The sequence below is a fragment of the Streptococcus sp. cx1 genome, assembly GCF_052384325.1.
Classification (GTDB): domain Bacteria; phylum Bacillota; class Bacilli; order Lactobacillales; family Streptococcaceae; genus Streptococcus; species Streptococcus salivarius_G.
Map to the genome: position 1 here is coordinate 115,343 of NZ_JBQSUN010000003.1, position 115,343 is coordinate 230,685.

The window sequence follows — 115,343 nt, forward strand, 5'->3', positions numbered from 1 at the left end:
CTATTTCCTCAAAAAACAAAGAGTACAATAATTATATATACTCTTTGACCCTTTTTTTATTATTTTAATTATCCTCGATCATCGTACCCTTTTGGATGGCTAGAATGCCATGCCCAAGCACTTGCGATGATTTTTTCGATGTTATCAAATTGTGGTTTCCATCCAAGAACTGTACGTGCTTTTTCAGATGAAGCAATCAATGTATCAGGATCACCAGGACGACGATCAGCTTTCTCAGCTGGGATTTCTTTACCAGTTACCTTACGAGCGGCTTCAAGAATTTGAAGGTTTGAGAATCCCGTTGATGAACCTAAGTTAAAGGCTGTAGATTCATTACCTTTACGAAGATATTCAACAGCAAGGAGGTGAGCATCAGCCAAGTCAAATGGGTGAACATAGTCACGAACATTTGTACCATCAGGAGTGTTGTAGTCATCACCAAAAATCATGATTTTTTCACGAACACCTTGAGCTACTTGAAGGATAATTGGGAGAAGGTGAGTTTCTGGACCATGGTCTTCACCGATAGATCCATCAGGTTTTGCACCAGCAACGTTGAAGTAACGAAGTGGCACATATTTAATACCATAAGCTTTATCAGACCACTTCATGATAGTTTCCATCATCAACTTACTTTCACCATATGGGTTGATAGGATTTTGTGGTGTTGTTTCAAGAATTGGAATTTCTTCTGGGATACCGTAAGTTGCTGCTGTTGATGAGAAGACAATGTATTTAACACCGCATTCGTTCATAACTTCAAGCAATTTAACCATTCCAGCTGTATTGTTATCAAAATATTTGAGTGGTTTTTCCATTGATTCACCAACCAATGAATAGGCCGCAAAGTGAATAACGGCATCAACATCAGGATTTTCTTTGAAGACCTTTCTCATAAAATCTTGATCAGAGAGATCGCCTTGGTAGAAAATAGCATCTGGATGTACGGCAGCACGGTGACCGGTTACCAAACTATCTACTACTACTACTTTTTCTTGACCTTTTTCAACTAAGCGATCAACCATGTGAGAACCGATATAACCAGCTCCACCTAATACTAAAATTGCCATTTCTTATCTCCTTTCTTCAGAAAAAACAATTAATCAGCTAAATTTACAAAATCTACAAATGCTTTAAACTGATCTAAGCCTTCACTATTAGTCTTATAAACACCAGCATCTTCTAGTACACGAGCAAAGATATCTGCAACAGATTGTCGAACAACTTCTGTCACTTCCCCAGCCGTAACATTCGGATTTTGAGCTTTGAGTTCATCTGCCCATTCTTGGTGAATTGGAGCAACTTGGTTACCTTGACCTAATAGATAATCTTCAACATCTTTAAGTTCTGTTTTCAAACGAGGAGGAAGAATGGCCAATCCCATAACTTCAATCAAACCAATGTTTTCTTTCTTAATGTGTTGAACATCTTTATGTGGGTGGTAGATACCGTCTGGATGTTCTTCAGAAGTTTGATTGTCACGAAGAACCAAATCCAATTCAAATTTGCCGTCTTTTCTACGAGCAATTGGGGTAATGGTGTGGTGAGGTTGTCCATCAGACTCAGCCAAGACACCAGCTTTTTCGTCTGAATAACCACGCCAACAATTTAAAATTTTGGTTGCAAGAGCAATAAGTCTTTCCTTATCTTCACTTCTTAAACGAAGAACAGACATAGGCCAATTAACGATACCAGTCTCAACATCAGAGTATCCATCAAAGCTAACTTTTTCTTTAATGCCTGCTACTTCCATTGGGAAGGTGTGGCGACCACCTTGATAGTGTTCGTGTGTAAGAATTGAACCACCTACAATTGGAAGATCGGCATTTGAACCTGCAAAGTAACCAGGAAATGCTTCAACAATTGATAGGAGACGACCAAATGTCAATGGACTGATGTGCATTGGTTCATGCTTACCATAAAAGAAGATAGAATGTTCATTAAAGTAAGCATATGGTGAATATTGGAAGCCCCAATCATTTCCTTCCATTTGGAAACGAATAACACGGTGATTACTACGAGCTGGGTGATTGATGCGACCAAGATAACCTTCATTTTCCATACAAAGTTGGCATTTTGGATAATCAGAAGCTACCGCATTTTTAGCTGCAGCGATGGCTTTTGGATCTTTTTCAGGTTTTGAAAGGTTAATCGTAATTTCCAAGTCACCGTATTTAGTAGGTGCTTTATAAGCAATATTTTGTGCAATGGCTTTGACTTTCACATAATCATTGCGTTTACTTTGTGCATAAAAGTCAGCAATTGCTTGCTCTGGGGCAGATTTATAAGTATCCCAGAAGTTACGATTGACAGCACTAGGGCTTGGTGTAATCAAGTCCATGAGTTGAGCTCCAATGATATCTTGCTCTTCATTAAGATCACCTACAGAACCAGCTTTAACACCTGCTTGAAGCAAATGGTCTTTAAGGTCAATCAATTCAGAGCTATCTGTTTCAACATCAGCAACTCCTTCTCCAACCAAAGCAAAAACTTTGTTTGTCAAATAGATACGGTCCAATTCCTCATAATCACTATTTTCAATAACCAGAGTTACAAAAGTGTTTACTAAATTTTCAGCCATAATCTCTACTTCTTTCTCATTAATCAAGTACTCGTGAACCGCCAGCTACTTCAGCAATATAGAAGCTTGGTGCATAACCAACGACTTCTTCATAACGTTGACCAACTGCTTTTTTGAAATCTTCAACTTTATCTTTGTTTACTAACGCGATGGCACATCCACCAAATCCCGCTCCTGTCATACGAGCTCCAAGAACACCTTCTTGTTCCCATGCTGTGTGTGCCAAAGTATCAAGCTCAAGACCTGTAACTTCGTAATCATGTTCCAATGACACGTGAGAAGCATTCATAAGACGACCAAATCCTTCCAAATCACCTGATTCAAGTGCTTTACGAGCTTGAAGTGTACGTTGATTTTCAAGAACCGCATGACGGGCACGTTTGATACGGTTTTCATCTTTAATCAAGTAGCTGTATGCATCAAATGTCCAAAGGTCCAATTCACCAAGTGTTTGGATATCAAGTTTTTCTTGAAGTTCAGATACAACTGCTTCACATTCAGCACGACGTTCATTGTATTTAGAATCAGCCAATTCACGACGTTTGTTAGTGTTCATGATAACAACAACATTGTCTTTAAGGTCAAGTGGTACCAAGTCATACTCTAAAGTATTTGTATCCAAGTAAATCGCACGTTGATCAGCTCCCATACCAATAGCGAATTGGTCCATGATACCAGAGTTAACGCCGATAAAGTCATTTTCAGTTTGCTTACCGATTTTAACCAAGTCAAGGCGTTCCAATTTAAGGTCATAAAGTTTTTCAGCAATAACACCAATCAACAATTCCAAAGATGATGATGATGACAAGCCTGATCCATTTGGAATGTTACCATAGATGTAAATATCCATACCTGAATCAATCGTATGACCAGCCTCTTGCAAGAAATGAAGAACACCTTTTGGATAGTTTGTCCAGTTGTGTTCTTTTTCAAAACGAAGATTTTCAAGTGGTACTTCGATGATGCCTTTATCCTCAAAGTTACCTGAGAAGAAACGCAAAACTTTGTCATCACGTTTGCGGGCCGCTCCGTAAGTACCTAGGGTAATGGCTGCTGGAAATACATGACCACCGTTGTAGTCCGTATGCTCACCAATCAAATTAATACGACCTGGAGAAAAGAAAGTATGTTCTGCTTCTACACCAAAAACTTCTTTAAACTTTTCTCTTAACTGTGATGTCTTCATAGGATGTACCTCGCTTATTCTTTTTTACACTAACAGTGTAACCCCTTTCACAAGGAAAATCAATATTTTTACTGTTTTTTTAGTAAAAAATAGGTAAAATTTTAGAATTTATGATATACTTTGGATGAAAGGAGAACAATATGGCTACATTAAAAGATATCGCAAAATTGGCTGATGTATCAATCGCAACTGTTTCACGTGTTCTCAACCAAGATGAAAACCTCTCCGTTACTGAAGAAACCAGGCACCGTATTTTAACTGCGGCAGATGAAATCGGATATACCAAACATAAGAAAATCGGAACCTTGAAAAAAGAAAAACATCAAGTGGCAATTATCCAATGGGTAAGTGAGGAAGATGAGTTAGACGATCTCTACTACTACAACATTCGGCTTGGAATTGAAACAAGAGCCCATGAGCTAGACTACGAGATGCTTCGTTATTTCAATGACATTCCTTTTAGTCTCGCTGAAGAAGTCATAGGTATACTTTGTATCGGAAAGTTTAGTCGTGAACAGATTACTGAATTGGAATCATTGGGTAGATCACTGGTCTTTGTAGATAGTGATACCCTACTTCAGGGACATCCTTGTGTGACAACTGACTTTGAAAATGCTGTTCAAACGGCACTAAGTTATCTCACTGAGCAAGGGTGTAAGAGCATCGGTCTTTTAACAGGGCAAGAAAAAACAACGGATTCAACTGAAATCGTTCCGGAGCCTCGTTTACGTTCTTATCGTAACTACTGTATTGAAAAGAGCATCTATGACCCTCTTTTGATTCTTTCAGGTAATTTTACAGTTCGATCTGGCTATGACCTTTTAGCCTCTAAAATAGCAAGTGGTACACCCCTACCAGATGCCTACTTTGCAGCTAGTGACAGTCTGGCTATCGGTGCTCTTAGAGCCCTTCAGGAAAATGGCATTAATGTCCCAGAAGATATCCAGATTATCTCCTTTAATGACACCAGTCTAGCCAAACAAGTTTATCCGCCACTTTCTAGTGTTACTGTTTATACCGAAGAAATGGGACGAACGGCCATGGATGTCCTTAATAAACAAGTCTTGGCTCCAAGAGAAATCCCGACACTTACTATGTTAGGCACTAAACTGACTCTGAGAGAAAGTACGAAATAACAACTATTTAATAGAAAAATGTGGTCGCCAACAGTTAGTTGACAACCACTTTTCTTTTTATTTCACTTTCACACAAATAGCATCCCAGGCTTGGAGTTTGCCTTGGTCTGTAATTGGCTCTAATTCGGTATTTGCGATGACGACTTCTGCGACTTCAAAATCATAATCAAAGTCTTGTTCTTGGTCTGATAGATTAACTGCAATTAGATAGCTGCTATCCTGAGTCTTACGGATATAGGCAAAGACCTTATCGGCAGTTTCCAAGAGTTCAAAGTCAGCATCAATCAACCAATCCTGTGTTTTGCGAAGCTCAACCAGTTTCTGATAGGTATAGAAAATCGAATCTGGATTAGCAAGGGCTGAGGCAACATTGATATCTTTATAGTTAGGATTAACAGCTAGCCATGTTTGTTCTGCTGAGCTAAAGCCAGCATTTTTAGACGTATCCCATTGCATTGGTGTTCGAGCATTGTCACGACCCACCTGACGGATTTGGTCCATGATAACTTCTATCGATGCCCCTTTTTCGAGAGCTTCTTTGGCATAGTTGAGAGATTCAATGTCATTCAATTCTTCCAAAGTTCTAAAAGGATAATTGGTCATGCCGATTTCTTCACCTTGATAAATGTAAGGTGTTCCTCTCATCAGATGAAGGAGGATAGCCAAGGCCTTAGCTGACTTCTCACGATAGACACCAGTATCTCCCCACATTGAGAGAATACGAGGCAGATCATGATTATTCCAAAAAAGTGAGTTCCACCCTTGTCCCAACTCTAACTCGGTTTGCCATTTATTAAAAATAGTCTTAAGTGCTGAAACATCCAACTCCTTCTCATACTCCCATTTAGGACTATCTGGCTTATGCTGAAGTCCAATATGTTCAAACTGGAAAACCATAGAAAGTTCTTGATTATCAGGATTTGAATACTGTTTAGCAATTTCAGGTGTTGCTCCCCAGGTTTCACCAACGGTTAGAAGGTCGTGCTTTCCAAAGCTTGCCTGGCTCATCTCCTTGATATAATCGTGAAGTTTTGGACCGTTTGTATCAATCAGTTGATCTGGGATCTTACCAATCATATCAATCACATCCATGCGGAAACCACCGATTCCCTTATCAATCCAGAAATTCATCATGTCATAAACTTTCTGGCGCAACTGTGGATTTTCCCAATTGAGGTCTGGCTGTTTCTTACTAAAGAAATGCAGATAATATTGACCTGAGGTCTCATCATATTCCCAAGCAGAGCCACTAAAGATAGATACTAACTCATTAGGTTTGTCTCGCCAGATGTAGAAATCTCGTTCAAGACTTTCTGGATTTTCACGCGCTTCGATGAACCATGCATGCTCATCAGACGTATGGTTAACCACCAAGTCCATAACAATTTGAATATCACGCTTCTTGGCTTCCGCCAAAAGCTCATCCATGTCACTCATATCCCCAAAAATATCCGCAATAGCCTCATAGTTAGCAATATCATAACCATTGTCGTCCATTGGGCTATCATAAACAGGAGAAAGCCAAAGAGCTGTAATTCCGAGTTTTTGAAGATAATCTAGTTTACTTGTAATCCCCTTGAGGTCACCGATGCCATCACCGTTGGAATCCATGAACGACTTGGGGTAAATTTGATAAATTGTAGCCTTGTGCCACCAGTATTTTTGCATGATTCTACTCCTCGTAGTTATTATTATCGTGAGTCTGATAGTTCTATTTTACGTTTTTCTAGAAGTTATGCAAGCGTTTTCTTTTGTTGTTTAAAACATTTCAATGACCTATACTCCGGACTCCATAAACTTTTGGTAATATTGAAAAATAATAGAGTTGAAATGTAAGGTTAGCCTTTGCTTATTTTAACAATACAAAAAATGACAGTTAATACCTTAACCGTCGCTTTTTACTTTTTGGGCAAGACCATAACAAAGCGCCTCCCCGTAGAACTTTCTTCAAATCTATAGCTAAGTTCCTCATGCTCTAAAAGGTATTTGACCACAAAAAGGCCTAATCCTCCTTCTTTCTTAGACTGAGCTTTAGTTGAAATATTTTCTTTAGATACACTCGTATTTTCAATGACAAAATCAGTTCCTTCATTTTCTAAATCTATTCGAATCACTCCACCCTTATCAGAATGCTTGACTGCATTACTGATGATATTTGAGAGAACCAATTTCAAAATAGGTAAATTCATGAAAATACTAGTTGCCGGAAGATAATTGTCAATTAATAGGGAGCGATTCTCAACCAACACTTGATTTTGAGTAAGTATGCGATTTACCACATCATCTAACTGAATCCACTCCTTATCACCACCTAATTCTTGAACAGAAGATAAAGACAGGATCTCTAGGACAATCTGGTTCATCTCATCGACGATATCGAGGGAGACCGCCAGATAGCGGTCCCGATCCTTGTAGCGACCAATTTTATCTCGCATATTTTCTAGGATAATCTTCAAGCTGGCCAGAGGCGTTTTGAGCTCATGCGAAGCCCCCCGTAGGAATTCCACCTTCATCTGCTCCAACTTCAGATTTTCCTGTTTCTGCTGCTCTAGATTGTCGATCACCTCTAAAAGATGATGATAGAGGTCGTTGATCTGTTGCTTAAGGACACCGATTTCATCCTGCGAGTGAATAGGAAGACTGGCTGTCCGATCCAGCCGCTTCATCCGCTTGGTCATCTGCTTGATCTCAAGGATCGGAGCAGAAATCATGCGGGCATAGAGATAGGAGGCAATTAGCGACAGAACAAAGGAAGCAAGGAGACTATAGGGAAGAAAGCCCAGACTGATGTCCCGCGCTTCCTTTTGCGAATCGACGGTCGCTAAGAATTGCAAGGTTAAGTCTTTCCCTTCCTTGGTCTGAATCTTTCGCTCTTCAATCACCAGGGAATTATTCTGGCTGTCAGGGTTCAGAAGCAGGTCATCCTTGACCTCTAGGGCATTTTGTTTTTCCTTGCCCTTGATAGAGACCTTGATATCATTAGTCTTAGAATAGAGGGCAATAACCGTCTCAATGGTGCCCACTTCTTGACCTTGAAAACTTTCAGCCAAGACTTGCGATTTCTTCAAAATCGTCTGACGTTGCGACTCAATATAAGTCGATGGAAAAATAAAGTAGACGGATGCGTGTAACAGGATAACTAAGCCACTAAAGAGGGCGAAAGTTATCAGAAAGAGCTTTACAAAGATACTCCGTTTGGTCATGGTCTCTCCAATTTATAGCCGACATTGCGTACCGTTACGATACAGTCCAGTTCTAGTTTTTTTCGTAGTTCCTTGATATAGACGTCAATTACTCGGTCAAAAGGAATCTCCTCGGTTTCCTTCCAGACGGCATCGAGGATCTGAGAGCGGGTCCGAGCCTTGCCTTCATGCTGGAGCAAGTATTCCAAGATTTCCAACTCCTTAGCATTCATGGAAATGGCTTGCCCAGCGAGGCTGGCTGTATAACTCTCAAAATCCACCCGTGCCTCTCCATAGGTGAAGACCCGTGAAGGTTGAAGCTTTTTAAAAATAGCTTCGATGCGGACTTTCAAGAGGGACAAGGAGAAAGGTTTTTCCAGATAGCCATCTGCTAACTCTCCAAAAGCTGTCAACTTATACTCTTCGTCATGGAAGGCCGTCAGCATGAGGACTGGGACTGAGCTGGTCTTACGGATTTCCTTCAGTACTTCCAAGCCATTGAGGATAGGAAGCTGGATATCCAGCAAGACTAGATCCGGAGCTTCTCTGTGAAAGAGATCCAGGGCCTCCTGCCCATCGCCTGCTTCAAAGACCTCATAGCCACATTCCATGAGATAGTCGCTCATCCCTTCTCGAATCAGGACTTCATCTTCTACGATTAGTATCTTCATACATTATCCTTTTCATCTATATATAGTCGCTTTCTTTCATTATACCGTTTTTTATAGGTGCAGCAAACTTATCATTCAACATCAACTAAGAGGTCTTTAGGTTTCTTGTGAAGAAGCCAGCGAGAAGAAATCAAGGATACTAAGCTTAAGATAAAGCCACCGACTAGAATGACTACCAAAAGTTGCTTAGGTTGGACTGTCATATGAATCTGAGTCAGAGTCTTACTGAAGCTCTCTGCCTCAGCCCCTCCACCGAGATTTGCAGCTAGAGATTCTTTTGTCATTTGCTTATTGATACCTTCCGTAACATTGGAAAGGACTGTTTTACCAACTTTTTCGGCAAAGAAACTCGCTAAACCATATGATAAAAGAAAGGCTGGTAAGGCAATCATCAGCAATTCCACTAAAAATTGACCCGCAACCTGTGTCTTTTTAAGTCCCAAGGCCAAAAAAATACCAACTTCTCTACGACGAGCATTTAACCATAAAATCAACAGAAGGGTTAGCAATAAACTTGTAAAAATGAGACTTCCAATAAACATACGATTTGCCACACGATACATCCCAAGAATAGATTCCTGTAATGCAGGGTAGTTTGATGAGCTCTTAACAAGATCGTAGAGGGTCCAGTTAATGTCCAACTTTTGAATCTTTGCTATCAAGGAATCAAGATTTTGATCGCCTTTAGCAAAGAAAGTGGCATCCTCATAAGTGGCAGTTTCTACAGTATTACCATAGAGTTTTGCTACTGTATCTAGATCAGTGATGAGGGAGTTTTCATATAACTCCTGAGCATAGGTAACGGCTGCTTTATTTTGACCAGAAAATAAACCTTTGATAGTCACTTCTACTGTTTCATCAGCCCTTTTTTCGTTATCAGCGTCATAGAGATTAGATTTAAGCTTTACTTTATCTCCTACATTAAGACCATTCTTTTTAGCTAAATCTTCGTGCATCAAGATTTGATTATGATCCTTATCGGTTAGATGTTCTCCTTCAACTAGTTTATAAGCACCTGAAACAAATTTGTCTTCTTTTGATGAGTCATTGACTCCTGTCAACATCAAGGTAGACTTAAAATTTTTAGCACGTTCTGGCGACTGATTTTGTAGCGTTTGCTCTGTTTCGATAATCTCATAATCTAGTAAATCACCAATACCATTTATTCGTTTTATAGTCGAAACAATCCCTTTAGTCTCACTAATCTTTTTAATATCTTCTCCCTTAAGATTTCCAGCCCCTCGAGGAGTTCCAGGATTCGTGTTACGATTAATCTGCATTGAAAAACTATTGGTAATTGACCCTAGACTCTTGGATGCAGCTTCTTGGGTTGCACTTCGCATAGCAAGTCCTAACAAACTAAGAGTACTCATCAAAAGAATAATAATTAACAGTAATAGTGACTTTGACCATTTTCGTGTAATATATGCAAAAGCGTTTCGAAACATAAGAGTCCTTTCTTTATTTTTTCTTTTCTATGAGTTGTTTCTTCTTCAACTCTAAAACCACATCAGATGCCTGAGCAACTTCCTTACTGTGCGTAACAACTATGACACATTTTTGGCGATCTAAGGCCATTCTTTTAAGGATAGCAATAATATCCTTCGCAGTTTCCTCGTCTAGATTTCCTGTCGGTTCATCTGCTAAGATAATTGGAGCCTCTGAAACCAAAGCCCGCGCAATAGCTACACGTTGTTGTTGCCCACCTGAAAGTTGCAGGACATTTCGATTAATTTGTTTTTCATCTAATCCCAATTCAGAAAGTATCTTCCTATCGGCATTTTTATTAACAAGTCGTAGATTTTCTAAAGGTGTAAGATAATCAATGAGATTGTAATTTTGAAAAACAAGCGCAACATGGTGTCTACGATGATAACTAGAGCCTTTTTTCTTGATATTTTCTCCATTAAACAAGACCTGCCCCTTCTTGGGATAATCAAGACCTGCCAAAAGGGAAAGTAAGGTCGATTTTCCCGCTCCAGATTGCCCAATAATACTATAAAATTTACCTTTCTCGAAACGATAATTCACCTTCGAGAGGATAGCTTCACTTTTATTTTGATAACTATACGTAACATCTTTGAGTTCTAACATAGTGTTCCTTTCTCCTTAACTCATATTAGATAAGATTTCTTTTGGAGTTTTGCGCCAAATGAGACCTGTTGTCACACCGAGCGATAATATTACCAAGACTAGAAGACTTAGATAAGATTGGCCTAAAGGTAGTCCCTGAGGAATTTGATCTAATAACTGAAGAGCCTGCTGCTGTCCTTGCTGTCCTATAAATTCTTGCAAAAACAGTCGACTTAGTAGCCGTCCAATAGCAAGGGCAGGTAGCAAAGACATAAGGGACACCAATAATATCTCCATAAGAAATTGAGCAAAAATGCGTCCCTTACTCTTCCCAATTGCTAAAAGAATACCTATCTCATGGTTTCGCTCACGCGTCCATAGTGCCATTAAAAATGAGAGGATCCCTGCTCCTGTAACAATTAAACTAATCATCATCGTTCTGACGATTCCTTGTAGCGCTTGAGACGATTCCTTCAAGGAGTCAAAAGCCTTACGGTCCTCGTCCAAACGTAGACGATACCAATCGATATCCAATTGTTCCACTTGTTTAATGACTTGGTCGATTCTATCTGGATTCTTAATACCAAAGGATAATTTTGTCACTAACTTATCAGTCAAATTAAGCAGTTGGCTAGCGTCCTCATAATGGAGGAATACTTGATTTTCACTTAAATCTGAGGACATTCCAGTAAATGTCTCCTCCTTCTTGCCAGAAAAAATACCAACGATATCAAAGGTCATTTCCCTAGCTCCACTTTCAGTCATCTGGAAATTGGACAAGGTCAGCTTATCTCCGACGCTTAGCTTATTTTTCCTAGCAAGCGATTCATGAATCATAATTTGCCTTTTAGCAGATAAGTGCTTCCCCTTACGGAGTTGAAAAGCACCACTCCTAAAATCAACACTTTGGCCTGTTTCCTTAGTAAAAGTGGCTCCCAAGGCTTGATTAGCCTCATTATCAAGATCATCACGTTCCACCGTTTGTTTTCCTGTAACTACCTTCTTATCGATAAGTCGCACCGGACTTACATATTGGGGTATCGTTGAAATCACATCAGATAGATGACTAATCTTTGCCCCCTCTTTCCAGGAAAAGGCACTCCCTCTTTCTTTACTTACCAGATCAAAACTTGCCCCACTTGACTTCCTGATTTGTGCCTCCATTCCTCCACCAACTTGCATAAGAGAAAAACAAAAATACAAGCAAGATAATATCAAAAATAAAATAAGAAAAAGGATAAAATTCCGCGTTTTTTTGCGGAAAATATAAGCAACTGCCTGTTGTAAGAGAACCATCTTCCACCTCCATTTAAGACATTGGCCCTCAGCTACACCAAAGATAAATGAGGACTCTTCATTTTTCTTATCCTAATTATAGACGACAAATGTGAAACCTTTATGAAATTCAATATTCTAAAGTGATTGTTATCTAAAAATCTAACTGCTGAGATGAGAACTCCAATTAAATAATAACTCTAAAGGACTATCATAAAAAATTCGTTTCATGATTGACTTCACCTCTTTTTCTCCCATAAATCGTCTCTCGCCAATAGCATTTACCCTCGGCATTTGATATAATTTTTCTCAGAGGTATTTTTATTTATGAAGAAACAAGCTTTTAGTTCTGAACAGTATTTGAATCTGCAACGCGACCATATTTTGGAGCGCATTAACCAGTTTGACGGCAAGCTCTACTTGGAGTTTGGTGGTAAGATGTTGGAAGATTTCCACGCTGCCCGCGTCCTTCCTGGTTATGAACCTGACAATAAAATCAAACTCCTTCAAGAGCTCAAAGATCAGGTCGAAGTGGTTATTGCTATTAATGCCAGCAATATCGAGCACTCTAAGGCTCGTGGTGACCTTGGCATTTCCTACGACCAAGAGGTTCTTCGTCTGATTGATAAATTTAACGAACTCAATATCTATGTGGGTTCTGTTGTCATCACTCAGTATTCAGGTCAACCTGCGGCCGATGCTTTCCGTAACCAATTGGAAAAAAATGGCATCACGTCTTACATCCACTACCCTATCAAGGGCTATCCAACGGATATGAACCATATCATTTCTCCTGAGGGTATGGGGAAAAACGATTATATCAAGACTAGCCGTAACCTTATCGTCGTTACTGCTCCTGGTCCTGGTTCTGGTAAATTGGCGACATGTATGTCTAACATGTACCACGACCAAATCAATGGTATCAAGTCAGGTTATGCTAAATTTGAAACCTTCCCAGTTTGGAATTTGCCGCTTCATCACCCAGTTAACTTGGCCTATGAAGCTGCCACTGCAGACCTTGATGATGTCAATATGATTGACCCATTCCACTTGGAAACTTACGGCAAGACTACAGTAAACTACAACCGTGACATCGAGATTTTCCCAGTCCTCAAACGTATGCTTGAGCGTATCCTTGGTGAGTCTCCTTACGCTTCACCTACGGATATGGGTGTTAACATGGTTGGTTTTGCCATTACGGATGATGAGGCCGCCAAAGAAGCTTCTAAACAAGAAATCATCCGTCGCTACTATCAAACTGTACTTGATTTCAAAAATGAACGTGTTCCTGAGACCGCTGTCAAGAAGATTGAGTTGCTCATGAACGATCTTGGCATTACTCCTGAAGATCGCCAAGTGGTCGTTGCAGCACGCGCTAAGGCTGAAGAAACAGGTGGTTCTGCCCTTGCGCTTGAATTGCCAAATGGCCAAATTGTCACTGGTAAAAATTCAGAACTCTTTGGTCCAACTGCGGCTGCTTTGATCAACGCTATCAAGACTTCTGCAGGTATTGATAAGGAAACTAAACTTATCGAGCCTGAAGTGGTTAAACCTATCCAAGGTCTGAAAATTGACCATTTAGGTAGCCGTAACCCTCGCCTCCACTCAAACGAAATCCTCATTGCCTTGGCCATCACAGCTGCTAACAATGCGGATGCAGCGCGTGCCATGGAGGAACTTGGTAACCTCAAGGGTTCTGAAGCCCACTCAACTATCATCCTTACTGATGAAGATAAAAATGTTCTCCGTAAGCTTGGTATCAATGTAACCTTCGACCCTTACTATCAATACGACAAATTGTATCGTAAATAATGCATGACTATAAACAACAAAGACCTCAGTTGCTAAAACTGAGGTCTTTTAGAATTGCATTTAGTTGGAGAAAGAAAAAAGGGAAACTCTATCGAGTTCCCTTTTTGATAACCCACTCTTTCGTCTCGACCCGTTCCCAATGAAAAGGGAGTGGCCTAGCATTATTATGAAAAAGTGAGTTAAAGGTATCAAACAGAGGGCTAAGCCACTCCCGATTCTAATCAGCCTACGATTTCTAACTTGAGAAAAGGTAAGCTAAAAAGCAAAATTATAGTAGATAGGACTGCCACAAGTGGGAGGTAACGACCTCCAACAAGATAGAGTAACAATGGCGCTATCGCTATGAAACGATTTAGAAAATTGCTAGTAACACGAACGGTTTGTCCGTCCTCGACAGTAATGGTGTTAGACTTGTAACCCAATTTTCCGACACTCAAACGAGCTTTTGACGATGGTAGGGAAACGCTCACGTCTTCCACTCCAGAAACGGTCCCCACAAGACTAGTGTCTACGCGAATAGGACTCTTTCTAGCTACCTTGCTCGCTTCAATTGTTATACTAGCCACTAGCCATCTCCTTTTCCTATCTTTCTACTTATAGTATACACTTTTTGAAACGCTTACACAAGGGAAATGACTGTTAAATCAAGATTTCTTGAAAATGTTTTATGTTTTCAAAAGTTCTTAAACCGCTTTGAGGGACTTTGGAAATATTGGTTTTTAAATAGTAAAAAGGGCTCAGTCCTATCTAATACAGAACTGAACCCTTTCCTATAAGAATTTGTCTATCCTGTTGGGATAAGTGCCTGAGGGGGATAATATTCCTATACGGGAATGGTGGCACTTTCCCTACAAAAGACCAAATTTACTTAGGCTAATCCATGAACATAAGCATCTACAGCAACGATGGCTTGCGCAATATCAGAAGCTTTCACCTCAAATGGCATTTGATGAATAGTTTCTCCTTCGATTGTTGCTTGTTGACCAACCTTGAGAAGATCTTCGTAACTTGCATTTTCAAGATGCATTTCTTTAAGAGTGGTTGGCATGCCAATTTGTTGATAGAAACGAATGTATTTATCCAAAACTTCTTTTGGACGATTTTCTAGGAACAATTGTACAAGAGTTCCGTAAGCTACTTTTTCACCATGAGTCAAATGGTGAATATCGCCAGTGAGGGCTGTGAAACCATTATGGATGGCGTGAGCCGCAGCCAAGCCACCACTTTCAAATCCGATACCACTGAGAAGGGTATTGGCTTCAATAATGTTTTCAAGGGCAGGCGTTACCACTTTTGCTTCACAGGCAGCCATGGCTTGTAAACCATCCGCAAATAGAATTTCTTCACAGCGTTCAGCAATGGCAACACCAGCAAGTGTTTGGTGTTTGCCTAGCATGGTTTTACCATTTGCTTGCATAACTGCTCGAGCTTCTACCCAAGTTGCTAAGCCATCTGCAATACCAGAAGCGAGCAAGCGTTTTGGCGCTTGAGAGATAACCTTACTATCAACCAAAACCAATTCTGGGTTCTTAGAATAGAAGATGTAGCGTTCAAAGGCACCCTCGTCCGTATAGATAACAGACAAGGCTGAAACTGGAGCATCTGTAGAGGCAATGGTAGGAGCAATCACTACTGGAGATTTTAGAAGATCTGCGATGGCTTTAGCACTATCAATAGTCTTACCGCCACCTAATCCAACGACTAAATTACAGCCCTTTTCTTTGGCCAAACTTACCACACGATTAATTTCATTATCCGAAGCTTCACCATTAAAGAAGACTGGAACAACTGTAAGTCCATTTTGAACGAGGTATTCTTCGAAACGTTTACCCACAATGTCATAAACTACTGAATCACACAATAGTACAGGATGACTTCCTAGTTCCAAAATGGTTTTTGCATTTTCAAATAAGGCGTTTTCACCTTGAATGTAACGCGACGGACTTGCAAAATTTCTCATAGTCTTTCTCCTTTGACATAAATGTATTTATATAGAATCAATTAAACGACCTTAGTTCTATGGAATATAGAGCTAAAAACTCACTTTAATTGACAGCATATCTATTTGGAGTCAGTACATAAGTCTAATTTTTTACTCTGTTTTCAAAACTCCTACTCTTCTTCTGGGTAGGTCAAACCCCAGTCTTTACGGAGTTGTGTCATGAGTTCCATGACATCTCGGCTGTAATTGAGGTAGGTATAATCATCCTCGCCTGCAACAGCTGCTTCCATATCGAGGACCTCATACTGGAGGGCTTTAGCGGTTTCTCCTGCTTCGATGACTTCTTGTGAGCCATCTTCCGTATAGGTGATGACCGCCTTTTGCCCACGTGGGTATTCATAAAGTTCGATATAGCCCTTGTCATAAGCGATGGTGCCACGTTTTGGTTGTTTAGCATGAAGACTAAGCGTTACAGTGGCCATTTCCCCTTCTACATTGGTAAGGAGAATACCCGCTTGTTCATCAACACCAGTTGGAGCTAATTTAACCTGTGAAACCATCTCTGTCGGTTGCGATGTCATGAACCAACGTACAAAGGAGAGGGCATAGACACCGATATCAAGTAAAGCTCCACCAGCCAAGTTACGATTGAAAAAGCGGTTGGTCATGTCATATTCTTTATAAGAACCAAAGTTCATCTGGATAACCTTAAGAGGTCCCAACTTACCACTTTCCACGATTTCAGAAAGTTTCCGATAAATAGGCATATGGAAAATGGTCATGGCTTCTGCCAGTTTGACATGATTTTCTTCGGCGAGTTGAATAGCTTCTGTCAATTCCTCACTGTTTAGAGTGATAGATTTTTCACAGAGGACGTGCTTGCCAGCTGCGAGGGCCTTGCGAAGGTAATTAATATGCGTATTATGAGGCGTTGAGATATAGATAATATCCACTTCAGGGTCTTCAAAGACTTGGTCAATCTCTTCATAAACCTTTTCAATGCCATATTTTTCAGCGAAGGCTACTCCCTTGTCGTAGGTACGATTGGCTACGGAATAGAGTTTCCCGCCAAGAGCTTCCAAGGCTTGTGCCAATTCGTTGGCAATAACGCCAGTTCCAAGACTAGCCCAGTTGTACTTAATTTGATTTGTCATAGTTTTCCTTTATTCTATTTTTGAATAGTCAATTCATTAATCTGAGATAAGATTTCAACCTCACTCGCTCCTGCCTGAAGCAAGGCTGCAGCCGCATAGGCCCCCTCAATGAGAGGTACCTGTTGAATAAGGATTTCCTTGTCTGAAAATTCCTCAAGCATTTCCAAGTTCATACGGGAACTGCCTAGGTCGTAAAAGGCCAAGAGTCGGTTGGCGGGCTGACTTTCCACAGCCACTTGGACATGGTCAAAACTAGATCCCAAGCCACCATCTTCCAGACCGCCTGTAGCCGTCAAAGGGATATCTGGGGCAACCTCACGAATCAGACTCACCAAACCTTTAGCAATGTCCGCAGAGTGGGACACAATCACAATTCCAAGTTCTGGCATATCCTAGCCCTCCGCTTCTAGCAAGGCTTTGAAGAGTAGACCAGACGAATAAGAGCCTGGATCAATGTGACCAATAGAACGCTCACCTACATAAGAGGCACGCCCCTTGGTAGCCACAACTTCCTTGGTTGAAAGAACAGCTTGATCAATAAGGTCATTGGTTAATTGACCTTGTTTGACAGCTTCAACAACTGGGTGCCAAACATCAACCATGGTCTTTTCACCGGCCTCTGCATGACCACGTTTTTTAATCATCTCGAGACCTGCCTCAAGCACTCCTGCCAAATCTTGACCAGCTTGTTCAGCCTTCATCATGCCCATAAAGGCAGACCCATAAAGCGGACCTGAGGCACCACCAACCTTACTAATCAAGGCCATAGAGACCGCCTTGAACACTTCTGCTGCACTTTGTGGTTCAGTGCTGTTAATAGCCTCAATGGCTGCTGCCATACCACGCGCCAAGTTAGCACCATGATCACCATCTCCAATAGGACCGTCTAATTCAGACAAGTGGTCTTTTTCTGCTTCAACCCTTTGATCAAAGCATTGCATCCATTTTACTGCAACTGTTTTATCCATAATATACCTAATTTCTAGTTTTCATGTCAGACTACCAAGCGATGGTCTTAACAGGACTCTCCAGAGCCTCAAGCCAAGCGTCATTTTCAATCTTCATGAGCGTCAATGAAAGACCTGCCATATCAATCGATGTCATGTAGTTACCTAATTTTTTATAGGCCACTTCTAGTCCAACTTCTCCAAGAATGCTTGCTACATCGTTAGCAAAGACATACTGCTCCATGAGAGGTGTCGCACCCATACCATTGATGAGAAGGGCATAGCGTTCACCTGCCTTAGCCTCAAAGGCTTCAAGGAGTTTCCCTGTCAATTCTTCAGCTAACTGGCGAGATGGCTGCATAGACTCCTTACGATAACCTGGTTCACCATGGATACCAATACCGTACTCAATTTCATCCTCAGCTAGGACAAAACCAGGCTTACCAACCTCAGGAACGGTCGCACCACTAAGGGCCAAACCAATGGTGTGGATGTTAGGAACAATCTTATCAGCCAAGTCCTTGATTTCAGCCAGAGACTTACCTTCACGAGCCGCATGACCTAGGATTTTGTGAACGAAAATAGTACCTGCAACCCCACGACGACCTTGTGTATAGAGGCTATTTTCCACAGCAATATCATCGTCTACAACAACACTAGCAACCTCGATGCCTTCCATTTCAGCCAATTCTTGAGCCATCTCAAAATTCATGATGTCGCCAGAATAATTTTTAACAACCATGAAGACACCAGCTCCTTGGTCCGCTGCCTTGATAGCTTCCAAAATCTGATCTGGCGTTGGTGACGTGAAGACAGCACCTGCAATGGCTGCAGAAAGCATACCATCACCTACAAAACCTGCGTGAGCTGGCTCGTGACCACTTCCACCACCAGAAATGAGACCAACCTGACCAGCAGCCTGCTCATTTCTTGCGATGATGTCAAACCCCTCAACACGATGTACCAAATCACTGTGAACATAAGCCAAGCCATCTAGCATCTCTGTCACTACATTTTCAGGTTTATTGATAATTTTTTTCATGGGATTGCCTCCTTTTCAAAGGTATCAACTATTTGCACTTACATTGGCTTCCTTCTGTGATTGTTAATTCCCTTTAAATAAAGGACTTCAAGGCTTTTTGAGAAAGACAGCGTAATAATATGTAAACGCATACATTTTATAATTTAATTGTAGCATTTGCCTCTATCAATAGCAAGGCAAAAGGCAAGACCTCCATTTTCCTGACTTCTATCATTAAGTAGAAGAAAAATCTCATAGAAAGTCCTATTTTAGTCGCCAAAGCTATTGAAAAACCACCATTCAAACCTTATAATGGAATGACGAATTAAGCGATAAGGAGGTTCAAATGACCATCGATTTCCAAAGAGAGACAGAAACAGAAACTAAAAACGAAATGGATGCCGTCCTTCAGGCTGGCCGTGTCCTTATGGAGAGCGGTGCTGAGATTTACCGTATTGAAGACACCATGGGTCATATGGCCAAGTCTCTTGGCATCAGAGACTTTTCCACTTACGTGGTCAATCGAGGGGTTATGATCTCCGGACTCAACCGCTCAGGTCTTAAGGAGTCCCGTGTCCTAGCTACCTCAGCTCCTTCTATCCATCTGGGCAAACTCGAGGAAGTGAACCGCCTGTCTCGTGAACTGGCAGAGCAGCCCAATCAACCTGTCTCTAGTATTTTCCAAAAGCTGAAAACTATTGAGCAGAAGACTTTCTATCGTCCTTTAGAGGATATTATAGCCTGTGTCATTGGTGCTGGGAGCTTCTCGCTAGCCCTTGGAAGTAGCTGGATTGACGGAACTGCTGCGGCTATATCGGGACTTTTTGTAGGGATTGGTATGCAGCTCTTTTCTCGTTTTATTCATACCAGCTTCTTGCAGATTATCCTCTCTAGTGCCATTGCTGCTTTATCAGCCAATGTTCTCTACTATCTAGGAATCGGCCAACATCGTAGTGTGATTATTCTGGGAACCTTGATGATTTTGATTCCTGGGGCCTACTTTGTTAATGCCATACGAGAATTCACCCAGAACAACTACTATAGTGGTCTGGCCCTGATGCTGTCTGGGGTCTCCACTTGTCTGTCTATCTCTGTCGGTGTTCTTGCCATGATTTCACTTCTTCCCTTTGCGGAACAATTATCAGGCATGTTCTCAACACCATCTACCTCATGGCAGGAGGTCTTGATTCAGACCTTCATGGCAGGCCTAGGGACAGCAGCCTTCTCCGTGCTTTACCGAGTACCAAAGAAATACTTCTTAGACCTCGGAACCCTAGGTGCAGGCTCATGGCTCCTCTACCTCTTGATTTGGAACAATACCCATCACGAAGTCCTTGCCATCCTCTTCCCAGCCCTTCTAGTCACATTCACCTCACGCTTCTTGGCCCACTACCGTAGATGTCCAGCTACAGTCTTCCTAGCCTCAAGCATGTTCCCACTCATCCCAGGGATGAGCTTCTACCGTGCGGTCTACTTCCTCTTGATTGGAAATTCAGACCTAGGACTCAGCTTCCTACGGGCTTGTTTTCTGGCCTCATTTACCATCGCCATCGCCGTCAGTTTGACACAACAAATCCCTAGCCGCTATTTTGTACTAGGGAAGAAGAAATAAATTATTAAAAGCCAGTGGTTTTGTATGCCAGTGGCTTTCTTAGTATTTCGATTAAGTAATTGACACCAAAAAAGGTAGCCCTAAAAAGCTACCTCGCAAAATCTACTACAAATCAAAATATTCCTTAACATCTTTAGCATAGCCATACTGCTGGTTTAAACGCTCGATTAAGTCTTTGTTATGCCCTGGATAATTGTCATTTCTTCGTAATTCTTGATAAAGCTCAATATAAGGCAACTGTTTGTCTTTGGCTAACTGCAACTCTGCTTCATAATCATAGGCAATCTTTCGAAATTGGAGATTAGTAACACCATCTTCTTCGACATCGACTATGGCATACTGAGCCCTATGATTTTGCAGGGGTGACCAATCAAAATAGGGCATCCCAATCGTACCAGGATTAAGAATCTGTTGCCCCTTACTACCATAGCGAAGCAATTGCTTATGCACATGACCGTAAATTGCCATATCTGTTTGATTATCTAACAACTGATCAAAATGACTGGTATCGTTAGCTGGACGTAACTCGCCTCCGTAATTCTTCTCCGGTAAGTGATGCGTCAAAGAAAAACGAATCCCATTGATTTCCTTTTTCACAACCAGAGGAAGAGAACGTATCCAATCAACATATTTAGAATCTATCTCTTCCATCAAGTACTGAGTAAGTCGCAAGAGCTGAATTTCTTGAGGGTCCTCCAGACCATACTCCCCATCCAAAGCCTCCAAAACGCAATCATCCCAATTTCCTCTAACAGTCGCTGTTATCGGAATAGAAGACAGGAGTTTAAAGAGTTCATTTCTACCTGGTCCAGGTAACAAAATATCCCCCATTAACCAATATTCTGTTGCACCCAACTCTTGTGCATCCTTAATAACTGCTTCAAGAGCTGTTGTATTCCCATGAATATCTGACAAAATTGCAATACGATGTTTCATCTATACTCCTTTACTGATGGTCTACTAGGTTGAAACCAATACAACATCAACTATCCTTCCTTACTTTCACCCTCATACAAACATGCCACCAAGCGTTCAAAGGGCTCTATATACTCCCAATACTCAAAAGGGAGATTGGAAATCTTACTTAGATCATTATCATCAAAATGATACACGAGATGGCGTAGTATTTGATTTTCAATATAATGGATATCTCTCAACTGCCCGAGACTGATTGTATCCAATTCTATGATGTAGTGACACAAATCATCAAGTGCCTTTACATCAAATTTTTTCTCCTCGTGTAGGAAGTAGAGAAAGCTCTGATTCTCACCCCTTTTATTATCTTCTATCAGATTCCTTTTATGCTTCATTCTTGAATCCTTTCCTTAATAGCACCATTATAACACTAGAAAATGATTCCCCAAAACGACAACATAAAAAGAGAACCTGGGATGTTTCCATTCCAAATTCTCTTCTCGATTTACAAAATAGCAACACATCTTACCACAAACTAATGCGTTTGCTTGGTGCTAAATACATGGCGTCTCCTTCTTTGATTTGAGGGTAGGCCTCATAAAACTCAGGAAGGTTTTTAAGTTGTTGGTTTACACGCAACTCATTTGGTGCGTGGACGTCTTGTACCATGGTATATTTATTGTACTGTAGGCTGGCCTTTTGTTTCCAGATATCTGCGTAGTTCTCAAAGTAATCCTTGAGATTAGGTTTTGTCATTTCTGTTTTGAGCACTTGGAGTGTGGATGAAAGACCGCCAGCATCTGCGACATTCTCAGTGACTGTGAGTTTTCCATTTACCTTAGTCCCGTAAATTTCCAAACCATTCCACTGGTCTTCAAAAGCTTTGATTCTCTTGTCAAAAGCTTTAGTATCTGCTTTTGTCCACCAGTTATGCATGTCGCCATTCTCATCATAGTCGGCACCATTGGAGTCAAAGGCATGGGTAATTTCATGTCCAATCACGACACCGATACCACCATAGTTCTTTTCAGTACTTTGGTTCTTGTCATAAAATGGAGCTTGCAAAATACCAGCCGGGAAGTTGATACTGTTACTTTCTGGATTGTAATAGGCATTGATATCAAAGGCAGAACCAGACCATTTATTCTTATCAATAGGATCATCAAAATGATCAATGGTATAACGTTTTCCAAACTGGGCAATATCTTCTGACAGTTCAAAGAAGGACTTGTTCGAATCAAGATGTAGTTCCTTAGTACCGGGATCCACATCTTCCTGATAACCTACAAAAACCTTCATTTTATCCAACTTTTCGATGGCCTTGTTGCGTGTGCCTTCCGTTAACCAATCATTCTGTTGAAGACGGCCACGATAGACATTTTTGATTTTATCAATCATGCCTGTCACATCAGTCTTGGCTTCCTCACCAAAGTATTTACGTCCATAATAGACACTCATGACATCACTAAACAGATGGACACTCATCTCGTAAACCGTATCTTCCTTAGAAACTGGCTTCTGTGTACCCATAATAGCCATGCTAATCGATTGAAAATTCAAGCGGTAATCTTCTGTCAGAGAATTTGAGGCTGCCATAGCTTCTTGCACCAAGATCCATGATTTGATTTTAGAAAAATTGTCCTGATTGACGATCTTACTATAATTCTCAAAATACTTGGTATTAGGGACGTTGATGGTTTCTAAATCACGTCCCATAATGCCTTTAATGACATCATATAATTTGAAGGAACCAGAGTAGGCATTAATCTCTTCTGCTGTTTTAGGGTGAACTAAATTCTTACTTTCAGACATCTCTTCGTTACTGAGACTGTACTTAGCAATGATTTCGTCGAACTCCAGTGCTTCTTTGACAATGCGTTTACTATTTTTTTCGCTATACCCAAGCATTTCCAAGGCTTTTTGCGTAGCTGTTTCAATTGGAGTTAAATATTGTTTCTTGCTGGCCTCGTCTTTATAAATAGACACATCTGGCAATAAGATACTTGGGGGACTCAATTGGATTTGTTTTTGACTGGTATTCTCTGCGTTAGTTCCAACGTTGTAACCAAATGGAAGAGGAATACCCTTATCAGTCAGATTAGCAGATTTACTGGCCAAATCATTTAAATCCTTGATATCCTCAATCTCTTTTAGATAAGGTTTGAGAGGTTCAAGGCCATCTTTCTCACGTTGCTTGTAATCACTAGCAGCCTTGTAGAAGGTGATAAACTCAGACATCCCTGTAATATCTGACGTTTCCTTGCCCTCCCCTAAATTTTTGATATCCTTCTTTAACTTTCCTTTGATATCTTCATCTAAAGTATAAAAATTATCAATACTTGGAGAATCAGCAGGGATTTTAGTTTTTAGGAGCCAGTCCTTGTTAACAGCTTGGTAAAAATTTGAGGCTACCGTAGCATTCTTGTCAATCGGTGTCTCTTGTGGGACAAAGGTTTTATAGGCCCAAAAACCACCTCCTGCAAGAGCCAAGGCCAAAGCTCCCGTTATGGAACCAAGAATAATTTTCTTACGCTTTTTCATAGATACTCCTTAGAAAATTAGATTAATATACTTGTATTATATCATTAGAACACTTGTTTTAGCAAGCTGTTTTTGGGAGACAAAAAGAAGTAATCAGACGATTACTTCTCTTTATTTTCTTAAATAGCGAAAATTAGGTATCATGACACTCAAGATAAATCATCTAAAAGAAACTACCGAGTGATGTTAATCCTCTTGCTAGATTAAAGTTACGCTCTGATTTTTCTTGGAATTCTGTGAGCATCTTACTCAAGTCACTCACTCCAGAACTCAGTGATTTCCCTTTAGAAAGATTGCTGACTGCTAGAACTTGAATAGCTCTCCTTAATTCTGCAAGAAGTTCGTCATTATCCTTCTTTCCAACTTCGATTTCATTTTTAAACGTTACGAGCAACTCTCTCTCATTTTCAGTTGTTTCTGGATTTACAATCAGATTATAGATATTGTTTAAGATATCCGTAATTTGCGTGTTATTGCTTTTTGTCATCTAGATTACCTCCTATAACCTGTAGCAAGATTAGGTTGAGCAAGTGAATTAAATTGGTTAATTGTTTGTGTTGTCATGAGCAACGACCTCTTTCAATAGTTCGCTGTGACATCATTATACACATCTAACATAGCAAATTCAAGAATAATAATATCCTTCTGCCACAAATGGTCCAAATTTAGCACAAACAGATAAAAAGAAGTAAGCACTTCGAGCGGTTATTTTTCTATTGCTTTATTGACACAAAATCGTATGTCTAACGCTATTCCTTATATTTTTCTATCATTCTTTATGATACAATAGCATCAATTTATTTCTAGGAGGATAATATATGGCTTCTACTATTGGTATTGTAAGTTTATCTAGTGGGGTTATCGGAGAGGACTTTGTCAAGCACGAAGTGGACTTGGGGGTCCAACGACTCAAAGACCTGGGACTCAATCCTATTTTTTTACCTCATTCACTAAAAGGCTTAGACTTTATCAAAGAACATCCCGAAGCTCGTGCGGAGGATTTGATTCAGTCATTTTCTGATGATAGTATCGATATGATCCTATGCGCCATCGGTGGAAACGATACCTATCGCTTGCTACCTTATCTTTTTGAAAATGACCAACTACAAAAGTTTATCAAACAAAAGATTTTTCTTGGTTTCTCAGATTCAACCATGAACCATCTCATGTTGCATAAACTAGGAATCAAGACTTTTTACGGCCAATCATTTCTAGCAGACATTTGTGAGTTAGACAAAGAAATGTTGCCATATAGCCGCTACTACTTTAAAGAATTGATTGAGACTGGAAAAATCTCAGAAATTCGCCCTAGTAACGTTTGGTATGAGGAACGGACTGATTTTAGTCCCAAAGCCTTGGGAACACCTCGTGTCAGCCATGCAAATACAGGTTTTGACTTGTTACAAGGCAATGCTCAGTTTGAGGGAGAAATCCTCGGTGGTTGTCTTGAGTCTCTCTATGATATTTTTGACAACTCTCTACACGCAGATAGCACAGACCACTGCCAAAAATACAAACTTTTCCCTGACTTATCCGACTGGGAAGGAAAGATTCTATTGCTAGAAACAAGTGAAGAAAAGCCTGAACCTGATGATTTCAAAAAGATGTTGTGGACTTTAAAGGAAACTGGTATATTCGAGATCATCAGTGGACTCTTGGTCGGGAAACCTATGGATGAAACCTTCTATGACGACTATAAGGAGGCTTTAATGGACATCATTGATAGCAATATCCCGATTGTCTATAATCTGAATGTCGGACATGCCACACCAAGAGCGATTGTTCCCTTTGGAGTTCACGCGTATGTAGATGCAACAGAGCAAGTCATTCGCTTTGACTATCACAAAGAAAGCTGAGATGAATTTCTCAGCTCAGATTGAAGTAATCAGATGATTACTTCTCTTTATTTTCTTAAATAGCGAAAAATAGGTATTATGACACTCAAGATAAGAACTATAAAAATGCCCAAAACCATAATTGTAGTATAGGGATTAAAGCAGAGACTTATTAGCAAGGCAAGACTTATTCCAATCATTAGGTATCCCAACTTTCTCACTACTGATTTACTGCTCTGGTTATGATTTTTTGTAGCCAGGCCAATACTTTTAGGAAGATAATTTCCAATCACTAGAAAAATAAGTGCCACTAACCAAATCACAGTCAAGCGAACTTGAACATGGCCTCCTAAGGCAACAGTCAATATAAGACCTTGGATAAGCACAGCAGAAATTGGGAGCAACCATAGCATAAACTCTTTTAAGAATGGGATCGTTATTTGTTTAAAGAATGAAAAACAGAGATTATATATGATTAACGCAAGAAAAGGTAGGGCAACAATTGCTAGATTGCGGTTCATAAAGCCATTGGCTTGCTCTTCGACATTAAAGTGGATAGCAATCTGATTTGGTAGTTGTTTGTAAAAGACTAGTCCGACGATAACCGGTGTAAGTATTACTATATTACCAATGACTCTTTGTATATTATTTTTCATCTTCTTTTCCTCTAAGTGATTGAATCCAAGTTAAAATTTCTTCAAAAACGGTCAAGTTCAAACTATAGTAGATAAAATTCTTCTGTTTTTCTTCTTCAATAAGTCCCGCTTTTCTCAAGGTAGACAAATGATGGGAAACTGTTGCGGGAGCCAAGTCAAACTGCTGGCTGATTTCACCAGCGGACTTTGGTCCAGACTTTAGATAGTCTAAAATTTCTCTCCTCACAGGGGCAGAGATGGCTTTTAAGGTTTCAGATAAGCCCATGAGTTTCCTCCTTTCTCCAAATCCGACGTGTCAGAAGTCCCATACCTAACACATAAATAGCTAAAATAAGTTCGATTAGTAAGAGATTGCTGACTAGCCCTAGTTGATAAGCACCTGCCAAAAAATCAATGGCAGCATGGAGTATAATTGCCCAGAAATAGAATGAAAGTCTATGCTTAGTGACTGCTAGAAAATCCCAAGCTGTAAGCAAGACTTGTAACACCAAGGCAACTAGTCTTTCAAAGAGAGACATAAGCACAGTAAATCCCGTTAATTGGTTGACCTGACTCACAAGAGTTGAAGGTAACTCACTGGCCTGACCGGAATGGATGGCCTGTAAAACAATGATGTTAGTGAGTAAGCCCATCACCCCAAGTAAAATAAATTCACTAAGACCATGTCCAAAACCGTAGGCTACAATATCAGACGTCATCAAACTTCTTTTCTTTGCAAGTACCTTAAAAACCAAATAGCGAGTTGTTTCTTCAACAAGGCCAGCCATAAGCCCTCCATAAATAATGGTGAACCATTTAGAAGAGTGACCAAAGCTTGAAAGAACTAGGGCATTGATAGGTCCTTCAATCATCATGACAGGTAAAGCAAAACCAATCAGACCGACTAAAAAGAGCTTGATTGAAAATTGCCATCTTTTCTTCAGAACGATAAAACTAATGACGGCGATAACCAACATGGTAAGAATTGCCATAAAAAGGAATGTTTCCATTTGATTTATCCTTTCATTGAAACGGAGCATCAATACGACTTGAGTTAGAACACCTATTTCTATACTTTTCGAAATAGATTCTACGCTTTTCTGAAAGCACTGTCAAGGCTATTTCGAAAAAAATCGAAATAGTGATACAAAAAAAGACCGTTTTCACGATCTTTCTTCTTGAGAATTTTCCCTCATTCTCGGCTGTGTATTCTCTGGTCAGTCACATGAGCTACTACTGCTTACCTTCCTGGGACATATTCGCCAGTGTTAGCATCGTAGTAACGGCGTTGGCCGTTGACTGTGACGTAGGCACCTTTAACTTGGCGACCTGATTGGTCAAAGTAAAGGTGTTGGCCATTGATGACTTGTTCGCCTGTTACGGCATAACCATCTGCTCCGAAGTAAGCCCAGACGTTAGGCTCGATTTGGGCAAAGCGATTAGTTACAGGTTGACCGTCGTTTTCGTCATAGTACTTGTAACGGCTGCCGACCTTAACGGCCTTGCCCTTGTATTGGATACCATTTTCGTCAAAGTAGTATTCCTTGCCATTGATCGTCCACTTGCCTTTAAGGGCTTGGCCATCAGTATTGAAGTAAGACCATTGGTTTGGTGCAATCTCAGCAAAGCTGCTTGTGACAAGAGCTCCACTGTGCGCATCATAGTAATAAGTCTTACCATCTTCGACAACAGTTTTCCCCTTAACTTGGATACCATTTTTATCAAAGTACTTAAGGTATCCATGATCAGCACGAACTTGGCCGATAGCCAGTGAACCGTCTTGTTTGAAGTACATCCACTGGTCATCACCAACTTGGAGGTAGCGTCCGCTAGCAAGAATACCTGATTCTGGCTCATAGTAATACTTAATGCCGTTTTCCTCGATAATTTCACCCTTAGCTTGGCTACCATCTTCCTTGAAGTAATAGAGGTGACCATCAATGTATTGACGTCCTGTGACACGGTTACCTTCTTTATCAAAGTAGTTCCATGCCTTAGTTGCTGGGTTGTAGACAAAGATGCTGCGTCCGATTTCACCTGCTGGTGTGATGTAGCGAGCCTTACCATTTTCAAAGATAATAGAATCTGCACGATTGCTGTAGGCCGTACCAACACTACCATCTTGGTTAAAGTAATAAGTCTTACCGTCAATGACACGTGAGCCAGTCACAGTGTTACCATCAGCGTCAAAGTAATAACGTTTACCTGTGCTGCTATCTGTCGCAAAGACGTTACGTCCCATGTCACCCGTTTCAGCAACATAGTAATGCAATTTGCCATCATCTGTACGAACAACGCGATCCTTAGCTTGGATACCAGTTTCACGGTCAAAGTAGAAATGGTGGCCACTCCAATGAAGGTTACCTACTACCATTGTTCCTTGAGTCGTAAAGGCACGAACCTGCTTATGTTTGTCATCAAAATCAACGAAGGCATTCTTAACCATGGCACCGTCTAGACCATAATAGTAGGTATAGCCGTTGCTAGCACGACGAAGGGCGTTACGCAATTGGATACCATTGTCAAAGAAATAGTAATCCTTGTTATTGATGTTTTGGGCACCCTTAGTCATCTTACCGTCACCACCGAAGTAATACCAGTTACCGTTTCCGTCTTGAACAAATTCATTCTTAACGGTTTGGTTATCACGAAGGAAGTAAACATCTTGTCCACGACGTTGGAAGACTTGAGTGCTTGTGATGGCACCTGTATCGCGAAGTGGTGTTGGCAAGAGTTGGCTGTTAGCTGAAGTATTAAAGTACTGGTTAGTCTTGTCATCACGAAGGACATAGTTGATACCTCGTCCAAGGATATTAGTTCCGTTGAAGTACTTAGCAGACCATTTAGTAATCTTTTCATTCGTAGGCAACTGTTTTCCATTTGAGATTTGCACACGGTTGAAAATAGATGGGTACTTAGCTTTAAGCTCATCAAGGAAGGCACCACCGTATTTACCTTGATAGTCTGTACCATCTGTACGAGTATTAGCCACATAGGCTTGGTCAATGATTTGGTAACCTACTTGGTGGTTACCATAACCATTAACACGTGTCGCATTTACCACTTCTTTTCCTGGGAGGTTATAGATTTGGTCTGGCACCCAGTCAGCAATGGCTTGAATACCGTCTTTATGGAGGGCACGAAGGACGTTAAGAAGGTCCTCAAGTGAGCCGTATTTATTATTTTGACTCAAGGCCATATCGTAACGGTCATCAAAGGCATAACCATTATCAATTGTTGAGTCAAGGAAGGTGCCATCCTTACTTGAAACGTACTGTGGTGGAAGTCCGACTGACGTGATCCCCCAAGCTTTGAGCAAGTCAGTGTTCTTAGCCAAGACACGGTTCATGTAAAGTTCAGGTTGATCGTCCGCAAAGGCTTGGAAGTTTGAGAAGGCTTCATACATGACTTGCGAATCAAGGGCTGCTGAAGACTTGTAAACTTGACCGTCGCTATTGGCACGATTACTTGGCTGTGTACGTGCATCTTGATTAGCCTTAGCTCCGTATGGTACCCAGACACCGAGGTAACCTGAGACTTGGACATTTTCTACACCGAAAACATCGTTGGCATTGAAGGTCAAGTTCCCATTCCAGTCAGTACGTTTAAGAAGGTGTTTAGGCACATCAGAATCGTTGAGGTAGGTTGCTATACCATCCTTAGTCGTCAAAAGCAATGGGCGATAAAGCTGATTACGGTGTGCTCTACCCATGTTCATCGTTACAGTTTCATTGCTACCCAAGCGGAAATCATAGTTGTTGGTCATAATGACACCCATACCTTGCGTACGAGTTTCTGAAGTTCCCAAATCTGTTCTGTTATTGGCACCTTTACCATAACGAACAGATGTCAAGAGTCCATCATTTCCGACTTTCTTCACTTCCATATCTTGACCACCAGCTACATACTTGATACGAGCACGCAAGAGGGTGTCAATGGCATCAAAGTAAGGTGTCTTTTTAGCCATGTAGTGACCATCTTCACGGTAGAGGTCTCCGTAATAAACACGTGTTACAGAGTCCTTATTGGTCAACATGAGGGCATAGACAGATGGCAAGTTGTATGATGCATAAGTCTTGTGAGCCTTATCAATATCCTCATTGTAAATCTCGAAGGCTTTCTTGATTTCATCACGGGTGAAATTGTAACCAAACAAATTTGGATTGATACGATCACGGATGATACGTTGAATAATGGTTTGAGCTTCTGTATCATGGGCACGGGTGAAAATATAGTTAGCCATACGCTCACCGTTTTTATCATTGGCACCACGTGGATTCAAACTACTATTGATGAAAGCAGTCATGTCCCCAAGTTGCATACGTGTATTTTTATCACGCATCAAGAGGTTGGTAAGGGCATTACGAAGGGCATTATCAATCGGAAGTTGTGCTCCCTTAGTGTCTTTGTTGTAGTATGGGTCATTGGCAGACCAAGCTTCCAAGTATGACAAGTGCTTAATGGCATTGGCTTCAGACTTGTCAACACCATAGGCTGCTTTGAAGTAATCTGAAGCGATTTGGAGCAGGTCGGCGTCCACATTGTCCAAGGCATCGACACGCAAACCGTCAAAGTTGGCAGTTGGATCATTGGCCATGATGCTTCCAATATTCATCATAAAGTGGAGCCAGTTAAGTTGCTCTGCCTGAACAGCTGGGTTTGAGTTATCAATATCGTTGGCAAGCAAGAACTCAAGACCACCGATAGAATTGTCCTTGAAGTACTTACGTGTACCCGTCTGGTTAGTCGGTGTGCGGTTAAGCAAACGATAGTCAGAGTTGGCGTGACTGGTACGGTTGCCAGTATCACCCTTACTGTTGTTAAAGAGCAACTGTCCACCTTGCAAGTGGTCGTATGAACTATTTTCAGTGCTACTATTCCAACCTGGCTGAGTCTTGATGAACTGGTCGATACTTGTACGCAACCAGTTTGTGTTGCCTTCACGAGCGATACGTTCTTCAATCTTAGTCTGAACCATTTTGGCAGCTTGGTCTAGACTTTCCTGACTAGAGTTTGTTGAAAATGAGCCTGCACCAAGACCTTGATTTTGCATGTAGTTAAGGTAGTTAACCTGAGTTGACTTGTCAGGCCACCAAACCATCAAGAGTGGACGTTTGTCAGCCTCGGTTGAAGCCGTCCAAGTCTTACCATCCTTGAGAATGCTCTTTGGACGGTACCAAGCATCCGCTGTGATGAAGGTGTCAAGTTGGTCCAAAGACTTGTCATCGTTTTTGTAGAGCTGGTTTCCAGATGAAAAATCTACAGTTGCCTTGATAGGTTCTGTTGAAAATTCATCCTGTGACTTAGTTGCAAGAGCCCCTGTTTCAGCATCAAAGTAATAAGACTTACCGTCTTGCTCAAAAACGAAGTTTTTACGCACACTACCGTCACTATTGACATAGTATTGTTTGCCGTTGATCCATTGGATTCCAGTCGTTGTGTTGGTGTTGGCTTCACGAGTTTCTGCCAAGGCACGACGACTACGTGTACGAGCTTCTGTATTTGCCGTATCCGTTGTTGCTGCACGGTCTGTAGTGGCTGTTGTAGTATTGTTGGTTGTATCTGTAGTTGTAGCACTCGTATCAGCTGCAGCTGGTTGCACATTTGTGCTTGGTGCTGCTTGATCTGAGTTGGTATCAACTGTCGCTGCGTTTGTGGTAGGTGTGGCTGCTCTATCTGTCACACTTGTTGTCGTGCTAGTAGCATCTGCGACAGGGATGTTGACGCTAGCAGTATTAGCATCTGCTGTGATAGTTGGTGCTACCGTAGTTGCTGCATCATTAGTTGTGGCAGGCGTTTCTTGAAGTAGTTCCTGACTGCTATCACCCGACTGATTCGCAGGATTTTGCTCATCGGCCTGAACCTGTTGATCCGCCAACAAGGTTCCACCAGCAACAGTAACCATTGAAAGTGCTGTTACCCCAATTGTCACCCAATTCTTCTTCACTTTATGCATTTTAAAGCGTACTTTTTGTTCCATATTATATACCTTTTTCCCTTATATTACTTCTATCATAAGCTATTTGACAAGGGAATACAATTACACAACTATAATGTCAGCTTAATGTATAGCCCCTGGTTTTCTAAGAAATCAGGCTCAAATGAATGGTAGACGAAACGAGGAATTGGTAACTAACGGTATCATTAGGTTATAGCCCCTCCAAGCACTCCTTGCACCCCAACAATCTTAATTTATTTTTAAATAAAAAATAGCATAAAAATCTAGTTATCCGCATAAAAACTGGACTTATCACACTTTATCAAGGTCAAAACCACTCAATTTACTACTAATTTACTACTTATGAATGAGCTTTGATACGACGATTTATCCTTGAAAAGTGAAGATATAAAGATACTTCCAATAAAATTTGAATATTTAATAGGTAGACACTTCAAAAAATGAGGTGTCTATTTTTTTACCCGATTTTGAAAGGAAGTGAACTTATGAAAACAAAAAATCAAGAATCAAAAGGTCGTTCCCCACTCTTTAAGACCATCAAACATTCATTCAGCCAATAAAAAAGAAAGGATAGGTAAAAATATGGAACTTAAATTTGTGATTCCCAACATGGAAAAAACATTCGGCAATTTAGAATTTGCTGGCGAGGATAAAGTCGTTCAGCGAAGAATCAACGGACGGCTAACTGTCTTATCAAGAAGCTATAATCTCTATTCTGATGTTCAAAGAGCAGATGATATTGTGGTGGTGCTTCCTGCTGAAGCTGGCGAAAAACATTTCGGCTTTGAGGAACGTGTGAAGTTAGTCAATCCACGTATTACCGCAGAGGGCTACAAAATCGGCACTCGTGGTTTTACAAATTACCTTTTACATGCTGACGACATGATAAAAGAATAAAGAAAGAGAGGAAAAATGATGAGATTAGCAAATGGCATTGTATTAGATAAAGACACGACTTTTGGAGAATTGAAATTCTCTGCTCTACGTCGTGAAGTGAGAATCCAAAATGAAGACGGGTCGGTTTCAGATGAAATCAAGGAACGTACCTATGACTTAAAATCCAAAGGACAAGGACGCATGATTCAAGTAAGTATTCCTGCCAGCGTGCCTTTGAAAGAGTTTGATTATAACGCACGGGTGGAACTTATCAATCCCATTGCGGACACCGTTGCTACTGCCACCTATCAAGGAGCAGATGTTGACTGGTATATCAAGGCAGACGATATTGTGCTGACAAAGGATTCTAGTTCATTCAAAGCTCAACCACAAGCAAAGAAAGAACCGACACAAGACAAATAGTCGCTAGGTAGAAAGGAGACTTTTTCGCATGAAACAGCGTGGTAAAAGGATTCGCCCATCTGGTAAAGATTTAGTCTTTCATTTTACGATAGCGTCACTCCTGCCTGTTTTCCTGCTGGTTGTCGGACTGTTTCATGTGAAGACAATCCAGCAGATCAACTGGCAGGATTTTAACCTATCACAAGCAGATAAGATTGACATTCCCTATTTAATTATCAGTTTCAGTGTCGCAATTCTTATCTGCTTGCTGGTAGCGTTTGTATTCAAACGGGTTCGCTATGATACGGTTAAACAACTTTACCACCGTCAAAAACTGGCAAAGATGATACTTGAAAACAAGTGGTATGAATCTGAACAGGTCAAAACAGAGGGTTTCTTTAAAGATAGTGCTGGTCGTACAAAGGAAAAGATAACCTACTTCCCTAAAATGTATTATCGACTTAAAAATGGCTTGATACAGATACGGGTGGAAATCACGCTGGGAAAATATCAAGACCAACTCTTACACTTGGAAAAGAAATTAGAGAGTGGCTTGTACTGTGAGCTGACGGATAAAGAGTTAAAGGATTCCTATGTGGAATATACTTTGCTCTATGACACCATAGCCAGTCGTATTTCTATTGATGAAGTAGAAGCTAAAGATGGTAAACTTCGCTTAATGAAAAACGTATGGTGGGAATATGATAAGCTCCCTCATATGTTGATTGCTGGTGGTACAGGTGGCGGTAAAACTTACTTTATACTGACACTGATTGAAGCCTTGCTTCATACAGATTCAAAACTGTATATTCTTGACCCGAAAAATGCTGATCTTGCGGACTTAGGTTCTGTGATGGCAAATGTCTACTATAGAAAAGAAGACTTGCTTTCTTGCATTGAAACATTCTATGAAGAAATGATGAAACGTAGTGAGGAAATGAAGCAGATGAAGAACTATAAGACTGGCAAAAATTATGCTTACTTAGGTCTCCCGGCACACTTCTTAATCTTTGATGAATACGTCGCTTTCATGGAAATGCTGGGAACAAAAGAAAACACCGCAGTTATGAATAAGCTGAAACAGATTGTCATGTTAGGTCGTCAAGCTGGCTTCTTTCTAATACTGGCTTGTCAACGTCCAGACGCAAAATATTTAGGCGACGGAATCCGTGATCAGTTTAATTTCAGAGTGGCTTTAGGTCGTATGTCTGAAATGGGCTATGGCATGATGTTTGGCAGTGACGTACAAAAGGATTTCTTCTTAAAGCGAATCAAAGGTCGTGGCTATGTTGATGTAGGAACAAGTGTCATATCAGAGTTTTATACTCCCCTTGTACCAAAAGGATATGATTTCTTGGAGGAAATTAAAAAGTTATCCAACAGCAGACAGTCCACGCAGGCGACGTGCGAAGCGGAAGTCGCAGGTGTGGACTGATCTTGCTGGCTGGTGTGGCAATAGCCACGCCAGCACTTAACCCCCCGTTTCTAATTCCGAGAATACATTTGAAATAAAAAAGAATGCTGACAAATCAACATTCTTTTTATGTTCACTTTGATAAACATTATAAAATTTGTCTGTTTAGCTACCAAAAAGCTACCAATAAATTTGTAATTAGTTTTAATAAGTTTAATTGTGATATATCTTATTACCAAGTTTCTGATAAATTAAATAAGGAATTGGCATTGAAAGAATAACTTCTATAACTATTAGTAACGTTATAGCGACTATAGAAGCCACTCTCCCCTTTCAAATATCTTTAAGCATAACCTTTTACCAATTAAAATTTCTAAGATTATCTTGAACTGTTTGGATGGAATCATCGCTAATTTGATTTCTTTTTTGTGTTTCACTATCTAATGATTTTAGATATGCAATATAAATATCAACTAAACGATTATATTCATATGTACTAAGTCTTTTCATTTGTCCATGGATAAAGTCAGTAGCTAGGTCAAATTTTTCATCAATAATAAGTTGGTTGAGATAATCATTTCCATTTATTGTTCGCCCCTCTTCATCCTCTACAACACCTAAATCAATTAAAATGGTCTCTAGTTTAAAAACCTTTCCAATCATATTAGCTGTACCTCTTATTTGACTCAATAACCAATCATTATTAAATACCATATGTTATTCCTCCTAAATCTTATTTCTCTTTAAATTATACTATTGATAACCTTTATATTAGCAATTGCCATAATGGTGCTTCCCTATAAAATTCTATTTTATTTATTATAACATATATACCCATGCTACATAAAGCTATAACAGAAACATATTACAATCTTGTAATTACTGTAAGTTCCTCGCACTATATTAATCTTTCTTGTTAGCAAGAAAATTTTCTAAAAAAGTAATAATTTCTTGTTTGTCTTCTTCAGTTAGTTCATACTTTTTCAATAAACTAACAATTTCTTCTAGCCCGTCATCGCGTCCTTTTAAAATCTCAAAAGACGTACCAAAGATTTCAGCTAATTTTTCTACTGTTTCATCTTTCGGATTTCTCCCTCCGTTTTCCCACCTAGCATATTGTGCTTGAGCTACACCCAATTTTTTAGCAACTTCTAATTGAGTAAGTCCTGCTTCTAGTCGGGCTTTTTTTATATTGTCTTTTAACAATTTATAATCCCTTTCGTTTTTCTATTGACTTATAACCAAAATGGTTGTACTATGCTTATATAACCAAAATGGTTATATAAAACAAAGCATCCAAAATAAGTGATACTAGTTAGCTTTATGAGTATGCAAAAACACCCCAGAAAGCTCTGCAAAGCGTTCTGAGGCTTTCGTTTAAAACCAACGCAATTATACCAAAATGGTAATAAAAAGTCCATAAGAAGCTAAATATGGTTGGATTGAGGATATTATGACATCTACACAATAAAAGACAACAACATTAGCAATACTCATTCTTTCTATTCGCCTAGTTTAGAAATGTCTATTTTAGTAAATGATGAGGTATTTAATGACATTAGAGATGAGGAAATTGAGCTTCGAGTACTTGAACTGCTCTCGGCTTTTCTAGACAAGTACTTTAGCTAATTTTTTAACCAATTAAATTGAAGGTTGGGAGGCAAGTGCAAGGGCGCAAGCCGAAGGCAAAGCGCCCGAAGCACGAAGTACTTTCAACCTTCAATTTAAAAGCTGGCGTTTCTAACAGCCAGCAAACCGATACACTTAAGACAACGTCCTAAGTAACGAGTCATTGGCAAAAATCAATAGTAGCAACGAATTACGCATATTTTAAGCATAGAAAGGAGGCGTTACAGTTGAAAAATACCATTCAATCTCTACGAGAATATCAAAGTCAAGTAGATTTATCAAAACTAGAAAAATCTATTTATATCAGCATTGACCGATTAACAGTAATCTTTGATAGTGAGAACCAATCACTTAGACGAATATTTCGTGAATTACGAAAATCACTCGATAATATAATTCAAGAATTTAGTATTCAAGAAAATCCAAAAGAAGACTATTTTACTCTTTATAAAACGATAAACGAAGATAGTATAAATCTAGTTTTCTTTCAACTATCGGATTATGGTGGTTATCAAGTCATACGCCTAGACTTCAACCCAAACTCACTAAAAGAATTTGAGGGGTTACAAGTGTGGAGGCAGATTATGAATTATGCTCGATTAAATCGATTAGAAATTAGACTGTCACGATTAGATCTTGCTTTTGATATCTTTAATAGGCCAGAAATAGTTTTTTTACAACATATCAAAGGAGGGGTTAGTCATAAAATATTCTACGGTAGAGGGGGAAATATAGAAAGTAAATACTGGGGTGCAAGTGGTAGCAACGTTCAAGTACGTTTGTATGATAAGAATATAGAGGTATTAAGTCATAAAAGAGCTGATAAATTAAATATAGAGAGTAAGCCTTTTTGGTGGCGATTAGAGTTCCAACTTCGGACAAAGGCTATAAATGAAGAAACCATTTCAGAGATTTCTAAACGATTGGAGAATTTTAGCTTTTTTAGTCTTTCAAGTGTTCCAGATGATAGCAAAGCATTTGCTTATATCTTTCTCCATGAACCTGCACTCTTACCCGAATTATTCCCCTATCTGAAACCTAACACTATAAGAGTTAAAAAGACTAGACTTAGAAAACATTTAAAAGCATTTGATAGTAGCTCATTTTCTTTAGAGCTACAAGATGCACTTAAAGAACAAACCCAACGATTAAATAATGAACTAAAGCAATTAATAGGAGAATTCCTAGAACTTACTAGTAAAGGAGAAATTGACTTATGAACGATAAACTAACTATGACAGTACAAGAAATTATGGACTTAGGTTTTTCAAAATGGACTGCTTATAATATTTTACGACAAGCAAAACATATTATGGTTGAGCGTGGTTTCGATTTCTATAACAATAAAGGACTTGGAACTGTTCCAGTATCAGTTGTAGCAGAAATACTTGGATTGGAGGAACTTCATGTCAAAAACTAGATACACTGGTGTTACTAAAGATGATAAAACTGGGAAATATACTTATTATTTTAAAGCTGGGGTTGACCTAGCCACTGGTAAACCTTATCAAGAACGTAGACGTGGTTTTCAAACCGCAAAAGAAGCCTTTGAAGCACGTACAAGAGCCTTAAATAAGATACAACAAAAAGGAGGAATTAAGCATACTCAATGGACTTTTAAGCAGTTTATGGAAGAAGTTTTTATGCCAAATTATTACGCTACAACAAGTCCGGATCTCGAACACAGACGTCAAGTTATATTCGATGAATTTATTCAATACTTTGGTAAGAAAAAACCTAGAGAAATTACTACTTATGATGTGATTAATTATAGAAACGGTTTATTAGAGAGATATTCAAATTCATATGCAAGAAACAAGATGACTTTGCTTAATCAAGTTTTGAAAACTGCAAAAAAATATGGGTTGATTTTTCATGAAATCCCCACAAGTAATATCAGTCCAATTCCAATCATAAAAAAACATATAGATTTTTGGACAAAAGACGAGTTCCAAAAAGTAATACAATCACTTGATAAAAATAGTTATTTTGAGCACTTTGTTTATACACTTTTTTGGCTTTATTATTTTACAGGAATGCGTGTAAATGAGGCGACTGCTCTTTATTGGGAAGATGTAGATTTTGAAAAGAAAACTCTAGCAATCAATCATAACTTACAGTACATCAACCGTAATAATTGGGTTCGGCGTAACAAACTAAAAACTGAAAGCTCCAGACGAACCATTGGCCTTGATGATAATACTCTAAACGTACTTAAAGAATGGAAAGAACGACAAGCAAAAGTTGACAAGATACCGTTCATTCTATCACTTGATGGAAACCCATATCGTAAACGTAGTATTAGAGACCAGATTCTAAAATATTCTAAACGTGCAGGAGTAAAATACATTCAACCAAAAGGTTTAAGACACTCCCATGCGTCATTACTTATTAATGAATATAATGTAAATGCTCTATATATTCAAAGACGATTAGGTCATTCTGATGTCAAAACTACACTTAGCATTTATAGTCATTTATACCCCAACGCTGATTCCGAATTAACAGATAAACTCAATCTCATATCAAGTGATTTTATCGACTAAATCTCTTTGGCTACCAAAAAAGAAAACACACCTCAAAAGCCTCATTTTAAAGGGCTTTTTTCATATTTTCCCACTATGACTAAATTCCGAGAATCAATCTGAAATGAAAAAGAATGCTGATAATTCAACATTCTTTTTAAGTATTATTTGCAAAAAACAAGATATTTTGTCTGTAAACCTAATACTAAAAATATAATAGCAGCTAAATAAAAAAATTGTTTTCCCATCTCTACCATCTAACTACAAATTAAATAATTTATAACTAGTATTCTTTTTTCTCCATAATCATAACGGACAATTTTACTGCAACCCCTATGATTAATATGCTTACAACTAAAATTCCTAAGCAAATCATTGATATAGAATTCTTACTAAAAATCTCCATTAGTTCTGCAAGAAAATTTGACTTTTCTTTTAACAGTGTTGATAAAGCAAATATTAAGAAATAAGTGATTACCATAATGAGTCTACCCTTTTCAGCACCATATTTAAGAATAAATGGTAATTGAATGGCAGGCATAAGTATACTAGCAGCTAATGTAATTAAAGCAATAAACACTATATTATCCAATGACATTTGATTTTTTATCATCAACAGTACAAAAATGCAGATTGAACCGACCAAACCAAAGGCAAATGCAAAGAAAAGCTTGCTCAACACATAACTGCTCTTTTTTATTGGCATAGAAAATGCAAACTGTTCGAAATTTGATTTTGTATCATAACCAAAGGCGATTGCAGTAAGTATAAGCGGAATCATTGCACATATTAACGGAACCATAAACAATTCATTTTCATAAATTCCATATACAGCCAGTGCAATACTGATAGTAACCGTTAATAATAATGTCTTTTTTAAAGTAGCTATATCTTTCAAAATTAATGCTGTCATTATTGTCTCACTCCTTTCACAAAGTAAATCATAATATCCTCAATTGACGGTTTTTGTAACTTGATACCATCAGGTACAAGACTCTTTTTAACAAGTAACTCTTGCCCAAAAGAATGTATTCTTCTTCCTACAATGGCTTCTTCATCAATGTTATTTACTTCTTCATTGGATAAAGTACATATACCGTAGTTTTCTTTTAAATCATCTTTTGTTTCCATAAATAAGATTTTTCCATTGTGAATAAAAGCAATGTAATCTGCCACTTTTTCTAAGTCAGATAAAATATGGGAAGAAATAAGAATTGTATGATTTTCATCTTGCATAAAATCTAATAACAAATCCAAGATTTCCTCTCTTACAATTGGATCAAGCCCACTTGTTGCTTCATCTAAAATCAAAAGTTCAGCATTGTGAGATAAAGCAACAGCCATTGAAAGTTTCATTTTCATACCACGAGAATAATTTTTAATCGTCTTTTTATGTGGTAAATTGAATTTTTCAACTAATCCATAAAACTGCTTTTTATCCCATTTTGAATAAACTCTATAACAAAACTTTTCAACATCGATTAATGTCATTTCTTCCGGCACTAACAAATCATCAAATACCACTCCAAGTTTATCTTTCAGTTCAACACTATTAGGATTTTCCTCATCTAAAAGTCTTATATCGCCAGAGTCTTTTCTTAAAAGCCCAAGTAACAATTTTATAGTTGTACTTTTACCAGAACCATTCTGTCCGATATATCCAACTATTGTTCCTTTCGGAATAGTAAGATTTACCGGTCCTAGTTTAAAACTGTCAAATGTTTTTACTAAATCTTTAATTTCAATAGCATATTTACTCATATTCACCCTCCACATAACTCTTTAACATTTCTATCAATTCATCACTGGATACATCTGCAATTTCTGAAAGTTCAACTACTTCTTGAAGCTTCGATTCAATTTTCTTTAAGTATTCTTCTCGAATTAGTTCTTTATTTTGTGCTGCAACAAAATTACCTTTTCCTTGTACCGAATTTATAAACCCGTCTAACTCTAATTCATCAAAAGCTCTTTTTGCAGTTAACATACTTACTCTTAATTCTTTCGCTAAGAATCTTATCGAAGGTAGTTGTTCTCCCACGTTCAAATCTCCAGAAATGATTTGTGCTTTAATTTGATTTTTTATTTGCAGATATATTGGATCATCACTGGAATTATTTATCTGTATATTCATCCTCAACCCCTACTGTTATTTGTGCTCTTACTGTTATTATTATAGCATAACAGTTAAAACATTTCAACATCTAAAAAAAGCAGACAAAATTTTCTTTGCCCGCTTCTTCTCATTACTATCTAAATTGTCATTTATACCCAAACTCTGATTCCGAATTAACAGATAAACTCAATCTCATATCAAGTGATTTTATCGACTAAATCTCTTTGGCTACCAAATTAGCTACCAAAAAAAGAAAACACACCTCAAAAGCCTCATTTTAAAGGGCTTTTTTTCATATTTTCCCACTATATCTAACAGGGGGGTACAAATCGACAGGAAACAGTCAAAAAAACATTAGAAAATCCTTTGGTTACAAGGGATTTACAAAATTTCAGCGTATGTCAAATGGGCTTTAAAAGTTGACATACGCCTTTTTGATTGGAGGGATTTTTACTGAATGAACAAACTTGGTTACAGCATTTAAAAGAAAAACGCTTGGCTTATGGACTATCTCAAAACCGTTTAGCTGTTGCGACTGGTATTACAAGGCAGTATCTAAGCGATATTGAAACAGGAAAAGTCAAGCCATCAGAGGATTTACAGCAGTCCCTTTGGGAAGCTCTGGAACGCTTCAATCCCGACGCTCCCCTTGAAATGCTGTTTGATTATGTAAGAATTCGCTTTCCGACAACAGACGTACAGCAGGTGGTCGAAAACATCTTACAACTGAAACTGTCCTATTTTCTTCATGAGGACTATGGTTTCTATTCTTATTCAGAGCATTATGCTTTAGGCGACATATTCGTCCTTTGCTCCCATGAACTGGACAAAGGAGTTCTGGTGGAATTGAAAGGTCGTGGGTGCAGACAATTTGAAAGCTATCTTCTGGCACAACAAAGAAGCTGGTATGAGTTCTTTATGGACGTTTTGGTGGCTGGCGGTGTGATGAAACGCCTTGACCTTGCCATTAACGATAAGACAGGGATTTTAAATATCCCTGTACTCACTGAAAAGTGCCAACAGGAAGAATGTATCTCCGTCTTCCGCAGTTTTAAAAGCTATCGCAGTGGCGAACTGGTACGCAAAGAGGAAAAGGAATGTATGGGAAACACCCTCTATATCGGTTCATTACAAAGTGAAGTTTATTTCTGTATCTATGAAAAGGACTACGAGCAGTACAAGAAAAATGATATTCCCATTGAAGACGCAGAAGTAAAAAACCGTTTTGAGATTCGATTGAAAAATGAGCGTGCCTATTATGCAGTCCGTGATTTACTCGTCTATGACAATCCAGAGCATACCGCCTTTAAAATTATCAATCGGTATATCCGTTTTGTAGATAAAGACGATTCCAAACCTCGTTCTGATTGGAAACTGAATGAAGAATGGGCTTGGTTTATTGGGAACAATCGTGAACGATTAAAACTAACCACAAAACCAGAGCCTTACTCCTTCCAAAGTACGCTGAACTGGCTATCTCATCAAGTTGCCCCGACCTTAAAGGTTGCGATTAAACTTGATGAAATCAACCAGACGCAGGTTGTAAAAGACATTCTCGACCATGCGAAACTGACAGACCGACACAAGCAGATTTTGAAGCAACAGTCAGTAAAAGAACAGGACGTGATAACAACAAAAAAATAACTCAAATACAAATTCATTGAATATAGAGAGGAGAACATTTTTATGAATTTTGGACAAAACCTTTATAACTGGTTTCTATCAAACGCTCAATCACTGGTGCTTTTAGCAATCGTTGTGATTGGCTTGTATCTTGGCTTCAAGCGTGAGTTTAGCAAACTGATTGGCTTTTTAATTATTGCGATTATTGCGGTTGGCTTAGTCTTCAACGCTGCTGGAGTAAAAGACATTTTACTAGAGCTATTCAATCGCATTATTGGTGCTTAAATAAAACCGTTCTTTTGTGGAATATAAGTGGTTTTCTTATGTTCCGCAAAGGAATGGTACACCAAACGAAGTGCGGTAGGGATTTTTGAATCTCTACAAAGAAAGGACGTGAATATATGGACGATATGCAAGTCTATATTGCGAATTTAGGCAAATACAATGAGGGCGAATTGGTCGGTGCGTGGTTTACCTTTCCCATTGACTTTGAGGAAGTCAAAGAGAAAATCGGCTTGAATGATGAATATGAGGAATACGCCATTCATGACTACGAGTTACCCTTTACGGTTGACGAATACACTTCCATTGGCGAACTCAATCGACTATGGGAAATGGTATCGGAATTACCCGAAGAATTACAATCGGAGCTATCTGCTCTGCTCACTCATTTTTCAAGCATTGAAGAACTAAGCGAACATCAAGAGGATATTATCATTCATTCCGATTGTGATGATATGTATGACGTGGCACGCTACTACATTGAAGAAACGGGTGCTTTAGGCGAAGTACCAGCTAGTCTTCAAAACTATATTGATTATCAAGCCTATGGTCGGGATTTAGACCTTTCAGGAACGTTTATCTCAACCAATCATGGGATTTTTGAAATCGTCTATTAAATCTGTCGGTACATTACTACTGGCAGATTTTCTATTTTACGGGGTGGCTCAATCAGCTACCCCTATTTTTTATGAAAGGATTGATTACATGAAGAAAATACGAAGCTATACCAGTATCTGGTCTGTGGAAAAGGTACTGTATTCTATCAATGATTTTAGACTTCCGTTTCCCATAACCTTTACGCAAATGACATGGTTTGTCGTGTCACTCTTTGCAGTGATGATACTTGGCAACTTGCCCCCTCTTTCCATGATAGAGGGAGCATTTCTCAAATACTTTGGGATTCCTGTGGCTTTCACATGGTTTATGTCTACAAAAACTTTTGATGGTAAAAAGCCTTATGGATTTTTGAAGTCTGTCATTGCTTATGCACTGCGACCAAAGCTGACCTATGCAGGAAAAAAAGTAACGCTTGGCAGAAACCAGCCACAAGAAGCCATTACAGCAGTTAGGAGTGAATTTTATGGCATATCCAATTAAATACATTGAAAACAATCTCGTCTGGAATAAAGACGGGGAATGTTATGCTTACTATGAGCTTGTTCCTTACAATTACTCATTTCTAAGTCCAGAACAGAAAATACAAGTGCATGATTCTTTCAGACAGCTTATCGCACAAAATCGTGATGGCAAAATTCATGCTTTACAAATCAGTACAGAATCCAGCATACGTTCTGCACAAGAGCGTTCCAAAAATGAAGTCACTGGCAAGCTCAAAGCGGTTGCCTATGACAAAATCGACCAACAGACAGACGCTTTAATATCCATGATTGGCGAAAATCAAGTGAACTACCGTTTCTTTATCGGCTTTAAGTTGCTTCTCAACGATCAGGAGTTTTCTATGAAAAGTCTTACCGTTGAAGCAAAAAATGCTTTGTCTGATTTTGTCTATGATGTGAACCATAAGCTGATGGGCGATTTTGTTAGTATGAGTAATGATGAAATCCTGCGTTTTCAGAAGATGGAAAAGCTCTTAGAAAATAAAATCTCTCGTCGTTTCAAAATCCGCAGGTTAGATAAGGACGACTTCGGCTATCTGATTGAACACCTTTACGGACAGACAGGCACTGCCTATGAAGAGTATGAGTACCATCTATCAAAGAAAAAGCTGGATAATGAAACGCTGATTAAATACTATGACTTGATTAAGCCTACTCGCTGTTTGGTGGAAGAAAAACAGCGATATTTGAAAATCCAGCAGGAAGATGAAACCGTCTATGTAGCTTACTTTACCATTAACAGCATTGTCGGAGAACTGGACTTCCCGTCCTCTGAAATCTTCTACTACCAGCAACAGCAATTTACATTCCCGATTGATACGTCAATGAATGTGGAAATTGTAGCGAATCGTAAAGCCCTATCTACTGTCCGCAATAAAAAGAAAGAACTGAAAGACTTGGATAACCACGCTTGGCAAAGTGATAATGAAACCAGCTCCAATGTGGCGGAAGCTCTGGAAAGTGTGAATGAGCTGGAAACCAATTTAGACCAAAGCAAGGAATCTATGTACAAGCTGTCTTATGTGGTAAGGGTATCAGCAAATGATCTTGACGAACTCAAACGTCGTTGTAATGAAGTGAAAGATTTTTATGACGATTTAAGCGTAAAACTGGTACGACCATTTGGGGATATGCTCGGCTTACATGAAGAATTTTTACCTGCCAGCAAGCGTTATATGAATGATTATATTCAATACGTGACCTCTGATTTCCTCGCTGGTTTAGGTTTTGGTGCTACTCAAATGCTGGGGGAAAATGAGGGGATTTATGTTGGCTACAGCTTAGATACTGGACGCAATGTCTATCTGAAACCTGCTCTTGCCAGTCAAGGGGTTAAGGGTTCAGTAACCAATGCGTTAGCGTCGGCTTTTGTTGGTTCGCTGGGTGGTGGTAAATCCTTTGCGAATAACCTTATCGTCTATTATGCGGTGCTTTATGGGGCACAAGCAGTGATTGTAGACCCAAAAGCAGAACGTGGCAGATGGAAAGAAACCTTGCCAGAGATTTCCCATGAAATCAATATCGTCACTCTGACTTCTGATGAGAAAAACAAAGGCTTACTTGACCCTTATGTGATTATGAAAAATCCCAAAGATTCTGAATCACTGGCTATTGATATTCTGACATTCCTTACGGGGATTTCCTCTCGTGATGGGGAACGCTTCCCAATCCTTAGAAAAGCCATTCGTGCAGTAACCAATAGTGAAGTACGAGGGTTGATGAAAGTGATTGAGGAATTACGGGTTGAGAATACGCCACTAAGTACCAGTATAGCCGACCATATCGAAAGTTTTACAGACTATGACTTTGCACATTTATTATTCAGTAATGGTTATGTGGAGCAGTCTATCAGCTTAGAAAAACAACTGAACATTATACAGGTTGCGGACTTGGTACTTCCCGACAAGGAAACTTCCTTTGAGGAATATACCACTATGGAGCTTTTATCCGTTGCTATGCTGATTGTCATTAGTACCTTTGCTTTAGACTTTATCCATACAGACCGAAGCATTTTCAAGATTGTAGATTTAGACGAAGCATGGAGCTTTTTACAGGTAGCACAAGGAAAAACACTATCTATGAAGCTGGTTCGGGCTGGTCGTGCTATGAACGCTGGGGTATATTTCGTGACCCAAAATACAGACGACCTCTTAGATGAAAAACTGAAAAATAACCTCGGCTTAAAATTTGCATTTCGTTCCACTGACCTTAACGAGATTAAAAAGACCTTAGCCTTTTTTGGTGTAGACCTAGAGGACGAAAACAATCAGAAGCGATTGCGTGATTTGGAAAACGGGCAATGCCTTATCAGTGATTTATATGGTCGTGTCGGTGTGATACAGTTCCACCCTGTATTTGAAGAACTGCTCCATGCCTTTGATACCAGACCACCTGTGCGAAAAGAGGTGTAAATGTGAAACCATCAATAGTAAACAGAATAAAATCAAACTGGACGCTGAAACGTCTAGGTAAAGTGGCAATGACAGTGGCTTTCACACTTGTGATTGCCATTTTTCTTTTAGCCATGCTGGGAACGGTGGTTCAAGCTGCGGGCTTGGTAGATGATACGGTCAATGTGGCAAATGAATACAGCCGATACCCACTTGAAAACTATCAACTGGATTTTTATGTGGATAATAGCTGGGGCTGGCTTCCGTGGAACTGGTCGGACGGGATTGGAAAACAGGTCATGTATGGACTATATGCCATTACCAATTTTATTTGGACAATCAGTTTGTATGTTTCCAATGCGACAGGTTACTTAGTACAGGAAGCCTATTCCTTAGACTTCATTTCCGCTACAGCAGATTCCATTGGTAAGAATATGCAGACCTTAGCTGGTGTGAGTGCAAACGGATTTTCAACAGAGGGTTTCTATGTTGGATTCCTCTTACTCTTGATTTTGGTTCTTGGGGTTTATGTTGCCTATACGGGACTGATAAAGAGAGAAACCACAAAGGCAATTCATGCCATTATGAATTTTGTGCTGGTGTTTATCCTATCGGCTTCCTTTATTGCCTACGCTCCCGACTACATTAAAAAAATCAATGACTTTTCATCAGACATCAGTAATGCCAGTTTATCACTTGGCACGAAGATTGTCATGCCCCATTCCGATAGTCAAGGCAAGGACAGCGTGGACTTAATCAGAGATAGCCTGTTTTCCATACAGGTTCAGCAACCGTGGCTACTGCTTCAATACAACAGTTCAGACATTGAAAGTATCGGTATTGACCGTGTGGAAAGCCTGCTCTCCACCAGCCCAGATTCCAACAATGGCGAAGACAGAGAAAAAATTGTTGCGGAAGAAATTGAAGACAGAAGCAATACCAATCTAACCATTACAAAGACCATTAACCGTTTAGGTACAGTCTTCTTCCTATTTGTCTTCAATATTGGGATTTCCATATTTGTATTCCTATTAACAGGAATCATGATTTTCTCGCAGGTACTTTTTATCATCTATGCTATGTTTCTGCCTGTGAGCTTTATTTTAAGCATGATTCCATCATTTGATGGTATGTCAAAACGAGCCATAACAAAGCTCTTTAATACCATTTTGACACGAGCTGGAATCACATTGATTATTACGACAGCATTTAGTATTTCAACCATGCTCTATACCTTATCGGCTGGTTATCCGTTCTTTTTGATTGCTTTTCTACAGATTGTGACCTTTGCAGGAATCTACTTCAAGCTGGGCGATTTAATGAGTATGTTTTCTCTACAGAGTAACGATTCTCAAAGTGTGGGAAGTCGTGTGATGAGAAAACCTCGTATGCTTATGCACGCTCACATGCACCGTCTACAGCGGAAACTTGGACGTTCCATGACTACTCTAGGGGCTGGGTCTGCCATTGTTACAGGTAAAAAAGGACAGTCGGGTTCGGGGAGTTCTGCAAGGACACAAGCAGATCACTCCCGACCAGACGGAAAGGAAAAATCAACACTTGGAAAACGTATCGGTCAAACCATCGGTACAGTAGCTGATACCAAAGACAGAATGGTAGACACTGCTAGTGGTTTGAAAGAACAGGTTAAAGATTTGCCGACCAATGCAAGATATGCAGTATATCAAGGAAAATCCAAAGTAAAAGAGAATGTCCGTGATTTAACCAGTAGTATTTCTCAAACCAAAGCGGACAGAGCCAGTGGACGCAAGGAACAGCAGGAACAAAGGCGAAAAACCATTGCGAAGCGTCGCTCTGAAATGGAACAGGTCAAACAGAAAAAACAGCCTGCTTCTTCTGTTCATGAAAGACCGACTACAAGACAAGAACAATATCATGATGAACAGACCTCAAAACAGTCTAATATTCAGACTTCATATAAGGAATCTCAACAAGCCAAACAAGAGCGTCCAGCAGTTAAGTCCGATTTTTCAAGTCCAAAAGTGGAACGCCAAGGCAATACCGTTCAAGAAAAAACCGTTCAAAAGCCAGCAACTTCAACCACTACAGCAGATAGAACTTCACAACGTCCAATCACAAAAGAACGTCCGTCTACTGTTCAAAGAGTACCACTACAAAATACAAGAAGTAGACCACCAATCAAAACCGCCACCATTAAGAAAGTCGGTAAGAAACCATGAAGTTGAAAACTTTAGTGATTGGTGGTTCTGGATTATTCTTGATGGTCTTCTCACTGCTTCTGTTTGTTGCCATTTTATTTTCAGATGAACAGGACAGCGGAATTTCCAATATTCATTATGGAGGTGTGAATGTTTCCGCAGAAGTGCTGGCTCATAAGCCTATGGTAGAAAAATATGCCAAAGAATATGGCGTTGAAGAATATGTCAACATACTTCTTGCGATTATACAGGTGGAATCGGGCGGTACTGCGGAAGATGTTATGCAGTCCTCGGAATCCCTCGGTCTTCCACCTAATTCATTGAGTACAGAAGAATCCATTAAGCAAGGTGTGAAGTATTTCAGTGAATTATTAGCCAGTAGCGAAAGGCTCAGTGTAGATTTAGAATCGGTTATCCAGTCCTACAATTATGGTGGTGGTTTCTTAGGGTATGTGGCTAATCGTGGAAATAAATATACCTTTGAACTGGCTCAAAGTTTCTCAAAAGAGTATTCAGGTGGCGAAAAAGTGTCTTACCCCAATCCCATAGCCATACCTATCAATGGGGGCTGGCGATACAACTATGGCAATATGTTTTATGTGCAACTGGTAACGCAGTATCTTGTCACAACAGAGTTTGATGATGATACGGTACAAGCCATCATGGACGAAGCACTGAAATATGAGGGCTGGCGATACGTTTACGGTGGAGCTTCCCCGACTACTTCTTTTGATTGTAGCGGACTGACACAATGGACGTATGGAAAAGCTGGAATTAACTTACCACGAACCGCACAACAGCAATATGATGTGACCCAGCATATCCCACTATCGGAAGCACAAGCTGGCGATTTGGTTTTCTTTCATTCTACCTATAACGCTGGCTCTTATATTACTCATGTTGGGATATACCTTGGCAATAACCGTATGTTTCATGCAGGCGACCCAATCGGTTATGCCGACTTAACAAGCCCCTACTGGCAACAGCATTTAGTGGGAGCAGGACGAATCAAACAATGAGAAAGGAAGATTTAATGATGAAATTTAGAAAAAATCAGAATAAAGAAAAACAGATACCAAAGGAAAAGAAACCTCGTGTCTACTATAAGGTCAATCCTCATAAAAAGGTTGTGATTGCCTTGTGGGTACTTTTAGGGCTTAGTTTCAGCTTTGCGATATTCAAGCACTTTACAGCTATAGATACTCATACTATTCACGAAACAACTATCATAGAAAAGGAATACGTTGATACTCATCATGTAGAAAATTTTGTAGAGAACTTTGCGAAAGTCTACTATTCATGGGAGCAATCCGATAAGTCCATTGATAATCGAATGGAAAGTCTAAAAGGCTATCTGACAGATGAACTTCAAGCTCTCAATGTTGATACAGTACGCAAAGATATTCCTGTATCGTCTTCTGTAAGAGGATTTCAGATATGGACGGTAGAGCCAACTGGCGACAATGAGTTTAATGTAACCTACAGTGTAGACCAGCTCATTACAGAGGGAGAAAATACAAAGACCGTCCACTCTGCTTATATAGTGAGTGTCTATGTAGATGGTTCTGGAAATATGGTACTGGTTAAGAATCCGACCATTACCAACATACCTAAGAAATCAAGTTATAAACCAAAAGCCATTGAAAGTGAGGGGACGGTTGATTCCATTACAACCAATGAAATCAATGAGTTTTTAACGACGTTCTTCAAGCTCTATCCTACAGCGACAGCCAGTGAACTTTCCTACTATGTGAATGACGGGATATTAAAACCAATCGGAAAAGAGTACATCTTTCAAGAACTGGTAAATCCTATTCACAATCGTAAGGATAATCAAGTCACGGTATCGCTGACAGTGGAGTATATCGACCAGCAGACCAAAGCAACGCAGGTATCTCAATTTGATTTGGTACTTGAAAAGAACGGGAGTAATTGGAAGATTATAGAATAACAAATATTGGTACATTATTACAGCTATTTTGTAATCACGTACTCTCTTTGATAAAAAATTGGAGATTCCTTTACAAATATGCTCTTACGTGCTATTATTTAAGTATCTATTTAAAAGGAGTTAATAAATATGCGGCAAGGTATTCTTAAATAAACTGTCAATTTGATAGTGGGAACAAATAATTGGATGTCCTTTTTTAGGAGGGCTTAGTTTTTTGTACCCAGTTTAAGAATACCTTTATCATGTGATTCTAAAGTATCCGGAGAATATCTGTATGCTTTGTATGCCTATGGTTATGCATAAAAATCCCAGTGATAAGAGTATTTATCACTGGGATTTTTATGCCCTTTTGGGCTTTTGAATGGAGGAAAATCACATGAAAATTATTAATATTGGAGTTTTAGCTCATGTTGATGCGGGAAAAACTACCTTAACAGAAAGCTTATTATATAACAGTGGAGCGATTACAGAATTAGGAAGCGTGGACAGAGGTACAACGAAAACGGATAATACGCTTTTAGAACGTCAGAGAGGAATTACAATTCAGACGGCGATAACCTCTTTTCAGTGGAAAAATACTAAGATAAACATCATAGACACGCCAGGACATATGGATTTTTTAGCAGAAGTATATCGTTCATTATCAGTATTAGATGGGGCAATTCTACTGATTTCTGCAAAAGATGGCGTACAAGCACAAACTCGTATATTGTTTCATGCACTTAGGAAAATAGGTATTCCCACAATCTTTTTTATCAATAAGATTGACCAAAATGGAATTGATTTATCAACGGTTTATCAGGATATTAAAGAGAAACTTTCTGCGGAAATTGTAATCAAACAGAAGGTAGAACTGCATCCTAATATGCGTGTAATGAACTTTACCGAATCTGAACAATGGGATATGGTAATAGAAGGAAATGATTACCTTTTGGAGAAATATACGTCTGGGAAATTATTGGAAGCATTAGAACTCGAACAAGAGGAAAGCATAAGATTTCATAATTGTTCCCTGTTCCCTGTTTATCACGGAAGTGCAAAAAACAATATAGGGATTGATAACCTTATAGAAGTGATTACGAATAAATTTTATTCATCAACACATCGAGGTCAGTCTGAACTTTGCGGAAAAGTTTTCAAAATTGAGTATTCGGAAAAAAGACAGCGTCTTGCATATATACGTCTTTATAGTGGCGTACTGCATTTGCGAGATTCGGTTAGAATATCGGAAAAGGAAAAAATAAAAATTACAGAAATGTATACTTCAATAAATGGTGAATTATGTAAAATCGATAAGGCTTATTCCGGGGAAATTGTTATTTTGCAGAATGAGTTTTTGAAGTTAAATAGTGTTCTTGGAGATACAAAGCTATTGCCACAGAGAGAGAGAATTGAAAATCCCCTCCCTCTGCTGCAAACGACTGTTGAACCGAGCAAACCTCAACAAAGGGAAATGTTACTTGATGCACTTTTAGAAATCTCCGACAGTGACCCGCTTCTGCGATATTATGTGGATTCTGCGACACATGAAATCATACTTTCTTTCTTAGGGAAAGTACAAATGGAAGTGATTAGTGCACTGTTGCAAGAAAAGTATCATGTGGAGATAGAACTAAAAGAGCCTACAGTCATTTATATGGAGAGACCGTTAAAAAATGCAGAATATACCATTCACATCGAAGTGCCGCCAAATCCTTTCTGGGCTTCCATTGGTTTATCTGTATCACCGCTTCCGTTGGGAAGTGGAATGCAGTATGAGAGCTCGGTTTCTCTTGGATACTTAAATCAATCATTTCAAAATGCAGTTATGGAAGGGATACGCTATGGTTGCGAACAAGGATTATATGGTTGGAATGTGACGGATTGTAAAATCTGTTTTAAGTACGGTTTATACTATAGCCCTGTTAGTACCCCAGCAGATTTTCGGATGCTTGCTCCTATTGTATTGGAACAAGTCTTAAAAAAAGCTGGAACAGAATTGTTAGAGCCATATCTTAGTTTTAAAATTTATGCGCCACAGGAATATCTTTCACGAGCATACAACGATGCTCCTAAATATTGTGCGAACATCGTAGACACTCAATTGAAAAATAATGAGGTCATTCTTAGTGGAGAAATCCCTGCTCGGTGTATTCAAGAATATCGTAGTGATTTAACTTTCTTTACAAATGGACGTAGTGTTTGTTTAACAGAGTTAAAAGGGTACCATGTTACTACCGGTGAACCTGTTTGCCAGCCCCGTCGTCCAAATAGTCGGATAGATAAAGTACGATATATGTTCAATAAAATAACTTAGTGTATTTTATGTTGTTATATAAATATGGTTTCTTGTTAAATAAGATGAAATATTTTTTAATAAAGATTTGAATTAAAGTGTAAAGGAGGAGATAGTTATTATAAACTACAAGTGGATATTGTGTCCTGTATGTGGAAATAAAACACGATTAAAGATAAGGGAAGATACTGAATTAAAAAAATTCCCCCTCTATTGTCCGAAATGCAGACAAGAAAATTTAATTGAAATAAAGCAGTTCAAAGTAACTGTGATTACAGAGCCAGACGCAAAGACGCAGAGCCGATAAAATGAGATTAATACAATCTCATTTTATCGGCTCTTTCCGTTATGTATGGATTCTTTTAATTAGTCTTCGATGTTTCTTGCTTCGTTGATACCGCTGGCTAAAGATTCCATTAAGGATAGTTCTTTGTCTGTAAAGCTATCCATGTATTTCTCTATCTGTAATCGTCGGGTGCTTTTTACCAAGTTATTAGCAGGTAGGGGTCCCGAGCGCCTACGAGGAATTTGTATCGATAAGAAATAGATTTAAAAATTTCGCTGTTATTTTGTACATTTAACTTGACGGTGACATCTCTCTATTGTGAGTTATTAGTGGTACAGTTTTCAACCGTTTTAATTATAAAAAAGTGGTGCATTTTTAAATTGGCACAAACAGGTAACGGTTATTGCAGGTGTATTTCTTATCTATGGGTTTAACATGGATTTTATCATTAAAATCATGAGTATTGTCCGAGAGTGATTGGTCTTGCGTATGGTTAACCCTAAAGTTATGGAAATAAGACTTAGAAGCAAACTTAAGAGTGTGTTGATTGTGCATTATCTTAAAATTTTGTATAATAGGAATTGAAGTTAAATTAGATGCTAAAAATTTGTAATTAAGAAGGAGGGATTCGTCATGTTGGTATTCCAAATGCGTAATGTAGATAAAACATCTACTGTTTTGAAACAGACTAAAAACAGTGATTACACAGATAAATAAATACGTTAGATTAATTCCTACCAGTGACTAATCTTATGACTTTTTAAACAGATAACTAAAATTACAAACAAATCGTTTAACTTCTGTATTTGTTTATAGATGTAATCACTTCAGGAGTGATTACATGAAAAAAAATATAAAATATTCTCAAAACTTTTTAACGAGTGAAAAAGTACTCAACCAAATAATAAAACAATTGAATTTAAAAGAAACCGATACCGTTTACGAAATTGGAACAGGTAAAGGGCATTTAACGACGAAACTGGCTAAAATAAGTAAACAGGTAACGTCTATTGAATTAGACAGTCATCTATTCAACTTATCGTCAGAAAAATTAAAACTGAACAGTCGTGTCACTTTAATTCATCAAGATATTCTACAGTTTCAATTCCCTAACAAACAGAGGTATAAAATTGTTGGGAATATTCCTTACCATTTAAGCACACAAATTATTAAAAAAGTGGTTTTTGAAAGCCATGCGTCTGACATCTATCTGATTGTTGAAGAAGGATTCTACAAGCGTACCTTGGATATTCACCGAACACTAGGGTTGCTCTTGCACACTCAAGTCTCGATTCAGCAATTGCTTAAGCTGCCAGCGGAATGCTTTCATCCTAAACCAAAAGTAAACAGTGTCTTAATAAAACTTACCCGCCATACCACAGATGTTCCAGATAAATATTGGAAGCTATATACGTACTTTGTTTCAAAATGGGTCAATCGAGAATATCGTCAACTGTTTACTAAAAATCAGTTTCATCAAGCAATGAAACACGCCAAAGTAAACAATTTAAGTACCGTTACTTATGAGCAAGTATTGTCTATTTTTAATAGTTATCTATTATTTAACGGGAGGAAATAATTCTATGAGTCGCTTTTGTAAATTTGGAAAGTTACACGTTACTAAAGGGAATGTAGATAAATTATTAGGTATACTACTGACAGCTTCCAAGGAGCTAAAGAGGTCCCTAGCGCCTACGGGGAATTTGTATCGATAAGGAATAGATTTAAAAATTTCGCTGTTATTTTGTACAATAAGGATAAATTTGAATGGTACCATAAACGACCGTTTATGGTACCTTTTCATTTTCCTGCTTTTTCTAAATGTTTTTTAAGTAAATCAAGTACCAAAATCCGTTCCTTTTTCATAGTTCCTATATAGTTATACTTAATGAGTTATGGTACATTTAAATTATAAAATTAAGGAGGTTTTTTTATGATTTTTGGCTATGCTCGAGTGAGTACGGATGATCAAAATCTTAGTTTACAAATTGATGCACTTACTCATTATGGAATTGATAAATTATTTCAAGAAAAAGTAACTGGTGCGAAAAAAGACCGACCGCAATTAGAAGAAATGATCAACCTACTACGTGAAGGAGATTCTGTTGTCATTTACAAGTTAGATCGAATTTCACGATCAACTAAACATTTGATTGAACTTTCTGAATTATTTGAAGAACTTAGTGTCAATTTTATATCTATTCAAGATAACGTAGATACTTCAACGTCTATGGGAAGATTCTTTTTCCGAGTTATGGCTAGTTTAGCAGAACTGGAACGGGATATTATTATTGAACGAACTAACTCTGGTCTTAAGGCAGCCAGAGTCCGAGGAAAAAAAGGGGGCCGTCCAAGTAAAGGTAAGCTATCAATTGATTTAGCTTTAAAAATGTATGACAGCAAAGAGTATTCTATTCGTCAAATTCTTGATGCCTCTAAATTAAGCAAAACAACCTTTTACCGTTACCTCAATAAAAGGAATGCTTAAGATATGGCTATGAAAAGAATTTTAACTACTTCACAGCGTGAACAACTTCTTTCTGTAGACCACTTATCAGAAGAGGATTTTAAAGCGTATTTTAGTTTTTCTGATTATGATCTGGAGGTTATTAATCAACACCGTGGAAAGGTCAATAAACTAGGATTTGCGATACAACTTTGTTTGGCCCGGTATCCTGGGTGTTCTTTAAGTAATTGGCCGATTAAATCAACCAGACTAACTTCTTATGTGAGTCGACAGCTCCATCTTGATGCAATTGATTTAAATTCATATGATCATAGAAATACACGTGCAAATCACTTCAACGAGATCTTAGAAGTATTCAACTATCATCGATTCGGTAGTGCTAATACACAAAAACAGTTAATAGAATATTTAATTGAACTAGCTTTAGAAAATGATGACTCTATCTATCTAATGAAAAAAACAATTGATTTCTTAACTCGAAAAAGAATTATTTTTCCATCTATAGCTACACTTGAAGACATTATAAGCCGCTGTCGAGATAAAGCAGAAAACAACTTATTTTCAATATTACTCTGTTCATTAACAGATATACAAATTGAAAAACTAGAGAGTTTGTTTCAAATTTATGAAGAGACGAAAATAACTAAACTCGCTTGGCTAAAAGACATTCCAGGTAAGGCAAATCCAGAAAGCTTTATGAGTATTTGTAAAAAAGTGGAAGTGATTGCTTCCATGGGACTCGGGACAATTAATGTCTCCCATATTAATCGGAACAGGTTTCTTCAGCTAGCTAGACTAGGGGAAAATTATGATGCATATGACTTCTCCCGTTTTGAGCTTGAAAAAAGATACTCTTTACTTATTGCTTTTTTAGTCAATCATCATCAATATCTGATCGATCAACTGATTGAGATTAATGACCGCATTTTAGCAAGTATTAAACGCAAAGGGACACGTGATTCACAAGAACAGTTAAAAGAAAAAGGAAAATTGGCTACTAAAAAATTGGAACATTATGCTTCTTTAATTGATGCTCTTCACTTTGCAAAAGATAATGATAGTAATCCTTTTGACGAAATTGAACGAATCATGCCTTGGGAAGATTTAGTACAAGATGGAGAAGAAGCTAAAAAAATTACAGGTAATAAAAATCATGGCTATTTAGAAATGGTTCGAAATAAAGCTAATTACCTCCGAAGATACACGCCAATGTTATTGAGGACCCTTTCGTTCAAAGCAACTCCGGCAGCAAATCCAGTCCTCATGGCCCTAACTCAACTAACTGATTTACACAATAGTGGTAAAAGAAAAATACCGGCAGATACTTCTACTGATTTTGTGAGTAAAAAATGGAAAAGCCTTGTTCGGCCAGAAGAGGGGAAAATAGATCGGTCTTACTATGAGTTAGTAGCTTTCACCGAGCTAAAGAACAATATTCGATCAGGAGATATTTCAGTTGAAGGAAGTATGATCCATCGAAATATTGATGATTACTTAGTTGATTTATCTGCTTGTATTGATTCAGAAACTATTCCAGACACGTTTGAGGACTATTTAAAGGATCGGGAAATAATTTTAGATTTACAGCTTCAATTTTATTCGACAGTTGATAAGAGAATTTCAAGAGCAAACCTTAAAAAGTTGGAAAAAGTTACACCTAGCGAAGCAGAAATATATAGAAAAAAACTTTATTCAATAATTCCTAAGATAAGGCTTAGTGATCTTTTAATTGAGGTGGACAGTTGGACCAACTTTTCACAAGAATTTAGTCATGATTCTACAGGGAAACCGCCGAGTGAACAAGAAAGAAAAATTATTTTTGCTGCTTTGCTGGGTTTAGGGATGAATATTGGTCTTGAAAAAATGGCCCAATCAACTCCTGGAATTTCTTATTCTCAGTTAGCCAATGCCAAACAATGGCGCTTTTATAAAGAAGCTCTGACTCGTGCTCAATCTGTTTTGGTTAATTATCAGTTAAAGCTTCCTGTTGCAGACTTTTGGGGTGAAGGAAAAACCACTGCTTCAGACGGAATGCGCGTCCCAGTGGGCGTCTCAGCTCTAAAATCCGATGTTAATCCACATTACAAAAGTATGGAAAAAGGAGCTACAATGATTCGATCAATAAATGATAGGCATACGACTCATCATATCGAGGTTGCTTCAACTAATACAAGGGAAGCTACTCATACCCTTGATGGCCTACTTTATCATGAAACAGATCTAGATATTGAGGAACATTTTACTGATACAAATGGGTATTCTGATCAGGTGTTTGGAATGACCGCATTACTAGGCTTTGATTTTGAACCTCGCATCAGAAATATAAAAAAATCACAATTATTTTCTATCAAATCACCTTCCTACTACCCTAACTTATCAGAAGATATAAGCGGAAAAATCAATGTAAAAATTATTGAAGAAAACTATGATGAAATTAAACGAATCGCCTATTCGATTCAAACAGGAAAAGTATCTAGTTCTTTACTATTAGGAAAGCTAGGCTCATACGCACGTAAGAATAGAGTAGCTCTTGCACTGAGAGAACTAGGTCGCATTGAAAAGAGCATTTTTATGATAGATTATATTACAGATAGTGAGCTACGGCGAAGGATCACTCATGGACTAAATAAGACAGAAGCGATTAATGCTTTAGCTAGAGAACTATTTTTTGGGCGACGCGGAAAATTTATGGAGCGCGATATTCGCCGACAACTTCAAAGTGCTAGTGCGCTTAATGTGTTAATAAATGCAATAAGTATATGGAACGCCGTCTACTTACAAGCAGCTTATAATTATCTCGTCAAAATAGATCCCGAAGTAACTAAGTATATGAAGCATGTATCTCCTATTAATTGGGAGCATATCACTTTTCTTGGAGAGTATAAATTTGACTTGTTATCTATTCCTAAACACTTAAGAGAATTGAATATAAAAAATAAATAGGCCTTGAAACATTGGTTTAGTGGGAATTTGTACCCCTTATCGATACAAATTCCCACTAAGCGCTCGGGACCCCAGGTAAGAAAAATTCATCAACGGAAACATGAAGTAACGATACAAGGTCATAAAGAACTTGTATGCTGGGGTGTTGCCCTTTATTTTCAATATTAGTTAAGTACCGTGGGTCAATTTCAATCAATGCTCCCACTTGTTCACGAGTTAAACCTCGTTTCAATCGAGCTTCTTTAATGGCTAAACCAAAGGCTCTAAAATCATATTTATCTTCTTTTTTACGCATAGTAGACCACCTCTATACATTTTATTGTTCCTACTGAATTAAAAACAGGTATAGAAAAACGTGTTATATGGTTTATAGGTTTATATTTAATAAAAAGCACTACTAAACGCCAATAAAAAAAACCGTTATATGGTAGTGCTATTTACGCTGTTAAAATATTGTATATTACTTCCAAATGGCGGTTTGTTGGAGGTCAACGTCGCCATGAAGTACATCATATACAATAAATTTCCTTACATTGGGTTCTTGTCAAAAAAAGTCGTCTATCTGCAATAGATAAGTACGTCCACCAATGTGGTTTTATAAATCATATAGATAGAATAACAGAAGCATGTAAACAGAGAAATAAATCTGTTTATATGCTTTTTTGGCTATTCAGAACTTTTTTACAAAGTTTATTTATCAGTAATGCAACAAATCCCCCTTTCACATTGGGACTAAGAGTGAAAGGAGATAAACGAGCAAGGCTCACTTCCTTTCCTAGACAGAAAGGGGGTGAGAAACATGAAACCATCTTCTTTTCAGACCACAATAGAAAATCAGTTTGACTATATCTGTAAACGTGCTATGGAAGACGAGCGAAAGAATTATATGCTTTATCTTTCAAGGATTGCAAAGCGTGAGGTGTCCTTTTCGGATGTTGGCGATTATCTTGTTAGCCAGTTTGCGACAACAGATAACTATTCAACTGACTTTCAGATTTTTACACTCAATGGGTTATCAGTAGGCGTTGAAAATGATTTGTTGAGTGAAGCATTACGTGAGTTGCCAGACAAGAAACGTGAAATTCTACTGCTGTTTTACTTTATGGACATGAGCGATTCAGAAATTGCAGACCTGTTGAAATTGAACCGTTCTACTGTCTATCGGCATAGAACCAGTGGACTAGCCTTAATTAAAAAGTTTATGGAGGAATTTGAAGAATGAAAACACAATATCCTATGATTCCCTTTCCTCTCATTGTAAAGGCAACAGATGGCGATACCGAAGCGATTAACCAGATTCTACATCATTACAGAGGGTACATAACGAAGCGTTCCCTACGACTTATGAAAGATGAATATGGCAATCAAAGTATGGTCGTTGATGAAGTCTTACGTGGAAGAATGGAAACCAGACTGATTACAAAGATTTTGTCATTTGAAATTAAGTAATATCCTCTCTCCTTTCGTGGAAGCGTGCTAAACCATTCCACGCTTCCCGAACAGGGAGGTTTGTTATTCCACCAAAGCATATTGAGCTTTCAATGTGTTTTGATAGGCTAACGAGCCATTGTTCTTTGAAAACTGAATAAAAGTAATCGAATACGTTTCGATAAGAAAAGAGCCAACGGAACTAACCGCCATGACCTATCTTATAAAGATAGCGAGCGATTCATGTTAGTGATCCGAGAAGCAATCTTTAGCAGGATTGCCTGCAACGACATTCTTATCGTGATAATGATACTCCCATACAGTCAATAGTCCGAGCGTGATAAAACCGTCGCAGGCAATGAGTATGGCTACATGAGAACCATGCAGGGGTGGAACTCCCGTGAGCTTTGCTAAAGCTGTTCGATTGCTGGTAAAACAACTTTTATGAAATCCGAATAAGTGATTTGGAAAGGAGGATTTTATGAAGCAGACTGACATTCCTATTTGGGAACGTTATACCCTAACCATTGAAGAAGCGTCAAAATATTTTCGTATTGGCGAAAACAAGCTACGACGCTTGGCAGAGGAAAATAAAAATGCAAATTGGCTGATTATGAATGGCAATCGTATTCAGATTAAACGAAAACAATTTGAAAAAATTATAGATACATTGGACGCAATCTAGCGTCGCCAAAGGGTCTTGTATATGATAAAATAGTATTAAGTCGTATCAAGGCTCTTTCCATAAAGGAAAGGAGCAAATGCCATGTCAGAAAAAAGACGTGACAATAAAGGTCGAATCTTAAAGACTGGAGAGAGCCAACGAAAAGACGGAAGATACTTATACAAATATATAGATTCATTTGGAGAACCGCAATTTGTTTACTCGTGGAAACTTGTGGCTACAGACCGAGTACCAGCAGGAAAGCGTGATTGTATCTCACTTAGAGAGAAAATCGCAGAGTTACAGAAAGACATTCATGATGGTATTGATGTTGTAGGAAAGAAAATGACACTCTGCCAGCTTTACGCAAAACAGAACGCTCAAAGACCAAAGGTTAGAAAAAACACTGAAACTGGACGCAAATATCTTATGGATATTTTGAAGAAAGACAAGTTAGGTGTAAGAAGTATTGACAGTATTAAGCCATCAGACGCTAAAGAATGGGCTATTAGAATGAGTGAAAATGGTTATGCTTATCAAACCATCAATAACTACAAACGTTCTTTAAAGGCTTCATTCTATATTGCTATACAAGATGATTGTGTTCGGAAGAATCCATTTGACTTTCAACTGAAAGCAGTTCTTGATGATGATACTGTCCCTAAGACCGTACTAACAGAAGAACAGGAAGAAAAACTGTTAGCCTTTGCAAAAGCTGATAAAACCTACAGCAAAAATTATGATGAAATTCTGATACTCTTAAAAACAGGTCTTCGTATTTCAGAGTTTGGTGGTTTGACACTTCCAGATTTAGATTTTGAGAATCGTCTTGTCAATATAGACCATCAGCTATTGAGAGATACTGAAATTGGGTACTACATTGAAACACCAAAGACCAAAAGTGGCGAACGTCAAGTTCCTATGGTTGAAGAAGCCTATCAAGCATTTAAGCGAGTGTTAGCGAATCGAAAGAATGATAAGCGTGTTGAGATTGATGGATATAGTGATTTCCTCTTTCTTAATAGAAAGAACTATCCAAAAGTGGCAAGTGATTACAACGGCATGATGAAAGGTCTTGTTAAGAAATACAATAAGTATAACGAGGATAAATTGCCACACATCACTCCACATAGTTTGCGACATACATTCTGTACCAACTATGCAAATGCAGGAATGAATCCAAAGGCATTACAGTACATTATGGGACATGCTAATATAGCCATGACGCTGAACTATTACGCACATGCAACATTCGATTCTGCAATGGCAGAAATGAAACGCTTGAATAAAGAGAAGCAACAGGAGCGTCTTGTTGCTTAGTAGTACAAATGAATTTACTACTTATTTACCACTTCTGACAGCTAAGACATGAGGAAATATGCAAAGAAACGTGAAGTATCTTCCTACAGTAAAAATACTCGAAAGCACATAGAATAAGGCTTTACGAGCATTTAAGAAAATATAAAAAGATAATTAGAAATTTATACTTTGTTTAAAATAAAAAACCTTCATTTCTAAGATAAAATAAAGGCTTTGTGGGAGGTATTAGCGAATGACTGTGAAAGCATGTGTGGCTAATGGGTTAGGAGGTTGCGCTGCTTTCCATGTTTGGTAGTCCGAAAAACTCTTGATTGGTGTTTTTACTCACTTTCTATTTACTACCACCTACTAGTGAAAAATGCACCTATGGTTTTAATAATTGCATAGAGGAATGCTTTTTTCGTGTTCTGGAATCTGTTTTATAAATGTAATAATTCGAAATTAAAAGAAATAATATGACAATGATAATCCAAGCCAAGATAAGCATGATTTTCCTCCTCTAAAAAGCCAGTTACACCTTGAGTTTAACGAAGATAGTTCCCCATAACTACCCCTAACTCTATTTTCTACATACAAATATAATACCCTTTATAACACGTCTATGGCTCCTTCTTTTGAATATGAGAGGGATAAAATTATTAGGATTTAATCGTGAAAAATCACCTAAACAAAAAGCAAAACGTTATCTTCACTAAAAAACCAGCAAACGCTGGCTTTTTCGTCTATTTAATCATCTAGAGTTCTGATAGGAAAATAATAATAGTAATTTATATAGGAAAAGGAAAAATTCGCTCTAGATTTTTAAAGTACATCTTAATTAGCGACGCTGTCTCAATTCACCAGTTTTGGCATCGCAGAAAAGGCGTTTACCACCAACATAGACATAACGTCCTTTCACTTGACGACCTGAACCGTCGAAGTAAAGTTGTTTGCCATTGATGACCTGTTTCCCAGTCACTGCTTGACCTGCTGCGTTAAAGTAATACCAGCAACCACGGCCAGCTTCGACAAAGCGGTTCACCACTTGCTCACCAGTGTGGGCATCAAAGTAGCATTTCTTACCTTGGACAGTGAGCAATTTACCTTTGACTTGAGCACCGTTGCTACCAAAGTAGTAAACTTTATTGTTAATGTTTTGAAGACCTGTTACTTTGTGACCATCTTGGTTAAGGTAAGCCCATTGGTTAGCCGCGATTTGAATGAATTGGTTGATGACTGCTTGGCCAGTAACGGCATCATAATAGCGTCCTTCAGCCCAGCCACCTTTTAATTGGCTATGGTCTTTATTGAAGTAATAGAGTTTACCATCAATCACTTTTGCACCTTGAACGAGGCAACCAAAAGCATCCGCATAATACCAGTTGTTATTTTCAAAGATAAAGCGTGAAACAGCCATTTCACCTGTTTGAGCTGAAATGTAGTATTGCTTGTTGCCTTGTTGCATCATCTGACCTTTGATTTGACGGCCTTCTGAGTCAAAGCAGTATTCTTTACCATTGATGATACGTTTTCCTGTCACAGCGTAACCATGTTCATCTAGGTAGTACCAAGCTTGGTTTTCTTTATTTTGAACAAAGGTATTTACAGCCATATTACCAGTATCAGGGATGAAGTAACGGATACGGCCATCTGAGAAGCGAATAAACTTGTCTTTAGCTTGGATACCTGTTTGTGTATCAAAGTAGAAGGTTGTGCCACCCATTTCAATGAGACCAGTAGCCATGTGACCATAACAGTCGAAATAGCGGACATCCTTACGATAACCTGCAAAATCGTAGAAACCGTTGATAGCTTTCACACCATTCTTATCGTAGTAATAAGTGTAGCCATCGCTACCTTTAACAAGTGAGTCACGAGCTTGGAGACCATTTTCAAGGAAGTAATAAGCCTTTCCATCGATAACCTTTTCGCCTTTGACCTTTTGACCATATTGATCGTAATAATACCATTGATTTTCGCCTACACGTACAAATGATGACTTGGCATTGTTCGAATCAACACTTGGTTTAGTCTCGCCTGAGATGATTTGGTAACCTGAGTTATTTTGTTGATTTCCTTGCGAAATGATAGTGACATTAGCATTTGAACCGCTTGATTGACCTACTGTCACATTCGGAAAGAGTTTATTTGAATTCGAAACGATAGTCACATTTGGCGTCGTTCCTGAAGCCGTGATGGTAATTGTCGTGTTTCGACCACCATTCCAATGAATGCCGTTTGAGTCAGACGAACTTGTCGTAATTGTCGCAAAACCGCTAGCTGACGATGATGAAGACCATGAAGATGACGACGAGTAAGAATACCAAGCTGAACTTGATGAGCTTGACGAACTTGACGCACTAGCACTTACTGATGCTGAGCTGCTACTTGATTGGTAAGCAGAACCCGTTTGTGATGAATTAGAGTTTTGTGTTCCTACGACTTGAGAAGATTGTGACGAACTCACTTGACCAGCTCCACCACCTACCACATTCTGTGATGAGCCTCCTGTTGAGGCAGATGATGAAGACTCGTAGCTTGAGCTTGTTTGACTGCCATAGTTAGATGACACTGCTGACAAATGGCCAGCATCTTCTGTCAAGGTTGGCGAATAGCTTTCATTAATCAATGAAGCACTTGATTCAATGCCTGCATCTGTTTGTTCAAAACCGTCACCATTAGGAAGTGACACTTCGTCTGCTTGTGCCGATTGGTCCGCTAAAAGTGCTCCACCCGCAAGTGCAACCATCGACAGCGTACTAACTCCGATAGTCACCCAGTTTTTCTTGACCTTGTGCAACTTAAATCCAACTTTCTTTTCCATAACATACACCTTTCAATATAACTTTATTTCTCTATACTATGTTAAGGGATTTTGGAAGCGAATACAATTACAGATGCATAACCCTAGTCTCATAAGACTAACCTTCTACCCATAATCCATTTGAAGAAACAAGTCTAAGATATATACCTATAGCCTTTATATGTTAGAAAACGTTACCAAAAAAACGTTCGGATTTTCTTAAATTCACACAGAAATTTCGATGTTTAGCCGTTTTATCTCCCCCTTCATTAGAGGACTGAGTATAGTTTAAAGCGAAAGTAAGCAGTTTATTGACGATTCTATTAATCAAACTCATTGTTTGCTTACAATCCACTAGACATTTCGAGGGAAATGATAAAAGAAAAGTACTTGAAAGAAAATACTTCAAGTACTTAAAAGTTTTGAAATTATGTGGAAAACTACTGATTTTCAATCTATAAGCTTCTGGGATAGTCTCAAAAATACATTTTTTCTACCTACTTATCGTTTTCTGACCCAAGCTCCAGTATTGGCGTCATAGTAACGGCGTTGGCCTTTAACCCAGACGTAACGGCCTTTGACCTGACGGCCAGAAGCGTCAAAGTAGAGGTGTTGGCCGTTGATGACTTGTTCACCCGTTACGGCTTGGCCTGAGGCGTTAAAGTAATACCAAACGCCACGAGAAATTTGGATAAAGCGATTGGTCACAGCTTCACCACTATTGGCATCAAAGTAGTATTTCTTTCCTCTGTAAGTCAGAAGTTTCCCTTTAGCTTGGACCCCATTGCCTTCAAAGTAGTAAAGTTTACCATTGATATGTTGGAGACCAACTACTTTTTGACCGTTTTGGTTGAGGTAAGCCCATTGGTTGGCACCGACTTGAACAAAGCGGTTGGTTACGGCCTGACCTGAGTCACCATCATAGTAACGGCCGTTGGCCCAGGCGCCCTTGACTTGGCTATAATCATTGTTGAAATAGTAGTGATTACCATTAATGACTTGAGCACCTTTAACTAGCTTACCATTGCCATCGACATAGTACCACTTGTTGTTCTCAGTCACAAAGCGTGAACGGGCAATTTCACCGCTATCGCCATCAAGGAAGTAACGTTGGTTATTGATAGTGACAAAGTGTCCTTTAACCTGACGTCCTTCATTGTCAAAGTAATACTGCTTACCATTAATGGTATGAAGACCTGTTACGGCATAACCGTTGCTATCGAGGAAATACCAAGCCTTGTTTTCAGGATTTTGCGCAAAACGGTTGACTGCGAGATTTCCTGTATCTGGAATGAAGTAACGTGTGCGTCCGTCCGCAAAGCGGATGAACTTGTCTTTGGCTTGAATACCTGTCTTTTCATCGAAATAGAAGGTTGTGCCATACATGTCGTGGAGGCCACGATACATTTGACCGTTGCCATCAAAATAGCGAACATCTTGGCGAGGACCCGCAAAGTCATAGAATCCATTAAAGGCCTGAACCCCTTTAGGATCGTAGTAATATACGTGACCATCACTGCCTTGGCGAAGGACATGACGTAGCTGGAGACCATTGTCTAGGAAGAAGTATTTCTTGCCATCAATGACCTGTTCACCTGTGACCATGTTGCCGTTCTTATCAAAGTAATACCACTGGTTGGCACCGACTTGAATGAAGGTATTCTTGGCAAGGTAGCCACTCGTTGAGAAGTATTGGACCTTATCTCCCACCCTACGGAAACCAGTTGCTGTGATTTCAGTCATTTGTTTAGGAAGGAAGGTTTGACCTGCCTTAAGGCTGAAGTATTGGTTGGTAGCGTTATCTTGCAAGACATAGCGAGCTCCAGTACCTTGGATATTGCTTCCATTGAAATACTTGGCTGACCATTGCGTGATTTTCTCATTGGTAGTCAATTTACGGCCGTTTGAAATCTGCACGCGCTCAAAGATTGCTGGGTATTTTGCCTTCAATTCATCGAGGAAGGCACCACCGTACTTGCCTTGGAAGTCATTTCCAAAGGTACGTGTTTTAGCTGCGTAGAGGCTATTGTAGATTTCAGCATTTGGACGTGGTGTACCGTAGCTGTTAGTACGAGAAGCTGTTACCACTTCTTTTCCAGGAAGATTGTAAATTTGGTCTGGAACCCAATCAGCAATGGCTGAAATACCTTCAGCGTGAAGGGCACGAAGGGCATCCATGAGGTCTTTGAGCGAACCGTATTTGTTGTTCTTACTCATGGCAATATCGTAACGGTCTTCGAAGGCATAGCCATTTTCAATGATAGAATCCAAGAAAGTACCGTCCTGACTAGACACGTATTGTGGCGCAAATTCAAAGGAAGTAATTCCCCACTCTTTGAAGAGTTTGGCATTTTGAGCAATCACACGGTTGGTGTACTGACTTGGGGTCTTAACGAAATCTTGGAAGTTTGAGAAACCTTCACAGATGACTTGTGAGTCGAGAGCTGCTGATGATTCAAAGACCTGCTCACCCTTCTTAGTCGTCGAAGCCTTGGTGAGGGCATCTTGGTTTTCTGAAGCACCTACTGGCACCCAAACCGCTAAATAGCCTGAAACTTCAACGGTTGAATGACCAGTAATATCGTCTGCCGTGAAGGTCAAGTTCCCTTGATTGTCCGTATAGCGAACCAATCCAGCTGGCACATCAGAATCCTTGAGGTAGGTCGCAAGACCTGTCGATTTGCTGAGAAGTAATGGACGGTAAGCCTGATTTTTGTGGGCAGCTCCCATATTGACCACCAAATGATCATTTGCTCCCAACTTCATATCTGGACGGTTGGCTGTAAGGACGAGCATTCCTTGGTTGCGTGTTTCGGCAGTACCAAGCTGGTTGGCTTCTTCTGCTCCTTTACCATAACGCACAGATGACATGATTTCATAGCCATTAAGCTTAGTAACCTTCATGTCTTGACCACCTGCTACATATTTGATGCGAGCACGGAGCAGGGCATCGATGGCATTATAGTATGGTGATTTTTCAGCCATGTATTGGCCATCGTCGGTAAAGAGATCACCGTAGTAAACACGAGTGATACTATCCTTGTTGGTCAACATTGTGGCATAGGCAGCTGGGATATTGTACTGGGTGTACTTTTTATCAGCCTTGCGCATGTCCGCATTGTAGATTTCAAAAGCCTGTTTGAGCTCATCCATAGTGAAGGTGAAACCATCTGTTTTTGGATTAATCTGCTTGCTGATGATATTAGCCAAAACAGCTTGCACTTCACTATCATGGGCTCGCACGAAAATATAATTGGCATCACGTGGCGTGTGTTTCTGCTCACTTGAACGATTGTTAAGAGAGTTAGTAATCACGCGCTCCAAGCTGCCACGGTAATTTCTCTTACGCAAGAAAGTCGTCAAAAGCGTTTCACGTAGTGGATTGTCGATAGACAACTGAGCACCCTTGGTATCCTTGTTGTATTGATGATCGTTGTAAGACCAAGCTTCAAGGATTGACAAGTGGGCAATAGCGTTGGCTTCATTGTCTGCGACACGGTATTTTTCCTTGAAGTAGTCAGAAGCAATCTGCAAGAGGTCCGCATCCACATTGTCCACCGCATCGATACGAACACCGTCAAAGTTGGCACTTGGATCATTGCCAAGGATAGAACCAATATTCATGATGTAGTGGAGCCAGTTTAGTTGTTCAGCCTGAACAGCTGGGTTAGAGTTGTCGATATCGTTTGCCAAGAGCAACTCGTAACCACCATTTGAACGGTCAATATGGTATTTGCGTGTCCCCATTTGGTTAGTCGGTGTGCGGTTCATGAGGCGGAAGTCTGAATTGGCATGACTTGTCGCACTATTATTGAGGAAGGTCAGTGCTCCTCCTTGCAAGTGGTCTTTACCAACTAAGAGATTGTCCTCACTCTCAGAGTTCCAGCCAGGCTGTGTTTTGATGAAATCTGACATCAACTGGCGAAGCCAAGTGGTATTGCCCTCGCGACCAATACGTTCCTCAATTCCTCGTTGCACCGTTTCGGCAGCAGCTGCCAAGTCATAGCTCATCATGTCAGTCGTATAGGCCTTATCACTAAAGCCTTGTTGACTCATATAGTTGAGGTAGTTGACTTGTGTCACCTTGTCTGGCCACCAAGTCATCAAAAGGGGACGATAATCTTTCTCAGTTGAAGCTGTCCAATTCTTCCCATCCTTCAAAATCTGTTTTGGACGGTACCAGCTATCAGCCGTCAAGAAATTATCCAAGTTTTCAAAACTCTTACTTGACGTATCATAGGCCTGGTTATAAACCGCATAGATAGAGTTATTTGGAATGGCATCGGCACGATACAAAGGTTTACTTTGATCCACCATAGCCCCAGTCTCATCGAAATAATAAAGACGACCATCAAGTTCAATCGCTGTGTTCTTTTTCACAACGCCATTTTCAACATAATACTGCTTGCCATCGATAGTCTTCAAATTTGAAGCTACTGGTTTATAGTCAAGACTTGGCTGACTTGGTTGAACAGGTTTGTTTGGTTGAGACGGTTGACTTGGTTGAACAGGTTTGTTTGGTTGATTTGGCTGCGTTACAATAGTCACATTTGGTCTTGTGCCATTTGGACTTGTCACCGTCACGTTTGGCTTAGGCGTGTTTGGCCCTGTGATAATGGTTACATTTGGTGTCGTACCGCTGGCCGTAATCGTGATGTTAGTGTTACGGTTAGCATTGATACGAATAGTGCTATCAGCAGTGCGTGTGGCGATTGCTGGTGCAGCATTGGTCAAGACTCTAGGTCTTGCTTGTTCTGTCACATTAGGAGTAGACTGAGCACTTGTTTGCCCAGCTACTTGAGTCATAGCCTGACCTTGTGAGGTCTGTTCCGTAGTCTGTGTCTCTTGGGCACTGGCTTTAGTTTGCGAAGAAACTGCCACTCCCTGACTGGCAACTTGACTAGTTTGTGCTTGAGCAGTTGTTTCTTGGCTAACCGCACTTGTCACCACCTGAGAGTTTGTTTCGTGACTTACGCTGGCTGTTGCTACTGCTGACACACTTGCTTGAGCACTCGCTTGCTCAGTAACAGTTGTGGTCGTCACTAGACTGGCAGTGTCATCCTCACTTAGTTGCTGTAAGCCATCACCATTTGGCGTACTTGTCTCATCGGCCTCTACTTTTCCTTGAGCTAGGAGACTTCCACCTGCCAAGGCAACCATTGAGAGGGTCGTCACCCCGATAGTTACCCAGTTTTTCTTAACCTTGTGTAGTTTAAAACGTACCTTATTTTCCATCTATATCAATCATCCTTTTTCTGTTGTTGTCTCTACTCTATGATATATTCAGACAAATTACAAATAGGAAAAAGTCATCTTTTCTTCATAAATCTCTGCCACGCGCTCAGTTTTATTAACTTTGATTACTGAAAATGAGACCTTACACCATATGTAAGGTCCTAAATAGAGTTTTTTTGCTTCTCAAACTCCTTCAAGTGCTTATCTTCAAAGGCTTTTGAAGATTAAAGCAAGCTTCAATTAACCTTAAGAGATAGCAAAACTATGAGAGAAGTAGCCCCTAAAAAGACAATTCTGAAAAGAAAATTTTAGATAGAAAGACTCTATTTTTTCATCTGACTAAGATCGTGGTCTGTCTATGAGGAACAAAAATTAAAAATATAAATGATTTACACAGGTGAATTCTTATTTGACTAACGAAACTAAATATAGAATCTTTTATGTCAGTTCTTTAACATTTTTGATAATTCCGTTAGTTTCTGTTGTTTATTCTTAAAAAAGGATTATAATGAAGCTAGGTGAATATGTAAGCGTTTTAATTTTGCTTTAAAGGACACTTGGGGGATTATCTAAAAGATTGACATTAGTTACCTAATGCCTAAATAAGGATTATAGTAGGATAACCATTCCTGAGTCACTTTGAACCATCAAACTAGGGCTCATAAAAAGAATACAGCATCATTTCAAACTAGAGCTCTAGAGGGGACGCCTCATACTAGTAAGCTCTAGTTTTTTGTGTCTTAGAAGCCCAAAATAAACGAGATCTTCTATGCTTAGAAAGGAGGAAAATTCCGAACGGCTCTCGTTTTTCTAGAATCATTTCGTCAGGACTCATGTTTGCCTCGAACAGTCTCGTAATATAGAAATTGAGGAGGCTTGGAGAAATAAGGATTGTCACAAAAAGATTAACTTACATCGTTAGGGACTCCTCCCCAATGCTCACTTTTCATAAACTCTCATGACAGCCCTTATTTTGCAGTATGTAAAAAGTTTAAAATGAAAGGAGAATTACCATGGAAAAGAAAGTACATTTTAAACTTCACAAAGTTAAAAAACATTGGGTAACTATTGCAGTGACAGGACTTGCTTTGGGATTGAGTTTTGCAGGACTCAGCTACGCTTCAGCTGAAGAACAACCTACACCTGTTAATGAAGCAACTGTTGAAGCCATCATCAAAGAAGGCGCTATTGACGTTGAGGCTCCAGCAAGTAATGAAGCCACAACTAAACCTGTAGAAAACACAGCTGCTACCGCTTCGAGCGAGGTTGCCACTGTGTCAGAAACACCAGTGGTCACCTCTGAAGGGGCTTCAACAGAAACAGTCTCTGAAAAACCAAGCTCTGAAGTCACAAGCACAGCTAGTTCGGAAGCAGCTAATTCTGAAACTACACATTCTGAGGTAAGTGCAACGACTAGTGAGAGTGTTACAACTGAGAATTCGTCACCAACAACTAGTGATACTGATACCCCTAATTCTCAAGTTCCCTCTGCTGAAAATAATATCACTGGCGGTCACTACTACAGTGATAAACAGGGGAATTGGTACTATGAAGATGCTAATGGGAAAAAACTTACTGGAGACCAAACGATTGATAACGTAAGAGTCTCCTTCTGGGAGGACGGAAAACAAATTAAAGGACCACAAATCGTAAATTACAAACTATACCGTTATTTTGATGATAATACTGGTCAACTACAAACCAAACGTTATCTAGAATATAAGGGAAACTGGTACTATGTTGACAAGGATGGTATTCCTCTCAAGGGGGAACAAACCATTGATAGGCAAGAAGTTTATTTTGATTATGACGGAACTCAAGTCAAAGGAGACTTTAGTGAAAAGTATTCTGGTAATCTTGATAAGATGCACTATTATGACCCTAACACCGGAGCTAGAGTTAGAAAAGAAGGTCTCGTTCAAGATAAAGAAGGAAGAACCTTTTTTATCAATAATGACGGTTCTAAATATACAGGAACTCGTATGATTGATGGTAATCTTTATTATTTCGAAATCAACTCTGGTGTCATGCAAAAAGGAATCAGCATAGAGCTAGAAGATGGAAAGACTCTTCCAACTTCTAATAAATATGGAACGCCCACAAACATTACCCGTCGTTACTATTTTGACTCAGAAACCGGTCAGTTAGTCAAAAAACAAACAATTAAAGAACATGATAAATGGTACTACTACGGTGATGATGGAAATGCTATTCGTCCTAAAGATGGGGAAACCCTTATTAATGGACAAATCGTCTATCTCTACTCAAACGGCCGTCAAGCTAAAGGAGAACTTGTTCTTGATAATGGGGTCCTCCGTTACTATGATCCTGATTCTGGAGCTCGTGTTGTAAATACAAGCCTAACGATCAATGGGATGACTTATAACTTTGATGAAAATGGAATTGGTAAAGATGCTCCAAACCCTAACGGCTACTATAGCGATGAACAGGGTAACTGGTATTATAAGAATGCAAGCGGAGAAAACCTTATCGGTTCCCAAATCATTAAGGGACAAAGAGTATTCTTCCGGGATAATGGACAACAAGTCAAAGGGGCCTATTTAGATATATATAATGACCTTAAAGGTTACTACGATATCAATACAGGAAATCTCGTAACCAATCGTTACGTTGAAGTTAATGGTAATTGGTACTATGTTAATAAATACGGTAGCCCACTAAAAGGGGCCTACATTATTGATGGACAAGATGTTATGTTCGATCCCCATGATGGTAAACAGATTAAAGGAGGATTTGTAAGAGATCCGAAGTTTATCTCCAAATATTATTACATGCCTAAGTACTACTATGATAAAGACAATGGTTGCAAAGTAACCCATGCAGGCTTTGTTAATGAAAATGATTCAACCTACTACCTTGATGATAAAGGACAAATAGTTCTTGGGCTTCAGGAAATTAATGGCGATTTCTATTACTTCCGTCCAGAAAATACGTATAAACACTATGACATTGGAGAAATGTTACGAGATCGTTTTATCTATGAAAATAATAAGGTCTATTATGTTGATCATAGTGGTAAAATCTTGAAAAATCGCTTTTTCGAACGTAATGGAACTGGAACTTGGTATTATTTTACAAAAGATGGTACAGCTGCAACAGGAGAAGTTGAAATTAATGGTCAAAAACTATACTTTGATAATCCTTGGGGTTTTCAGACCAAAGGAAGGGTTGCTCAAAACGGTAAATTCTATGACAAAGATTCTGGTGAACTAGTGACCAATACTTTTAAAGAAGTATTGACTTCCGTTGGTAGTACCATAAATGGCGAAATTTTATATGCAAAGGACTGGTATTACCTTGATAGGGAAGGCCGACCACTAAAAGGACCTCAAACACTTGATTATGTCAAAATGTACTTCTTCCCTAATGGAGCACAGGTTAAGGGACGTTTTGCTCCTGATGGACACTACTATGATAAGGATACTGGTGCACTTGTAACAAACCGTTACGTCCATATCTATAACTGGAAATTTCAAGATAAATACGGTAATCCTGTCGATAACTTTTTTATCAAGTACCCACATAATTTTATTTTTGGTCTCAATGATAACACAATACCAGTAGACATTAGTCACTACCCACTTTCAAGCAAAGACTTCGATTGTGAGGACTATTTCTACTACGTTGATGTCAATGGTGATAAAGTTACCGGTGAGCAAACCATTGACAATGTCCCAGTCTACTTCCACAGTAACGGTAAACAAGCCAAGGGAGAGCTAGTCACCGTCGATGGTAAAATCCACTACTACGATGCTAACTCAGGTGCCCGTTTGTCAAATATTGACATTACTATCAAAGGGCAAACCTATCATTTTGATGCGGATGGAAACGGAACACTCATTAGTTAATGAAGTTATAAATACTCCTTCTCAATAACGACAGTTCAAAATGAAAGGAGAATTATCATGGAAAAGAAAGTACATTTTAAACTTCACAAAGTTAAAAAACATTGGGTAACTATTGCAGTGACAGGACTTGCTTTGGGATTGAGTTTCGCAGGACTCAGCTACGCTTCAGCTGAAGAACAGCCTACCGCTGTTAATGAAGCAACTGTTGAAGCTATCATCAAAGAAGGTGCTGTTGACGTCGATGCTCCAGCGACTAGTGAAGCCACAGCTAAACCTGCAGAAAACACACCTACTACCGCTTCGAGCGAAGCTGCCACAGTATCAGAAGCACCAGTAGCTAGCTCAGAAGTTGCTTCAACAGAAACAGTCTCTGAAAAACCAAGCTCTGAAGTGACAAGCACAGCTGGTTCAGAAGTAGCCAGCCCGGAAACTACACATTCTGAGGTAAGTGCAACAAATATACCTACAAACAACGAAAACCTCATCATAAGTGCTTCTCCCGATAAAACAACTTTAGATACTTCACAAAAATATGGTGATTTCACCATCACTGTTGAAGCGGAAGGTATCACAAAAAAGACAGATAAAAGAGAGAGTTTCGTTTCAGATGCAAATGGTGTTACCTATTATGTAGATTCAAAAGGGCAGCTGGTTACCGGACCAAAAGTAATCAACGGTTTCCAATATTACTTTAACGATGACGGCACTATGGTAAAAGGGCAGCTTAGGAAAGTTGACGACAAACTGCACTTTTACGATGAAAACGATGGCAAGCTAGTAACAGACCGTTTTATTACATTCAAAGACAACCACTATATTCCAGAAGAAAACTATAGTAAAGTTGTTTACTTCAATGAACCTGCTTATATCGAACCAAACTATTATGTAATGCCTGGACTAGAACGTTACTATTTCGATAAAAATGGTAACACTCTTAAGAAAGGTCGTCAGACAATTTTAGGTAACGACTATTACATCTATGACAATGGCCAAGTTGCTGTTCATAGACTAATGGAATTAGATCACAAACGCTACTACTTTGATGACAAAGGGGCCTTAGTCAAAAATAAACAATATCCTATCATCGAAAAGGGTTTATGGAAGTCTATGCCATATGTATTTTATTCAGACAACGATGGGGTAGCACATTATCTCAATAAACAACTAAACATTGTGACTTATCCATTCCCAACTTACTATACTCTTCCTTCAGAAAATAATAGAGACTATCCAAAAAATCAATTTATGATGGACTACGAAGGTCGTTGGTATTACTTCAACAAAGACGGATTTCCTGTCACTGGACCTAAGACTGTTGATGGCTTTGAACTCTACTTCCATGAATCATATCGTCCAGAAGGACATCAAGCTAAAGGCGAATTCATTAATATTGATAATAAAATCTACTACTTTGACAAAGACAATGGCCGTAAAGTCAAGGACACTTCCTTTGAGTTAAACGGTATCCATTATATCGCAGATAAAGAAGGGAACATCACTATCCAAGGTGATTCTAGATTCCATAACCAATATGTCAGCGATGATAAAGGCAACTGGTATTACTACAACTCCGATGGCAATAAACTCATTGGCGAACAAACCATTGATAACGTCAAAGTCTACTTTAAGGACAGTGGAGTCCAAGTTAAAGGACACTTCGCTCCGAATGGACACTTCTATGACAAGGATAGTGGTGAACTTGTTACCAATGCTTATGTAGAAGACAATGGAAACTGGTACTATGTCGATGAAAATGGTCAAAAACTCATTGGAAACCAAATTGTTGATAGTTATCATGTTTGTTTTCACAGTGATGGTCGTCAACTAAAAGGTGAGGCTAGCTACTCAAATTCAGGTCTACCAAAACATTACTATGATTTGCATAATGGACAAATGGTTATCAACTCTCTTATTCAAATCGATGGTAAGACCTATAAAGCTGATAATGAAGGTAAACTCTCTGAAGTACCATATGCTTTAAACTATCGCAACCAAATTGTTACCGACGAATTTGAAAACAGCTATTATTATGACTACCAAGGAATGATGGTTAAAAATCAATACGTTACTATCTATCACCTAGAGAATGACTATCTTAACCCTAAAATTAGAAAAGTTACCTATTATGCAGGATATGACGGAAAATTCCTTCACGGTCCCCAAACAATAAATGGTGTTGCTGTTTATTTCAATGCCTATGGTGAACAAATCAAAGACCAGTTTGCAGACGATGGTTACTATTATGATAAAGATACCGGTTCTCGTGTTAATTTAGGAGTCAACCAATCAGTTATGATAAATGGTAAATGGTATTATCTTGACCATAACGGAAAGCGATCTAAAGGTGAGTTTATTAAACAAGGAGGAAACAAATACTACTACGATAAAATTAATGGTAAGCGTGTCATTGGAACACTTTTTGAAGTGAACGATAAACTTTATATTTCAGATCAAGAAGGTGTCATTACTGAAAAGAAAGATGATATCAAAAAAAATGGACTGTTCTATGATGACTACCACAATATCCATTATATGAATGATAATGGTCATCTAGCTAGGAACTTATACGTTCCTTCTAACCACAATGGATTTAGCGACGATACAAAACCATTTTACTATTTTGGTTCCGAAGGAATAGCTTTAAAAGGGGAGCATACTATTAATGGTGAAACAGTATTCTTCGATGAAAATGGAGAGCAAGTAAAAGGAGGTTTCGCAAAAAACGGTAAATATTACGATAAACATACAGGTAACTTAGCAAGAAATACTTTCAGAGAGCGTACTGTAAGAATCGCTCGTGAATGGCGTGCTAATGGTATCTCAACTACATTCCGCTACTACCTAGATAATAGTGGCTACAAGGTGTCAGGTTATCAGACTATTAACGGTGAGGACTACTACTTCTACCCTGATGGACCACAGTTAAAAGGGGATTTCGCACCAGATGGTAGATATCACGATAAAGACACTGGAGCTTTAGTCACAAAACGTTATGTTCAAATAAAACCATGGCATTTTATCACCGACCTAGGTAATGAGCCTATCGACCATAATTATGTTCAAGTATTTCAATTCGATAGATACCCTAGTCTAGCAGACACCTCAACTGGTGCAATTACTAGATATTTTGGTAAAAAATATTCTAATAGTTGGTACTACGTCGATGAAAATAGTCAAAAGGTAACTGGACACAAAACTATCGATAATGTGAAGGTTTACTTTGATAAAGATGGTAAACAAGCTAAAGGTATTGTTGCTGATGATGGTTATTACTATGACAAGAATAGTGGTGAACTTGTTGACTTAGGACATGACAAATTCGTTGACGTTGACGGTTATCGTTACTATGTTGGTAGTGATGGCAAATGTTATAAGGGTGAACAAAAGATTGGAGATGATTACTACTATTTTCACGATGATGGTAGACTAGGCTACGATGAATTGCGAACAATTTGGGCGGGAAATGACTACTACTATCATTATTATTACCCAAAAACTGGAAAACGTGCTAAAAATGTTGACATTACTTTTAATCACTCAATTCGTTACAAGGTGAAAGCTGAGCTTGTTCATTTCGATGAAAACGGTGATGGAAGGGTTATTAAATATATTTACGAATAATATTTATTTCACACATATAATTCCAATTTGTCTTTCAATGAAAGGAGAATTATCATGGAAAAGAAAGTACATTTTAAACTTCACAAAGTTAAAAAACATTGGGTAACTATTGCAGTGACAGGACTGGCTTTGGGATTGAGTTTTGCTGGCCTTAACTATGCTTCAGCTGAAGAACAGTCTACCCCTGTTAATGAAGCGACTGTTGAAACCATCATCAAAGAAGGCGCTATTGACGTTGAGGCTCCAGCGACTAGTGAAGCCACAGCTAAACCTACAGAAAATACACCTGCTACCCCTTCTAGCGAGACTGCTACAGTATCAGAAGCACCAGTAGCTACCTTAGAAGTTCCTTCAACAGAAACAGTCTCTGAAAAACCAAGCTCTGAAGTGACAAGTACAGCTAGTTCGGAAGTAGCGCATTCTGAAACTGCACATTCTGAGGTAAGTACAACGACTAGTGAGAGTGTTACAGCTGAGAATGCGTCACCTGTCGGTGATATCCCAATCGAAAATACCACAAGAGGAACTGACCGTTCTGCCTTTACTGAAAAAAGGAATGGATTTGTTACCGAAAAAGAAGAACGCATTGAAACAGAAAACTATTTAGGTAGTCTTATTACCACAAGACATCCTTATTACGTAACTTATTACTACGATAACAACGGTAATAAGCTTATGGGATGGCAAGATATTAATGGAGAACGCTATTATTTCAAAAAAGAGCGAGAACATCCTGGTTTCGAAACCATTGATGGAAAACTCTATTACTTTACAGATAGTGCACGTATGCTCCATGATGAATTTGTTGAAGAAAATGGTCAAACTTACTATCTAGGTAGCGATGGCGTGCGAGTTTCTGGCTTACAAGATATCAAAGGACAAACCTATTACTTTAATCCTGATAGAAACGGCCAACTTAGCTACGGCTTGAACGTGGTTGGTGACAAGCTCTATCTGTTTGGAGATGCTGGCAAAGAAAATGCAGGACAATTAGTTAAAGACACACATCTCAACAACGGTGATTTCAAACTCAATATTGATCCTAATGGTATCGTTACAGTGGCAAATAACCATCCCGCTTTTCTACAAGATAATGGTGGTCACTGGTACTATATGGATAAAGATGGAAAACTTATGACTGGACCACAAACTATTGACGGCTTAACCTATTACTTTGACTCAGATGGTAGACAGGTCAAGGGTGAACGCCGTAAGGTCAATGGCAAATCATATTTCTACGACCCAGATAACGGCGCCCTTGTGACGAACCGTCTCGTCACCTTCAAAGCTGGACGATTCATTCCTGAAGAAAACTATGCTAAAGAAATAAGATTTGACTTTGCTCCTTATGCAAATTATGACAACAACGAACATCCTGAACTCGAACGGTATTATTTAGGTGCCGATGGCCTACCAGTCACAGGATGGCAAACCATCAATGGTAATAAGTACTTTTTCCAAGATGATGGAAATATGGTCGTGCACAGATTTTTCAATAACTATTACTTCTACAATGATGGTACCATTGCTAGAAATAAACGATTGAATATTCCTACACACTATATTATGAGAGAATTTCCAAATATCTATGAATTTGATAATGATGGGGTTGGTAAATTCATTTCTAGTGATTTTAAGGACCTTCGACAAAAGACTGCTTATTTTGTCCAAGATAAAGATGGGTATTGGCATTACTACGACGAAATTGGATGGCCAGTGAATGGTTCAACAACTGTTGATGGCTATGACATGTATTTCCATTTAGGAACTGGTCGCCAAGCAAAAGGAGAGTTAGTTGATATCAAAGGCAAGGTTTACTATTTTGATAAAGATAACGGTCGAAAGGTTAAAGATACAACTTTTGATTTCGATGGTAAGACCTATGTGGCAGACCAATCTGGTGCCCTCAGCATTAAAAGTCAATCAACTGAACGAAACCGCTATATTAGTGATTCCGAAGGTAACTGGTACTATGTCAATGACAAGGGTTACCTCCTCCTTGGTGCCCACACCATTGATAACGTCAACGTTTATTTCGGCACCAATGGTGTTCAATACAAAGGCCATTTTGCTCCTGATAATCACTATTACGATAAAGATAACGGTGCTTTAGTAACAGATAGATTGGTTGAGGATGGCGGCAAAGAGTTTTATGTTGATGAAGAAGGAAAGAAGTTTAACGGTACTAAATATTTGGACGGAATTCAGTACTACTTTAGCTACGGTGAAAAAGTGAAAGGTGAGTTTGATTATCCATACCGTGGTGATCATTATTATGACAAAGAGACTGGTGCCCTTGTAACTGGAAAATACTTCGAACATAAGAATAACTGGTATTATGCAAATAGTAAGGGAAATATTCTGACTGGTAGAAGAGTCATCGATGGCAAGCATGTCTACTTCTACGATGATGATTATGGACAATATAAGGGCATACAAGCTAAAGATAAACTCATCATTTTAGGTGGTAAGACTTACTATTATCTTCCTGGCTCTGGTAATCGTGCTGATAATGTAACCTTGACAATAAATCACGTTACTTATTACTTTGATAATGACGGGGTTGGCCATATCCTTCGATAGTCATTTACAAGTGGCTATGGATTTCAATTACTAAACACAAAAGGAAGTCGACAGTTGGTCAACTTCCTTTTTCATATAATCAATCACTGTCATTCAAACAGAACCCAATTATGACATTTTTTTAACATTTACGATTATCTTGTAAAAAAACTTGTTTGTAATTAAAAAAGTATTATAATAAAGGCAGGTGAGCATGTAAGCGTTTTACTAAAACGTTGAAAGTGTACTACAGAGGGATTAGGATTAGGAACTTGGCTTTAGAATTCTAACGTCAAAATAATTTTTTATGCATGAAAACTGGTCCTTAGGCACTTTGGCATGATAATCTAAGGCTCTTTTCATACACACATCTGTCTATAATACAAAACTAGAGCTTTAGAGAGAATGCTTCAAACTAAAAGTTCTAGTTTTTTGTATTTAAAGACATATGCCATAGGCTGGATTCAATAATAAAACGAAAGGAGAGAAATAAAAGTATTAGGATAAATAAGTGAAGACACTTGTTTCTAGATATGAATTACACAGCATAAGCATATTCTCCTTGCCACACGTTTGACGTGCTCCCCTATAAAATCTTCTTATGGTCATGACATGAGAGATTTAGATATGGGACTCAGTCGTTTTAACAGATTTGCCTACTTTTAACACTATTTTAACGGCGAGCTCCTTTATAACCACCCAAACATCGGTGTTCATTTTATGAAAGGAGTCTATTATGAATACTGAAATGAATTATCCATGGCACGTGTACAAGAAGCACCTTGTGGCACTTTCTTGTGTAACCGCACTAGCTGCTTTTTCCCTAGTTGCTCGCCCTGCATTTGCGGAAGAAGTAAAAGCATCTGATACGAATGCTAAGACCGAAGTTGTCGCACCTGCTATAGAAAATGTAGTGGCTACTGTTGAGACTAAGACACTTGATGAAAATCCAACAGCAACTACAACAGATGCACCAACAGGCACAAGCATTATCAATAGCGAAGCTACAAGTGTTACCACTGATACTACAGCTATTCCTGAAACAGCTAAACCCGCTTCAGAGGCTTCAAGTACAGTTATCTCTGAAACAAATTCAACAAGATCAGAAATACCTACTTCTAAAACAGGAGCTACAGTAAGTGAAACTGCTAGTATAGAAAACGCTAGATATGAGGACATCTCAGAAAATCGACTTAAGACTGATGTTTCTTCCTTCAATAACGATGAAAACACAGAAATTCAAGACGAAGATCCTGAAGAAAATATTACAGGTGGTCAATGGTATAGTGACGTACAAGGTAGTTGGCACTACAAAAAAGACGGTAAAGACCTTATAGGCGCACACGTTGTTGACAATCAGCACGTGTATTTCCATGAAGATGGTAAACAAGCCAAAGGTGAGTCTGTCCAACGTAATAACCATTATTATTTCTACGACCAGAATCTAGGGCATAGGATAACTGAACAGTTTGTCAAGGTAGCTGATTTTCCTCACGATGAATACCGTTACTTTGGTAAATATGGTGTGGCTGTAACAGGCTGGCAAGATATTAATGGAAACCGTTACTATTTCTATCCTGACACTGCGTATAGAGTCTCCATTCCTTGGTACCAAGGAGATTGGGATGACTTCCATAAAGTTTACATTGATAGCAAGCCATACTACTTTGGACATGATGGTGAACTTTGGCGAAACCGCTATGTCAGATCTCTAGGGGGAATTCCTGGTGGCTATAAGAGCATGGATTTCGGAACATTTTACCTCGGCGATGACGGACAATACGTTACAGGCTGGCAAAAGAAAGGCGAAAAAGAATATTATTATTTTGAATACGGACGACAAGCTCGAGGAATCGGATTCAACAACAATGACAGCCAAACCAATGTTATGGGGCAATTTATTAGGTTCCCAGAAGGTATCCGTTACTTTGAACCTTATACTGGTGAACTTGTCAAAAATCGTATGATTTATAACGACAAGAATATGCTTTTTGAATATTCACATGGTTATATTCCTGGATGGCTCTATTTCGATAAAGACGGTATTGCAGTAACTGGACTTCAACAAGTTTGGGGTGAATACTACTACTTCCGTGATGCTGCTGGTCTCCCAATAAGAGTTCAGGGAGAAATTGTAGACTACAAGGGACATAAGCTTTACTTCGATCCAAACAATGGTCAAATGTGGCGTAATCGTAATGCCAACATTGATGGAAAAAATTATCATATTGATGAAAACGGCTACCTTACAGAGATTTAAGTCATCAATCAATTGTAATTAAGTTATTTTTGCATTATTTCAGTTTTTAGACTGAAAAGATTTTAAGATGAAGGGGAATTTATCATGATTACGAAAAGGACTAACCCAAAGAAACACCTTGTTGCTTTATCCTGCGCAACTGCTCTAGCTACTTTTACTTTAGTCGCACGCCCTACATTTGCGGATGAAGTAAAAATACCTGAAGCGACAGGCCAACCAACTGAGATTCTTGCACCTGCACAAGAAACTGTAGTAACTAATGTTGAGGTCAAAGCACCTACTACAAATCCTATTTCAACTAATACTGAGCTACCTACTAGTACAAGTACGGTTCTTAGTGAAGCTCCTAGCAATGAAGTCGCATCATCTGAATTAGCAAGCGAATCACCAGTAGAAATCACTTCTGAACAAGAAATTAGCAATCAAGATAATCAGGCAAATAAAGCTACACCAATTAAAACGGCAACTTCAGAAGCCTCTGCTACAAAGACTTCGTCAGAAAAAGTCACTGAACCTGTTCCTGTCGAAGAAACAAAAACACCTACAAAAAACAGTGAACAACCTGCCCCAATCGATGAAAATGAAAAGCCAGTCACACCTTCTGTAACACTTGAAAATGCACCTCATATTTCTGGTGGACATTATTATAGTGATGATAATGGTAACTGGTATTACAAGGATGCAAATGGCAAAAATCTTGTAGGGCTGAACTATGTGGATAATGTTCCTGTTTATTTTAGTCAAGACGGTATTCAAATCAAAGGTGGTTTTGCAGAGGATGGCCGATACTATGACAAAGATTCTGGTGCTCTCGTAACTAAGGCCTTTAAAGAACTCTTAACTTATATTGGTCGTGATGATATCAACAATCAAAACATCTATACTACTGATTGGTACTATCTTGATGCCGACGGACGGCCACTTAAAGGTCCTCAAAATCTTGATGGTACAAACATGTACTTCTTCCCTAATGGGGCACAAGTTAAGGGACGTTTTGCACCTGACGGACACTACTATGATAAGGACTCTGGTGCGCTCGTAACTAATAGCTTTGTTCATGTCTACAACTGGAATTATCAAAATCAAGACGGAAATCGTGTGAATCACTTTGTCATCACCATTCCTAATAATTCAGTCATTGGACCTAACGGTGAAAACCAATTTTTGGACATGAGTCATTACCCACTTTCTAGCAATGATTTGAATCGCGAAGATTTCTACTATTACGTAGATGACAAGGGGGATAAACTGACAGGACCTCAAACCCTAAACGGCATCCATGTCTATTTCGACCAAAATGGTAGACAACTTAGAGGTGAGTTTGAATTCGACGAAGATGGTACCGTTCATTACTACGATGCGAAAAACGGTGCACGCGCTGAAAATACCATTGTTAGAACAAATACTGGTGCCTTCAAATTCGATGCAAATGGTAATGGACGTTTGATGGGGCCTGGTGAAGAAATAGATACTCCCGTCACTCCTACAGTCACCCTAGACAAAGCACCACGAGTTTTTGGTGGTCACTATTATAGTGATAACGAGGGCAACTGGTACTACAAGGATGCAAACGGTAAAAACCTCATCGGTCTCAACTTCGTCGACAACATTCCAGTCTACTTCGACAAGGATGGCAAACAAGTCAAAGGACGTTTTGCAGAAGATGGCCGATACTATGACAAAGATTCTGGTGCTCTCGTAACCAAACGCTATCTTGAAACCCAAGATGGTGACTGGGTTTACGTCAATGATAAAGGTGATAAACTCAAGGGAGAACAAACTATTGATGGTGTTAAAGTCTACTTTGATGATTTCACTGGTGTACAAGTCAAGGGACATTTTGCACCAAATGGTAAATACTATGATAAAGATTCTGGTGCTCTCGTAACCAATGCTTTTAAAGAAATCTTAACTTACATTGGTCGTGATGACATTAACAATCAAAATATCTATACTACTGCCTGGTACTATCTTGATGCTGATGGTAAGCCATTAACAGGACCTCAAACCTTTGGAAATAGTCACTTTTACTTCCTTCCTAACGGAGCACAAGTCAAGGGACGCTTCGCCCCGGATGGACACTATTATGATAAAGACTCTGGCGCTCTCGTCACTAATAGCTTTGTTCATGTCTACAATTGGAATTACCGAAATCTCGATGGTGATCGTATCTTCCACTTTACTATCACCATTCCTGGAAATGATATCGTAGGTCAGGATGGACAATATCCAAGAGAAAGTAAAGATTTAGATCGTGAAGATTTCTACTACTATGTTGGTGCTAAAGGGGATAAACTGACAGGACCTCAAACCTTAAATGGCATCCATGTTTACTTCGACCAAAACGGTAAACAACTTAGAGGTGAATTCAAATTTGATGATGACGGAACTGTCCACTATTACGATGCTAAGAATGGCGCACGCGCTGAAAATACCATTGTTAGAACAAACACTGGTGCCTTCAAATTCGATGCTGACGGTAATGGACATTTGATGGGACCCGATGAAGTATAAGAATAGTATTCAAATAACAACTATTGATATCGCATAATTACTCTCATTTAGAAATCGCTAAAAAGGAAGTCGACCAACTGTCAACTTCCTTTTTACCTATTTTTGATAAATTTTTCTCTACTTTAAGAAAACTTTAGGTTTTGCTTTATATACTATAACCATCCTAAAACTTTTCTTTTTCATAATCTCCTAAATCCAAGGCTCAGGTCCTGGATTTTTTGTGCGATCAAGAAATAAACGATGTCATAGGTTTTGAGCTATTTCTTATATTCTTTTGCCTGATTAATCATATCTAGGAAATAAGCATGTACCCTTTCGTCACCCGTTAATTCTGGATGAAAAGAGGTCACTAACATCTGCTTTTCTCTAGCTGCCACAATTGCCCCATTGACTTGAGCTAAAATCTCCACTTCTGCTCCAACAGCTTCAATAATTGGCCCACGAATAAAGACCATTGGGATCTCCCCTATTCCTTTAAATTCAGCATCTGTGACAAAACTCCCCAATTGGCGACCATAGGCATTTCTGGCTACATTGATGTCCATGCTTGCTAAATGTTTTGTTTGGTCTCCCACTATGGTTTTAGCTAACAAAATCAGACCTGCACAGGTTCCAAATACAGGTAGTCCCGTTTCAATTTTTGCCTTAAGCGGCTCAAACAAGTCTAAATCATGCAAGAGTTTCCCCATAACTGTTGACTCGCCACCTGGAAGGATGAGCCCGTCCAAATCAGCGTGAGCTTCCCAATCCTGTCGATTTCTGATTTGAACCGTTTCAACCCCAAGTGCTTTCAAGACCTGCTCATGTTCTGCAAAAGCACCTTGCAAAGCCAGTATTCCAATTTTTGTCATCTATTTTCCTCGCTCTGCCATTAAGATGTCAATTTCATCCTTGTTGATACCAACCATGGCTTCCCCCAAATCTTCTGACACTTGCGCCAAAATATCTGGACGATTATAGTTAGTCACTGCTTTGACGATAGCTTCCGCACGTTTTTTCGGATCTCCAGATTTGAAAATCCCTGAACCAACAAAGACACCTTCAGCCCCCAGCTGCATCATAAGCGCAGCATCTGCTGGCGTCGCTACACCACCTGCCGCAAAATTGACAACGGGCAACTTGCCATGTTCATGGACATAACGGACCAAATCAATTGGCACCTGCAAGTCTTTAGCAGTAATATAGAGTTCATCTTCTCTGAGATTTTGAATACGGCGAATTTCTTGATTCATGAGTCGCAAGTGGTGAACAGCCTGAACAATATCACCAGTACCAGGTTCACCCTTGGTACGAATCATAGATGCCCCTTCTGAAATACGGCGAAGAGCCTCACCAAGGTCCTTAGCTCCACAGACGAAAGGCACATCAAATTTGGTTTTGTCCACATGAATAAGGTCATCGGCCGGTGTCAAAACCTCACTCTCGTCGATATAATCAATCTCAATCGCCTGCAAAATCTGTGCTTCCACGAAATGACCAATACGCACCTTAGCCATCACTGGAATACTAACAGCGTCCTGAATTTCCTTAATCATCTTAGGATCACTCATACGTGACACACCACCCACTGCACGGATATCGGCCGGAATGCGTTCCAAGGCCATGACTGCAGCCGCTCCTGCCGCCTCAGCAATACGTGCCTGCTCAGGATTTTGAACGTCCATGATGACGCCCCCCTTAAGCATCTGTGCCAAATTTTTATTTAAGTCGTAACGATTTGTCATTGCAATCACCTCTCATGTTTTTATGCCCTCTATTTTACACAGGATGATTTTTGAAGAAAAGAGTCTTTTTCTCAAACTGTATGGGGACAATTACCCTTTCAAGCATATCTATAGACGAAAAAATAAATAAATTAGGAAAACTCTTTTATAGGCTACAACTATCACGAATATAAGAATCTTTTTATAAAATCATGGCGTTTTTGTATCCGTTTTCTATTGAGTTTATTAGAAAATAAGATTAAAATATAACTGTAAATTAATTTTGGTTTTCATGTTGTTTTAAATGTCACAACATGAATTTACCAAGTCACCATATAAGGGGAAAAATTATGGAAAACAAAGTTCGTTTCAAACTTCATAAAGTTAAGAAACATTGGATCACAATCGCTGCCTCAAGTTTGGCTATTGGGGCTTCACTAATTGGACTAGGACAGGTCGGAGCTGATGAAGTCAAGCCTGAAACAACTGCCGTTAACAGTCCTGAAAATGTCGTCTCTGACAGCAATCTTGAGACTAGTGCTAGCCTTATAACAAGAACCGAAGTAGCTCCAGCAAGCACTACTGTTAATAATGTTCCTAGTGGGACAGTCTCAACTGACACTACTGTTAATAATGTTCCTAGTGGGACAGTCTCAACTGACACTGCTGTTAATAATGTTCCTAGTGGGACAGTCTCAACTGACACTGCTTCTACTAATGCGACTAGTCAGCCTACAGAAACGACTACTACACAGCCTGCTAACGAGACTGATAAAAAGGGTGAACCCGCTCAATCTGGTGAGACAGCTACAACCGATAGAAGTGTTGAAACCTCATCTGAAACAAGCGATAACGTAACTACTTCACAGGAAACACCTTCACAAGGTGGCAGATTCACTTCTGATGAGCAAGGTAACTGGTATTACCTAGACAGCGAGGGCCACAAACTAACTGGCCTACAAACCATCGATAGCTTTAACCTCTACTTCCATAACAATGGCATCCAAGCAAAGGGTGAAAAGGTAACCATTGATGGCAAGGATTACTACTACGATAAAGATAATGGGCGTAAGGTAACTGATACAAGTATTGAAGTAGATGGTAAAACTTATCTAGCAGATGCTGATGGTATCCTAACCGAAAAAACACAACTACCTACTCAGGTCGTGACCGGTGGTCATTTCCAATCTGACAACCAAAAAGATTGGTATTACTACACTGCCAACGGTGAAAAATTGACTGGTTGGCAAAATGTTGATGGTGTCATCCTTTATTTTGATAAAGATGGGAAACAAGTCAAAGGACAAGAACGAGAGATTGGTGGAAAATACTATCGATTCGATGAGAATGATGGTTCTCTATTAACGAATCAGTGGCATCACACTTCAATTTTCAATGGCTATAGGACAGAACCTCAATATACAACTTATACTAATTACTTAGGCGAAGATGGTGCTGCATTTATTGGATGGCATACCATTGACAGTAAACGTTATTATTTCAAACCTGACGGACTTTTGGCTAAAAATGATACTGTCACAATTGATGGGAAGATTTATCTTTTTGATTACCAAGGACAATTGGTCAAGAACAAATATGGCATTGTTGAAACTCCTTCAATGTTCCATGCAAACACTTCTACCTACCGTACCAATGCTAACGGCGAAGTCTTAACTGGTAAACAAATTATCGATGGAAAAGAATATATCTTTGCTTCAAAGGGTCAAGTTCTTGATGGTATCATAGGTTATGACAGCAAACTTTATCTAGTCACAGATAGTAAAATAGAAAAAAACTATTTTGGAGCCCTTTTTTCAAAAAAAACATTTTGGGGCGGGCCTAGTTTCTCTGGAATCTATGGAACTGATAAAAACGGCGTCCTCCTAGAGGGCATCCAACGAGGCTCCGATGGTTACCTTCACTACTTCCAACCAAAGGTGGAAAGTATTAACAAGCCTACGTGGAAAGAAATCGATGGCAAGCGCTATCGTCTAACAAAATCATATCGAACAGAAAGATATGCTGGTATGTACACCACTATTATCCTTACTAACGACACTTTGAAAGTCGATGATAAGACCTACACAATTGATAATGAGGGAGTAGTGACTGAATTTACGGCTAAAAACCAATTTGTTCGCGATGATTTCTGGAACTGGTACTACTACGACAAAGAGGGCAAACTCCTAACAGGCCGTCAAACCATTGATGGTGTTCAACTCTACTTTGATAAAAATGGTAAGCAAGTCAAAGGTAGCCTAGTAGACATTGATGGTAAAACTTACTACTTTGACAAAGACAGTGGGGCTATGTGGACCAATCGTAGTCTAACTCTCAATGGAATGACCTACGAAATTGATGACCAAGGACGTGTGACATCGTCACTTCGAAATACCTTTGTTCAAGATAAAGATGGTGACTGGACCTATCTCAAAGATAAAGGGCAAGTAGCTACTGGATGGCAGACTATCGATGGTGTTCAACTCTACTTTGATGGTACGGGGAAACAAATCAAAGGTGAGCGTACACTTATAGATGGGAAGTACTACTATTTCGATAAGAACAGTGGCGAGCTCCTCCGTAATGCATTCCATTCCTTTAGTTCCTCATATAAGCTCTACTTTGGAAATGATGGTGCTCAAGTTTTCGGATGGTACACACTAGATGGTCATCGTGTTTACTTTAAAGAAGACGGTCTACAAGCTAAAGATAAGGTACTTTCAATTGATGGCAATTATTATTACTTCAATCAAGATGGCCAACTTCTTGTTAATGGTTCCGCTAAATCATATAATAGTTTATATCTTGCAGATTCAGAAGGAAAATTATTATCCGGATGGAGAGAAATTGACGGTAAGACCTATTACCTAGATCCAAGCAACCAATATCGCTATATCAATACAACAGAAACCATAAATGGCAAGACCTATCTTTTCGGTTCTTACGCAGAATTATTACGTAATGAAACTAATTCCGGTTACGTTTCAGACGAAAATGGAATCGTTCGAATAGGATTCTACCGTACTGATAAAGGATACCTATGCTATCTTGAGCCTAGGGTAATCGAGTTCTACCAACCAACTTGGAAGGAAATCGACGGTAAGCTCTATCACTTTGAAAAATCAACCTCATTAGGGAAAGATTTGTACGGTTCTCCAATCACAACCAAAGCAACACTAGAAAAAGATGGCAAAACTTATGTCATTGATGAAAATGGTGTAGCGACTGAGAAAATGAATTAAAGTGGAAGAACAAGATATTTCTTCCACTTTAAGAAAACTTTAGGCTTTGCTTTATATACTATAACCATCCTAAAACTTTTCTTTTTCATAATCTCCTAAATCCAGGGCATAGGTCCTGGATTTTTTTGTTTTTAGAAAAGTCTGTAGCAACTAAAATCATCCCCTCTCTCACTCGCATCACAATGTAATCGTTTTCTTATTTTTGTCTAAATTTCTTATTTTTTCTTGAAGGTCTCTAAAATAGCGCTATAATAGGACTTAGGAAATGGAGGAAAAAGTATGAAAGTACATTCTAATTTTACTGGACCTAAGTCCAAAAAACGTTTGATTGCATTCTCATGTGCAACTGCTCTTGCAAGTTTTGCCTTTATCGCAAGACCTGCCTTCGCTGAGGAAGCTAAAGCTGATAACTCATCAAACCTTGATGTGACTGCTGCTACCACTGCCAATGTGGAAACCACAGCAGACCTCGTAGAAACAAAGGTTGTCGAAGCTCCTGCTACTACTGAAAATGTGGCTAGCACAGAAAACACCACAAATGTCTCAGAACAAGCCTCAACTTCTACAGCAAGTTCTGAAACTGCCAGTGAAACAGCTTCAACAACTGCAAGCGAAAGTCAAGCACCTGCGGAATCAGCCACAGGCCAAACACGTGATGCTGTAACTACAGACCGAGCTGCCAATGAGACAGCTTCAGTACCTAATGAAACAAACGTCACTGGTGGTCAATACTATAGTGATGACCAAGGCAACTGGTATTATAAAGATGCCAGTGGTAAAAACCTCGTAGGCGAACAGACTATCGATGGCCAAAATGTTTATTTCCGCAGTAATGGGCAACAAGTTAAGGGGCCTTTACTCGATAGGAATAATAATCTATTTCGTTACTACGATGTTGATACTGGGCAACTATGGACGAATCGATACCTTGAATCCCAAGGTAATTGGTACTATTTAGGTAAAGATGGCTATCCACTCACTGGAGAACAAACTATCAATGGTCAAGAAGTCTACTTCGATTATAAAGGTGTTCAAATCAAAGGTGACTTTAGCGGAGAGGACTATAGCTATCCAGATCAAACTTTCTATTACGACTCTAACTCTGGTGCAAGGGTCCGAAAAGAAGGTCTAGTTCAGAATAAAAAAGGCCAAACCTTTTACATCAAGAACGATGGTTCTAAATTTACAGGAATACGTGAAATTGATGGTAATATCTACTATTTCAAAGCACGTGAAGCTGCCTCTCCTGTTGATACCGGCGTCCTACAAAAAGGAATCAGCATTTTACTAGAAGAAGGGCAAAATTCACCACGTACTTATGGTTTTGGTACCCCTACTAATATTACCCGTCGCTACTATTTTGACTCAGTTACTGGTCAAGCCGTTAAAAATCGCTATGTCCAAGAAAATGATGGCTGGTACTATTATGGTGCAGATGGAAATGCTATTCGTCCTCAAGATGGTGAAGTCAATATAGACGGTCAAATCGTTTACCTATATGCTAATGGTCGTCAAGCTAAGGGAGAGCTTGTTCTCGACAATGGTGTTCTTCGCTACTATGATCCTAATTCTGGAGCACGCGTCTCTAACACCACTCTAACAATTAATGGTATGACCTATCGATTTGATGAAAACGGCGTAGGTATGGATGCTCCTAACCCAAATGGTTATTATAGCGACGATAATGGAAACTGGTATTATAAGAACGTAAATGGAGACAACCTCACTGGTGCTCAAATCATTAACGGTCAAAAGTTATTTTTCCGCGACAATGGTCAACAGGTTAAAGGTGCTTATGGTGATTCCTACGGTGATTTATACGCATTCTACGATATTAATTCTGGAAATCTTGTAACCAATCGTTATGTTGAATACATGGGTAATTGGTTCTATGTAGGTAAAGACGGTAAGCCAGTCAAGGGAGCTCGAAATATCGATGGACAAGATGTCTTCTTCAACTATCGAGGGGTACAAGCTAAAGGAGGATTTGGTCAAGATGGCGTCTATATGCCTGAGTACTATTACGATAAAGATAATGGTCGCAAAGTAACCAAAGCTGGGTTTGTTAAAGATAACAGAGGCTTAACTTACTATCTTGACGAGAAAGGTAACAAAGTCCTTGGACTTCATGAAATCAATGGTGATTTATATTACTTCCGTCGAGGAGGTGCCTATAAGTACACCCAACTGGGTGACATGTGGCAAGACAGTATTAATTACATCGATGGTAAAATCTACTACTTCGGTCATGACGGTAGAGCAATTAAAAATCGTTTCTATCAATGGGGTAATTACTGGTACTACTTCTATGCGGATGGCACAGCCGCAACCGGTGAAGTTCAAATTAATGGGCAAAAGCTCTACTTCAATACAAGTAATGGTAGACAAGTTAAAGGCGCTTTTGCACCAGATGGTCACTACTACGATGAAAACTCTGGCGAACTAGTCACCAACCAAACACGTACTATCAAAGGTGTAACTTATCATTTTGATGAGAATGGTAATGCGACTAAAGTTTAAGATATCCCTTACTTTAAGAAAACTTTAGGCTTTGCCTTATATACTATAACTATCCTAAAACTTTTCTTTTTCATAATCTCCCAAATCCAGGGCGCAGGTCTTGGATTTTTTTTGTTTTAGAAAGGTCGTAGCAACTAAAATCATCCCCCTCTCACTCGTAACGTAATGTAATCGTTTTCTTATTTTTATCTAAATTTCTTATATTTCCTTGAAACTCTCTAAAATAGCGCTATAATAGGACTTAGGAAAAAGGAGGAAGAATTATGAAAGTACATTCTAATTTTACTGGACCTAAGTCCAAAAAACGTCTGATTGCATTCTCATGTGCAACTGCTCTTGCAGGTTTTGCCCTCATCGCAAAGCCTGCCTTCGCTGAGGAAGCTAAAGCTGATAACTCATCAAACCTTGATGTGAACGCTACTACCACTGCAAATGTGGAAACTACCGCAGACCTCGTAGAAACTAAGGTTGTCGAAGCTCCTGCTACTACTGAAAATTTAGGCACCACTCAAAGCACTACAAATGTCTCAGAACAAGCCACAACTTCTGCTGCAAGCTCTGAAGTTGTCAGTGAAACTGCCTCAACAACTGCAAACGAAAGCCAAACTCCTACAGAATCAGTTGCAGGCCAAACACGTGAAGCCGTAACTACAGACCGAGCTGCCAGCGAGACAGCTTCAGTACCTAATGAAACAAACGTCACTGGTGGTCAATACTATAGCGACGACCAAGGCTACTGGCATTACAAAGATGCTAGCGGTAAAGACCTGACTGGACCACAAACTATTGATGGCGTTAAGGTCTACTTCAATCCAGGCGGTGTTCAGGTTAAAGGGGGATTTGGCTGGGACGGTCACTATTATGACAAAGATTCTGGTGCTCTTGTTACTAATAAATTCGTTGAAGAATATGGTAGAACCTATTACGTTGATGAAAATGGTAATAAGGCAATTGGTTCCAAAGAAGTTAATGGAGCGTGGTATTACTTTGATCAGTATGGTGAACAACTTAAAGATAGATTTGCTTCTGATGACCGTTATTACGACGAAAACGGAAAACAAGTTGATTTCGGGACAAACCGCTATTTTGAATTAAACGGAAAATGGTACTATGCTGGAAATGATGGTGCTATTTTAAAGGGACCACAAACCATAGATGGAGTTAAGGTTTACTTCGACCAAGGCGGTGTTCAAGTGAAAGGTTATTTTGCCAGAGACTATTCTGACAATAATAAACGCTATTATGATAAAGATTCTGGTGCACTAGTCACTAACAACTACGTTATTGCATACGATAACTATACCCACCAAAATGAACGCTACTATGTGGATGAACAGGGTGTTCGTGTAAAAGGTGCTAAAACTATCAATGGTAAACAGGTTTACTTTACATATGATGGAAGACAAGTCTTCGACAATTTTGGTGACGATGGCTACTTCTATGGGCAAGATGGTAACCGAGTCGACCTAGGCACAAACCGTTATGTTCAAATTAAAGGCAACTGGTACTACATCGGTAACGATGGAAAAATCTTGACAGGTGAACAAACTATTGATGGCGCTCATGTCTACTTTGGCTATAACGGTATCCAAGTGAAAGGAGATTTTGACTACAACAAACAATTTCACGATAAAGACTCTGGAAATCTAGTTACTAATCGTTTCGTAACAGTTAAAGACAAAACCTACTTTATCGGTGCCGATAGCAAGGCCATCAAAGGAGCAACCGTCATCGACAACGTTGAATACTTCTTTGACAAAGAATCTGGCGCACAAGTTAAGGGAAATTTTGCTAGTAACGATAAATACTATGATGGAATTACTGGTGCGCTCGTAACCAATAGCTATGTCCAAGTTGGTAAAAACTGGTACTATGTAGGAAATGACGGAAAACCACTTAAAGGCTCTCAAACCATTAACAATGTTCCTGTATACTTTGACCCTTATGGGGGTAGACAAGCCAAAGGTATCTTTGGTAACGATGGCTACTTCTACGACAAAGATTCTGGTGCTAAAGTAGATTTGGGAACAAATCGCTATGTCCAAGTTAATGATAATTGGTACTACGTCAATGCTGAAGGTAAGATTCTAAAAGGGGACCAAATCATTGATGGAGTTCAAGTCAATTTTAATCCATATAACGGTATTCAAACTAAGGGGGAATTAGTTGATTCTAATGGTCGAGTAATCAGTGAAGAGAACTACAATACTTATGAAGCACCTAGTAAGTTCTATGATAAAAATTCTGGAGCTCTTGTAAAAGGTCAATACTTCAGCCATGATGGTAAATGGTACTATGCAGATGCACAAGGTAATATCCTTAAAGGCTCACAAACCATTGATGGGGTAGACGTTTACTTTGATGATGATGGTGTTCAAGCTAAAGATACTGTTCTTAATGGTTACTACTACGATAAAGATAGTGGTGCAGGGAAAGAACTCCCTCATGATCAGTTTATAAAGATTGGTGACGATTTATACTACCTTAGCAGTAATGGACGAACTGGGAATATAAATGTTGACGGGAAGAATTACTATGTTGAGCAAAACGGAAAGGTCCTTCGTGGTTCCTTTAACATCTATCAAAATCCACCTTACTATGATGATGAAACTGGCGAAGCTGTAGAAAAAACTGGTTTTGTTAATTCTCGTGGTAGTTGGTTCTACCTAGAAAATGGTAAAAAAGTCGCAGGTTTTAAAAAAATTGATGGGAAACTTTACTATTTCTCTGCCAATCCAATGAACAAATACGAAACGCACGAACAAGTTCGAGGAAAATTAGCTAGACCTAAATTTTACATTTCATTCCCTGACAATCCAGAAGAAAACCCAACTTACTACTTCGACGCCGAAACAGGTGCTGCGGTAACCAACCAATTCGTCTATGCAGATGGACACTGGTACTACTTCGGTAAGGATGGTAAGGCCCTCCTCTTCGATCAAGTGATCAATGGTCAACACCTCTACTTCGATTATGAAGGTAAACAAGTGAAGGGCGATTTCGTTACAGACTACAAGGGTACTCGTTATTACGATGAAAACTCTGGTGAGCTCGTCACCAACCAAACACGTACCATCAATGGTGTGACTTATCATTTTGATGAAAATGGACGTGCAAAGCAATTGTAAGAAATGTAAGAAAATCGACTAAAATTTTCTCACAAGACATCTAAACTAAAGGAAGTTGATTAATTTCAACTTCCTTTTTAAAATCCACGAAAATAATTTTTGTCTACTTTAAGAAAACTTTAGGCTTTGCTTTATATACTATAACCATCCTAAAACTTTTCTTTTTCATAATCTCCTAAATTCAGGACTCAGGTCCTGGATTTTTTTGTTTTTTATGAATCTTGGATTTAGTAAGAACTGGCAACATCTCACTTAATATGCAGATAAATATATGTTTTTCCCTTTTATCCACCCCTTCACATTAAAAGAAAACCTTTTTATTTTTAATATTGAAAAGGCTTTCTTATTGTCTTATAATATAAATTAAAAGGGGGTATTTATTATGGAAAAAAATGATAAGGCCAAAAAACACGCATCTAAAAAGTATCTTATTGCTTTTTCATGTGCATCTGCTCTTGCTAGTTTTGCACTTATTGCCGGAGCTGCTTTTGCGGATGAAGTAACTGCTAGTGAAACACTCAAGAATGACACGACAGCAAGTGTTACTGCCAATCTTGAAACAACAGCAGATTTAGTTGAAACAAAGAGTACTGAAGCAACATCTTCTACTGAAAGTTCAACAGATGCTCCAGAGTTAGTAAGTTCGGAATACACTAGAGAACCGGCCTCTGCAACCACTAATGAGAGTCAAGCTCCTACTGAAACAGCCATCGTTGAAGCACACGCCGTTTCAACAAGAGACAGTGCTGCTAGTGAAACAGCTACGGCAACTCCTGTTATCAATGAGGACGTAAACGTTACAGGCGGTCAATATTACAGCGACCAAAACGGCAAATGGCATTACAGAGATGCCAATGGTAAGGATCTGACTGGACCACAAACCATAGATGGGGTTCAAGTCTATTTCGATAAAGAAAATGGCATACAAGCTAAAGGCGTTTTTGCTAAAGACCCTAATGATGCTAAAAAACTAAATTTCTATGATAAAGATTCTGGTGCTCTTCTCAAAAATCAATTTATCGTTGCCTACAGCAACGATACAAAACAATATGAACGCTATTATCTAGATGATAAAGGGAATCCCGTGTATGGTGAGTATCGAATTAATCGTCGATCATCCTACTTTGACGATAAATTTGGGACTCAAATCATTGACCGCTTTGCTCCTAATGGACACTTTTACGATCAGGATGGTGTTTTCGTCAATTTAGGAACCAATCATTTTGTTGAAATCAAAGGAAAATGGTACTATCTCAATGATAGAGGACAAATTATAAAGGGCAGCCATATCATTAATGGGGCTCAGCTCTATTTCGATGAAAATGGTGTTCAAATAAAAGGGAATTTTGACAAGGATAACCGCTATTATGATGAACACACTGGTAAGCTAGTAACTAACCGATTCGTAACAGTTAAAGACAAAAACTACTTTATTGGCGCAAAAGGTATACCTGTGAAAGGTGCTACTCTTATTGATGGTAAAGAGTACTACTTCGATGATAAGACCGGTGCTCAAGTGAAAGGTGTGTTTGAAAGTAATGGTAAATACTACGATACTTCAACTGGTGCACTCGTGACCAACCGTTATGTCAATGTAGATAAATATTGGTACTATGTTGATGCTGAGGGCAAACCATTAAAAGGTTCACAAACCATAAATAATGTTCCTGTCTACTTTGATTCTTATTATGGGCGACAAGTTAAAGGTGATTTTGGAGACGACGGTTACTACTATGATAAAGACTCTGGTACGAGAATTACACTCGAAAAAAATCGTTACCATAATATTAATAACCATTGGTATTATGTCGGTTCAAATGGCAAAATCCTTAAAGGCGACCACATCATCAATGGTGTTCAGGTACATTTTGATAGGTTCTTTGGAACACAAGCTAAAGATGGCTTTGTAGATAAAGATGGTATTAGTGTTCTCTATGATAGCTTTGTTGTCTTTGGTATCCCAGTTAAGTATTATGACAAGGATACTGGTGAACTTGTTAAGGGGCGTTACTTTACAACTCGAGGTAAGTGGTTCTATGCAGATAAGCAAGGCAATATTCTAAAAGGTGCTCATACCATTGATGGTATCCCTGTCTACTTTGACGATCACCTCGGAACACAATTCAAAAACGTAGTTAAAAATGGCCACTACTATGATAAGGATACCGGTGAACAGAAGGAAGTCCCACGGAACCAATTTGTTCGTGCTGATAATGGGCTCTTCTATTATGATAAAGATGGTAAACCACTTTCTGGTTCTCATACCATTAATGGTGTAACCTATTCGTTCTATGAAAATGGACAAGCCCGTCAAGGAACTTTTGGGCCTTCCGGTTCAGGACCTTTCTACGATGAGGTTACTGGAGCAGCAGTCAGAGAAAAAGGGTTCCATCAAGTAGGTGGCGATTGGTACTATACTGATGAAAATGGTAATAAACTTCTCGGTCTTCAAGAAATCGATGGGAAACTCTATTATCTCGATAATACAGAGTCTACAAGCTTAGTTACTGGTTATCTCGCAAAAGATAAAGTGCTTAGTCCTGAGCAAAAAGAGTCTACTAGATATCCTCGGACATCTAGTAGTACTATCATCGAACCTAAAATCTACAGTTACTACTACTTTGACGCTGAAACAGGTGCTGCTGTAACCAATCAATTCGTTAATTGGAAGGGCAACTGGTACTACTTCGGTAACGATGGTAAGGCTCTTCTCTTTGATCAAGTTATCAATGGTCAACACCTCTACTTTGATTATGAAGGTAAACAAGTGAAGGGTGATTTCGTTACAGACTACAAGGGAACTCGTTACTACGATGAAAACTCTGGTGAGCTCGTCACCAACCAAACACGTACCATCAATGGTGTGACTTATCATTTTGATGAAAATGGACGTGCAAAGCAATTGTAGAGAATGTAGGAAAGTAGCCTAAATTTTTCTCAAAATATATCTATACTAAAGGAAGTTGATTAATTTCAACTTCCTTTTTAAGCATTTTCTTTAATCACATATCAAGAATAAAAGTACAAAATCAAGACTCCAATTTTGTACTTAGGTTAAAAAATAGATCAAAAAAGGTCCTCCCCCAACCTATAGGGAAGAACCTCTTTTTTTGAAGACTAATTTTTTATTTTAACTAACTATTTAGAAGAAGGGAAGGATTCTCTTTGTTATTAGTCTTCTTTCTTACGACGACGGCCCAAAAGACCTAGTCCAAGACCTGTAATCAAGGCTGACAAACCTGTCACTTCTGCAATATGTCCACTTTCTGTTCCTGTCTCTGGTAGAACTGCTTGTTCTTGAGGTTGAGCAACTTGTGGAGTTACTTCTTCAATAACAGTTGGACTTACTGGTTGTTCTGGTTTAACTGGTTGTTCTGGCTCCTCTGGTTTCTTAGGTGTTGGTACCTTAGGTTGTTCTGGAGGAGTTACAGGTTTATCAGGAGTAACCGGAACATAAATGATTGGTGTATCTTTACCTGGATCCTCTGGTGTTACAGGTGTTCCTGGTTGGATTGGTTGACCTGGTTTCGTTGGATCGTTTGGATCTGGCAAGTATGGCTTGTAACCTGGAATATCTGGCACAACCGGTTGACCTGGTTTCGTTGGATCTGTTGGATCGTTCGGATATTTAACACCTGGTGTTGATGGGAAGTTTGGATCATTTGGTGTTTCTGGTTTTGGAACCAAGTTTCCAAGTGGTTTGTAAGTAACAGTTTCTTCAAGGTTTTCTTGAGTAACTGTCTTAGAAGCAACACTTGCTTTATCAGCGTAGTAGCCTGTCAAACCTGGTGTTGGAACTTCAGCGTAGGCTGTCTTATCTGATGCCCATGGTGTCGCTGAAAGTTCTTTACCTGTAACTTTATCCAAGGTAAGGGTACGTGTCCATGTCGCCTTTTCAACATGATCTGCTGGGGCTGCTACCTTACCATCTGATACCACATACTTAACAGTAGATGTGACATCTTTCTTCCATTGATCTGTCGCTGGGTACTTAGGACTGTTTGGATCATTTGGATTGATTGGATCTGTTGGGTTATGTGGATCATTTGGTCCTACTGGTGTTTCACCATGTTTCAAGGTAACTGTCCATGTTTGATCTACTGAAGCATCGTTGTCGAAGTGAGCTCCTGCTGGGAATTCATCGCTTACGAGAACATAACCACGATCTTCATAGTACTTAATCTTGTCCGCAGTTGAGTAGTTGATGGCCTCACCTGATTTACCACCGATTTGATCATTGGCAAGGGTTTGACCTGTTGTTTGATCAACGTACGTGATCACTGCTTTTTGATCTGCTTTACGGTAGACAACTGGGGTATCAGCTCCTGGGTTAGATGGTGTTACATTTGGAATGTCTGTCACATAACCTGGGATGACTGGTGTTGGTGTTACACCACCCTTAGTTGGATCGTTTGGATCATTCGTATATTGTGGTGTTGGCGCATTTGGAATTGGGTTGCCATCTGGGTCAACTGGAATGATCTTACCGAGTTCCTTATAAACCACTTTATCTGTAGCTTCTGGGTGTTCTGGTGTAACTGTCTTACCACCTGCTTCAGCTTTATCCGCATAATAGTGTTCAACGACTGGGACTTTTACTTTGCCATAGTCATGACTGTTTTCAGTCCATGTTGTTGTACCATCTGCTTGATTCTTCTTACCTGTGAAGGTATAGTCGCTTTGAACATCATCTTTTGGTGTGGTTGAACCAGCTCCTTCAAACGTTACTGTTTGTTTCGTTGGTTGCGTTACATCATTTGTTTTTGGTACATAGATGATTGGTGTATCTTCCCCTGGTTTGTCAGGTGTTACAGGTGTTCCTGGTTGGATTGGTTGACCTGGTTTCGTTGGATCCTTTGGATCTGGAAGGTGTGGTTCATATCCTGGAACATCTGGCACGACCGGTTGACCTGGTTTCGTTGGATCTGTTGGATCGTTCGGATATTTAACACCTGGTGTTGATGGGAAGTTTGGATCGTTTGGTGTCACTGGTTTTGGAACCAAGTTTCCAAGTGGTTTGTAAGTAACTGTTTCTTTAAGGTTTTCTTGAGTAACAGCCTTAGAAGCAACACTTGCTTTATCAGCGTAGTAACCTGTCAAACCTGGTGTTGGAACTTCAGCGTAGGCTGTCTTATCTGATGCCCATGGTGTCGCTGAAAGTTCTTTACCTGTAACTTTATCCAAGGTAAGGGTACGTGTCCATGTCGCGTTTTCTACGTGATCTGCTGGTGCAGCTACCTTACCATCTGATACCACATACTTAACAGTTGATGTCACACCTTTCTTCCATTGATCTGTCGCTGGGTACTTAGGACTGTTTGGATCATTTGGATTGATTGGATCTGTTGGGTTATGTGGATCATTTGGTCCTACTGGGGTTTCACCATGTTTCAAGGTTACTGTCCATGTTTGATCGACTGACGCATCGTTATCGAAGTGAGCACCTGTTGGGAACTCATCGCTAACGAGAACATAACCACGATCTTCATAGTACTTGATCTTGTCCGCAGTTGAGTAGTTGATTGCCTCACCTGATTTACCACCAACTTGATCATTGGCAAGGGTTTGACCTGTTGTTTGATCAACGTACGTAATAACTGCTTTTTGATCGGCCTTAACATAAACAATCTTCGTATCTTGTGAAATTCGATCTGGATCACTTTCATCATTTGGTTCAATAGTTTTATCAACAATATTGTAACCCCATGCTTGTGGTTGTTCCTCCTTAATCACATATCCTGTTGGTGCATCTGGAATTTTAGTTTCTGCTGCTTCTTTAGGATTTGATGGATTATTGTTGTATGTTACAGATGTTGAATTAGGAATAACATTTCCATCTTCATCTACCTGAATAATCTTACCAAGTGGTTTATAAGTTACAACATCTTCAGCATTAGGATTGCCAGGAGTGACTGTTTTTCTACCTGCTTCAGACTTGTCAGCGTAATAACCAGAAACTACTGGAACACTTTCCCTACCGTAAGTATGACTGTTTTCAGTCCATGTTGTTGTACCATCTGCTTGATTCTTCTTACCTGTGAAAGTATAGTCATTTTGAATCTTATCTGAAGGTACCTGAGCTTTACCATCTGTACTTGTGTATTTAACAGTTTGTTTTGTTGGTTGCGTTACATCATTTGTTTTTGGCACATAGATGATTGGCGTATCTTCCCCTGGTTTATCAGGTGTTACAGGTGTTCCTGGTTGGATTGGTTGACCTGGTTTTGTTGGATCTTTTGGATCTGGAAGGTGTGGTTCATAGCCTGGAACATCTGGAACAACCGGTTGTCCTGGTTTGGTTGGATCTGTTGGATCGTTTGGATATTTCACATCTGGTGTTGATGGGAAGTTTGGATCATTTGGTGTTTCTGGTTTTGGAACCAAGTTTCCAAGTGGTTTGTAAGTAACCGTTTCTTCAAGGTTTTCTTGAGTAACTGCCTTAGAAGCAACACTTGCTTTATCCGCATAGTAGCCAGTAACACTTGGTGTAGGAACTGACGCATAATCAGTCTTGTTAGCTACCCATGGAGTAGATGAAAGTGTTGCACCCGTTACCTTATCAAGAGTCAATGTGCGTGTCCATTGTGCATTTTGTACATTGTCATTTGGAGTCTGACTTCCTGCACCTACATAATGAACAGTTGATGTCACATCTTTCTTCCATTGATCTGTCACTGGGTACTTAGGACTATTTGGATCATTTGGATTGATTGGATCTGTTGGGTTATGTGGATCATTTGGTCCTACTGGGGTTTCACCATGTTTCAAGGTTACTGTCCATGTTTGATCGACTGACGCATCGTTATCGAAGTGGGCACCTGTTGGGAACTCATCGCTAACGAGAACATAACCACGATCTTCATAGTACTTGATCTTGTCCGCAGTTGAGTAGTTGATGGCCTCACCTGATTTACCACCGACTTGATCATTGGCAAGAGTTTGACCTGTTGTTTGGTCAACGTACTTGATAACTGCTTTTTGATCGGCTTTACGGTAAACAACTGGCGTATCAGTTCCTGGGTTAGATGGTGTTACATTTGGAGTGTCTGTCACATAACCTGGGATTTCTGGTGTTGGTGTTACTCCACCTTTAGTCGGATCTTGTGGATCATTATTGTATTGAGGAGTTGGTGCACTTGGAATTGGGGTATTATTTTCATCAACTGGAATAATCTTACCAAGTGGTTTATAAGTAACCTTATCCGTAACCTCTGGTTGATCTGGAGTAACTGTCTTAGACCCAGCTTCTTTCTTATCAGCATAGAAATGTTCAACTACTGGGACTGTTTCCTTACCATAAGTGTGACTAGTTTGATCCCATGTTGTCGTACCATTTTTTTGTTTACCAGTAAATGTGAAGTCATTTTGAACTTTAGCAGCTGGTGTAGCTGTTCCTGCTCCTTCAAACGTTACGGTTTGTTTGGTTGGTTGCGTCACATCATTTGTTTTTGGCACATAAATGATTGGCGTATCTTCCCCTGGTTTATCAGGTGTTACAGGTGTTCCTGGTTGGATTGGTTGACCTGGTTTTGTTGGATCCTTTGGATCTGGAAGGTGTGGTTCATAACCTGGAACATCTGGAACGACTGGTTGACCTGGTTTCGTTGGATCTGTTGGATCGTTTGGATACTTCACACCTGGTGTTGATGGGAAGTTTGGATCGTTTGGTGTTTCTGGTTTTGGAACCAAGCTTCCAAGTGGTTTGTAAGTTACTGTCTCTTCCAGATTATCTTGAGTAACTGTCTTAGTTGGAACGCTTGCTTTATCCGCATAGTAGCCAGTGACATTTGGCGTTGGCACTGACGCATAATCCGTCTTATTAGCTACCCATGGTTCATTTGGATTAAGAATTTTACCTGTAACTTTATCAAGTTCCAAGGTACGTGTCCATTGTGCGTTTTGTACATTGTCATTTGGTGTCTGACTTCCTGCACCTACATAATGAACCGTTGATGTCACATCTTTCTTCCATTGATCTGTCGCTGGATACTTAGGACTGTCTGGATCATTTGGATTGATTGGATCTGTTGGGTTATGTGGATCATTTGGTCCTACTGGAACTTTATCATGTTCTAACTTAACAGTAAATTCTTGATCTACAGAAGCATCATTATCATATTTCTTCTCATCTGCTGTAGCTTTAGTAAATCCATCTTCTACTAGTTTGTAACCTTTATCAACAAACTCTTGAATCTTATTAGCAGTTGAATAATCAATATTAGCTCCTGAATCACCTTCAACAGAATCACTAGCTAATTCTTTATTATTATCAGACACATCAACATAGTGAATTGTAGCTTTCTGTTTTTCTTTCTTATAAACAACTACAGTTTCATAGCTTCCTAAATCAGATTTAGCTACAATATTACGCCAATAAGTGTCAGAAATTGTTCTACGACCTGCGCTAGTTTCAATGATAGTATCAGCTGGCGCAGTAGAAGGACTATAAGTATAAGAAGCAGCTACACTATCTGCATTGTCTCCTGCTTTTAGACCAGGAACATTGGTTGATAAAATTTCAGCCTTATAGCCACTTAGCTTAGGAGAAGTTACAGCAGTATAGTTGACAGTCTCATCGTTTGTCGTTCCTGCTACTCTCCATCCTGTATCAGCTTTACCATCGCCATCGATATCACCAACATTGTATTTTGCTTTACTGTAAGCAGTCAAGAATTCATCACCATTACTTACAGTTGAATTCTTCAAAACATCTTTAAATTGGTCCTGATCAATGGCAACCTCAAGAGTACGATTCCAATCAGATGATTGAATGACGTCATCTTTAACTGGTGTGCCATCTTCATAAACGTATTTGATAACATTTTTATGGATAGCTGTAGGATTAATTGTGGAACCATTCGAAATCCAAATGTTTTGACGGTTATCACCAACAGGGTCGATACCATATGTTCTGTCAGTTGCTGAGATACCACCTGTAGATGAACCTGTTGGAACTGATTGTGCATTTGCAGGATTAATATCAGCATGGTTACTTTGGAAACCGGCAATACTCAATGCTCCACCTTGGATATTAGTCCAAACAGAACTTTGCTTATTACGACTTTGTGCATCTCTACCATCTTTATTCAATGAATAAACAGTATATGTTCCAAGCCCTGGATTAACGAGTGTTCCTGTCGGACCGTTAAATTCTACTCGGTTACCTGAGCTAGCTGATTTATTCGAAATATAAAGAATATTACCATGACCAATATCTTCAGGATTATTACCTTGAGGGGTAGATGCAGGCAATTTACCTGTCACCTCTCCGGCTGAAAGACCATCTGATCTAGTATAACGTAGTAATGAGACATAAAGCGGATTGTTAAATTGGAAGAAGGTATTAGAACTATTTCCCAACGCTACTGAAATCAATTCAGCATAGTAGTTAGTATTATCGTCTCGAATATCTACGATAGACCCCTTATTAGCCTGGAATAATGGTTGATCCTTTCGGCCATTTTCAGAACCAAGTGAAATAACATCGTCCCAAGCATTATCACCGCGATCATCCATTTGTACACGGAATGTTGCATAGTCATCTACGACAATGCGACCATTTTCATTTAGACCAATATAGTTATAGCCGTCATAACTTCCTGAAGGTCCTCCACCACTCTTAGGACCTTTACCTACTGAGTGGAATGTATTGGTAGAATTTTTACCAAAATTAACTTTTGAATTATTACCAAGGTCAATCGCAACACCACGGCCTTTATTTTCAAAACGAACTTTAGAAGTTGCACCCGTTGTAAACTCAGCATTATTACCGGCCATCACACCATCACGACCATTTAATTCAAAGGTCGCACCGTCACCGATAATAACTTTACTTGGACCATTCTTACGATTGCTATTTCCAGCACCATAACCACCGAAACGATCTTTATCTGTTACACCATCTCCAGGTCGATTGATACCAAGCGAAATACCTTGTCCGATACTAGTGTTAAGTACAAGTTTTGACTCTTTACCTGTTTCCACTGTACCGCCATCTGCCATAAAGATACCAGCATTATGATATCGAGCAGTATCTGTAGCATTGTCAGTGTTCATATTAATGGTTAGGTTAGCTCTATCTTGAACACTAACTTTAGCGCCACTTTCAAGAGTGATTGCATCCCCTTGAGAAGAACGGTTAAGTGTTAGACTAGCCCCCTCAGAAACAATGACAGCTTTAGCATCATGAATGTTTGATTCACGACGTTTATCTGATCTTCCAGCTTGTCCCACGTTACGTTGAACAAACTGAGTTTGTCCATTTCCAGATTGATAGCTATCACTAACAGTTGATGTTGTATTTCCTTTAATAACAACATTGGTGTTTCCACCACCACCATAAAGTGAAGAACCAACACTGGTTACATTGTCAAAAGTAACAGTATTTGGACCACTTGTCTTAGATAAATCAACAGGTCCCTTTGAGTTAGCTGATGCCAATTTAAGGTTTTTGAAGTTAAGTTCCCAAGCTGCACCAGTTAATTCTAAGGTATTTGACAAAAGGTCTAGACTAGCATTTTGATTTTCACCTTTGATTGTAAGTGGACGTGCTTGAGTGTTAATAGTGATTTTACGGTCAACAGATCCTGAACGTCCATTATCTGTATTACCATTATCACCTGCTGCTACGATATTGCCTTTAACGGTAATTTCTTTAATACTACTGTCTTGAAGTGCTGCAACAAATTCACTCCAACTAGATACTTCTTTCTGAGCATCTACTGCTACTGTTGATGAAGCTGATGTTGCTGCACTCGTATCACGACGCGTACGACTAGCACGATTAGAATCATCTGAATTAGATGACTTTTGAGTTTTATCAGATGAATTTTCGTGATTATCAGTTTGACTCACTTTATCTGAATGATTCTCAACAGATGATTCTGAAACAGACTCATCAGATTCCTTTGCTGTCTCAGCCTGTGTTTTTGCTGTTTCTCCTGTTGATGCATCCGCAGAAGTTGTTACACTTGGAGTTAAATCAAGTGTTGCAGATGCAGACGTTTCAGCAGACGCTGAAACAACAGACGTAGGATCTGTCTGTTGTGTCGCAGTTGTTGAAGTAGTTACTAAACTACTCGAATCATCGCCGGTAACAGATGCCTCTGGTGTTACCGGTGTGTCGGTACTGGCAAGCTCATCAGCTTGTGCACCATGTGCTGCAAACAGTGCCGTTCCCAAAAGCACTGAGCAAACGCCGATTGAATATTTTCTCAAAGAAAAACGTTGGCGTCGATTAAAAAAATCTTTCATTTCATAAATTCCTCCCAATTGAATTATGATTCAATTGCCGTTGCTTAACTTTTATGCTGCAACCGTATTCTACTCCTTTATAATTTAACTGTCAATAAAATTTTCTGTTTTTTTACACTAGTTCGATTTTTATAAAAATGCAAAATACATGTTATTTAAGCTAATGAAACAAAGATTATAATTACAAATCATCTTATTTTCATAATTTAATACCATATATTCGACATGTACATTAAGATTAAAAATTAACGATATATTATAACTTACAATGTTTTTATGTTATTTACAGTAAATTAAAATATATCTAATTTATATAACTATTGATTAAAAAACATGTTGTTTCTTAATGATGTTTCATTTTTTATATGTCTACCTAACTATGAAAAGAATACTAAGAGTAGCCAAGATATTTCTCCTCACCAACCAAACTCGTACCATCAATGGTGTGACTTATCACTTTGATGAAAATGGACGTGCGAAGCAATTGTAAAATAAGTCCACAAATCGACTAAAATTATTCTTACTAGTCATACAGATAAAAAAACAAACAAAAAGCCAAAATCAGCATTCTGATTTTGGCTTTTTGTTAGGTAAAGAATTTATTGCTCCTTTTTCAGTCTTTTTAGGTGTTTATAGAGACCGAAGGCACGATCCAGTTGCATGGATTCGATAGGACGTTTGCCCTTAATATAGAGATTTCCATTGGTCGCATTCATCAACCCTGTCTTAGCAATGGCATAACCAGTAATCATTCCATTATAAAGAAATCTTTCCAGTTCCTTGACATCTAAAACTCGACTTGAAGGTTCAAGGGGACCATATTCTGCTTCATAAATATCTACAAGTCTTTTAAACTTATAGGCCGTTTTTATGGGCATATCTCCGATAGTTCCTTTTGAATAATAATGATAAAGATTCTGTGGGCTTAAGTTTGCAGAGGCTACCTCTTGACCGTTGGGCGAGTAAGGTTGTGATTTAATGAATGTATTGAGCTTGCCAATATCGATGTGGTAGTCGCTAACATTTTCCTTAGGAACAGGGAAATCGTCCCTATCAATAATCTCCCTTCGTCTAATGGTAGCCAACAATTCATAAGGCTCAACTCTAAGTCTTTTAGAAAATTTTTCCAAAGTATCAAGCGAAACCGTTCCTCTTTGATTGATCAGGTCATAGTTGGTTTGAGCCATACCAGATGAGACTACAAAGGCTGTCATGCGTTCTCTGACTTCCCCCTCATCCATATCTTCCGTGATTTCCAGCTTCTTTCGAATGTTGTGCCACAAGTTTTGGGTGACTTGATCAGGATCTCTTGGAAACTCAAAAACTTCATACTGATTGTCTCGAGCTAAGAGCTTTCCAAGTGTAATATTTTTCCCAGTCACCTTGGCCAGACCATTAGTAATAGTTACAATCTTTGGGATATTTCCCTTAGGCTTGTTCATAAAGAGCATCCGAAGGCTTCCTGCCGGAATCCCCGTGGCTTCTGAGAGCTCTCTGTAACTCTTTTTGTCTTTCCAAAATTCCCCCATTCGAGCTTTTTCTGCATTTTCCCAGAAAAGCTCCTTAAGGGGTTTGGGGGCATTCGGCTCATCCGAAAATAGTCGTTTTGACATCATTGTCTCCCTCTAAAATTGCTGTTTTAAAATTAGTCCAAATCTATTATCTCATATTTTTAATAAAAATCAAATTATTCCCTAATCAATAATCATTACAATCAGCTAGTCGTTTAGAGTTTTTCTTGGGTTAATTGAGCACAAAAATTCCCCTCGTACTTAAACGAAGGGAGTTGTTTGACTAATAATTCCAGTTTACCAAGAGATAAATTAAGCTTGAGCCAAACATATCTGCTAAGGCATGAACGAGGAAAAATGGAAGCAAGTTTTTAACCTTGTATTTATAAAGGAAATAATAGAGGAGACCAAAGGCCACACCGATAACCAGAGCCCATAGCATGCCCTGATAGGTATGGAAGGATACACGAACAATAGTTGAAAAGAGCAAGACCAACCACTTATACTTGTCCTTAACCGAGGTCAAGAGTCCTAGGAAGAAAAATTCCTCGTAGAAACCGTTGAGCAACCCATAAGCAATCGCCATAGGTGACAAAGCCATAAACTTATCAATCACAGCCATAGGGCTAATAAAGGCTAGAACTTGAGGACTAAAATAATTATATTGTCCTGACAAAGTACTTACCATATCAGCAAATAAGCCCATGATAGCGAAAATAAAAGGTACCCAAAAGAGAACAGACCACTTTAGACGGATTGGCAGTTGTTTAAAGTCAAAATGGCGTATCCAGAGATAAATAATCGCTAAGGCTAGGAGGATAATCTGCAAGGTAAAATTGCTAGAGTAAGCTGCTCCTTCACTGGCTGTATTCGTTGATGTCTCACTGATTGCGGTAGAAAGGCTTGGAGACAAACTGGCCAAATACATCTGTGTCGAACGAACAATAAACTGACCAAACATAATCAGCGTAACAATAGCGATATCAAACCATCTCAGTTCCTTGAGCGGCTGCTCAGGATGAATTTTCTTAAGTAAAAACATGGTCCTTCCCTTCTTTCTAGTATCTTCATTGAAGACTGGTTAATTCTTTATGGTTATTATAAGTCATAAACCTTAAAGTAACACTAAAATTTACAGTAAGATTAGTATTTTATTTAAGGAAAGAAAAAGCAAGGGAAAGCATGTTTCCTTTGCTTTAAACATGTTATTAATCGTTCTTTTTGACAACGCTAACTAAGACAAGGAGTTGGAAAATGGCTAGAGCAAATAAGACTATAAAGCCATTTCGACTACCTTGAGCCGTTGCTTGTGCAAAGTCAATCTTGTGATTAGCTTGACTCATAGCAACAATTAGAGAGGCTAACGTTGTTCCCACTGCTCCTGCAAATTGTTGGAGCGTGTTAAAGATGGCATTGGCATCAGCACGTTGATCTAGCGACAGTTGTTTCTGTCCATTGGTCATGACATTACCAAAGGAAACGCCAAGCCCCGTCATGAAAATCATGTAAAAGACAAGGATCAACGTATTTGAAAGAGAGAGACCAAACAAGCTAAATAACAACTGAGCGATTACGATAAGGATTGCTCCAATCAGAATCGGTTTACGAGCACCCATCTTATCTAAAATGATACCTGAGAACGGGGCGAATCCTGCACCGATAATAGCACCTGGAAGCAACATTAAGGCTGCAGAAGTTGTATTCGAGTGGTTAACCAATTGCACATAGTTTGGCAAGAGAAAACTCATCGCAAGGGATCCCAATTGGAAAGAGAAGAAAGCGATGATATGACCTGTCAGTTTACGATTTTTCAAAATAGAGAGGTTGATAATAGGGTTGTCCAATGTTGTTGAACGCCAAATCAAAAGGACAAGACCTAAGATACCAATCAAAAGCCAACCAAGAACTGAGAAACTAAAGAAAGCATGATCAGCAACCCCATGAATGCCTAAAATCAAACCCAAGAAAAGAAAGATGGTAGCCAGTAGACTAAGGATATCTAAAGATTCACGTTGTACCTCACTCTTTTGCTCAATCGAGCGAAAACCTGCAACCAGTGAAGCCAGAAGAATAGGAAACTGGACGAGGAAGATAGAACGCCAACCAAAGTGTGCTGTCAAAAGACCACCAACAGTCGGTCCAATGGCTGGAGCAACGGCTGTAATCAGTGTCCCAACTCCCATCATGAGACCAATCTTACGACTTGGCACCTGCTCCAAAATGATGTTAAACATGAGAGGTAGAGCAAAACCAACACCCATCCCTTGAACCAATCGTCCCAAAACAACAAAGCCGAAACTAGGGGCTATAAAGTCGATGAGGACACCTAAAATAGACAAAAGGTTTGCGACCAGAAAGATGGTTTTCATCTTAAACGAGCGCTTGAGATAGGCAGATAAGGGAACCACACAAGCGACCACTAGGAGATAAATGGTTGTAACCCACTGGACGGTTGACGTATTGACTGAGAATGCCTTCATCAATACGGGAAAGGTGATGTTCATAGCTGTTTCACCAGCTACTCCACAAAATGAAAGGATTCCTGTCGCAAAGATGGCACACAGGACCTTGGTGGAGATTTTTTCGTCTGACATAAGTATTTGTTCCTCCTAGATAAACTTAAATATTACGGTAGTGTTGTAAGATTTTGAGAAAGACTTCTCTCTCTTTAGCTGAAAATTGCTGGGCAAACTCTTCTTCCTCTTTTCGAAGATAAGATTGACAGGCAGAAGCGATTTTTACTGCCTTATCCGTTAAAACAACCGCTTTTTGCCTAGCGTCTTTCGATGAGGTATGTCGTTCGATAAGGCCTTTTTTCTCCATCCGCTGTAAGAGAACTGTCGTTGTCGAACGCTGAATCTCAAATTCATGCTCAATGTCACGTTGAAATACCTCATGATTAGCATGATGGGTTATAAAATCGATAATGGCCATCTGATTTCCAGTCAAATCATACTGCCTAGCAAACTGATCAAAGTGGCGCATCATATTGTTATTGGCTTGCTTCAACAAGCGTCCAAAATGGTCCAAAACATGACTCCTTAACTACATTGTTAGCTAACTAACGTTATTTAGTATAAGAGTTTTAGGAGGTAATGTCAATAACTTTTCAAGAGATTTCCACTCAACTTTCAATAGATTTCAAAAAACTCAAGGACTTAAATCCTTGAGTTGCTTCATTTAGTCTTTCTTTACAGGAATTTCCTTAATAACACGCGCTGGATTCCCGCCTAGAACCACGTTGTCTCCAAAGGACTTGGTCACGACGGCTCCTGCCCCAGCTACTACATTATCCCCTAGGGTAACGCCAGGAAGGATGGTCACGCCTCCACCAGCCCAGAAATTATCACCGATAGTAATTGGAGCCCCATATTCAAGTCCTGAATTACGCTCGGTTGGATCAAGCGGATGTAAGGGCGTCAAAAACTGACAATTAGGGCCAATCATGGCATTGTCACCAATCCTGATAGGACAGACGTCTAGCATAGTCAAGTTCCAGTTAGAATAAAAATTTTCACCGATATGGATATTAACACCGTAATCCGTAACGAACTGAGGATTCATGGCAACATTTTCACCAGTCGAACCAAACCAAGATTTGACAACTTCAGCTCTCTTGAGACGGTCAGGTTCCCCATTAAAGGCCATTTGGTTTTCTCTCGATTTTGCTGCTAGGGCACGTAACTCAGGGTCGCTAGGCTTATAAAACTCACCCGCAATCATTTTTTCATATTCTGTCGGCATGGCAGTCTCCTTTTGTGATTGTACTCCTATATTGTAGTATAGAAGTGATGTTACCACAAGAGAACAGATATAAACTAGATAAATATCTCAACTTAAAAAATATTACTCAATATAGATTGTAACCATAGCTCCATTATTTTCATTAGAAAGTTTCAGTTCCCAATCATGAAGTTCTACGACTCTTTTTACAAAAGATAACCCTATTCCAAAATGGTGATTTTGAGAGTCGTTTCCTGACTGATTATCTTGGTAAAAGAGCGATCCTACATTATCAATCATATTAGCTGAGAACCTTGAGCCATCGTTCCAAACCGATAAAACAATCTTATTTTGCTCAGAAGATAATTTTATAACTATCTTTGGCATCATTGATTGACTATAGGACATTGCATTATTCACTAGATTAGTAATTGCTCTTAAGAATAATACTAAGTCAATATGAATAGTAGTATCAGATGGGGTTTCATTCAATACATTTAAAACACAAGTCCCAGTTGTCAGAGGAGTTAATTCTCTAATCAAACATGACGCAAGCTGCTCCGAAGTAATATGCTCTTTATTGATATTATCTTTATAAAATGTTTTTGAATATTGAATAAATTGATTAAAATAATTATCTAGTTGTTGACTTGAAGATTCGATATCTAATAAGCATTGAGTTAACTCAGGAGACAAATCAAATGTTTGAAGATACTCAGCATTACCTGAAATTATTGTTAGAGGTGTCTTTAAATCATGTGCTGCGGAAGACACTCTGAACATTAGCTCTTGCTTTTGTTTCTTCTCTTTTTCAAGCATCTTTTGAATTTTATCCTGCATCTTCATAATATGTTCTTTTGTCTCAATAAATTCAAATAACCTTAGTGGCTTAGAGTATTTGTTATTGTCTGAATATAAGCTTTGTTCATATACTGTCTTCATCTCTCTCTGAATTTCATATAGAAGTTTTTGTACATTTCTTACAATTATAACAACTAAAATGACACAAAGATAAATCCACGAGCTAACACTAAAAAACATAGTAAAGCTATTCACATTGTTAGCATTAATTCCTTCAACCGCTGTAAATAGGGTAGGAATAATGTAAAAAAAACAAATACATAACAAAAATTGAAAAATAATTTTCAAATAAGTTGCTCTTATCAACTGCTTTAATGTTATTGATTTTGCCATTTATATCCCCCACCCCAAAGAGTTTTAATTGGATCAATACCATAAGGTTTCAATTTTTGTCGAATCTGATAGATATACTCTGTAATACTTCGGTACTGAACTTCTGAACTTTGAGGGTACAAATATTCATAAAGCTCCTCTACACTAAAGATTTTAGTTTGATAGGTAAACAACAAATATAATAAATCGAATTCCCTTCTCGAAAGAGAAATACTATTACCGTCTACTATTAATTCCTTTCCTACCCTATCAAATTGAAGTAAACCACTAGTCTCAGTATCTCCGACAGAAAGTAGCCTTTTATCTCTTCTAATATGCATTTTGACTCTTGCAACCAACTCCTTCATACCGAATGGTTTGGTAATAAAATCATCTGCACCTATTCCAATAGCTTCAACAATATCTTCTTCAAGGTTTTTAGCAGTTATAAAAATTATGGGTGTTTGAATCTGACTTCTGATACTACTACAAATATCAATACCACTCACTGGCATCATTATATCCAGTAAAATCAAATCAAATCCTATGAAGTCACATAGGTTAATATCTTCGACAGAATTTCTAGTTTCAACTACATAGGAGTTTTTCTCCAGAATATTCTTAATCAATCTTAAAATTTTTAAATCATCGTCAATAACTAGAATTTTTGACTTTACCATTTTTTCCCTCGTACGTTTTGAATATATTGTAACATAATTAAAAATCGAAAATACATTTCAAAATTAGCATATAATTGATAATTCAATAAATTGAGTTTCTACCAAATCTCAATAATGCTCATTTTTAAGTAACAGAATATGTGCTCCAAAGTCTTGTATCTATTTTTCAGTCAATCTATCTAAATTCGATGTTGTCTCATCTAAAAAAACAATCTTTATTTGGGTTACTTTAAAAATTCCTTTCTAATAAGGCAATAACTCGTAAAGAATAATCCAAAAAGCCAAATTATAAATACAATAAAACGCATTATAGAATAGTTTGTATGTATTAGCTGAAAAACTAAATCATATATTATTACACTTGAAGCTATTGGTAAAACCCTATCTATAAAAGGCAACACGAGTATAGGAAATAATAGCAAAATTGCAAGTGCAATCATTGAATTACCGCATAAAAAGGAAAAAGAGTAACCCGCTAAAAAGTATACAACTGAACCAAACAAGTAATAATAAAAATTTACTTCACTATGAATACCCTGACTAAACATCATTACTATTAAACCTGCTAATACTGACTGTGTTAAACATTCTAGTAGATCTATTAATAATATGTATAATGCTGCCTTCACCCTACTTCCGTTGTTCAGGTAAACTTGCTTATAACTTTGTGTCCTCAATTCTACACTTGCATTTAAAACTCCATTCCCTAAAAAAGAGAAAGATATTATAGTTAATAAAACAGAACTGTTAAAAGTGATAGAATCTTCATTAACTTCGAATTTTAGATATCTTAATAAACTTATTATAATAACAAATACTAACTGAAATAATAAATAAACCTGTATAGGTAATAAACTATATTTTTTATATAATAAGCTATGCAATTGGCTTTTCATTCTTCTTCCCCCATTTTATTTTTTCTAAATAAAATAAACAAATCGTCGTAAGGAAAGTTTCAAATAGTAAAAGAATCGCTCCATATACTTGAGTTGTCTGACCGGCTTCGATCCTACCAAAAGCAAAAGACTTAGCTCCAATTAAAGGTAATAAATTATCTAAAATAGGAGAAATTGCCCTAAGTATGCCTGATAAAGAGAAAACTAACAACAGAACTATCACAATCAAAGAAGGAATTGATCTTTTTGTTATTTTTACAAGTAATAGAGAGAGTAAATTTAGTGTAATTGTAAAAGCTACTATT

The 115,343-nt window shown here is 38.8% G+C and carries 79 protein-coding genes and 4 pseudogenes (1 of these 83 cut by a window edge); 39 read left to right on the plus strand and 44 right to left on the minus strand.

All coding sequences use genetic code 11. The annotated features are described in order from the left end of the window. Positions 1 to 68: 68 nt before the first annotated feature. From galE to ACT170_RS05705, 3 genes are read right to left on the minus strand one after another with little or no spacing between them, the layout of a single operon-like run. Positions 69 to 1,070: a UDP-glucose 4-epimerase GalE gene (gene galE / locus ACT170_RS05695; RefSeq protein WP_002888050.1), complete on the minus strand. Its 1,002-nt coding sequence runs from the start codon at positions 1,068 to 1,070 to the stop codon at positions 69 to 71. Positions 1,071 to 1,099: 29 nt separating this feature from the next. Next, positions 1,100 to 2,581 (minus strand): UDP-glucose--hexose-1-phosphate uridylyltransferase, encoded by a 1,482-nt coding sequence (gene galT, locus ACT170_RS05700; protein WP_175064854.1) that lies wholly within the window; start codon positions 2,579 to 2,581, stop codon positions 1,100 to 1,102. Positions 2,582 to 2,600: 19 nt separating this feature from the next. After that, complete coding sequence (locus ACT170_RS05705; protein WP_444818079.1) at positions 2,601 to 3,767, minus strand: galactokinase; 1,167 nt, start codon at positions 3,765 to 3,767, stop codon at positions 2,601 to 2,603. Between the two features lie 140 nt (positions 3,768 to 3,907). Here ACT170_RS05705 and ACT170_RS05710 point away from each other — a divergent pair, with 140 nt between their 5' ends. Then, positions 3,908 to 4,903, plus strand: a complete 996-nt coding sequence (locus ACT170_RS05710) for a LacI family DNA-binding transcriptional regulator (RefSeq protein ID WP_014634734.1) — start codon at positions 3,908 to 3,910, stop codon at positions 4,901 to 4,903. 57 nt (positions 4,904 to 4,960) lie between these two features. Here ACT170_RS05710 and dexB read toward each other — a convergent pair whose 3' ends face one another. The 6 genes from dexB to ACT170_RS05740 all read right to left on the minus strand — a co-directional run bounded on the left by dexB (position 4,961) and on the right by ACT170_RS05740 (position 12,125). Next, positions 4,961 to 6,571 (minus strand): glucan 1,6-alpha-glucosidase DexB, encoded by a 1,611-nt coding sequence (gene dexB / locus ACT170_RS05715; RefSeq protein WP_201061422.1) that lies wholly within the window; start codon positions 6,569 to 6,571, stop codon positions 4,961 to 4,963. A 230-nt stretch (positions 6,572 to 6,801) separates the two neighbouring features. After that, positions 6,802 to 8,106, minus strand: a complete 1,305-nt coding sequence (locus ACT170_RS05720) for a histidine kinase dimerization/phospho-acceptor domain-containing protein (RefSeq protein ID WP_444818078.1) — start codon at positions 8,104 to 8,106, stop codon at positions 6,802 to 6,804. Continuing rightward, complete coding sequence (locus ACT170_RS05725) at positions 8,103 to 8,756, minus strand: response regulator transcription factor (RefSeq protein ID WP_002885374.1); 654 nt, start codon at positions 8,754 to 8,756, stop codon at positions 8,103 to 8,105. Before ACT170_RS05725 ends, ACT170_RS05720 begins: the two co-directional genes overlap by 4 nt. Positions 8,757 to 8,827: 71 nt before the next feature. Then, entirely contained in the window at positions 8,828 to 10,204 is a 1,377-nt protein-coding gene (locus ACT170_RS05730) for an ABC transporter permease (RefSeq protein WP_444818077.1), read from the minus strand. 13 nt (positions 10,205 to 10,217) lie between these two features. Then, positions 10,218 to 10,850: an ABC transporter ATP-binding protein gene (locus ACT170_RS05735; protein WP_444818076.1), complete on the minus strand. Its 633-nt coding sequence runs from the start codon at positions 10,848 to 10,850 to the stop codon at positions 10,218 to 10,220. Between the two features lie 15 nt (positions 10,851 to 10,865). Continuing rightward, a complete protein-coding gene (locus ACT170_RS05740) occupies positions 10,866 to 12,125 on the minus strand; it encodes an ABC transporter permease (RefSeq protein ID WP_444818075.1) in 1,260 nt (419 codons plus the stop codon). A gap of 306 nt (positions 12,126 to 12,431) precedes the next feature. Here ACT170_RS05740 and ACT170_RS05745 point away from each other — a divergent pair, with 306 nt between their 5' ends. Continuing rightward, positions 12,432 to 13,916, plus strand: coding sequence for a DUF1846 domain-containing protein (locus ACT170_RS05745; RefSeq protein WP_021146096.1), 1,485 nt, complete (start codon positions 12,432 to 12,434; stop codon positions 13,914 to 13,916). A 221-nt stretch (positions 13,917 to 14,137) separates the two neighbouring features. Here the strand turns inward: ACT170_RS05745 and ACT170_RS05750 are convergent, their stop codons facing one another. The 6 genes from ACT170_RS05750 to dhaK form a co-directional block, all read right to left on the minus strand. Continuing rightward, positions 14,138 to 14,482, minus strand: a complete 345-nt coding sequence (locus ACT170_RS05750; protein ID WP_410532232.1) for a hypothetical protein — start codon at positions 14,480 to 14,482, stop codon at positions 14,138 to 14,140. 302 nt (positions 14,483 to 14,784) lie between these two features. After that, positions 14,785 to 15,876, minus strand: coding sequence for a glycerol dehydrogenase (locus tag ACT170_RS05755; protein WP_289092599.1), 1,092 nt, complete (start codon positions 15,874 to 15,876; stop codon positions 14,785 to 14,787). A 152-nt stretch (positions 15,877 to 16,028) separates the two neighbouring features. Further along, positions 16,029 to 17,012 carry a Gfo/Idh/MocA family protein gene (locus tag ACT170_RS05760; RefSeq protein ID WP_410532233.1) on the minus strand — a complete coding sequence of 328 codons (984 nt, stop codon included), beginning with the start codon at positions 17,010 to 17,012 and terminating at the stop codon, positions 16,029 to 16,031. A gap of 14 nt (positions 17,013 to 17,026) precedes the next feature. Then, the gene (gene dhaM, locus ACT170_RS05765; RefSeq protein ID WP_002885319.1) at positions 17,027 to 17,401 is read right to left on the minus strand and encodes a dihydroxyacetone kinase phosphoryl donor subunit DhaM; all 375 of its coding nucleotides are present in this window, start codon (positions 17,399 to 17,401) and stop codon (positions 17,027 to 17,029) included. Positions 17,402 to 17,404: 3 nt separating this feature from the next. After that, on the minus strand, positions 17,405 to 17,980 hold the full coding sequence (dhaL, locus tag ACT170_RS05770) for a dihydroxyacetone kinase subunit DhaL (RefSeq protein WP_444818074.1): 576 nt from the start codon (positions 17,978 to 17,980) through the stop codon (positions 17,405 to 17,407). Between the two features lie 31 nt (positions 17,981 to 18,011). After that, positions 18,012 to 19,001, minus strand: a complete 990-nt coding sequence (gene dhaK, locus ACT170_RS05775) for a dihydroxyacetone kinase subunit DhaK (RefSeq protein WP_048790028.1) — start codon at positions 18,999 to 19,001, stop codon at positions 18,012 to 18,014. Between the two features lie 325 nt (positions 19,002 to 19,326). Between dhaK and ACT170_RS05780 the strand changes: the two genes are divergently transcribed. Further along, entirely contained in the window at positions 19,327 to 20,592 is a 1,266-nt protein-coding gene (locus tag ACT170_RS05780) for a threonine/serine exporter family protein (protein ID WP_048790027.1), read from the plus strand. A 105-nt stretch (positions 20,593 to 20,697) separates the two neighbouring features. Here the strand turns inward: ACT170_RS05780 and ACT170_RS05785 are convergent, their stop codons facing one another. The 4 genes from ACT170_RS05785 to ACT170_RS05800 form a co-directional block, all read right to left on the minus strand. Next, positions 20,698 to 21,528 carry a metallophosphoesterase family protein gene (locus ACT170_RS05785; protein ID WP_014634746.1) on the minus strand — a complete coding sequence of 277 codons (831 nt, stop codon included), beginning with the start codon at positions 21,526 to 21,528 and terminating at the stop codon, positions 20,698 to 20,700. A 50-nt stretch (positions 21,529 to 21,578) separates the two neighbouring features. Beyond that, complete coding sequence (locus ACT170_RS05790) at positions 21,579 to 21,902, minus strand: hypothetical protein (RefSeq protein ID WP_175057644.1); 324 nt, start codon at positions 21,900 to 21,902, stop codon at positions 21,579 to 21,581. 130 nt (positions 21,903 to 22,032) lie between these two features. Then, positions 22,033 to 24,048 carry a M13 family metallopeptidase gene (locus ACT170_RS05795; protein ID WP_270617351.1) on the minus strand — a complete coding sequence of 672 codons (2,016 nt, stop codon included), beginning with the start codon at positions 24,046 to 24,048 and terminating at the stop codon, positions 22,033 to 22,035. A 163-nt stretch (positions 24,049 to 24,211) separates the two neighbouring features. Continuing rightward, on the minus strand, positions 24,212 to 24,535 hold the full coding sequence (locus ACT170_RS05800; RefSeq protein WP_048790024.1) for a bacteriocin immunity protein: 324 nt from the start codon (positions 24,533 to 24,535) through the stop codon (positions 24,212 to 24,214). A gap of 331 nt (positions 24,536 to 24,866) precedes the next feature. Between ACT170_RS05800 and ACT170_RS05805 the strand changes: the two genes are divergently transcribed. Next, complete coding sequence (locus ACT170_RS05805) at positions 24,867 to 25,904, plus strand: S66 family peptidase (protein ID WP_444818073.1); 1,038 nt, start codon at positions 24,867 to 24,869, stop codon at positions 25,902 to 25,904. Positions 25,905 to 25,951: 47 nt separating this feature from the next. Here the strand turns inward: ACT170_RS05805 and ACT170_RS05810 are convergent, their stop codons facing one another. The 4 genes from ACT170_RS05810 to ACT170_RS05825 form a co-directional block, all read right to left on the minus strand. Beyond that, entirely contained in the window at positions 25,952 to 26,539 is a 588-nt protein-coding gene (locus ACT170_RS05810) for a DUF1648 domain-containing protein (protein WP_270281529.1), read from the minus strand. Beyond that, a complete protein-coding gene (locus tag ACT170_RS05815; RefSeq protein ID WP_444818072.1) occupies positions 26,529 to 26,804 on the minus strand; it encodes an autorepressor SdpR family transcription factor in 276 nt (91 codons plus the stop codon). Before ACT170_RS05815 ends, ACT170_RS05810 begins: the two co-directional genes overlap by 11 nt. Then, complete coding sequence (locus ACT170_RS05820) at positions 26,791 to 27,528, minus strand: YhfC family glutamic-type intramembrane protease (protein ID WP_444818071.1); 738 nt, start codon at positions 27,526 to 27,528, stop codon at positions 26,791 to 26,793. The genes ACT170_RS05815 and ACT170_RS05820 overlap by 14 nt, the downstream gene beginning before the upstream one ends. Before the next feature lie 230 nt (positions 27,529 to 27,758). Continuing rightward, positions 27,759 to 32,498 carry a glycoside hydrolase family 70 protein gene (locus ACT170_RS05825; RefSeq protein WP_444818070.1) on the minus strand — a complete coding sequence of 1,580 codons (4,740 nt, stop codon included), beginning with the start codon at positions 32,496 to 32,498 and terminating at the stop codon, positions 27,759 to 27,761. Positions 32,499 to 33,059: 561 nt separating this feature from the next. Here ACT170_RS05825 and ACT170_RS05830 point away from each other — a divergent pair. Genes ACT170_RS05830 through ACT170_RS05840 form a run of 3 tightly spaced genes read left to right on the plus strand, consistent with a single transcriptional unit; the run spans position 33,060 to position 35,190 of the window. Then, positions 33,060 to 33,374 carry a YdcP family protein gene (locus ACT170_RS05830; protein ID WP_000420682.1) on the plus strand — a complete coding sequence of 105 codons (315 nt, stop codon included), beginning with the start codon at positions 33,060 to 33,062 and terminating at the stop codon, positions 33,372 to 33,374. Between the two features lie 15 nt (positions 33,375 to 33,389). Beyond that, a complete protein-coding gene (locus tag ACT170_RS05835) occupies positions 33,390 to 33,776 on the plus strand; it encodes a YdcP family protein (RefSeq protein ID WP_000985015.1) in 387 nt (128 codons plus the stop codon). Positions 33,777 to 33,804: 28 nt separating this feature from the next. Next, positions 33,805 to 35,190, plus strand: a complete 1,386-nt coding sequence (locus ACT170_RS05840; RefSeq protein WP_000813488.1) for an FtsK/SpoIIIE domain-containing protein — start codon at positions 33,805 to 33,807, stop codon at positions 35,188 to 35,190. Positions 35,191 to 35,526: 336 nt separating this feature from the next. Here ACT170_RS05840 and ACT170_RS05845 read toward each other — a convergent pair whose 3' ends face one another. Next, a complete protein-coding gene (locus ACT170_RS05845) occupies positions 35,527 to 35,883 on the minus strand; it encodes a hypothetical protein (protein ID WP_444818069.1) in 357 nt (118 codons plus the stop codon). Between the two features lie 189 nt (positions 35,884 to 36,072). Continuing rightward, positions 36,073 to 36,375, minus strand: a complete 303-nt coding sequence (locus ACT170_RS05850) for a helix-turn-helix transcriptional regulator (RefSeq protein ID WP_444818068.1) — start codon at positions 36,373 to 36,375, stop codon at positions 36,073 to 36,075. A 650-nt stretch (positions 36,376 to 37,025) separates the two neighbouring features. Here ACT170_RS05850 and ACT170_RS05855 point away from each other — a divergent pair. The 3 genes from ACT170_RS05855 to ACT170_RS05865 are packed head-to-tail and all read left to right on the plus strand — an operon-like array spanning position 37,026 to position 39,344. Next, positions 37,026 to 38,018, plus strand: coding sequence for a replication initiation protein (locus ACT170_RS05855; RefSeq protein ID WP_444818067.1), 993 nt, complete (start codon positions 37,026 to 37,028; stop codon positions 38,016 to 38,018). After that, positions 38,015 to 38,218, plus strand: coding sequence for a DUF3173 family protein (locus ACT170_RS05860; RefSeq protein ID WP_000998327.1), 204 nt, complete (start codon positions 38,015 to 38,017; stop codon positions 38,216 to 38,218). The genes ACT170_RS05855 and ACT170_RS05860 overlap by 4 nt, the downstream gene beginning before the upstream one ends. Beyond that, positions 38,205 to 39,344 carry a tyrosine-type recombinase/integrase gene (locus tag ACT170_RS05865; protein ID WP_444818066.1) on the plus strand — a complete coding sequence of 380 codons (1,140 nt, stop codon included), beginning with the start codon at positions 38,205 to 38,207 and terminating at the stop codon, positions 39,342 to 39,344. Before ACT170_RS05860 ends, ACT170_RS05865 begins: the two co-directional genes overlap by 14 nt. A gap of 262 nt (positions 39,345 to 39,606) precedes the next feature. Here ACT170_RS05865 and ACT170_RS05870 read toward each other — a convergent pair whose 3' ends face one another. From ACT170_RS05870 to ACT170_RS05880, 3 genes are read right to left on the minus strand one after another with little or no spacing between them, the layout of a single operon-like run. Next, the gene (locus ACT170_RS05870) at positions 39,607 to 40,236 is read right to left on the minus strand and encodes an ABC-2 transporter permease (RefSeq protein ID WP_070655019.1); all 630 of its coding nucleotides are present in this window, start codon (positions 40,234 to 40,236) and stop codon (positions 39,607 to 39,609) included. Continuing rightward, complete coding sequence (locus ACT170_RS05875) at positions 40,236 to 41,084, minus strand: ABC transporter ATP-binding protein (protein WP_070655022.1); 849 nt, start codon at positions 41,082 to 41,084, stop codon at positions 40,236 to 40,238. The genes ACT170_RS05870 and ACT170_RS05875 overlap by 1 nt, the downstream gene beginning before the upstream one ends. Then, positions 41,077 to 41,457 (minus strand): GntR family transcriptional regulator, encoded by a 381-nt coding sequence (locus ACT170_RS05880; protein ID WP_070655024.1) that lies wholly within the window; start codon positions 41,455 to 41,457, stop codon positions 41,077 to 41,079. Before ACT170_RS05880 ends, ACT170_RS05875 begins: the two co-directional genes overlap by 8 nt. A gap of 420 nt (positions 41,458 to 41,877) precedes the next feature. Between ACT170_RS05880 and mobT the strand changes: the two genes are divergently transcribed. The 11 genes and pseudogenes from mobT (at position 41,878) to ACT170_RS05935 (ending at position 53,565) form a co-directional block, all read left to right on the plus strand. Continuing rightward, positions 41,878 to 43,083, plus strand: coding sequence for a MobT family relaxase (gene mobT / locus ACT170_RS05885; protein WP_375343167.1), 1,206 nt, complete (start codon positions 41,878 to 41,880; stop codon positions 43,081 to 43,083). A 42-nt stretch (positions 43,084 to 43,125) separates the two neighbouring features. After that, the gene (locus ACT170_RS05890) at positions 43,126 to 43,347 is read left to right on the plus strand and encodes a hypothetical protein (protein WP_001009056.1); all 222 of its coding nucleotides are present in this window, start codon (positions 43,126 to 43,128) and stop codon (positions 43,345 to 43,347) included. 116 nt (positions 43,348 to 43,463) lie between these two features. Then, a complete protein-coding gene (locus tag ACT170_RS05895) occupies positions 43,464 to 43,961 on the plus strand; it encodes an antirestriction protein ArdA (protein WP_000342539.1) in 498 nt (165 codons plus the stop codon). A gap of 88 nt (positions 43,962 to 44,049) precedes the next feature. Further along, complete coding sequence (locus ACT170_RS05900) at positions 44,050 to 44,442, plus strand: conjugal transfer protein (RefSeq protein WP_000723888.1); 393 nt, start codon at positions 44,050 to 44,052, stop codon at positions 44,440 to 44,442. Continuing rightward, positions 44,426 to 46,873: an ATP-binding protein gene (locus ACT170_RS05905; RefSeq protein WP_444818065.1), complete on the plus strand. Its 2,448-nt coding sequence runs from the start codon at positions 44,426 to 44,428 to the stop codon at positions 46,871 to 46,873. Before ACT170_RS05900 ends, ACT170_RS05905 begins: the two co-directional genes overlap by 17 nt. Before the next feature lie 2 nt (positions 46,874 to 46,875). Then, the gene (locus ACT170_RS05910; protein ID WP_000804748.1) at positions 46,876 to 49,053 is read left to right on the plus strand and encodes a CD3337/EF1877 family mobilome membrane protein; all 2,178 of its coding nucleotides are present in this window, start codon (positions 46,876 to 46,878) and stop codon (positions 49,051 to 49,053) included. Next, positions 49,050 to 50,051: a bifunctional lytic transglycosylase/C40 family peptidase gene (locus ACT170_RS05915; RefSeq protein WP_000769868.1), complete on the plus strand. Its 1,002-nt coding sequence runs from the start codon at positions 49,050 to 49,052 to the stop codon at positions 50,049 to 50,051. Before ACT170_RS05910 ends, ACT170_RS05915 begins: the two co-directional genes overlap by 4 nt. Next, the gene (locus tag ACT170_RS05920) at positions 50,048 to 50,983 is read left to right on the plus strand and encodes a conjugal transfer protein (RefSeq protein WP_001224320.1); all 936 of its coding nucleotides are present in this window, start codon (positions 50,048 to 50,050) and stop codon (positions 50,981 to 50,983) included. Before ACT170_RS05915 ends, ACT170_RS05920 begins: the two co-directional genes overlap by 4 nt. Before the next feature lie 313 nt (positions 50,984 to 51,296). Further along, positions 51,297 to 51,344 (plus strand): annotated as a pseudogene (locus ACT170_RS05925) (hypothetical protein); the annotation flags it as partial. A 15-nt stretch (positions 51,345 to 51,359) separates the two neighbouring features. Continuing rightward, complete coding sequence (tet(M), locus tag ACT170_RS05930; protein WP_444818064.1) at positions 51,360 to 53,279, plus strand: tetracycline resistance ribosomal protection protein Tet(M); 1,920 nt, start codon at positions 51,360 to 51,362, stop codon at positions 53,277 to 53,279. A gap of 100 nt (positions 53,280 to 53,379) precedes the next feature. Then, a complete protein-coding gene (locus ACT170_RS05935) occupies positions 53,380 to 53,565 on the plus strand; it encodes a cysteine-rich KTR domain-containing protein (RefSeq protein ID WP_011058338.1) in 186 nt (61 codons plus the stop codon). 59 nt (positions 53,566 to 53,624) lie between these two features. Here the strand turns inward: ACT170_RS05935 and ACT170_RS05940 are convergent. Further along, positions 53,625 to 53,762, minus strand: a pseudogene (locus ACT170_RS05940) (XRE family transcriptional regulator); the annotation flags it as partial. A gap of 283 nt (positions 53,763 to 54,045) precedes the next feature. Between ACT170_RS05940 and ACT170_RS05945 the strand changes: the two are divergent. The 5 genes and pseudogenes from ACT170_RS05945 to ACT170_RS05965 all read left to right on the plus strand — a co-directional run. Then, positions 54,046 to 54,129 (plus strand): annotated as a pseudogene (locus tag ACT170_RS05945) (MLS leader peptide); the annotation flags it as partial. Positions 54,130 to 54,177: 48 nt separating this feature from the next. Further along, positions 54,178 to 54,261 carry a 23S rRNA methyltransferase attenuation leader peptide gene (locus tag ACT170_RS05950; RefSeq protein WP_001865637.1) on the plus strand — a complete coding sequence of 28 codons (84 nt, stop codon included), beginning with the start codon at positions 54,178 to 54,180 and terminating at the stop codon, positions 54,259 to 54,261. Between the two features lie 124 nt (positions 54,262 to 54,385). Beyond that, complete coding sequence (gene erm(B), locus ACT170_RS05955) at positions 54,386 to 55,123, plus strand: 23S rRNA (adenine(2058)-N(6))-methyltransferase Erm(B) (protein WP_444818063.1); 738 nt, start codon at positions 54,386 to 54,388, stop codon at positions 55,121 to 55,123. A 354-nt stretch (positions 55,124 to 55,477) separates the two neighbouring features. Beyond that, complete coding sequence (locus ACT170_RS05960) at positions 55,478 to 56,032, plus strand: recombinase family protein (RefSeq protein WP_000576156.1); 555 nt, start codon at positions 55,478 to 55,480, stop codon at positions 56,030 to 56,032. Positions 56,033 to 56,035: 3 nt separating this feature from the next. Beyond that, on the plus strand, positions 56,036 to 58,954 hold the full coding sequence (locus ACT170_RS05965; protein ID WP_001240982.1) for a Tn3 family transposase: 2,919 nt from the start codon (positions 56,036 to 56,038) through the stop codon (positions 58,952 to 58,954). Between the two features lie 73 nt (positions 58,955 to 59,027). Here the strand turns inward: ACT170_RS05965 and ACT170_RS05970 are convergent. Next, positions 59,028 to 59,249, minus strand: a pseudogene (locus tag ACT170_RS05970) (helix-turn-helix domain-containing protein); the annotation flags it as partial. Positions 59,250 to 59,753: 504 nt separating this feature from the next. Here ACT170_RS05970 and ACT170_RS05975 point away from each other — a divergent pair. The 4 genes from ACT170_RS05975 (at position 59,754) to ACT170_RS05990 (ending at position 62,366) form a co-directional block, all read left to right on the plus strand. Then, on the plus strand, positions 59,754 to 60,176 hold the full coding sequence (locus ACT170_RS05975) for a sigma-70 family RNA polymerase sigma factor (protein ID WP_000804885.1): 423 nt from the start codon (positions 59,754 to 59,756) through the stop codon (positions 60,174 to 60,176). After that, on the plus strand, positions 60,173 to 60,403 hold the full coding sequence (locus ACT170_RS05980; RefSeq protein ID WP_000857133.1) for a helix-turn-helix domain-containing protein: 231 nt from the start codon (positions 60,173 to 60,175) through the stop codon (positions 60,401 to 60,403). Before ACT170_RS05975 ends, ACT170_RS05980 begins: the two co-directional genes overlap by 4 nt. Positions 60,404 to 60,863: 460 nt before the next feature. Beyond that, positions 60,864 to 61,067, plus strand: a complete 204-nt coding sequence (locus ACT170_RS05985; protein ID WP_000814511.1) for an excisionase — start codon at positions 60,864 to 60,866, stop codon at positions 61,065 to 61,067. A gap of 81 nt (positions 61,068 to 61,148) precedes the next feature. Next, a complete protein-coding gene (locus tag ACT170_RS05990) occupies positions 61,149 to 62,366 on the plus strand; it encodes a tyrosine-type recombinase/integrase (RefSeq protein ID WP_001291561.1) in 1,218 nt (405 codons plus the stop codon). 817 nt (positions 62,367 to 63,183) lie between these two features. Here the strand turns inward: ACT170_RS05990 and ACT170_RS05995 are convergent. Then, positions 63,184 to 65,169, minus strand: a complete 1,986-nt coding sequence (locus ACT170_RS05995) for a KxYKxGKxW signal peptide domain-containing protein (RefSeq protein ID WP_444818062.1) — start codon at positions 65,167 to 65,169, stop codon at positions 63,184 to 63,186. Positions 65,170 to 65,649: 480 nt separating this feature from the next. Then, the gene (locus ACT170_RS06000; RefSeq protein WP_444818061.1) at positions 65,650 to 70,383 is read right to left on the minus strand and encodes a glycoside hydrolase family 70 protein; all 4,734 of its coding nucleotides are present in this window, start codon (positions 70,381 to 70,383) and stop codon (positions 65,650 to 65,652) included. 1,013 nt (positions 70,384 to 71,396) lie between these two features. On the opposite strand from ACT170_RS06000, the gene ACT170_RS06005 reads away from it, so the two are divergent. The 5 genes from ACT170_RS06005 to ACT170_RS06025 all read left to right on the plus strand — a co-directional run bounded on the left by ACT170_RS06005 (position 71,397) and on the right by ACT170_RS06025 (position 85,209). Then, entirely contained in the window at positions 71,397 to 74,252 is a 2,856-nt protein-coding gene (locus ACT170_RS06005) for a KxYKxGKxW signal peptide domain-containing protein (RefSeq protein ID WP_064525385.1), read from the plus strand. 57 nt (positions 74,253 to 74,309) lie between these two features. Next, positions 74,310 to 77,873, plus strand: a complete 3,564-nt coding sequence (locus tag ACT170_RS06010; RefSeq protein ID WP_444818060.1) for a KxYKxGKxW signal peptide domain-containing protein — start codon at positions 74,310 to 74,312, stop codon at positions 77,871 to 77,873. A 54-nt stretch (positions 77,874 to 77,927) separates the two neighbouring features. Next, entirely contained in the window at positions 77,928 to 80,456 is a 2,529-nt protein-coding gene (locus ACT170_RS06015; RefSeq protein WP_444818059.1) for a KxYKxGKxW signal peptide domain-containing protein, read from the plus strand. 715 nt (positions 80,457 to 81,171) lie between these two features. After that, positions 81,172 to 82,695, plus strand: a complete 1,524-nt coding sequence (locus ACT170_RS06020) for a glucosyl transferase (protein ID WP_048790823.1) — start codon at positions 81,172 to 81,174, stop codon at positions 82,693 to 82,695. An 84-nt stretch (positions 82,696 to 82,779) separates the two neighbouring features. Beyond that, entirely contained in the window at positions 82,780 to 85,209 is a 2,430-nt protein-coding gene (locus ACT170_RS06025; RefSeq protein WP_444818058.1) for a glucosyl transferase, read from the plus strand. Positions 85,210 to 85,466: 257 nt separating this feature from the next. On the opposite strand, the gene pdxT is transcribed toward ACT170_RS06025, so the two are convergent. Both pdxT and pdxS read right to left on the minus strand, forming a co-directional pair. Then, complete coding sequence (pdxT, locus tag ACT170_RS06030; protein WP_444818057.1) at positions 85,467 to 86,060, minus strand: pyridoxal 5'-phosphate synthase glutaminase subunit PdxT; 594 nt, start codon at positions 86,058 to 86,060, stop codon at positions 85,467 to 85,469. Further along, entirely contained in the window at positions 86,061 to 86,933 is an 873-nt protein-coding gene (gene pdxS, locus ACT170_RS06035) for a pyridoxal 5'-phosphate synthase lyase subunit PdxS (RefSeq protein WP_002883851.1), read from the minus strand. 329 nt (positions 86,934 to 87,262) lie between these two features. Between pdxS and ACT170_RS06040 the strand changes: the two genes are divergently transcribed. The 4 genes from ACT170_RS06040 to ACT170_RS06055 all read left to right on the plus strand — a co-directional run bounded on the left by ACT170_RS06040 (position 87,263) and on the right by ACT170_RS06055 (position 98,710). Beyond that, positions 87,263 to 90,154, plus strand: coding sequence for a KxYKxGKxW signal peptide domain-containing protein (locus ACT170_RS06040; RefSeq protein WP_444818114.1), 2,892 nt, complete (start codon positions 87,263 to 87,265; stop codon positions 90,152 to 90,154). 279 nt (positions 90,155 to 90,433) lie between these two features. Then, complete coding sequence (locus ACT170_RS06045) at positions 90,434 to 92,674, plus strand: glucosyl transferase (RefSeq protein ID WP_444818055.1); 2,241 nt, start codon at positions 90,434 to 90,436, stop codon at positions 92,672 to 92,674. A gap of 263 nt (positions 92,675 to 92,937) precedes the next feature. Further along, entirely contained in the window at positions 92,938 to 95,802 is a 2,865-nt protein-coding gene (locus tag ACT170_RS06050) for an N-acetylmuramoyl-L-alanine amidase family protein (protein ID WP_444818054.1), read from the plus strand. Between the two features lie 382 nt (positions 95,803 to 96,184). Further along, positions 96,185 to 98,710, plus strand: a complete 2,526-nt coding sequence (locus ACT170_RS06055) for an N-acetylmuramoyl-L-alanine amidase family protein (protein ID WP_444818053.1) — start codon at positions 96,185 to 96,187, stop codon at positions 98,708 to 98,710. A 263-nt stretch (positions 98,711 to 98,973) separates the two neighbouring features. On the opposite strand, the gene ACT170_RS06060 is transcribed toward ACT170_RS06055, so the two are convergent. The 10 genes from ACT170_RS06060 to ACT170_RS06105 all read right to left on the minus strand — a co-directional run. Beyond that, positions 98,974 to 107,055 (minus strand): mucin-binding protein, encoded by an 8,082-nt coding sequence (locus ACT170_RS06060; protein ID WP_444818115.1) that lies wholly within the window; start codon positions 107,053 to 107,055, stop codon positions 98,974 to 98,976. Positions 107,056 to 107,654: 599 nt separating this feature from the next. Continuing rightward, on the minus strand, positions 107,655 to 108,668 hold the full coding sequence (locus ACT170_RS06065; RefSeq protein ID WP_444818116.1) for a hypothetical protein: 1,014 nt from the start codon (positions 108,666 to 108,668) through the stop codon (positions 107,655 to 107,657). 181 nt (positions 108,669 to 108,849) lie between these two features. Continuing rightward, entirely contained in the window at positions 108,850 to 109,608 is a 759-nt protein-coding gene (locus ACT170_RS06070) for a CPBP family intramembrane glutamic endopeptidase (RefSeq protein ID WP_444818117.1), read from the minus strand. 166 nt (positions 109,609 to 109,774) lie between these two features. After that, positions 109,775 to 111,160 (minus strand): MFS transporter, encoded by a 1,386-nt coding sequence (locus tag ACT170_RS06075; protein ID WP_164376664.1) that lies wholly within the window; start codon positions 111,158 to 111,160, stop codon positions 109,775 to 109,777. A 25-nt stretch (positions 111,161 to 111,185) separates the two neighbouring features. Next, positions 111,186 to 111,596, minus strand: a complete 411-nt coding sequence (locus ACT170_RS06080; RefSeq protein ID WP_444818118.1) for a MarR family winged helix-turn-helix transcriptional regulator — start codon at positions 111,594 to 111,596, stop codon at positions 111,186 to 111,188. A gap of 150 nt (positions 111,597 to 111,746) precedes the next feature. Beyond that, positions 111,747 to 112,310 carry a sugar O-acetyltransferase gene (locus ACT170_RS06085; protein WP_049546091.1) on the minus strand — a complete coding sequence of 188 codons (564 nt, stop codon included), beginning with the start codon at positions 112,308 to 112,310 and terminating at the stop codon, positions 111,747 to 111,749. Between the two features lie 102 nt (positions 112,311 to 112,412). Further along, positions 112,413 to 113,483 (minus strand): sensor histidine kinase, encoded by a 1,071-nt coding sequence (locus tag ACT170_RS06090; protein ID WP_073689457.1) that lies wholly within the window; start codon positions 113,481 to 113,483, stop codon positions 112,413 to 112,415. Further along, positions 113,468 to 114,142, minus strand: a complete 675-nt coding sequence (locus ACT170_RS06095) for a response regulator transcription factor (protein ID WP_145517557.1) — start codon at positions 114,140 to 114,142, stop codon at positions 113,468 to 113,470. Before ACT170_RS06095 ends, ACT170_RS06090 begins: the two co-directional genes overlap by 16 nt. A 224-nt stretch (positions 114,143 to 114,366) precedes the next feature. After that, complete coding sequence (locus tag ACT170_RS06100; protein WP_002891342.1) at positions 114,367 to 115,038, minus strand: hypothetical protein; 672 nt, start codon at positions 115,036 to 115,038, stop codon at positions 114,367 to 114,369. Next, on the minus strand, positions 115,019 to 115,343 hold the final stretch of the coding sequence (locus tag ACT170_RS06105; protein WP_073687980.1) for a hypothetical protein. 485 nt of this gene lie beyond the right edge of the window; the window shows 325 of its 810 coding nt (coding positions 486-810); its start codon lies off the right edge, out of view; its stop codon occupies positions 115,019 to 115,021. Before ACT170_RS06105 ends, ACT170_RS06100 begins: the two co-directional genes overlap by 20 nt.

Bases quoted from the DNA above. Each gene is read 5' to 3' on its own strand.
- galE (WP_002888050.1), bottom strand. From the start codon at position 1,070: ATGGCAATTTTAGTATTAGGTGGAGCTGGTTATATCGGTTCTCACATG.
- galT (WP_175064854.1), bottom strand. From the start codon at position 2,581: ATGGCTGAAAATTTAGTAAACACTTTTGTAACTCTGGTTATTGAAAAT.
- ACT170_RS05705 (WP_444818079.1), bottom strand. From the start codon at position 3,767: ATGAAGACATCACAGTTAAGAGAAAAGTTTAAAGAAGTTTTTGGTGTA.
- ACT170_RS05710 (WP_014634734.1), top strand. From the start codon at position 3,908: ATGGCTACATTAAAAGATATCGCAAAATTGGCTGATGTATCAATCGCA.
- dexB (WP_201061422.1), bottom strand. From the start codon at position 6,571: ATGCAAAAATACTGGTGGCACAAGGCTACAATTTATCAAATTTACCCC.
- ACT170_RS05720 (WP_444818078.1), bottom strand. From the start codon at position 8,106: ATGACCAAACGGAGTATCTTTGTAAAGCTCTTTCTGATAACTTTCGCC.
- ACT170_RS05725 (WP_002885374.1), bottom strand. From the start codon at position 8,756: ATGAAGATACTAATCGTAGAAGATGAAGTCCTGATTCGAGAAGGGATG.
- ACT170_RS05730 (WP_444818077.1), bottom strand. From the start codon at position 10,204: ATGTTTCGAAACGCTTTTGCATATATTACACGAAAATGGTCAAAGTCA.
- ACT170_RS05735 (WP_444818076.1), bottom strand. From the start codon at position 10,850: ATGTTAGAACTCAAAGATGTTACGTATAGTTATCAAAATAAAAGTGAA.
- ACT170_RS05740 (WP_444818075.1), bottom strand. From the start codon at position 12,125: ATGGTTCTCTTACAACAGGCAGTTGCTTATATTTTCCGCAAAAAAACG.
- ACT170_RS05745 (WP_021146096.1), top strand. From the start codon at position 12,432: ATGAAGAAACAAGCTTTTAGTTCTGAACAGTATTTGAATCTGCAACGC.
- ACT170_RS05755 (WP_289092599.1), bottom strand. From the start codon at position 15,876: ATGAGAAATTTTGCAAGTCCGTCGCGTTACATTCAAGGTGAAAACGCC.
- ACT170_RS05760 (WP_410532233.1), bottom strand. From the start codon at position 17,012: ATGACAAATCAAATTAAGTACAACTGGGCTAGTCTTGGAACTGGCGTT.
- dhaM (WP_002885319.1), bottom strand. From the start codon at position 17,401: ATGCCAGAACTTGGAATTGTGATTGTGTCCCACTCTGCGGACATTGCT.
- dhaL (WP_444818074.1), bottom strand. From the start codon at position 17,980: ATGGATAAAACAGTTGCAGTAAAATGGATGCAATGCTTTGATCAAAGG.
- dhaK (WP_048790028.1), bottom strand. From the start codon at position 19,001: ATGAAAAAAATTATCAATAAACCTGAAAATGTAGTGACAGAGATGCTA.
- ACT170_RS05780 (WP_048790027.1), top strand. From the start codon at position 19,327: ATGACCATCGATTTCCAAAGAGAGACAGAAACAGAAACTAAAAACGAA.
- ACT170_RS05785 (WP_014634746.1), bottom strand. From the start codon at position 21,528: ATGAAACATCGTATTGCAATTTTGTCAGATATTCATGGGAATACAACA.
- ACT170_RS05790 (WP_175057644.1), bottom strand. From the start codon at position 21,902: ATGAAGCATAAAAGGAATCTGATAGAAGATAATAAAAGGGGTGAGAAT.
- ACT170_RS05795 (WP_270617351.1), bottom strand. From the start codon at position 24,048: ATGAAAAAGCGTAAGAAAATTATTCTTGGTTCCATAACGGGAGCTTTG.
- ACT170_RS05800 (WP_048790024.1), bottom strand. From the start codon at position 24,535: ATGACAAAAAGCAATAACACGCAAATTACGGATATCTTAAACAATATC.
- ACT170_RS05805 (WP_444818073.1), top strand. From the start codon at position 24,867: ATGGCTTCTACTATTGGTATTGTAAGTTTATCTAGTGGGGTTATCGGA.
- ACT170_RS05810 (WP_270281529.1), bottom strand. From the start codon at position 26,539: ATGAAAAATAATATACAAAGAGTCATTGGTAATATAGTAATACTTACA.
- ACT170_RS05815 (WP_444818072.1), bottom strand. From the start codon at position 26,804: ATGGGCTTATCTGAAACCTTAAAAGCCATCTCTGCCCCTGTGAGGAGA.
- ACT170_RS05820 (WP_444818071.1), bottom strand. From the start codon at position 27,528: ATGGAAACATTCCTTTTTATGGCAATTCTTACCATGTTGGTTATCGCC.
- ACT170_RS05825 (WP_444818070.1), bottom strand. From the start codon at position 32,498: ATGGAACAAAAAGTACGCTTTAAAATGCATAAAGTGAAGAAGAATTGG.
- ACT170_RS05830 (WP_000420682.1), top strand. From the start codon at position 33,060: ATGGAACTTAAATTTGTGATTCCCAACATGGAAAAAACATTCGGCAAT.
- ACT170_RS05835 (WP_000985015.1), top strand. From the start codon at position 33,390: ATGATGAGATTAGCAAATGGCATTGTATTAGATAAAGACACGACTTTT.
- ACT170_RS05840 (WP_000813488.1), top strand. From the start codon at position 33,805: ATGAAACAGCGTGGTAAAAGGATTCGCCCATCTGGTAAAGATTTAGTC.
- ACT170_RS05845 (WP_444818069.1), bottom strand. From the start codon at position 35,883: ATGGTATTTAATAATGATTGGTTATTGAGTCAAATAAGAGGTACAGCT.
- ACT170_RS05860 (WP_000998327.1), top strand. From the start codon at position 38,015: ATGAACGATAAACTAACTATGACAGTACAAGAAATTATGGACTTAGGT.
- ACT170_RS05865 (WP_444818066.1), top strand. From the start codon at position 38,205: ATGTCAAAAACTAGATACACTGGTGTTACTAAAGATGATAAAACTGGG.
- ACT170_RS05870 (WP_070655019.1), bottom strand. From the start codon at position 40,236: ATGACAGCATTAATTTTGAAAGATATAGCTACTTTAAAAAAGACATTA.
- ACT170_RS05875 (WP_070655022.1), bottom strand. From the start codon at position 41,084: ATGAGTAAATATGCTATTGAAATTAAAGATTTAGTAAAAACATTTGAC.
- ACT170_RS05880 (WP_070655024.1), bottom strand. From the start codon at position 41,457: ATGAATATACAGATAAATAATTCCAGTGATGATCCAATATATCTGCAA.
- ACT170_RS05890 (WP_001009056.1), top strand. From the start codon at position 43,126: ATGAATTTTGGACAAAACCTTTATAACTGGTTTCTATCAAACGCTCAA.
- ACT170_RS05895 (WP_000342539.1), top strand. From the start codon at position 43,464: ATGGACGATATGCAAGTCTATATTGCGAATTTAGGCAAATACAATGAG.
- ACT170_RS05900 (WP_000723888.1), top strand. From the start codon at position 44,050: ATGAAGAAAATACGAAGCTATACCAGTATCTGGTCTGTGGAAAAGGTA.
- ACT170_RS05905 (WP_444818065.1), top strand. From the start codon at position 44,426: ATGGCATATCCAATTAAATACATTGAAAACAATCTCGTCTGGAATAAA.
- ACT170_RS05915 (WP_000769868.1), top strand. From the start codon at position 49,050: ATGAAGTTGAAAACTTTAGTGATTGGTGGTTCTGGATTATTCTTGATG.
- ACT170_RS05920 (WP_001224320.1), top strand. From the start codon at position 50,048: ATGAGAAAGGAAGATTTAATGATGAAATTTAGAAAAAATCAGAATAAA.
- ACT170_RS05950 (WP_001865637.1), top strand. From the start codon at position 54,178: ATGTTGGTATTCCAAATGCGTAATGTAGATAAAACATCTACTGTTTTG.
- ACT170_RS05960 (WP_000576156.1), top strand. From the start codon at position 55,478: ATGATTTTTGGCTATGCTCGAGTGAGTACGGATGATCAAAATCTTAGT.
- ACT170_RS05965 (WP_001240982.1), top strand. From the start codon at position 56,036: ATGGCTATGAAAAGAATTTTAACTACTTCACAGCGTGAACAACTTCTT.
- ACT170_RS05975 (WP_000804885.1), top strand. From the start codon at position 59,754: ATGAAACCATCTTCTTTTCAGACCACAATAGAAAATCAGTTTGACTAT.
- ACT170_RS05980 (WP_000857133.1), top strand. From the start codon at position 60,173: ATGAAAACACAATATCCTATGATTCCCTTTCCTCTCATTGTAAAGGCA.
- ACT170_RS05985 (WP_000814511.1), top strand. From the start codon at position 60,864: ATGAAGCAGACTGACATTCCTATTTGGGAACGTTATACCCTAACCATT.
- ACT170_RS05990 (WP_001291561.1), top strand. From the start codon at position 61,149: ATGTCAGAAAAAAGACGTGACAATAAAGGTCGAATCTTAAAGACTGGA.
- ACT170_RS05995 (WP_444818062.1), bottom strand. From the start codon at position 65,169: ATGGAAAAGAAAGTTGGATTTAAGTTGCACAAGGTCAAGAAAAACTGG.
- ACT170_RS06000 (WP_444818061.1), bottom strand. From the start codon at position 70,383: ATGGAAAATAAGGTACGTTTTAAACTACACAAGGTTAAGAAAAACTGG.
- ACT170_RS06005 (WP_064525385.1), top strand. From the start codon at position 71,397: ATGGAAAAGAAAGTACATTTTAAACTTCACAAAGTTAAAAAACATTGG.
- ACT170_RS06010 (WP_444818060.1), top strand. From the start codon at position 74,310: ATGGAAAAGAAAGTACATTTTAAACTTCACAAAGTTAAAAAACATTGG.
- ACT170_RS06015 (WP_444818059.1), top strand. From the start codon at position 77,928: ATGGAAAAGAAAGTACATTTTAAACTTCACAAAGTTAAAAAACATTGG.
- ACT170_RS06020 (WP_048790823.1), top strand. From the start codon at position 81,172: ATGAATACTGAAATGAATTATCCATGGCACGTGTACAAGAAGCACCTT.
- ACT170_RS06025 (WP_444818058.1), top strand. From the start codon at position 82,780: ATGATTACGAAAAGGACTAACCCAAAGAAACACCTTGTTGCTTTATCC.
- pdxT (WP_444818057.1), bottom strand. From the start codon at position 86,060: ATGACAAAAATTGGAATACTGGCTTTGCAAGGTGCTTTTGCAGAACAT.
- pdxS (WP_002883851.1), bottom strand. From the start codon at position 86,933: ATGACAAATCGTTACGACTTAAATAAAAATTTGGCACAGATGCTTAAG.
- ACT170_RS06040 (WP_444818114.1), top strand. From the start codon at position 87,263: ATGGAAAACAAAGTTCGTTTCAAACTTCATAAAGTTAAGAAACATTGG.
- ACT170_RS06045 (WP_444818055.1), top strand. From the start codon at position 90,434: ATGAAAGTACATTCTAATTTTACTGGACCTAAGTCCAAAAAACGTTTG.
- ACT170_RS06050 (WP_444818054.1), top strand. From the start codon at position 92,938: ATGAAAGTACATTCTAATTTTACTGGACCTAAGTCCAAAAAACGTCTG.
- ACT170_RS06055 (WP_444818053.1), top strand. From the start codon at position 96,185: ATGGAAAAAAATGATAAGGCCAAAAAACACGCATCTAAAAAGTATCTT.
- ACT170_RS06060 (WP_444818115.1), bottom strand. From the start codon at position 107,055: ATGAAAGATTTTTTTAATCGACGCCAACGTTTTTCTTTGAGAAAATAT.
- ACT170_RS06065 (WP_444818116.1), bottom strand. From the start codon at position 108,668: ATGTCAAAACGACTATTTTCGGATGAGCCGAATGCCCCCAAACCCCTT.
- ACT170_RS06070 (WP_444818117.1), bottom strand. From the start codon at position 109,608: ATGTTTTTACTTAAGAAAATTCATCCTGAGCAGCCGCTCAAGGAACTG.
- ACT170_RS06075 (WP_164376664.1), bottom strand. From the start codon at position 111,160: ATGTCAGACGAAAAAATCTCCACCAAGGTCCTGTGTGCCATCTTTGCG.
- ACT170_RS06085 (WP_049546091.1), bottom strand. From the start codon at position 112,310: ATGCCGACAGAATATGAAAAAATGATTGCGGGTGAGTTTTATAAGCCT.
- ACT170_RS06090 (WP_073689457.1), bottom strand. From the start codon at position 113,483: ATGGCAAAATCAATAACATTAAAGCAGTTGATAAGAGCAACTTATTTG.
- ACT170_RS06095 (WP_145517557.1), bottom strand. From the start codon at position 114,142: ATGGTAAAGTCAAAAATTCTAGTTATTGACGATGATTTAAAAATTTTA.
- ACT170_RS06100 (WP_002891342.1), bottom strand. From the start codon at position 115,038: ATGAAAAGCCAATTGCATAGCTTATTATATAAAAAATATAGTTTATTA.